This is a genomic window from Paramagnetospirillum sp. (assembly GCF_058402745.1).
This window is the reverse complement of record NZ_JBZVFI010000015.1, coordinates 223,205-316,115: the sequence shown is the minus strand read 5'-3', so window position 1 is coordinate 316,115 and position 92,911 is coordinate 223,205. Positions and strand designations below refer to the sequence as shown.

The 92,911-nt window shown below is 66.8% G+C and carries 99 protein-coding genes, 1 tRNA gene and 1 pseudogene (1 of these 101 only partly in view); 58 read left to right on the top strand and 43 right to left on the bottom strand.

Features of this window, described 5'->3' with window-relative positions; genetic code table 11:
* Window positions 1-44: 44 nt before the first annotated feature.
* Window positions 45-548, bottom strand: coding sequence for a MarR family winged helix-turn-helix transcriptional regulator (locus ACV4UZ_RS13540; RefSeq protein WP_491599972.1), 504 nt, complete (start codon window positions 546-548; stop codon window positions 45-47).
* 200 nt (window positions 549-748) lie between these two features.
* On the opposite strand from ACV4UZ_RS13540, the gene ACV4UZ_RS13535 reads away from it, so the two are divergent.
* Together ACV4UZ_RS13535 and ACV4UZ_RS13530 are read left to right on the top strand one after the other, a co-directional pair.
* Entirely contained in the window at window positions 749-1,516 is a 768-nt protein-coding gene (locus tag ACV4UZ_RS13535; protein WP_491599971.1) for a DUF2189 domain-containing protein, read from the top strand.
* Between the two features lie 114 nt (window positions 1,517-1,630).
* Window positions 1,631-1,825 (top strand): hypothetical protein, encoded by a 195-nt coding sequence (locus tag ACV4UZ_RS13530; protein ID WP_491599970.1) that lies wholly within the window; start codon window positions 1,631-1,633, stop codon window positions 1,823-1,825.
* Window positions 1,826-1,848: 23 nt separating this feature from the next.
* On the opposite strand, the gene ACV4UZ_RS13525 is transcribed toward ACV4UZ_RS13530, so the two are convergent.
* The 6 genes from ACV4UZ_RS13525 to ACV4UZ_RS13500 all read right to left on the bottom strand — a co-directional run bounded on the left by ACV4UZ_RS13525 (window position 1,849) and on the right by ACV4UZ_RS13500 (window position 7,584).
* A protein-coding gene (locus tag ACV4UZ_RS13525) for an IS630 family transposase (protein WP_491599710.1) occupies window positions 1,849-2,806 on the bottom strand; the annotation gives its coding sequence in 2 pieces (ribosomal slippage) (window positions 1,849-2,476 and window positions 2,475-2,806; 960 coding nt in all).
* A 225-nt stretch (window positions 2,807-3,031) separates the two neighbouring features.
* Window positions 3,032-4,405 (bottom strand): FAD-binding oxidoreductase, encoded by a 1,374-nt coding sequence (locus tag ACV4UZ_RS13520; protein WP_491599969.1) that lies wholly within the window; start codon window positions 4,403-4,405, stop codon window positions 3,032-3,034.
* Between the two features lie 32 nt (window positions 4,406-4,437).
* On the bottom strand, window positions 4,438-5,619 hold the full coding sequence (locus ACV4UZ_RS13515; protein ID WP_491599968.1) for an MFS transporter: 1,182 nt from the start codon (window positions 5,617-5,619) through the stop codon (window positions 4,438-4,440).
* Window positions 5,620-5,907, bottom strand: a complete 288-nt coding sequence (locus ACV4UZ_RS13510) for a hypothetical protein (RefSeq protein WP_491599967.1) — start codon at window positions 5,905-5,907, stop codon at window positions 5,620-5,622.
* A gap of 175 nt (window positions 5,908-6,082) precedes the next feature.
* On the bottom strand, window positions 6,083-6,412 hold the full coding sequence (locus ACV4UZ_RS13505) for a four-helix bundle copper-binding protein (protein ID WP_491599966.1): 330 nt from the start codon (window positions 6,410-6,412) through the stop codon (window positions 6,083-6,085).
* A 71-nt stretch (window positions 6,413-6,483) separates the two neighbouring features.
* Window positions 6,484-7,584 (bottom strand): branched-chain amino acid ABC transporter substrate-binding protein, encoded by a 1,101-nt coding sequence (locus tag ACV4UZ_RS13500; RefSeq protein WP_491601330.1) that lies wholly within the window; start codon window positions 7,582-7,584, stop codon window positions 6,484-6,486.
* A gap of 168 nt (window positions 7,585-7,752) precedes the next feature.
* On the opposite strand from ACV4UZ_RS13500, the gene ACV4UZ_RS13495 reads away from it, so the two are divergent.
* Window positions 7,753-8,145 (top strand): hypothetical protein, encoded by a 393-nt coding sequence (locus ACV4UZ_RS13495; RefSeq protein WP_491601329.1) that lies wholly within the window; start codon window positions 7,753-7,755, stop codon window positions 8,143-8,145.
* Window positions 8,146-8,251: 106 nt separating this feature from the next.
* On the opposite strand, the gene ACV4UZ_RS13490 is transcribed toward ACV4UZ_RS13495, so the two are convergent.
* The gene (locus ACV4UZ_RS13490; protein WP_491601328.1) at window positions 8,252-10,744 is read right to left on the bottom strand and encodes a putative bifunctional diguanylate cyclase/phosphodiesterase; all 2,493 of its coding nucleotides are present in this window, start codon (window positions 10,742-10,744) and stop codon (window positions 8,252-8,254) included.
* Between the two features lie 10 nt (window positions 10,745-10,754).
* Complete coding sequence (locus ACV4UZ_RS13485) at window positions 10,755-11,201, bottom strand: response regulator (RefSeq protein ID WP_491601327.1); 447 nt, start codon at window positions 11,199-11,201, stop codon at window positions 10,755-10,757.
* Between the two features lie 202 nt (window positions 11,202-11,403).
* Here ACV4UZ_RS13485 and sodC point away from each other — a divergent pair, with 202 nt between their 5' ends.
* Window positions 11,404-11,934, top strand: coding sequence for a superoxide dismutase [Cu-Zn] SodC (sodC, locus tag ACV4UZ_RS13480; protein ID WP_491601326.1), 531 nt, complete (start codon window positions 11,404-11,406; stop codon window positions 11,932-11,934).
* 18 nt (window positions 11,935-11,952) lie between these two features.
* On the opposite strand, the gene ACV4UZ_RS13475 is transcribed toward sodC, so the two are convergent.
* The 7 genes from ACV4UZ_RS13475 to ACV4UZ_RS13445 form a co-directional block, all read right to left on the bottom strand.
* A complete protein-coding gene (locus ACV4UZ_RS13475; RefSeq protein WP_491601325.1) occupies window positions 11,953-12,687 on the bottom strand; it encodes a cyclic nucleotide-binding domain-containing protein in 735 nt (244 codons plus the stop codon).
* A gap of 186 nt (window positions 12,688-12,873) precedes the next feature.
* Window positions 12,874-13,758, bottom strand: coding sequence for an ROK family protein (locus ACV4UZ_RS13470; protein WP_491601324.1), 885 nt, complete (start codon window positions 13,756-13,758; stop codon window positions 12,874-12,876).
* Window positions 13,755-14,963, bottom strand: coding sequence for a citrate transporter (locus tag ACV4UZ_RS13465; RefSeq protein WP_491601323.1), 1,209 nt, complete (start codon window positions 14,961-14,963; stop codon window positions 13,755-13,757). Before ACV4UZ_RS13465 ends, ACV4UZ_RS13470 begins: the two co-directional genes overlap by 4 nt.
* 117 nt (window positions 14,964-15,080) lie before the next feature.
* Window positions 15,081-16,331 carry a TylF/MycF/NovP-related O-methyltransferase gene (locus ACV4UZ_RS13460; protein ID WP_491601322.1) on the bottom strand — a complete coding sequence of 417 codons (1,251 nt, stop codon included), beginning with the start codon at window positions 16,329-16,331 and terminating at the stop codon, window positions 15,081-15,083.
* A 6-nt stretch (window positions 16,332-16,337) separates the two neighbouring features.
* On the bottom strand, window positions 16,338-16,670 hold the full coding sequence (locus ACV4UZ_RS13455) for a HepT-like ribonuclease domain-containing protein (RefSeq protein WP_491601321.1): 333 nt from the start codon (window positions 16,668-16,670) through the stop codon (window positions 16,338-16,340).
* Window positions 16,671-16,681: 11 nt separating this feature from the next.
* Window positions 16,682-16,975: a nucleotidyltransferase family protein gene (locus tag ACV4UZ_RS13450; protein WP_491601320.1), complete on the bottom strand. Its 294-nt coding sequence runs from the start codon at window positions 16,973-16,975 to the stop codon at window positions 16,682-16,684.
* A 101-nt stretch (window positions 16,976-17,076) separates the two neighbouring features.
* Window positions 17,077-17,478, bottom strand: coding sequence for a RidA family protein (locus ACV4UZ_RS13445; RefSeq protein WP_491601319.1), 402 nt, complete (start codon window positions 17,476-17,478; stop codon window positions 17,077-17,079).
* 205 nt (window positions 17,479-17,683) lie between these two features.
* On the opposite strand from ACV4UZ_RS13445, the gene ACV4UZ_RS13440 reads away from it, so the two are divergent.
* Entirely contained in the window at window positions 17,684-19,939 is a 2,256-nt protein-coding gene (locus ACV4UZ_RS13440) for a bifunctional salicylyl-CoA 5-hydroxylase/oxidoreductase (RefSeq protein ID WP_491601318.1), read from the top strand.
* A gap of 131 nt (window positions 19,940-20,070) precedes the next feature.
* Complete coding sequence (locus tag ACV4UZ_RS13435; RefSeq protein ID WP_491601317.1) at window positions 20,071-21,705, top strand: benzoate-CoA ligase family protein; 1,635 nt, start codon at window positions 20,071-20,073, stop codon at window positions 21,703-21,705.
* A 2-nt stretch (window positions 21,706-21,707) separates the two neighbouring features.
* On the opposite strand, the gene ACV4UZ_RS13430 is transcribed toward ACV4UZ_RS13435, so the two are convergent.
* The 5 genes from ACV4UZ_RS13430 to ACV4UZ_RS13410 all read right to left on the bottom strand — a co-directional run bounded on the left by ACV4UZ_RS13430 (window position 21,708) and on the right by ACV4UZ_RS13410 (window position 27,516).
* The gene (locus tag ACV4UZ_RS13430; RefSeq protein WP_491601316.1) at window positions 21,708-22,187 is read right to left on the bottom strand and encodes a MarR family winged helix-turn-helix transcriptional regulator; all 480 of its coding nucleotides are present in this window, start codon (window positions 22,185-22,187) and stop codon (window positions 21,708-21,710) included.
* Between the two features lie 213 nt (window positions 22,188-22,400).
* On the bottom strand, window positions 22,401-23,858 hold the full coding sequence (gene gatB, locus ACV4UZ_RS13425) for an Asp-tRNA(Asn)/Glu-tRNA(Gln) amidotransferase subunit GatB (RefSeq protein WP_491601315.1): 1,458 nt from the start codon (window positions 23,856-23,858) through the stop codon (window positions 22,401-22,403).
* Between the two features lies 1 nt (window position 23,859).
* Window positions 23,860-25,332, bottom strand: a complete 1,473-nt coding sequence (gatA, locus tag ACV4UZ_RS13420) for an Asp-tRNA(Asn)/Glu-tRNA(Gln) amidotransferase subunit GatA (RefSeq protein WP_491601314.1) — start codon at window positions 25,330-25,332, stop codon at window positions 23,860-23,862.
* Window positions 25,333-25,334: 2 nt separating this feature from the next.
* Window positions 25,335-25,622, bottom strand: coding sequence for an Asp-tRNA(Asn)/Glu-tRNA(Gln) amidotransferase subunit GatC (gene gatC, locus ACV4UZ_RS13415; protein ID WP_491601313.1), 288 nt, complete (start codon window positions 25,620-25,622; stop codon window positions 25,335-25,337).
* 361 nt (window positions 25,623-25,983) lie between these two features.
* Complete coding sequence (locus tag ACV4UZ_RS13410) at window positions 25,984-27,516, bottom strand: TPR end-of-group domain-containing protein (protein ID WP_491601312.1); 1,533 nt, start codon at window positions 27,514-27,516, stop codon at window positions 25,984-25,986.
* Between the two features lie 118 nt (window positions 27,517-27,634).
* Here ACV4UZ_RS13410 and ACV4UZ_RS13405 point away from each other — a divergent pair, with 118 nt between their 5' ends.
* From ACV4UZ_RS13405 to ACV4UZ_RS13390, 4 genes are all read left to right on the top strand, one after another.
* On the top strand, window positions 27,635-28,336 hold the full coding sequence (locus ACV4UZ_RS13405; protein WP_491601311.1) for a LytTR family DNA-binding domain-containing protein: 702 nt from the start codon (window positions 27,635-27,637) through the stop codon (window positions 28,334-28,336).
* A gap of 115 nt (window positions 28,337-28,451) precedes the next feature.
* Entirely contained in the window at window positions 28,452-28,745 is a 294-nt protein-coding gene (gene cowN, locus ACV4UZ_RS13400; protein WP_491601310.1) for a N(2)-fixation sustaining protein CowN, read from the top strand.
* Window positions 28,746-28,761: 16 nt separating this feature from the next.
* A complete protein-coding gene (gene ruvX, locus ACV4UZ_RS13395; RefSeq protein WP_491601309.1) occupies window positions 28,762-29,229 on the top strand; it encodes a Holliday junction resolvase RuvX in 468 nt (155 codons plus the stop codon).
* A 69-nt stretch (window positions 29,230-29,298) separates the two neighbouring features.
* Window positions 29,299-29,733, top strand: coding sequence for a hypothetical protein (locus tag ACV4UZ_RS13390; protein WP_491601308.1), 435 nt, complete (start codon window positions 29,299-29,301; stop codon window positions 29,731-29,733).
* A 102-nt stretch (window positions 29,734-29,835) separates the two neighbouring features.
* Here the strand turns inward: ACV4UZ_RS13390 and ACV4UZ_RS13385 are convergent, their stop codons facing one another.
* The 7 genes from ACV4UZ_RS13385 to ACV4UZ_RS13355 all read right to left on the bottom strand — a co-directional run bounded on the left by ACV4UZ_RS13385 (window position 29,836) and on the right by ACV4UZ_RS13355 (window position 34,661).
* On the bottom strand, window positions 29,836-30,846 hold the full coding sequence (locus ACV4UZ_RS13385) for an IS30 family transposase (RefSeq protein ID WP_491599453.1): 1,011 nt from the start codon (window positions 30,844-30,846) through the stop codon (window positions 29,836-29,838).
* 50 nt (window positions 30,847-30,896) lie between these two features.
* Window positions 30,897-31,184, bottom strand: coding sequence for a GIY-YIG nuclease family protein (locus tag ACV4UZ_RS13380; protein ID WP_491601307.1), 288 nt, complete (start codon window positions 31,182-31,184; stop codon window positions 30,897-30,899).
* 26 nt (window positions 31,185-31,210) lie between these two features.
* Window positions 31,211-32,326: a chorismate synthase gene (gene aroC, locus ACV4UZ_RS13375; RefSeq protein ID WP_491601306.1), complete on the bottom strand. Its 1,116-nt coding sequence runs from the start codon at window positions 32,324-32,326 to the stop codon at window positions 31,211-31,213.
* 4 nt (window positions 32,327-32,330) lie between these two features.
* A complete protein-coding gene (gene fabI, locus ACV4UZ_RS13370) occupies window positions 32,331-33,149 on the bottom strand; it encodes an enoyl-ACP reductase FabI (RefSeq protein ID WP_491601305.1) in 819 nt (272 codons plus the stop codon).
* A gap of 89 nt (window positions 33,150-33,238) precedes the next feature.
* Entirely contained in the window at window positions 33,239-33,676 is a 438-nt protein-coding gene (locus ACV4UZ_RS13365) for a CBS domain-containing protein (protein ID WP_491601304.1), read from the bottom strand.
* 121 nt (window positions 33,677-33,797) lie between these two features.
* Complete coding sequence (locus ACV4UZ_RS13360; RefSeq protein ID WP_008621996.1) at window positions 33,798-34,007, bottom strand: cold-shock protein; 210 nt, start codon at window positions 34,005-34,007, stop codon at window positions 33,798-33,800.
* A gap of 186 nt (window positions 34,008-34,193) precedes the next feature.
* Window positions 34,194-34,661: a hypothetical protein gene (locus ACV4UZ_RS13355; RefSeq protein ID WP_491601303.1), complete on the bottom strand. Its 468-nt coding sequence runs from the start codon at window positions 34,659-34,661 to the stop codon at window positions 34,194-34,196.
* Window positions 34,662-34,854: 193 nt separating this feature from the next.
* Between ACV4UZ_RS13355 and ACV4UZ_RS13350 the strand changes: the two genes are divergently transcribed.
* From ACV4UZ_RS13350 to ACV4UZ_RS13340, 3 genes are all read left to right on the top strand, one after another.
* Window positions 34,855-35,190 carry a rhodanese-like domain-containing protein gene (locus tag ACV4UZ_RS13350; protein ID WP_491601302.1) on the top strand — a complete coding sequence of 112 codons (336 nt, stop codon included), beginning with the start codon at window positions 34,855-34,857 and terminating at the stop codon, window positions 35,188-35,190.
* Between the two features lie 104 nt (window positions 35,191-35,294).
* Window positions 35,295-37,037: a S49 family peptidase gene (locus ACV4UZ_RS13345; RefSeq protein ID WP_491601301.1), complete on the top strand. Its 1,743-nt coding sequence runs from the start codon at window positions 35,295-35,297 to the stop codon at window positions 37,035-37,037.
* Between the two features lie 118 nt (window positions 37,038-37,155).
* Window positions 37,156-37,893 carry an SDR family NAD(P)-dependent oxidoreductase gene (locus tag ACV4UZ_RS13340; RefSeq protein WP_491601300.1) on the top strand — a complete coding sequence of 246 codons (738 nt, stop codon included), beginning with the start codon at window positions 37,156-37,158 and terminating at the stop codon, window positions 37,891-37,893.
* A 17-nt stretch (window positions 37,894-37,910) separates the two neighbouring features.
* Here ACV4UZ_RS13340 and ACV4UZ_RS13335 read toward each other — a convergent pair.
* From ACV4UZ_RS13335 to ACV4UZ_RS13305, 7 genes are all read right to left on the bottom strand, one after another.
* Window positions 37,911-38,868 (bottom strand): IS630 family transposase gene (locus ACV4UZ_RS13335; RefSeq protein ID WP_491599710.1). Its coding sequence is split into 2 segments (ribosomal slippage): window positions 37,911-38,538 and window positions 38,537-38,868, totalling 960 coding nucleotides; the frame shifts between segments, so codons are not numbered across the junction.
* Window positions 38,869-39,248: 380 nt separating this feature from the next.
* Entirely contained in the window at window positions 39,249-39,575 is a 327-nt protein-coding gene (locus tag ACV4UZ_RS13330) for a PilZ domain-containing protein (protein WP_491601299.1), read from the bottom strand.
* A gap of 100 nt (window positions 39,576-39,675) precedes the next feature.
* A complete protein-coding gene (locus ACV4UZ_RS13325) occupies window positions 39,676-40,899 on the bottom strand; it encodes a hypothetical protein (RefSeq protein ID WP_491601298.1) in 1,224 nt (407 codons plus the stop codon).
* Between the two features lie 79 nt (window positions 40,900-40,978).
* Window positions 40,979-42,091, bottom strand: a complete 1,113-nt coding sequence (locus tag ACV4UZ_RS13320) for a hypothetical protein (RefSeq protein ID WP_491601297.1) — start codon at window positions 42,089-42,091, stop codon at window positions 40,979-40,981.
* A 264-nt stretch (window positions 42,092-42,355) separates the two neighbouring features.
* On the bottom strand, window positions 42,356-43,159 hold the full coding sequence (gene map / locus ACV4UZ_RS13315) for a type I methionyl aminopeptidase (RefSeq protein ID WP_491601296.1): 804 nt from the start codon (window positions 43,157-43,159) through the stop codon (window positions 42,356-42,358).
* An 8-nt stretch (window positions 43,160-43,167) separates the two neighbouring features.
* On the bottom strand, window positions 43,168-43,878 hold the full coding sequence (gene sfsA / locus ACV4UZ_RS13310) for a DNA/RNA nuclease SfsA (protein ID WP_491601295.1): 711 nt from the start codon (window positions 43,876-43,878) through the stop codon (window positions 43,168-43,170).
* Entirely contained in the window at window positions 43,878-44,765 is an 888-nt protein-coding gene (locus tag ACV4UZ_RS13305; RefSeq protein WP_491601294.1) for a methyltransferase domain-containing protein, read from the bottom strand. Before ACV4UZ_RS13305 ends, sfsA begins: the two co-directional genes overlap by 1 nt.
* A gap of 46 nt (window positions 44,766-44,811) precedes the next feature.
* On the opposite strand from ACV4UZ_RS13305, the gene ACV4UZ_RS13300 reads away from it, so the two are divergent.
* The 3 genes from ACV4UZ_RS13300 to ACV4UZ_RS13290 are packed head-to-tail and all read left to right on the top strand — an operon-like array spanning window position 44,812 to window position 46,668.
* Complete coding sequence (locus ACV4UZ_RS13300; RefSeq protein WP_491601293.1) at window positions 44,812-45,540, top strand: ComF family protein; 729 nt, start codon at window positions 44,812-44,814, stop codon at window positions 45,538-45,540.
* A gap of 40 nt (window positions 45,541-45,580) precedes the next feature.
* Entirely contained in the window at window positions 45,581-45,844 is a 264-nt protein-coding gene (gene grxC, locus ACV4UZ_RS13295; protein ID WP_491601292.1) for a glutaredoxin 3, read from the top strand.
* Entirely contained in the window at window positions 45,841-46,668 is an 828-nt protein-coding gene (locus ACV4UZ_RS13290) for a carbon-nitrogen hydrolase family protein (RefSeq protein ID WP_491601291.1), read from the top strand. Before grxC ends, ACV4UZ_RS13290 begins: the two co-directional genes overlap by 4 nt.
* Before the next feature lie 117 nt (window positions 46,669-46,785).
* On the opposite strand, the gene ACV4UZ_RS13285 is transcribed toward ACV4UZ_RS13290, so the two are convergent.
* Window positions 46,786-47,322: a class I SAM-dependent methyltransferase gene (locus tag ACV4UZ_RS13285; RefSeq protein WP_491601290.1), complete on the bottom strand. Its 537-nt coding sequence runs from the start codon at window positions 47,320-47,322 to the stop codon at window positions 46,786-46,788.
* 55 nt (window positions 47,323-47,377) lie between these two features.
* Here ACV4UZ_RS13285 and ACV4UZ_RS13280 point away from each other — a divergent pair, with 55 nt between their 5' ends.
* Entirely contained in the window at window positions 47,378-47,791 is a 414-nt protein-coding gene (locus tag ACV4UZ_RS13280) for a DUF1178 family protein (protein ID WP_491601289.1), read from the top strand.
* Window positions 47,792-48,044: 253 nt separating this feature from the next.
* Here the strand turns inward: ACV4UZ_RS13280 and ubiG are convergent, their stop codons facing one another.
* Complete coding sequence (gene ubiG, locus ACV4UZ_RS13275; RefSeq protein WP_491601288.1) at window positions 48,045-48,779, bottom strand: bifunctional 2-polyprenyl-6-hydroxyphenol methylase/3-demethylubiquinol 3-O-methyltransferase UbiG; 735 nt, start codon at window positions 48,777-48,779, stop codon at window positions 48,045-48,047.
* Between the two features lie 190 nt (window positions 48,780-48,969).
* On the opposite strand from ubiG, the gene ACV4UZ_RS13270 reads away from it, so the two are divergent.
* The 12 genes from ACV4UZ_RS13270 to ACV4UZ_RS13215 all read left to right on the top strand — a co-directional run bounded on the left by ACV4UZ_RS13270 (window position 48,970) and on the right by ACV4UZ_RS13215 (window position 61,785).
* On the top strand, window positions 48,970-50,190 hold the full coding sequence (locus ACV4UZ_RS13270; protein ID WP_491601287.1) for an aspartate kinase: 1,221 nt from the start codon (window positions 48,970-48,972) through the stop codon (window positions 50,188-50,190).
* Between the two features lie 24 nt (window positions 50,191-50,214).
* Window positions 50,215-51,249, top strand: coding sequence for an NAD(P)H-dependent flavin oxidoreductase (locus ACV4UZ_RS13265; protein ID WP_491601286.1), 1,035 nt, complete (start codon window positions 50,215-50,217; stop codon window positions 51,247-51,249).
* A 1-nt stretch (window position 51,250) separates the two neighbouring features.
* The gene (gene ptsP, locus ACV4UZ_RS13260; RefSeq protein WP_491601285.1) at window positions 51,251-53,524 is read left to right on the top strand and encodes a phosphoenolpyruvate--protein phosphotransferase; all 2,274 of its coding nucleotides are present in this window, start codon (window positions 51,251-51,253) and stop codon (window positions 53,522-53,524) included.
* Window positions 53,525-53,592: 68 nt separating this feature from the next.
* Window positions 53,593-54,849, top strand: coding sequence for a helix-turn-helix domain-containing protein (locus ACV4UZ_RS13255; protein WP_491601284.1), 1,257 nt, complete (start codon window positions 53,593-53,595; stop codon window positions 54,847-54,849).
* A gap of 217 nt (window positions 54,850-55,066) precedes the next feature.
* Complete coding sequence (ispG, locus tag ACV4UZ_RS13250; RefSeq protein ID WP_491601283.1) at window positions 55,067-56,179, top strand: flavodoxin-dependent (E)-4-hydroxy-3-methylbut-2-enyl-diphosphate synthase; 1,113 nt, start codon at window positions 55,067-55,069, stop codon at window positions 56,177-56,179.
* A 2-nt stretch (window positions 56,180-56,181) separates the two neighbouring features.
* Window positions 56,182-57,420, top strand: a complete 1,239-nt coding sequence (gene hisS / locus ACV4UZ_RS13245; RefSeq protein WP_491601282.1) for a histidine--tRNA ligase — start codon at window positions 56,182-56,184, stop codon at window positions 57,418-57,420.
* Window positions 57,421-57,433: 13 nt separating this feature from the next.
* On the top strand, window positions 57,434-58,681 hold the full coding sequence (gene hemA, locus ACV4UZ_RS13240; protein ID WP_491601281.1) for a glutamyl-tRNA reductase: 1,248 nt from the start codon (window positions 57,434-57,436) through the stop codon (window positions 58,679-58,681).
* A gap of 12 nt (window positions 58,682-58,693) precedes the next feature.
* A complete protein-coding gene (locus ACV4UZ_RS13235) occupies window positions 58,694-58,909 on the top strand; it encodes a hypothetical protein (RefSeq protein WP_491601280.1) in 216 nt (71 codons plus the stop codon).
* Window positions 58,900-59,178 (top strand): type II toxin-antitoxin system RelE/ParE family toxin, encoded by a 279-nt coding sequence (locus ACV4UZ_RS13230; RefSeq protein WP_491601279.1) that lies wholly within the window; start codon window positions 58,900-58,902, stop codon window positions 59,176-59,178. Before ACV4UZ_RS13235 ends, ACV4UZ_RS13230 begins: the two co-directional genes overlap by 10 nt.
* A 21-nt stretch (window positions 59,179-59,199) precedes the next feature.
* Window positions 59,200-60,264 carry a peptide chain release factor 1 gene (gene prfA / locus ACV4UZ_RS13225; protein WP_491601278.1) on the top strand — a complete coding sequence of 355 codons (1,065 nt, stop codon included), beginning with the start codon at window positions 59,200-59,202 and terminating at the stop codon, window positions 60,262-60,264.
* Entirely contained in the window at window positions 60,264-61,115 is an 852-nt protein-coding gene (gene prmC / locus ACV4UZ_RS13220) for a peptide chain release factor N(5)-glutamine methyltransferase (RefSeq protein WP_491601336.1), read from the top strand. The genes prfA and prmC overlap by 1 nt, the downstream gene beginning before the upstream one ends.
* Window positions 61,116-61,323: 208 nt before the next feature.
* Window positions 61,324-61,785 carry a DUF4167 domain-containing protein gene (locus ACV4UZ_RS13215; protein WP_491601277.1) on the top strand — a complete coding sequence of 154 codons (462 nt, stop codon included), beginning with the start codon at window positions 61,324-61,326 and terminating at the stop codon, window positions 61,783-61,785.
* A gap of 90 nt (window positions 61,786-61,875) precedes the next feature.
* Here ACV4UZ_RS13215 and ACV4UZ_RS13210 read toward each other — a convergent pair whose 3' ends face one another.
* The gene (locus ACV4UZ_RS13210; protein WP_491601276.1) at window positions 61,876-62,253 is read right to left on the bottom strand and encodes a hemerythrin domain-containing protein; all 378 of its coding nucleotides are present in this window, start codon (window positions 62,251-62,253) and stop codon (window positions 61,876-61,878) included.
* 266 nt (window positions 62,254-62,519) lie between these two features.
* Here ACV4UZ_RS13210 and ACV4UZ_RS13205 point away from each other — a divergent pair, with 266 nt between their 5' ends.
* The 9 genes from ACV4UZ_RS13205 to ACV4UZ_RS13165 all read left to right on the top strand — a co-directional run bounded on the left by ACV4UZ_RS13205 (window position 62,520) and on the right by ACV4UZ_RS13165 (window position 69,734).
* Entirely contained in the window at window positions 62,520-64,142 is a 1,623-nt protein-coding gene (locus ACV4UZ_RS13205) for an ABC-F family ATP-binding cassette domain-containing protein (protein WP_491601275.1), read from the top strand.
* 49 nt (window positions 64,143-64,191) lie between these two features.
* Window positions 64,192-64,527: a hypothetical protein gene (locus tag ACV4UZ_RS13200; RefSeq protein ID WP_491601274.1), complete on the top strand. Its 336-nt coding sequence runs from the start codon at window positions 64,192-64,194 to the stop codon at window positions 64,525-64,527.
* A gap of 347 nt (window positions 64,528-64,874) precedes the next feature.
* Window positions 64,875-65,801, top strand: coding sequence for a cation diffusion facilitator family transporter (locus tag ACV4UZ_RS13195; RefSeq protein WP_491601273.1), 927 nt, complete (start codon window positions 64,875-64,877; stop codon window positions 65,799-65,801).
* A 74-nt stretch (window positions 65,802-65,875) separates the two neighbouring features.
* On the top strand, window positions 65,876-66,325 hold the full coding sequence (locus ACV4UZ_RS13190; RefSeq protein WP_491601272.1) for a hypothetical protein: 450 nt from the start codon (window positions 65,876-65,878) through the stop codon (window positions 66,323-66,325).
* A 27-nt stretch (window positions 66,326-66,352) separates the two neighbouring features.
* The gene (locus ACV4UZ_RS13185) at window positions 66,353-66,655 is read left to right on the top strand and encodes a cation transporter (protein WP_491601271.1); all 303 of its coding nucleotides are present in this window, start codon (window positions 66,353-66,355) and stop codon (window positions 66,653-66,655) included.
* 23 nt (window positions 66,656-66,678) lie between these two features.
* Window positions 66,679-67,017: a hypothetical protein gene (locus tag ACV4UZ_RS13180; RefSeq protein ID WP_491601270.1), complete on the top strand. Its 339-nt coding sequence runs from the start codon at window positions 66,679-66,681 to the stop codon at window positions 67,015-67,017.
* On the top strand, window positions 67,014-67,343 hold the full coding sequence (locus tag ACV4UZ_RS13175) for a hypothetical protein (protein WP_491601269.1): 330 nt from the start codon (window positions 67,014-67,016) through the stop codon (window positions 67,341-67,343). Before ACV4UZ_RS13180 ends, ACV4UZ_RS13175 begins: the two co-directional genes overlap by 4 nt.
* A complete protein-coding gene (locus ACV4UZ_RS13170; RefSeq protein WP_491601268.1) occupies window positions 67,324-67,635 on the top strand; it encodes a YtxH domain-containing protein in 312 nt (103 codons plus the stop codon). The genes ACV4UZ_RS13175 and ACV4UZ_RS13170 overlap by 20 nt, the downstream gene beginning before the upstream one ends.
* On the top strand, window positions 67,635-69,734 hold the full coding sequence (locus ACV4UZ_RS13165) for a heavy metal translocating P-type ATPase (RefSeq protein ID WP_491601267.1): 2,100 nt from the start codon (window positions 67,635-67,637) through the stop codon (window positions 69,732-69,734). Before ACV4UZ_RS13170 ends, ACV4UZ_RS13165 begins: the two co-directional genes overlap by 1 nt.
* Here the strand turns inward: ACV4UZ_RS13165 and tyrS are convergent.
* Window positions 69,721-70,968 (bottom strand): tyrosine--tRNA ligase, encoded by a 1,248-nt coding sequence (tyrS, locus tag ACV4UZ_RS13160; protein WP_491601266.1) that lies wholly within the window; start codon window positions 70,966-70,968, stop codon window positions 69,721-69,723. The two genes, ACV4UZ_RS13165 and tyrS, sit on opposite strands and share 14 nt — an antisense overlap.
* Window positions 70,969-71,045: 77 nt before the next feature.
* On the opposite strand from tyrS, the gene ACV4UZ_RS13155 reads away from it, so the two are divergent.
* The 3 genes from ACV4UZ_RS13155 to ACV4UZ_RS13145 are packed head-to-tail and all read left to right on the top strand — an operon-like array spanning window position 71,046 to window position 74,440.
* Window positions 71,046-72,140 carry an anhydro-N-acetylmuramic acid kinase gene (locus ACV4UZ_RS13155; RefSeq protein WP_491601265.1) on the top strand — a complete coding sequence of 365 codons (1,095 nt, stop codon included), beginning with the start codon at window positions 71,046-71,048 and terminating at the stop codon, window positions 72,138-72,140.
* A gap of 13 nt (window positions 72,141-72,153) precedes the next feature.
* Window positions 72,154-72,477 carry a hypothetical protein gene (locus tag ACV4UZ_RS13150; protein ID WP_491601264.1) on the top strand — a complete coding sequence of 108 codons (324 nt, stop codon included), beginning with the start codon at window positions 72,154-72,156 and terminating at the stop codon, window positions 72,475-72,477.
* A 40-nt stretch (window positions 72,478-72,517) separates the two neighbouring features.
* Window positions 72,518-74,440: a hypothetical protein gene (locus ACV4UZ_RS13145; protein ID WP_491601263.1), complete on the top strand. Its 1,923-nt coding sequence runs from the start codon at window positions 72,518-72,520 to the stop codon at window positions 74,438-74,440.
* On the opposite strand, the gene ACV4UZ_RS13140 is transcribed toward ACV4UZ_RS13145, so the two are convergent.
* Window positions 74,437-75,132: an alpha/beta hydrolase gene (locus ACV4UZ_RS13140; RefSeq protein ID WP_491601262.1), complete on the bottom strand. Its 696-nt coding sequence runs from the start codon at window positions 75,130-75,132 to the stop codon at window positions 74,437-74,439. The genes ACV4UZ_RS13145 and ACV4UZ_RS13140 overlap by 4 nt on opposite strands.
* A gap of 210 nt (window positions 75,133-75,342) precedes the next feature.
* Here ACV4UZ_RS13140 and cysE point away from each other — a divergent pair, with 210 nt between their 5' ends.
* From cysE to iscX, 10 genes are all read left to right on the top strand, one after another.
* Window positions 75,343-76,134: a serine O-acetyltransferase gene (cysE, locus tag ACV4UZ_RS13135; protein ID WP_491601261.1), complete on the top strand. Its 792-nt coding sequence runs from the start codon at window positions 75,343-75,345 to the stop codon at window positions 76,132-76,134.
* Window positions 76,131-76,604 carry an Rrf2 family transcriptional regulator gene (locus ACV4UZ_RS13130; protein ID WP_491601260.1) on the top strand — a complete coding sequence of 158 codons (474 nt, stop codon included), beginning with the start codon at window positions 76,131-76,133 and terminating at the stop codon, window positions 76,602-76,604. Before cysE ends, ACV4UZ_RS13130 begins: the two co-directional genes overlap by 4 nt.
* Window positions 76,605-76,628: 24 nt before the next feature.
* Complete coding sequence (locus ACV4UZ_RS13125) at window positions 76,629-77,762, top strand: cysteine desulfurase family protein (RefSeq protein ID WP_491601259.1); 1,134 nt, start codon at window positions 76,629-76,631, stop codon at window positions 77,760-77,762.
* Window positions 77,763-77,806: 44 nt separating this feature from the next.
* Complete coding sequence (locus tag ACV4UZ_RS13120; protein WP_491601258.1) at window positions 77,807-79,063, top strand: IscS subfamily cysteine desulfurase; 1,257 nt, start codon at window positions 77,807-77,809, stop codon at window positions 79,061-79,063.
* Window positions 79,064-79,146: 83 nt separating this feature from the next.
* Window positions 79,147-79,527, top strand: coding sequence for a Fe-S cluster assembly scaffold IscU (iscU, locus tag ACV4UZ_RS13115; protein WP_491601257.1), 381 nt, complete (start codon window positions 79,147-79,149; stop codon window positions 79,525-79,527).
* A 38-nt stretch (window positions 79,528-79,565) separates the two neighbouring features.
* The gene (locus tag ACV4UZ_RS13110) at window positions 79,566-79,901 is read left to right on the top strand and encodes a HesB/IscA family protein (RefSeq protein WP_096704774.1); all 336 of its coding nucleotides are present in this window, start codon (window positions 79,566-79,568) and stop codon (window positions 79,899-79,901) included.
* 37 nt (window positions 79,902-79,938) lie between these two features.
* Entirely contained in the window at window positions 79,939-80,562 is a 624-nt protein-coding gene (gene hscB / locus ACV4UZ_RS13105) for a Fe-S protein assembly co-chaperone HscB (protein WP_491601256.1), read from the top strand.
* A 1-nt stretch (window position 80,563) separates the two neighbouring features.
* Window positions 80,564-82,456, top strand: a complete 1,893-nt coding sequence (gene hscA / locus ACV4UZ_RS13100) for a Fe-S protein assembly chaperone HscA (RefSeq protein ID WP_491601255.1) — start codon at window positions 80,564-80,566, stop codon at window positions 82,454-82,456.
* Between the two features lie 16 nt (window positions 82,457-82,472).
* Window positions 82,473-82,811, top strand: a complete 339-nt coding sequence (locus ACV4UZ_RS13095) for a ferredoxin family 2Fe-2S iron-sulfur cluster binding protein (RefSeq protein ID WP_491601254.1) — start codon at window positions 82,473-82,475, stop codon at window positions 82,809-82,811.
* A gap of 9 nt (window positions 82,812-82,820) precedes the next feature.
* Window positions 82,821-83,021, top strand: a complete 201-nt coding sequence (gene iscX, locus ACV4UZ_RS13090) for a Fe-S cluster assembly protein IscX (protein WP_491601253.1) — start codon at window positions 82,821-82,823, stop codon at window positions 83,019-83,021.
* 87 nt (window positions 83,022-83,108) lie between these two features.
* Here iscX and ACV4UZ_RS13085 read toward each other — a convergent pair whose 3' ends face one another.
* Window positions 83,109-83,714 carry a class I SAM-dependent methyltransferase gene (locus ACV4UZ_RS13085; RefSeq protein ID WP_491601252.1) on the bottom strand — a complete coding sequence of 202 codons (606 nt, stop codon included), beginning with the start codon at window positions 83,712-83,714 and terminating at the stop codon, window positions 83,109-83,111.
* Between the two features lie 94 nt (window positions 83,715-83,808).
* Between ACV4UZ_RS13085 and mnmA the strand changes: the two genes are divergently transcribed.
* Together mnmA and ACV4UZ_RS13075 are read left to right on the top strand one after the other, a co-directional pair.
* Window positions 83,809-84,930 carry a tRNA 2-thiouridine(34) synthase MnmA gene (gene mnmA, locus ACV4UZ_RS13080; protein WP_491601251.1) on the top strand — a complete coding sequence of 374 codons (1,122 nt, stop codon included), beginning with the start codon at window positions 83,809-83,811 and terminating at the stop codon, window positions 84,928-84,930.
* Window positions 84,931-84,973: 43 nt separating this feature from the next.
* Window positions 84,974-85,050, top strand: a tRNA-Met gene (locus ACV4UZ_RS13075).
* Window positions 85,051-85,486: 436 nt separating this feature from the next.
* Here ACV4UZ_RS13075 and ACV4UZ_RS13070 read toward each other — a convergent pair.
* A complete protein-coding gene (locus ACV4UZ_RS13070) occupies window positions 85,487-85,957 on the bottom strand; it encodes a site-specific integrase (RefSeq protein ID WP_491601250.1) in 471 nt (156 codons plus the stop codon).
* A 106-nt stretch (window positions 85,958-86,063) separates the two neighbouring features.
* On the opposite strand from ACV4UZ_RS13070, the pseudogene ACV4UZ_RS13065 reads away from it, so the two are divergent.
* From ACV4UZ_RS13065 to ACV4UZ_RS13045, 5 genes and pseudogenes are all read left to right on the top strand, one after another.
* Window positions 86,064-86,409, top strand: a pseudogene (locus ACV4UZ_RS13065) (transposase); the annotation flags it as partial.
* 446 nt (window positions 86,410-86,855) lie between these two features.
* Window positions 86,856-88,367 carry a B12-binding domain-containing radical SAM protein gene (locus ACV4UZ_RS13060; RefSeq protein WP_491601249.1) on the top strand — a complete coding sequence of 504 codons (1,512 nt, stop codon included), beginning with the start codon at window positions 86,856-86,858 and terminating at the stop codon, window positions 88,365-88,367.
* A 54-nt stretch (window positions 88,368-88,421) separates the two neighbouring features.
* On the top strand, window positions 88,422-91,100 hold the full coding sequence (locus tag ACV4UZ_RS13055; protein ID WP_491601248.1) for a cation-translocating P-type ATPase: 2,679 nt from the start codon (window positions 88,422-88,424) through the stop codon (window positions 91,098-91,100).
* A gap of 465 nt (window positions 91,101-91,565) precedes the next feature.
* On the top strand, window positions 91,566-91,757 hold the full coding sequence (locus ACV4UZ_RS13050; protein ID WP_491601247.1) for a hypothetical protein: 192 nt from the start codon (window positions 91,566-91,568) through the stop codon (window positions 91,755-91,757).
* Window positions 91,754-92,098 (top strand): hypothetical protein, encoded by a 345-nt coding sequence (locus ACV4UZ_RS13045; protein WP_491601246.1) that lies wholly within the window; start codon window positions 91,754-91,756, stop codon window positions 92,096-92,098. The genes ACV4UZ_RS13050 and ACV4UZ_RS13045 overlap by 4 nt, the downstream gene beginning before the upstream one ends.
* Window positions 92,099-92,104: 6 nt before the next feature.
* Here the strand turns inward: ACV4UZ_RS13045 and acnA are convergent, their stop codons facing one another.
* Window positions 92,105-92,911 carry the 3' portion of an aconitate hydratase AcnA gene (acnA, locus tag ACV4UZ_RS13040; protein WP_491601245.1) on the bottom strand. 1,905 nt of this gene lie beyond the right edge of the window, so the window shows 807 of its 2,712 coding nt (coding positions 1,906-2,712); its start codon lies off the right edge, out of view; its stop codon occupies window positions 92,105-92,107.

Below are 92,911 nucleotides of genomic sequence, written 5' to 3'. Positions count from 1 at the left end.
CGGCGAAAAAGGGGGGTGCTGCCAGCGCCGGTGCGGCTTTCCGCCTAGATCTGGGGGGTGTAGAGGCGGTGCAGCAGGTCGCGCAGCAGGGTCCGCTCGGCGTCCGACAGCTGCGAGGTGATGCGCAGATCGTGCTCGGCCACCAGCCGCTTCAGCTCGGCCAGGGTCTTCTGTCCGGCCTCGGTCAGCATGATGGCGTAGGTGCGGCGATCATTGGGCGAGGGAACGCGGCTGGCCAGCCCCTTGCCCTCCAGCGCGTCGATCAGGATCACGGCGCCCGAGCGGTCGATGCCCATGGTGGCGGCCAGCGTGGTCTGGGACAGGCCGGGATTGGCGCCGATGATGGTCATGGCGGCGAATTGCGACGGGCGGATGTCCAGGGAGCCGACGGTACGGACGTAATCCTGATAGACCACCACCTGGGCGCGGCGCAGACGATAGCCGACGATGTCGTCGAGAATGTCCAGTTCCATGCCCGACAGCGACGCGGGCTGTGTCTTGACTTCCGCCCTGTCCGTCGCGGTCTTTCTGGTGCGCTTGATCGCCAAATCACCCTCTTACGACAATTGCCGGCTCAAATGTGTATTGCTTTTGCGCCGCCCACACAACTGCAATAGGAACGGCGAGGCAATACCGAAGGGCGGTCTTGTTTCATCCGGCGGGAATTTCCACATGAAGGGCGGCAGTGCTTCGCGCCGGGGCGCGGAGGTTGGGACACTCCTTCGCACAGGGGGGTAAGATGATTTCCATGGCCATTCATTCCCATCGGTACGACGCCCGGCTGGTGACACCCGTCCAGGCCTCCGAATGGCTCAATGCCGGTTGGCGCGACGTCTGGCGCAATCCCGGCCTCAGCCTCGGCTTCGGCGCGCTTTATGCCGGTATCGGCATGGTCCTGTTCGTGGTGCTCAACGCCATGGACATGGGGTCGCTGCTGTTCCCGCTGGCGGCCGGCTTCATGCTGGTCGGTCCGCTGGCGGCGGTCTTCCTCTACGAGATCAGCCGCCGGCATGAGATGGGCCAGCCTGTCGGCCTGGGGCTGGTGGTGGGCGGCGTCCGGTCCCGCCTGGACCAGATCGGCAACATGGGGCTGGTCCTGTCCATCCTGCTGATGGCCTGGCTGCTGGCCGGGCTGGTGGTGTTCGCCCTGTTCTACCCGCCGGGCATGCCGCTGCCGCTCGGCAATTTCATCGAGGACGTGGTCCTGCGCCCGGCCTCCTTCCGCTTCCTGACGGTGGGAACCCTGGTGGGCGGGGTGCTGGCGGTGATCGCCTTTTCCATCAGCGTCTTCGCCATGCCCATGCTGCTCGACCGCGACGTGGGCGTGGTCGAGGCCATGGAATTCAGCATCCAGGCGGTGCGGCTCAACTGGCGCACCATGATCGGCTGGGCGGCCACCATCGCGGTGGTGACCTTCTTCGGCATGGCCACCGCCTTCATCGGCATGGTCGTCGCCCTGCCGGTCATCGGCCATGCCAGTTGGCATGCCTATCGCGATGTGGTTGGAAGACATTGATTCCCGGCGTCACAGGCGCTCACAACTCCTTCCTGTTCGTTGGTGGATTACGGTGAGGGGACGAGGCAAGGTTGCAGTGAAGATACTGCAACCTTTTTCGTTCACAGGCCGATCATGGACCCATCGCTCAGAGAGATCATCGCCCAGGCGGTGACGGACGCCCGCAAAGGGGGGCTGGATGCGGTCGCGCAGCGTGGCGCCGCCGCCACATTGCTGGCGGCCATGATGCCGACCCTGGATTCGGATACCGTCCGGCTGATCGTCGATCAGCTCTATCCCTTCATCGCCGAGTTGGGCGCCGCCGCCTGAGGGGGCGCTAGAGCGGCGTGCGTTTAATCTGAAACATACCCGGCTTCCCTGAGGTAGTTCCAGCATTCGTCTGGGGTGTAGAGATCGCAGATATTGCCGACGGCCTTCCAGAGGTCGTCGATGGTGCGCGCGCCGATCCGTCGGAGATGAGCCTTGAGTTTGGCAAAGGCCATCTCGATTGGGTTTAGGTCTGGGCTGTATGGGGGTAGGAACAGGAACCAGGCGCCTCTCTCCTTGAGGATGGCCTTGGCCTTCTCGCTTTTATGGCTGGAGAGGTTGTCGAGGATGACGACGTCGCCCGGCTGGAGCGTCGGGGCCAGTTGGGTCTCGACGTAGACCTCGAAGGTTTGTCGGTTCATGGGGCCGTTTATGATCCAGGGTGCCGTCAGACCGTCACAGCGCAAGGCGGCGATGAAGGTTTGGGTTCCCCAGTGGCCGAATGGCGCGCGGGCCTTGAACCGTTGCCCTCGCGGTGCCCGTCCCCGCAACCGGGTCATCTTGGTGGTGGTGGCGGTCTCGTCGATGAACGCCAGCCGGTGAGGCTCCTGGCACATCCGGGGCTGGCGGTGGCTCAGCCAGGTCCGGCGCTCCGCCACCACATCATCGCGACCGGCTTCGGTGGCCAGCAGCGTTTTTTTTGACGCTGAAGCCTTGCCCGATCAGAAACCGCGAGAGTGACGCCGGGTGGGCCGTGACGCCGCATTCGGCCTTCAGCTTGGCCGCCAGTTCCGGCATCGTGATGTCGCCTTGCGCCTCCACCCAGCCGGTCAGAAGAGCGGCAAAGGCCGCCAGCTTACCACCGCCCGGCGGACGGCCTTGCCGCAAGGGCTCCAACGAACCCGTCGCCGCCATCCGTTGTGCAAGACGGACGCTGGTCGCGGCGCTCACTCCAAAATGCCGAGCCGCCGCTCGCCGCGATTCGCCGTGTTCGATCTTACCGTAAACACGGACCCGAAGATCTGATGATAGCCATTTGCCCATGATCCACCTCCAATGAGGTTGAATCACTTTTTCGCCTACAAGGGAATCCCCTGCGATTCAGATTTCAGGTCCGATGCTCTAAGCGGCGTGCGTCAAATATGAAACGCACTGTCATGCTGAGCGCAGCGAAGCATCTTTCAGCCCGAGGCGATTACCGCCTGTGCCTGAAAGACCCTTCGCCAAGGCTCAGGGTGACACTCTGTTTCTGATTTAGGGCTCACCGCTCTAAGGGATGACGATCTTGCCGGGATTCATGATGCCGGCGGGATCGATGGCGCGCTTGACGGCGCGCATGACGTCCAGCGCCTCGCCGTATTCCTCTTCCAGGAAGGCCATCTTGCCGTGGCCCACCCCGTGCTCGCCGGTGCAGGTGCCGTCCAGGGCGATGGCGCGGCGCACGATGCGGCGATTGATGCGCTCGGCCTCGACGATTTCGTCGGGCCTGGCGGGATCGACCAGCAGCATGACGTGGAAGTTGCCGTCGCCCACATGGCCGACGATGGTCGAGGTCAGGAAGGTCGACTTCAGGTCCTCCTCGGTCTCCAGCAGGCATTCGGCCAGACGCGAGATGGGGACGCAGGCGTCGGTGGTCCAGGCGCGGCAGCCGGGGCGGAGCGCCACGCCGGCGTAATAGGCGTTGTGGCGCGCCGCCCACAGCCGGGTGCGCTCCTCGGCCCCGGTGGCCCACTGGAAGCCCTCGACGCCGAATTCCGCGGCGATGGCCTCGACCTTCTCGGCCTGTTCGCGGACGCTGGCGGGGCTGCCATGGAACTCGAAGAACAGGGTGGGGGCCACCTTGTGGCTGGTCTTGGCATAGCGGTTGACCGCATCGATCATCACCTTGTCCAGGAACTCGATGCGTGCCACCGGCACGCCCGACTGGATGGTGAGGATCACGGTGTTGACCGCCGCCTCGATGGAGGGGAAGGGACAGGCCGCCGCCGAGATGGCCTCGGGAATGCCGTGCAGGCGCAGCGTCAGCTCGGTGATGATGCCCAGCGTGCCCTCCGAACCGACGAACAGGCGGGTGAGGTCGTAGCCGGCCGACGACTTGCGGGCCCGCCTGGCGGTGCGGATCACCCGGCCGTCGGGCAGCACCACCTGGAGCGACAGCACGTTCTCGCGCATGGTGCCGTAGCGCACCGCGTTGGTTCCCGACGCCCGGGTCGCCGCCATGCCGCCCAGGGAGGCGTCGGCGCCGGGATCGATGGGGAAGAACAGGCCGGTGTCGCGCAGGTATTCGTTCAGCTGCTTGCGGGTGACGCCGGGCTGGACGGTGACGTCCAGATCCTCGGGCCTGACCTCCAGCACGCCGTTCATGCCGCTGACGTCGATGCAGACGCCGCCCGACAGCGCCGCCACATGGCCTTCCAGCGAGGTGCCGGTGCCGAAGGCGATGACCGGCACCCCATGGGCGGCGCAGGCCTTGACGGTTTGCGCCACCTCCTCGGTGGACAGGGCGAAGACCACCGCCTCGGGCGGGCAGGGGGGGAAATGGGATTCGTCCTTGCCGTGCTGCTCGCACACGATCCGGGCGGTGGAGAAACGCTCGCCGAAACGGGCGGCGAGGTCGGCGACGAGATCGGCGGGAAGGGGCATGGGGGCTGGCCTCTATGGTAGGACCGCTTAAATTAAGGTTCCTTGCCGGCCCGGCGCAAGGCCAGGGCCATGCCGATTCCAGCCATGGTGGCCGTGCCCAGCACGAAGGAGGCGGCGGGCCAGCCCCAGGCGGAGACGGCGGCGCCCACCACCACCGGCCCCAGCAGCTGGCCCCAGTTGCTGCCCTGCATGTAGAGCCCCAGCGTCACCGGCACCAGGGTCAGGCGGGGCGCGTAGACCGAGGCCGAGCCCAGGATGCAGCCGGGCAGCAGGCCGGCGCAGGCGCTGACCATCAGGCACAGGCCATAGGCGGCGCCGGCCGGGACCCAGGACTGGAAGATGCCCAGGCAGCCGGCCATCATCACCGTGAAGGCGGCGGCCATCACCTTGCGCCGGGGCAGGCCCAGGCGGAGCGCCGGGCCGGAGGCCACGTTGCCGATGATGTTGACCCCGGCCACCAGGGCGGCCATCAGTCCGGCGGTGCCGGGCGAGACGCCCATGCGTTCGATCAGCAGGGTGGGCAGGAAGCCGGTGAGCGCCGCGTAGGCGGCGGAATAGGGAATGAAGGTGGCGGCCAGCAGCAGCGGCCCGGGCGCCCGCAGGGTGTCGGCCACGTCGCGCAGGATGTGGCTGTCCACCGGCCTGGGCGGTCTGGGCGGCCTGGGCATGCGCAGATGCACCAGCAGGGCGTAGAGCAGCAGCAGAACCGCCATGCCCAGCCACAATCCGCGCCAGCCGGCCAGCGGCAAAGCGGGGGCGGCGGCCATGGACACCGCCATGCCGAAGGGCATGAAGGCCCCCCACAGGCCGAAGGCCATCTGCCGCTGGGCGGGCGTGGTGAGAAGGGTGATCAGGGCCGGGGCGGCGATGACCACCAGCATGTAGCCGATACCTTCGACCACCCGGGCCGCCAGCAATCCGCCGAAGCCCGGGGCCAGGCCGCCGGCCAGGCTGCCGGCCGCCAGGATGCCGAGTCCGACGGGCAGCAGCCGGCGCGATCCCACCCGGGTGACCATGGTGCCCATGCCGGCCCCGGCCACCGCCCCCATCAGGGCGAAGATGGACAGGATCCAGGCGGCGTGGGAGAGGTCCAGGCCCATCTCGCCCCGGATGAACGGCAGGGCGATGGGCGCCTTGCCCACCTGGAAGGCGGCGGCGACCCCCGCTCCCACCGCCCCCAGGACGGCGAGCCACGAGGTGCGTTCGGGAGTCATCTACTTGGAATCGCGCTGCGTCAACGCGTCGAGCCAGGGATTGGCCCCGCCCAGCATCCGGGTCCAGGGGGCGAGCCACGCCCGGGCCATGGTGTTCCACAGGGCGAGGGGATCGCTCCAGGCCTGGGGCGACATGCCGCCCAGCAGCGCCTCGGCGGCCTGGAAGGACGGCGTGGCCGAGAGATGAATGGTCATGTGCTCGGCCGCGCCGTCGGCATCCTGGCGATGGACGATCTCCATGCGAAGGTTGGGCAGGTTGCCAACGATGCGGGTTTCGTCCTTCACCATGATCTCCTGTAACGGTTTTCCAGCGGTCTTAGCGACGAGCGTCAAATATGAGAAACGCTGTCATGCTGAGCGCCGCGAAGCATCTTTCAGCCTGAGGCGGTTGCCGCCTGTGCCCGAAAGACCCTTCGGCTGCGCCTCAGGGTGACAACACGTCTCGGATTTAGCACTCGATGCTTCAGTTCTTGATGGTCTTGCGGCAAGCCGTGGCGGCCCGGCGGCAGGCCTCGGCGCATTCCTTGAGGCGCACGTCCTCCTTGGCCAGCTTCTCGCAGGCGCTGGCGCATTTGTCGGACACCTCGGCGGCCACCTGGCAGGTGAGGTGGTGCAGGCGCGACGAACGCAGCATGAAGTCGGCGGCGGTCTCGTTGATGTCGGCGCAGTCGAGCAGCAGCTGGATCAGTTCCCATTCGGCGGCCGCGCCGCCCTGCTGCATGCCGTGGATCACGGATTCGGTGCAGGCCCGGTGCGCCTGTTCACAGGCGTCGATGCAATCGGACAAAGGCATTTTGCGTTTCTCCCCTGTACGGGCCGGACGAGTCCGGCCCGTTTCCTTGGTAGCCCCGGCGGGGCGGAGCGTCAATCCGCGTAATCGTACTTGCCGCCCTTCCAAACATACATGACGTAGCCGGGAGCGGCGACGTCACCCTTGGCGTCGAAGCCGATCTTGCCGATGGCGGTGTCGAACTTCTCGGCCTTGAGCACGGCGGCCACCTTCTTCCAGTCGGTGGACTTGGCCTTCTCGGCGGCCTGGGCCCAGGCCTGGATGGTGCCGTAGGTGTACAGCGTATAGGCCTCGGGCTCGTATTTCTGGGCGCGGTAGTACTTGACCAGCTCGGCGTTGGCCGGGTTCTTGCGCGGATCGGGGCTGAAGGTCATCAGCGTGCCCTCGCCGGCGGCCCCGGTGATGGCCCAGTATTCCTCGGTCACCAGGGCGTCGCCGCCCATCAGCCGGGTCTGCATCCCCTGGTCGCGCAGCTGGCGGACGATCAGGCCCGCCTCGGTCTTGTAGCCGCCGAAATACAGCAGATCGACCTTGGCCGCCTTCAGCTTGGTGACCAGGGCGGAATAGTCCTTCTCGCCGGCCGAGATGGCCTCGTAGACGGTGTCCTTGATGCCGGCCTTGGCCAGGGCGTCACGGGTCTGATCGGCCAGTCCCTTGCCGTAGGCCGACTTGTCGTGGACGATGGCCACCACCTTGCCCTTCATGTGCTTGGCGATGTACTCGGCGGCGATGACGCCCTGCTGGTCGTCGCGGCCGCAGGTGCGGAACACGTTGGGCAGGCCGCGCTCGGTGAACTTGGGGTTGGTCGAGGCCGGCGAGATCTGCAGGATGCCGGTCTCGGCATAGACCTCGGACGCCGGAATGGACGAGCCCGAGCAGAAATGCCCGGCGACGAAGGGCACCTTCTTGGCGGCCATCTCGTTGGCCACCGCCACCGCCTGCTTGGGGTCGCAGGCGTCGTCGCCCATGGCCAGGGCCAGCTTCTGGCCCAGCACGCCGCCCTTGGCGTTGATGTCCTCGATGGCCTTCATGGCGCCGCGCTTGAACTGCTCGCCGAAGGCCGCCTCGCTGCCCGACAGCGGCCCGGCCACGCCGATGGTGATGTCGGCCCGCGCCGCGCCGGCCGCCAGCAGCGCCGCCGCCAAGGTGATCCCCGTAATCCCGATCCTGCCCATGTTCGGCTCCTCCCTGACAATGAAAGTGATGGGTCCAGTCTACCAGCGGATCAGCCGTGCGCCACAGCGGAATTCGAGTGGAGGAATTGCTTGAAAAGCGATATCGCTTCGATATATAAAAACATCCGGCGCCGGTTCGTGGCGCCGCCCGGATGCGGAGTAGGATCAATGTCGGACGAAACTGAGATCAAGGCCCCAGCCAAGCCCAAGGCCAAGGCCAAGGCCAAGGCAGCGGCAAAGCCCAAGGTTGTGAAGGCCAAGCCGGAAATCCCCGGTGCCGCGCCCGTCATCGCCTCGCCCGAGGCTCCGGCGCCCGCCGAGGCTCCGGCGCCCAAGGAGGAAAAGTCCAAGGACGACAGGAAGGACGCCAAGCCCAAGAAGGAAAAGAAGGAGAAGAAGGACAAGAAGGGCAAGAAGAAGGAAAAGCGCAAGAAGGAGGCGGTGATCATCCGCTTCGAGGACGCCCAGCTGCCCCAGATCGACGCCAAGGCCGAGGCGCTGGGCCTGTCGCGGGCCGCCTGGGTGCGCATGGTGGTGGCCCAGGCCCTGGGCAAGGGCTGACCGACGCCTTCACCTCGTGTGCGGGCAGGATGCCCGCGCTCCGGATACGGCGACGTTCCCCGGAGCGCGGCCGTCCCGGCCGCATGCCGGACAAAGGTGGCGGGCGTCAGGCCGGCGGCCGGACCGGCAGGGATGCGGGCCGCTTGCCGGCCCGCAGGAACTCGGTCAGTTCCTCGGCCGGCATGGGATGGGCGAACAGGAAGCCCTGGACCATGTCGCAATCGTACTTGACCAGATGCTCCAGCTGTTCCTGGCTTTCGATGCCGGGGGCGACGACCGACAGATGGAGGCCGCGCGCCACCGCGACGATGGCGGTGACGATCTCGGATTCCTCGGCCCCCGAGGCGGCGTCGCGCACGAAGCTCTGGTCGATCTTGAGGGTGTTGCTGGGCAGCTTGCGCAGGAACGAGAAGGAGGAGTAGCCCGAGCCGAAGGCGTCGATGGCCATGCGCACGCCCAGCGTCTTGAACTGGGTGAAGATGGCGTCCACGTCCTGGCCCTTGTCGATGATCGTGCTTTCCGGCACGTCCAGTTCCAGGGCGCCCGGGGGCAGGGCGCTGCTCTCCAGGGCGGCGGCGATGTCCTCGATCAGCTCGGGGGCGCGCAGCTGGCGCAGGCTGAGGTTGATGCCCACCTTGAGGCCGCCATGACCGGCATCCAGCCAGGACTTGGCCTGGCGGCAGGCCTCCTCCAGCACGAAGCGGCCCACCGGCAGGATCAGGCCGGTTTCCTCGGCCAGCGGCAGGAACTGGTTGGGCATGATCAGGCCGAAATCGGGATGGCGCCAGCGCAGCAGGGCCTCGACCGCCACCACGTCTCCGCTGCGGGCGTCGAAGATGGGCTGGTAGTGCAGCAGGAACTCGCGGCGTTCCACCGCGTGGCGAAGGGCGCTTTCCAGGGCCAGGCGCTCGAAGGCCAGGGCGTTGACGGTCTCGGAATGGAAACGGCAGGCGTTGCGGCCCTGGTGCTTGGCCCGGTACATGGCGGCGTCGGCCAGCTTGATCAGGGTCTGGGCGTCGCCGCCATCGGACGGGTACAGCGCCACGCCGATGGAGGACGAGATGCGCGCCTCGTGGCCCTGCAGGTCGAAGGGTTCGGCCAGCAGGGACAGGATCTTGTGGGCGACCACGGCACCGTCGCGGGGCTCGCCGATCTCTTCCAGGATGACGGTGAACTCGTCGCCGGCCAGCCGCGCCACGGTGTCGCCCTGGCGCACGCATGAGGTCAGGCGCTCGGCCACCTGCTGCAGCAGGATGTCGCCGGCCAGATGGCCCAGGGTGTCGTTGACCTGCTTGAAGAAGTCGAGATCGATGAACAGCAGGGCGACGATGGACTGGTTGCGGTGGGCGCGGGTCAGCGCGCGCGACAGGCGCTCCTGGAACAGGGTGCGGTTGGGCAGCCGGGTCAGCGGGTCGTGGTTGGCGGCATAGCTGAGCCGCTCCTCGTCCTGCTTGCGGGACGTGATGTCCGAGAACACCGCCACGTAATTGGTCAGTTCGCCACGCTCGTTGCGCACCACCGAGATGTTCAGCCACTCGGCGAACATCTCGCCGGTCTTGCGGCGGTTCCAGATTTCGCCCTGCCACTTGCCGCTCTCGGCCAGGGTCTTGAAGATGACGTCGTAGAATTCCGGCGGATGGCGGCCCGAGGCGAGGAAGCGCGGGGTACGGCCGATCACCTCGTCGGCGGGATAGCCGGTCAGCTCGGTGAAGGCCGGATTGACGTGGATGATGCGGCGCTTCTCGTCGGTGACGAACAGGCCTTCGCCGGTGCTCTCGAACACCGTCGCGGCCAGGCGCATGTGGTCTTCCAGGCGTTTGCGCTCGGTGACGTCCTCCACCACCGCCACGGTGAAGCGCGTCTCGTTGTCCGGCCCCTCTCGCATGGCGGTGACGGTCAGCCTGGCCCAAAGGATGGCGCCGTCCCGCCGGATGTAGCGCTTGGTCAGCTCGTAGCTGTCGATGCGCCCGGCCATCATGTCGTCGCGCATCTGCCTATGCGCGTCCATGTCGTCGGGATGGGTGATGTCCCGGTAGGTCATGGCCTGCAATTCGGCATCGGAATAGCCGACCATGGTGCAGAAGGCGGGATTGCAATGGATGTAGCTGCCATCGGCATCGGACAGGATGACCCCGGTGCCGGCATTGTCGAACAGGGCGCGGAAGCGGGACTCGCTCAGGCGTAACGCGGCGTCGGCGGCGGAGCGGCCGATGGCATAGCGGATGGCGCGGCGCACCAGTTCGCCGTCGCCCTGGCCCTTGACCAGATAGTCCTGGGCCCCCTGGCGCAGCGCTTCGAGCGCCAGCGCCTCGTCCGAGGTGCCGGTCAGCACCACCACCGGGACCGAGGGGCTGGCGGTGCGCAAGCGGGCCAGGCTGTCCATGCCGAAGGAATCGGGCAGCGACAGGTCGAGGAGCACCACGTCGATGGGTTGGGCCTGCAGGGCGGCCAGACCCTCGGACAGCCGGGCGGCCTTCACCACCTTGAACGGGCGGGCGGGATCCTCGTGGAGGTAAAGCTCGACCAGGCGGGCGTCGCCCGGATTGTCCTCGACGACGAGGACGGTCAGAACGGTTGGAAGGGATGGAGTTCCGCTCATGGCGTGGTGCTCAGCGCGGCGGCAGCGTGACCACCGAGCACCAATATTCCTCTATGGATCTGACGACAGAGATGAAGCGGTCCAGGTCGACCGGCTTGGTGATGTAGCAATTGGCGTGCAGGTCGTAGCTGCGCAGGATGTCCTGCTCGGCCTGCGAGGTGGTCAGCACCACCACGGGAATGCGGCGCAGATCCTCGTCCGCCTTCAGCTCGGCCAGGACCTGACGGCCGTCCTTGCGGGGCAGGTTGAGGTCCAGGAGAATCAGGTTGGGGCGCGGCGAGCCGGCGTACTGGCCTTCGCGGCGCAGGAACGACATGGCCTCCACACCATCGACCACCACCTTGAGACGGCTGGTCATGCGCCCTTCCTTCAGGGCTTCCTGGGCGAGGCGGGCATCGCCCGGATTGTCCTCGACCAACAGGATTTCGAAAGCTTCCGATGCGCTGCGCAGGGTCAAGACCGACTCCCCCTCATCCCGCCAACCGGGGTCCGGAAAAACTATATTACGGGTTTAGCCGTATGAAAACCGGCTTGCGCGCAAAATGTGACGTTTGCCAGGATTATTTCTCGGGGAGTACGACGGAGGCCCGGTTGATAATCCCCGGACACCTCATCACCTTAAGCTTGATCGAGGGGGCTGGGCAAAGCGGGAGGATTCCATGGGACGGACACTGTTTATCGCGGTCTTGGGGCTGGGGCTGGCGACCGGACAGGCGCTGGCCGCCGAGCTGGTGATTCCGGTCAACGCCATCGACGCCAACGGAATCGGAGCCGGAATCGGCACCGTCACGGTCAGGGACGGCAAGGGCGGCCTGATGGTCAAGCCCAGGCTGTCCGGGCTGACCCCCGGGCCGCACGGCTTCCACATTCACGAAAATCCCAGCTGCCAGCCCAAGGAGCAGGACGGCAAGATGGTGCCCGGCCTCGCCGCCGGGGGCCATTACGATCCGGCCAAGGCGGGCAAGCACGAAGGTCCCTGGGGGCATGGCCATCTGGGCGACCTGCCGGCGCTGGCGGTCAATGGCGACGGCACCGCCACGGATGCGCTGACCGCTCCCAAGCTCAAGGTGGCCGACCTCAAGGGCCGGGCCATCGTCATCCATGCGGGCGCGGACAATTACGCCGACCAGCCCAAGCCCCTGGGCGGCGGCGGCGGTCGGGTGGCCTGTGGCGTGGTTCCCGCCAAATGATGGCGAGGCGGCCGGGGGTCAGATGATCTCCTCGCCCTCGTGGCAATAGGCGCGCAACGCCGGAATGTCGGCGATCGACACGGCGTTGCCGTCCACCACCACGCCATGGCCCTTGAGATGGGCGAAGGCGCGCGACAGGGTTTCCGGCCGGACGCCGACCCTTGCGGCGATGACGCTCTTCGAGTGGGGCAGCCGCACGATGGTCGAGCCCTCGCGCTTGGCGGTCAGGCCGATCAGGTAGAGCGCCAGGCGCTGGGCCGCCGATTTCAGCTTCAGGTCCTTGACCTCGCGCACCAGGGAGCGGAAGTGCCGCGACAGTGACGTCACCATGACGTAGGCCAAGTCGGGCCTTTCACGCACGTCGCGGCGGAAGCGCTCGCCCGGCAGCGACAGGATGCGCGACGGCGCCAGTGCCACGGCGCTCATCAGGAACGGTTTCTCGGTCAGCACCGCCGCCGGGATGAACATCTCGCCGGCCTTGAGGATCTCCACCATGGTCTCGCCGCCGTCGGCGATGGTGCCGGTCAGCCCCACCTGACCGTCCAGGACGACGCGCAGGGCGTCGGGAATGTCGCCCTGGCGGAAGATGATGTCGTTGCGGGCGTATTTGGTGACCGCGGCCTCGACGGTGATTTCGGCCAGCACGGCCGGGCTCAGGTCGCAGAACAGCGGCAGGCGGGCAACCGCCGCCAGATCCTCCGGCCGCAATTTGTGTCCTTCAGAGGTGGTGCCGCCCCGTTGTTGTGCGTTCATGTCCATACCGGCAAATTCCCACTAATCGCCCATCAGAATGCGAAATAACAGGGCCGCGACACTTGACCTCGGTCAATTGGCGGAGAAAACAGTGGGGATCTGCCAGGGAAAAGGTACGAATACGTCTTATTTGATCTGGACAAATTCGTATGATGCACTGCATTCAGCGGTGCTTTATCAGGTCTTCTACTGAGAGGGCCATAGCCAGGCGGCGCCGCGAACGCCCGATGAATCGCCGTGAACCGGCGGGCGCAGCAGAGTGTCCACATGGTCCGAGAAGACGAAATCCCGCCACAGGGCGGGAACGGCGCGGTAAAGGCGGTCCAGCTTGGACAGGCCGCCGCCCAGCACGATGACGTGGGGATCGATGACGTTGATCACGGCGGCCAGGGCGCGGGCCAGGCGGTGCTCGTAGCGGCGAAGGGCCGCCTCGGCGGACGGGCCGTCCGCCGCCGCCACCTGTTCGGCGGTCAGGCCTTCGCCATGATCGCGGGCGAGGCCGGGGCCGGACAGGAAGGTTTCGATGCAGCCCGCGCGGCCGCAATAGCAGGCGGGGCCGGGGCGTTCTTCATCCTGGGGCCAGGGCAGGGGATTGTGCCCCCATTCCCCGGCGATGGAGTTGGGGCCGGCCAGCAGGCGGCCGTGGGCGACGATGCCGCCGCCCACCCCGGTGCCCAGGATGACCCCGAACACCGTGGCGAAGCCGGCTCCGGCGCCGTCGGTGGCCTCGGACAGGGCGAAGCAATCGGCGTCGTTGGCCAGCCGCACCGGCCGGCCCAGGGCGGCTTCCAGGTCGCGGTCCAGCGGCTTGCCGATCAGCCAGGTGGAATTGGCGTTCTTGACCAGTCCGGTACGCGGGCTGACGGTGCCGGGGATGCCGATGCCGACGCTGCCGCCGGCGCCCAGGGCGGCCTCCAGTCCCTCGACCAGATCCTTGATGGTGGCGATGGTGCCGTCATAGCTGTCCCGGGCGGTGGCCACCCGGCGGCGGGCCAGTTCCCGCCCGCCGGGACCGAGGGCGATGGCCTCGGTCTTGGTGCCGCCGAGGTCGATGCCGATGCGGAGATTCACGGCAAGGCTTGGGGATGCCAGGGCACCAGCGCCCACATCACCGCGAAGCCCGCCACGTAGGCCAGAGCCACGTGCCAGCCGTGCTTCAGCCACTGCACCACCGACTTGGCCTCGGGGTACATGTTGGACAGCGCCACGCCCGCCGACGAGCCGAACCAGATCATGGAACCGCCGAAGCCCACGGCATAGGCCAGGTAGCCCCAGTCATAGCCGCCCTGCTTGATGGCGAGCGCCGTCAGCGGAATGTTGTCGAACACCGCCGAGACGAAGCCCAGTTGCAGCGCGGTGAAGGCCGAGGCCGGGGGCAGTTGCTCCACCGGCATCATGGAGGCGCACAGCACCAGCGACAGCAGGAACACCGAGCCCTTGGCGGTTTCCGGCAGAATCTCCCAGTCGGGGCGCCGCCGGGTGACGGAGGCCAGGATGGCCACCCAGACCGCCGCGCCGAGGAAGGGGAAGGCATTGGCCAGATGGTTGAAATGGGTGTTGACCACCAGGTTGGTGACCACCGCCGAGACCAGGATCAGCGCCACGATGCCTACCCGGCCCCAATCGGCGTGGGTGTGGGCGTGGGTGGTCTTCAGGATGGGGGAATAGGCGTGCTGCTGCTTGGCGCCGATCACGCCGATGATCAGCAGCGACACGCCGGCGGCCACATAGGCATCGAGAACCTGGAGCGGCGACACCCCGGCGATCCACAGCATGGTGGTGGTGGTGTCGCCCACCACCGAGCCCGCGCCCCCGGCATTGGAGGCGGCGACGATGGCGGCCAGGAAACCCACGTGCACCTTGGCGCGGAACAGCTGGTGGGCCATGGCGCCGCCGATCAGGGCGGCGGCGATGTTGTCGAGGAAGCTGGACAGCACGAACACCATCACCAGCATGACGAAGCCGCCCTTCCAGTCGTTGGGCAGGTACTTGGGCAGCAGGACGGGGATGTGGCTCTTCTCGAAATGCCGCGACAGCAGGGCGAAGCCCATCAGCAGGCCGAACAGGTTGGCGACGGTCACCCATTCGTGGCCGAGATGGGCGGCGAAGCCCGCCAGTCCCGGACCGGCCTTGAAGCCGGTGACGGCGATCTTGTACAGCGAGATGGTCCCCAGCCCGGCAAGGCCGACATACAGGGTGTGGTTGTGCAAGAGCGCCACGCCCAGCAGCGTCGCCGCGAACAGCACGAATTCGAGGGGAATGCCAAAGAGTGTCATGAAGCCGCCATCCCTGTTGCCGTGCCGGGAATTTCTCCCGATTTCCCACGACCATAGCGTCTTGGCGGCGGGAAATCGACGGCAAGCGCGCGGATTTCGGAAATCCGAAAAGGAGGGTCAGACGATCAGGATCGCCACCTGCTTGCAGGCGGGATTGACGGCAATCACCCGCCAGCCGATGCCGTGGACGGCGGCGAATTCGCCGAAGGCGCGGTATTCGTCGTCCTTCCAGGTGCGGTTGCCGATGAATTCGTCGAAGACCAGCACGGTTCCCGGCCCGATGCGCCCGGCCAGGCCGTTCAGCACCGTGCGGGCCGAGGAATAGATGTCGCTGTCGATATTGGCGAGGCGGAGCGGACCGGAATGGCCGTCCAGGAAGGCGGGCAGGGTGTCCTCGAACCAGCCGGGATGCAGTCGGGCGTTGTCGCCCACCTCGGGCAGGGCGCCGCCGGTGGTCAGTACGCCGGCATGGGTGGCGCCCCAGACCTCGGGCAATCCCTCGAAGGAATCGAAGCCGTGGACCTCCTGCCCGGCATGGGCGGCCAGCACCGCCAGCGAGGCGCCGCGCCGCACGCCGAATTCCAGCACCAGTCCGGGCCTGCGCGCCTGATCCAGCGCCCAGGCCAGCAGGGCGGCGCTCATGCCGAACAGCCGCCAGCCCTCGGCCAGATGGGGAACCAGGGCGGCGGCGGACTCCACCACATGGGCATGCTTGGGGCCGGACAGGCGCGGCCTGCGCCCGGCCAGCACGTCATGGGCCGCCGCCATGGCCTCGTAGCGGCCGTTGGCCTTGGGGCAGGCGGCGGCCCGCTCCAGGCGGCGCAGGGCTTCGTCCCGACCCAGCAGGTCCAGGGCCGGGCCGTGGCTGCCGTACCACGCGGCGGCCCAATCGGGGGCTTCGGCGATCAGCCGGTCCCAGGCCTCCAGGGCCGGGGCGGCCTCGCCCATGGCGTTCAGGCTCATGGCCCGCTCGTAGAGCATCTGCCGCGACGGGGCGGCGGAGGAATCCACCAGCCGGACGCAGTCGCGGAAGCGGGCGTCGCGGCGATGGGCGCCGGCCAGCACCTCGTCCCGTGGACCGGATGGCGCCATCGCTTCCAGCAGGGCGATGGCGGCGCCGGGATCGTTGGCCAGCAGACGGGCGCGGGCCAGCAGCAGGGTCAGGGCATCATCGCCGGGGGCGTCGGCCAGCGCCCGGGTAAGGTGGACGAGGGCGGCCCCGGCTTCCTTGCGGCCCAGCCGGGTGGCGCCCAGCAGGGCGTCGAGGCCGGGCGTGCCCTCCGGCAACGGCACCAGCAGCTTCAGAGCCGCGTCGAACCGACCGGCGGCGACCAGCCCGGCGGCCTGGGTGAGGATATGGCGGCTCACCTCGGGTTACTCACCCTTGGCCGCCGCGATGGCTTCGGGCAACAGGGCGATCAGGTCGGGCAGATTGGCTGTGGCCGTACGGTGGATGATCCTGGAATCCGCTCCGTCGTAATTGTGGGCCAGGATGTTGCGCATGGCGACCATCTGACGCCAGGGGATGGTAGGAAAACGGTCGCGGAACTCCGCAGGGATGTGGCGTGCGGCTTCACCCACGATCTCGATGGCGCGGACGGCTGCCAGATAGGTTTTTTCGTCGGCCGCTAACTCGCCGGGGCTCATGGTGCCGACAAAGTCCCTGGCCTTTTCGGCATAGGCCAGCATGTCCGCGAGATAGTCCACGAAGTCTCGGGTCACAGCATTCGGACCTCGGTCAGGATGCGCTGGCCGATGCGGGGTTTGAGGGCCGCCCTGTTGGCAACGTCCACCGTCATGCCGAGGGCGTCGCTGAGTTCGAGCTGCAGACCGGCATATTCGAACAGTCCGGCGGCATCCCCGAACTCGACCAGCACATCCAGGTCGCTGTCGTCGTTCTGCTCCCCGCGCGCGTACGAGCCGAACACGCCCATGGAGCGGATCGGGTAGCGGCGATACAAATCCGGCTGCATGGCGCGGAGTTGCTTCAGAATGTCGTCGAGGCGGCGCATGGCGCTGTTCCTGCTTGTCCGCTCCCATTATATCCCGCCCGGGGCGGCCATGCCAGCGGGCATGCCCCGGACGCGACCGCATCCGGGGTCTTGGTCGGTCCTCAGGCGCGGGGGAGGACCGCGGTGGCCTCCAGCTCGATCTTGGCCGGGTGGTCCAGCAGGTCGGCCACGAAGATCATGCTCATGGCCGGGTAGTGGTTGCCGATTAGCTCGCGCCAGATGCGGCCCAGCTCCCGCCGCGACGCCAGGTATTCGTCGCGGGCGATGCAGAAGGCGGTGATGCGCACGATGTGCTCGGCGCGGCCGCCGGCCGTCTCGAGGACGGCCAGGATGTTCTTCAGCGCCTGCTCGAACTGAGGCACCAGCCTCTCGCTCTCGAAGACCTGCTGGGCGTTCCAGCCCACCTGCCCGGCCAGGTACAGGGTGCGGCCCGGCTCGGCCAGGACGCCGTTGGCGTAGCCGATGGCAGGCGCCCAGCCTTCCGGAAGAATGGTCTTGTGCATGGTTCCTCCTGTGCCCCCGGGATCGCGGGTGGTGATAGTTTATGCATAATATAATAGCGCGCGCAACCGGTTGGGACATGGCTCTTTGGTTCAGGCCATGGGCCAATAGGTTCATTGGTATACGAGGTGTGAATTGGATTGACTACAAACTGCCTAATGGGACAATATTTTATGAATAAACTAAAAACGCTCCGGGGAGGTTGCCATGAAGATAGCCTGTATCGGCGGCGGTCCGGCGTCCTTGTATTTCTCCATCCTGATGAAGAAGCAGCGCCCCGGGGCGACCATCCGGGTGCTGGAGCGCAATCCCGCCGACGTGACCTGGGGGTTCGGCGTGGTGTTTTCCGACGCCACCATGGCCAATTTCGCCGAGGCCGATCCCGAGACCTACCGCCAGATCACCGAGGCCTTCGCCCATTGGGACGACATCGAGACCCATTACATGGGGCATGTCCTGGTGTCGCGCGGTCACGGCTTCGCCGGCCTGTCGCGCCTCAGGCTTTTGCGGATCCTTGAAGCGCGCGCCAAGGCCCTGGGGGTCGAGGTCGTTCACGACTGCAACGTCGCCGACATCGACGCCTACCGCGACTGGGACCTGGTATTGGCCGGCGACGGCATCAATTCCGTGGTGCGCGACCGCCACAAGGAGCATTTCGGCACCGACATCGACCTGCGGCCCAACAAGTTCATCTGGCTGGGCACCACCCGGCCGTTCCGCGCCTTCACCTTCTTCTTCCGCCAGAACGAGCACGGGCTGTTCCGCTCCCACTGCTATCAGTTCGAGAACGGGCGCTCGACCTTCATCATCGAATGCACCGAGGACACCTGGCGCCGGGCCGGGCTGGACCGGGCCGACGAGGCGGCCAGCGTCGCCTATTGCCGGCAGCTTTACGCCGCCGAGCTGGAGGGGCACCCACTGATCTCCAATAATTCCATCTGGCGCAGCTTCCCCCGGGTGAGGAACCGCCGCTGGCATCACGGCAATGTGGTGCTGATGGGCGACGCGCTCCATACCGCCCATTTCTCCATCGGCTCCGGCACCAAGCTGGCCATGGAGGACGGCATCGCGCTGGCCGCCGCCCTGGGCGCCAATCCCACCCTGGAGGCGGCGCTGGAGGCCTTCGAGGAGGAGCGCCGGCCGGTGGTGGAAAGCCTGCAGCGCGCCTCGCAGACCAGCATGGAATGGTTCGAGCAGACCGAGCGCTATCACGGCCGCCTCGACCCCATCCAGTTCAACTTCTCCATGCTGACCCGCTCGCTGCGCATCACCTACGACAATCTGCGGCTGCGCGACCCGGAATACGTGGACGGCATCGAGCGCTGGTTCGCCGCCCAGGCGGCGGAGCAGGCGGGCACGGTGCCCCCCGACCGCCCGACGCCGCCCATGTTCACCCCGTTCCGGCTGCGCGGCATGATTCTGGCCAACCGGGTGGTGGTGTCGCCCATGTGCATGTACTCCGCCGAGGACGGCACCATCGGCGACTTCCATCTGGTCCATCTGGGCAGCCGCGCCATGGGGGGCGCCGGGCTGGTGATCGCCGAGATGACCGACGTCAGCCCGGAAGGCCGCATCACGCCGGGCTGCGCCGGCCTTTACAAACCCGAACACGTGGCGGCATGGCGGCGGGTCACCGACTTCGTCCACGCCAACAGCGCCGCCAAGATCGCCGTGCAGCTGGGTCATGCCGGGCGCAAGGGCTCGACCAAACTGATCTGGGAGGGTATCGACCAGCCCCTGGAGCAGGGCAACTGGCCGGTGATGGCGCCGTCTCCCATTCCCTACCGCCGGATCAACCAGACGCCCCGGGCCATGGACCGCGCCGACATGGACAAGGTGGTGGCCGATTTCGTCCGCGCCGCCCGCATGGCCGACGAGGCCGGATTCGACATGGTCGAGGTCCACTTCGCCCACGGCTACCTGCTGTCCACCTTCCTGTCGCCGCTGACCAACCGGCGCACCGACGCGTACGGCGGCAGTCTGGAAAACCGCATGCGCTTTCCGCTGGAGGTGTTCAGGGCGGTGCGCGACGTCTGGCCGGCGGACAAGCCCGTCTCGGTGCGCATCTCCGCCACCGATTGGGCCGAGGGCGGCTTTACCCCCGAGGACGGGGTGGCGGTGGCGCGGCGGCTGAAGGAATTGGGCTGCGACATCATCGACGTCTCGGCCGGACAGGTGGTGGCCGAGCAGCAGCCGGTCCATGGCCGCCTGTTCCAGACCCCCTTCGCCGACCGCATCCGGCTGGAGGCCGACATCCCGACCATGACGGTGGGCAACGTCCAGTCCCACGCCGACGTCAACACCATCCTGGCCGCCGGCCGCGCCGACCTCTGCGTCCTGGCCCGCACCCACCTTTACGACCCCTACTGGACCCGCCACGCGGCGACCGAACAGGGCTATGCCCTGCCCTGGCCCAAGCAATACGCCTCCATCGACGGCTTCGTGCCCCGGACGGGCCAATAAATTTCATGCTTGAAATAAATCGGGTTCGGCGGTGATCATGGAATTCGTCCGGGTGAATGCCCACCTTGAGATTGTCCCGGGCGGGGCTCGGAGTTCCTCTGTGGTTTAGGCATAAAGAGGAGGGCGTGGAGATGGCGGAATCCCTTGGCCGTTCGGCCCATCTGGACACCTTCGCCCACCAGGGACTGCCGCACCGGGACTTGTGGCCGGTCATGGACCCGACCCTTCCGCCCCTGTGCGACTATCCCGACATGCTCAACATCGGCACGGTGCTGCTGGATGGCGCGGTGGAGGCGGGGCGGGGCGGCCGGACGGCGGTTCTTTACGGCGACCGGGCGTGGAGCTACGCCGATCTGCGGGACAAGGCCAACCGCATCGCCAACGTGCTGGTCCAGACCATGGGACTGGTTCCCGGCAACCGGGTGCTGTTGCGCGGCCCCAACACCCCCATGCTGCTGGCCGCCTGGTTCGCCGTGGTCAAGGCGGGGGGAATCTGCGTCGCCACCATGCCGCTGCTGCGCGGCCGCGAACTGGCCTATATCGCCGCCAAGGCCAAGGTCAGCCATGCGTTGTGCGACATCCGCTTCGCCGGGGAGTTGGAGGCGGCGCGGGCCGAGTCGCCCGGTCTCGTCCATCTGATGCATTTCAGCGCGCTGGGCGAGGGGAACGAGAGCCTGGACCAGGCCATGGCGGAGGCGTCGGCGGACCATGCCGACGTGGCGACCTCGGCGCTCGACGTGGCGCTGATCGCCTTCACCTCGGGCACCACCGGCCCGGCCAAGGCCACCATGCACGTCCACCGCGACCTGCTGGCGGTGTGCGACTGCTTCCCCCGGCATGTGGCCGGAATAAGGGAGGACGACCGGTTCTGCGGCTCGCCCCCCCTGGCCTTCACCTTCGGGCTGGGGGCTCTGGCGCTGTTTCCGCTCCGGGTGGGGGCCTCGGTGGTGCTGGTGGAGAGCTTCACGCCCGAGACCATGCTGAAGACCATCCAGGATTACCGGGTGACGGGGCTTTACACCGCGCCCACCGCCTATCGCGCCATGACCGCCCTGGCTTTGGACTGGGACCTCAAGTCGCTGCGGATGTGCGTGTCGGCGGGCGAGCATCTGCCGCTGGCCACCTCCAACGGATGGCACCGGGTCACCGGTCTTCGGATCATCGACGGCATCGGCAGCACCGAATTGCTGCACATCTTCATCTCGGCGGCGGGTGACGACATCCGCCCGGGCTCCACCGGCAAGGCCATCTTCGGCTATCAGGCGCGTATCGTCGATGACGGGGGCAATCCGGTGCCGCCCGGCACGCCGGGCCGGCTGGCGGTGCGGGGGCCGACCGGATGCCGCTATCTCGGCGATCCCGAGCGTCAGCGCAAGTATGTGGCCGATGGCTGGAACCTCACCGGCGACGTCTACACCATGGATGAGGACGGCTATTTCTGGTACCAGGCCCGCTCCGACGACATGATCGTGTCGGCCGGCTACAACATCTCGGGTCCCGAGGTGGAAGGGGTGCTGATGGAGCATCCCAAGGTGCTGGAATGCGCCGTGGTGGGGCTTGCCGACGAGGAGCGCGGCCAGGTGGTTTCCGCCTTCGTGGTGCTGAAGGACCCCGCCGATGGCGGCGACGCCCTGGTCCAGGACCTGCAGGCCTTCGTCAAGAGCCGGATCGCGCCCTACAAGTATCCCCGCCGGGTCGGATTCGTCGAGGCCCTGCCGCGCACCGCCACCGGCAAGCTGCAGCGCTTCGCCCTTAGGGATCTGTGATCCTATGGCTGGCGGCCGGCCACCGAGGCCTTCAGCTTGGCGAGCAGGGCATGCAACTGGCGCAATTCGTCAGCGCTCATGGCCGACATGGCTTCGGTCACCCAGGCCTGATTGGCGGGCGCCATGCTGGAGAACAGCTTGTAGCCCTTGGGGGTGAGGCGCACCCACTGGACGCGGCGGTCGTCCTCGTCCTGAAGGCGGTCCACCAGCCCTTCTTCCACCAGCCGGGCGATCAGGCCGGTGACGTTGCCGTTGGTCACCATCAGCCGGGCCGAAATCTCCCCCATGGTCAGCCCCCCCGGAGAACGGTAGAGCTGGGACAGCAGATCGAAGCGCGGCAGGGTCGAGTTGAAGGATTCCCGCAGATTGGTGCGCACCACCGCCTCGATCTGCTTGACCGAGCTGAACAGCGCCAGCCAGACCCTGAGCGGCAGCAACTGGTCGTCGGCGGCGCCGGCTTCCCTGATGGCGGTCTCGTCCATGGGCGCTCTCTCCCCGGTGGTGATTGAGACATAAAGCTCGCGACCAGGGCAATCAATGCCGATTTTCGCAACCCTGCCAGCGGTGGCGGGGGCGGCAAGAGATCTGTTGTATTTGAGATATGAAGGGCTTTCCTTCCCCGTCACCCCCGGACTTTGATCCGGGGGTCTGGATTGCCGGGTCAAGCCCGGCAATGACGGGAAATGGAGGTGATGCTAGCCCAGGATCTTCCTGGACAGCATCTCGTTGACCATGGCCGGATTGGCCTTGCCCTGTGTCGCCTTCATCACCTGGCCGGTGAACCAGCCCAGCAGGGCGGTCTTGCCGTCCTTGACCTGCTGGACCTTGTCGGCGTTGGCGCTGATCACCGCGTCCACCGCCGCCTCGATGGCGCCGGTGTCGGTGACCTGCTTCATGCCCTTTTCCTCGACGATCACCGAGGGCGCCTTGCCGGTTTCCACCATCAGGGCGAAGACGTCCTTGGCCAGGCGGCCGGACAGCGTCCCGTCCTTGATCAGGTCGATGAGCGCCCCCAGGTTGGCGGCGGTCACCGGCGGGTCCTCGATGGTCCTGCCGGTGGCGTTGAGGCTGGCGAAGAAGTCGCCCATCACCCAGTTGCAGGCCATCTTGGAATCGCGGCCCTTGGCCACCGTCTCGAAGAACTCGGCCGAGGCCTTTTCCGCCACCAGCACGCCGGCGTCATAGGAGTTGAGGCCGTATTCCGCCATGAAGCGGGCCTTCTTCTCGTCGGGCAGTTCCGGCAGGCCGGCCTTGATGCCGTCCACGAAGGACTGCTCGATCACCAGGGGCAGCAGGTCGGGGTCGGGGAAGTAGCGGTAGTCGTGGGCGTGCTCCTTGGAGCGCATGGACCGCGTCTCGCCCTTGGCCGAATCGAACAGGCGGGTCTCCTGCCTGATCTCGCCGCCCGTCTCGTAGACGTCGATGTGGCGGCGGGCCTCATACTCGATGGCCTGCTGCACGAAGCGGATGGAGTTGACGTTCTTGATCTCGCAGCGCGTACGCAGCTCGGTCGAGCCCACCGGCCGCACCGACACGTTGGCGTCGCAGCGCATGCTTCCTTCCTGCATGTTGCCGTCGCAGGTGCCGAGATAGCGCAGGATGGAGCGCAGCTTGGTCAGATACAGGCCGGCCTCTTCGGGTGAGCGCAGGTCGGGCTTGGAGACGATCTCCATCAGCGCCACGCCCGAGCGATTGAGGTCGATGAACGACTTGGACGGGTGCATGTCGTGGATGGACTTGCCGGCGTCCTGCTCGAGATGCAGGCGCTCGATGCCCACCGTGCGGGTGCCGCCGTCGGGGAGATCGAGGATCAGCTCGCCCTCGCCGACGATGGGCTGGTCGTACTGGCTGATCTGATAGCCCTGGGGCAAATCGGCGTAGAAGTAGTTCTTGCGCGCGAACACGGATGTCAGGTTGATCTTGGCCTTCAGCCCCAGGCCGGTGCGCACCGCCTGCTCGACGCAGATCTCGTTGATCACCGGCAGCATGCCGGGGAAGCCGGCGTCGATGAAGCTGACCTGGGTGTTGGGCTCGGCGCCGAATTCGGTGGCGGCGCCACTGAACAGCTTGGCCTTGGAGATGACCTGGGCATGGACCTCGAGACCGATGACGATCTCCCAATCGCCGGTGTCGCCCTGAATGATGTAAGCCATATCAGCAACCCTCCGGCTTCGCGGTGAAGTTCGCGGCCGTTTCCATCACGCCCGCCACGCGGAACACCGTCTCCTCGTCGAAGGGGCGGCCGATCAGCTGCAGGCCCAGCGGCAGGCCGTCGGCCGACAGGCCGGCGGGCAAGCTGAGGCCGGGCAGGCCGGCCATGCTGGTGGGGATGGTGAACACGTCGTTCAGCCACATGGTGACCGGATCGTCGGTGCCCTCGCCCATGCCGAAGGCGGCGGACGGCGCGGTGGGGGTCAGGATGACGTCGACGGTCTCGAACGCCTTCCTGAAATCCTCGGCGATCAGGCGGCGCACCTTCTGGGCCTTGGCGTAATAGGCGTCGTAATAGCCCGCCGACAGCACATAGGTGCCGATCAGGATGCGGCGGCGCACTTCCGAGCCGAAACCGGCGGCGCGGGTCTTCTTGTACATGTCGTCCAGCGTCTTGCCCGGCACCCTGAGGCCATAGCGCAACCCGTCATAGCGGGCCAGGTTGGACGAGCACTCGGCCGGAGCGATGATGTAATAGGTCGGCAGGGCGTACTTGGTGTGGGGCAGGCTGATCTCCACCGGAGTGGCGCCGGCGGCCCGGAGCCACTCGATGCCCTGATCCCAGACGCGGGCCACCTCGTCCGACAGGCCGTCGGGGCGGTATTCCCTGGGAATGCCCACCTTCAGGCCGCGGATGTCGCCGGAGAGAGCCTTCTCGAAATCCGGCACGGCCATGTTGACCGAGGTGGAATCCTTGGGGTCGTGCCCGGCCATGGCGCCCAGCATGATGGCGCAGTCCCTGACCGTGCGGGCCATGGGGCCGGCCTGATCCAGGGACGAGGCGAAAGCGACGATGCCGAAGCGCGAGCAGCGGCCATAGGTCGGCTTGATGCCGGTGATGCCGCAGAAGGCGGCGGGCTGGCGGATGGAGCCGCCGGTGTCGGTGCCGGTGGCGCCCAGCACCATGCGCGCCGCCACGGCGGCCGCCGAGCCGCCGGAAGAGCCGCCGGGAACCAGCTTGGCCGCCGGGTCGGACTTCTTCTTCCAGGGATTCTCCACCGCGCCGAAATAGCTGGTCTGGTTGGACGAGCCCATGGCGAATTCGTCGAGGTTGAGCTTGCCCAGCGAAACCGCACCGGCCGCCTTCAGCTTGCCCGAGACGGTGGATTCGTAAGGCGGCTTGAAGCCTTCCAGGATATGGCTGGCCGCCGTGGTCTGCACACCCTCGGTGCAGAACAGGTCCTTGATGCCGATGGGCAGGCCGTCCATGGACCCGGCGGTGCCCGCCTGACGGCGCGCGTCCGAGGCCTTGGCGGCATCGAGCGCCAGATCGGGGGTCTCGACGATGAAGGCGTTCAGGGCGCGCTTGGCCTCGGTCGCCCTGATGTGCTCGGACACCAGCTCCACGGCGGTGAATTCGCCCTTGGCCAGCCCGTCGCGGGCCTGGGCCATGGTCAGATCGGTCAGCTTCGTCATGATTATTCCACCACCTTCGGCACGGTGAAGAAGCCCTCGGCGGCTTCCGGCGCGTTGGCCAGAACCTTGTCCGGATAGCCGCCGTCATTGACCACGTCGGCCCGCATGGGCGCCGTGATGTCGGCCACCGAGGTCATGGGCTGCACGCCCTCGGTATTCACCTCGGAGAGTTGCTCGACGAAGGTGAGGATGTTGGACAATTCGCCGGCGAGGTGATCGAGTTCCTCGTCCTTGACTTCGATGCGCGCCAGTTCGGCGATGGCGCGGACGGTGGCTTTGTCGAGCGACATGGGCTGCGAAAAACTCCGGTAAAACAGGGTGGCCGGACGTTAGCACCGGGGGGGATCAGGTGCAAGCGGGGGAGGGGAGATTGGGCGACGGCATCCGCTCCGCTCCGCTCTCTTGGTGCCCTGGTGGTAACTCAGCGCACCCCCCTGGCACGCGGGGGACCATAGGGTGAGAAGACCACAGAGGCACAGAGACACAGAGAAGGCACAGAGGACAAAAAATCGTCACCCGATTGGAGCGAGGGGGCGCTCAGTGAGGGGCCGCAACGGATGCCTCGCCGCGCGCGGCATGACGGTTTCCTTTTTCTCTGTGCCTTCTCTGTGTCTCTGTGCCTCTGTGGTAAATCCCCTGTCAGCCGCCCCGCTATTCCTTCGCCTTGGCCAGAATCTCCGCGAACCAGGGTTCGTTGCGGACGGAATCGAGGTCGGTGTCCTCGGTCAGGTGCTTGCGGTCGGGGAGGTCGTTGTGGGTGATGCAATCCTCCAGCCACTGGCGGCATTCGTCGGGTTTGCTTTGCAGGGCGGAGATGCAGGCGAGGTTGTAGGAACCCTCGCCAGACTTGATGGCATTGGCTTGGAGGCATTTTTCCGAAGCCTGCTGGAATAAGTCGTCAGCTTTGGCTCTATCGGCTTTTTGGGCCTGCTGAGTAAGTGTTCCGCCCCAACTGCCCCAAGCTACGTGGCTGTTCGGCTGGACCTCGATAGCCTTAGCGTATTTTTCATATGCCATTCGAAAGAGATCTTCAGCGACAGGGCCGGATTTTTCCTTCGCACTATTCTCGAAGTCGTAGCCCTGAAAGATGTAGGCCCAGGCCAAGCTATCGGTGGCCGCGGCGGGGAGCTGGTCGGCCATTGCGATGATGTCGTCGTATTGTCCGGCCATCAGCAATTGCTGGGCCTTAGCGGCAAGGTCCTCGGGCGACTCGGTCTGTGCCTCTTCCAAGCCATCCGCACGGCAAATCAGCGAGGGTTCGATGCAGTGGATGGCTTTGTCGATCTTGTCGATGGCCCTGCGGGTGACTTCCAGTTCCGAGTCCTGGCCTGGCAGTTTGAAGCTGGCGATGGTGTCGAGGGTTTCGCGCAAGTGGCGGAAGGGTTTAGCGTAGAATGGCGGTTCCTCGCAGCCGACCTTGGCCGCCAATTGGAAGAGGAAATTGTCCGCGCCCAGGCTGTCATTGATCCAGTAGCCGCCCTTGCCCGGCTTGATCAGCGGCTCCAGATGAGCGGGCATCTTGTCCTGGTTGTAGGTGATCCAGTACAGGTCGTGCTCGAATTCCTGCATCTTGGCCAACTGGCGGAACACCGGGTCGTTCTCGCCGCTATAGCCGACCACGATCCAGGTCCGCCGCGCGGCGCAGTCGCTGAACAGGCTGCCCAGGCGATGTTCCAGGGCGTTGACGTGCTCCTCCGTATGGGCCTGGAAGAAGCCGTCGCGCTGGCCGTGCAGGTGGAACACCGCCCGGTCACGCACCCAGGACGCCCGGTATCCCTCGCCGATGCTCACCATGTCGTAGACGGCGGGAAAGACGTTGAACAGGGCCGAGGCCCGCATCACCAGCGGGTCGAAATTGGTGGTCAGCACCCGGTCGACGAATTTCGCGGCCATCAGCTGGGCAATGGCGATATGCGCCCAGTTGATCTTGGCGCCGTCGATGTATTCGGAGATCAGGGTGTGGCGCTCGTTGGAGGCCAATTGTTCCATGCAGGCGGGATAGGTTTTGTCGGGGGCCAATTCGTATTTGCGGGGATAGCGCTTCTTGATCTCGCGCACGAAGCCCTCCGCCCCCGGTATGCCGGCCTCCACCGAGCAGCCGGCGCCGATCAGCAGCGCGCAGGATCCGCCGCTGGCCTTGTTATCCAGCAATTGCTGCGCGACGTCGTCGATGGTTCTGCTCATGCCCTACCCCCTGGAGAGAAACCATCATCGGCGGCCCGTTGGGATTGTCAATGGGCGGGCTTGATCTTTCCCCCTCGGCGGCGCATCAAGGTTACATGTCCAGATCACACGCCGTCCCATGACCTCCGTCGCCTACCAGCTCCAGCGTGCCCCCGTCGGCGTCGTCCTGGTCGATGCCGAGGGACGGGTGAGCGCCGCCAATGCCCTGGCGCGGCGTCTGCTGGAACCGGTGGGGGGAGGGATCATCGGGGCCGATCTTCTTGGTCTTCACCCCGAACCGGCGCGGGCCAAGGTGCAGTGGCTGCTCGATGCCGCCCGCGCCCGACCGGACGAGCCGGCGGGCATGGCCATGACGTTGCCCTTCGGCACCCTGGTGGCCCGGGTCACCACGGTGGAGGGGGCGGACGGTCCCGGCTGGTGCCTGATCTTCCATTTGCCCGAGGGGTTCAGCCTGAACGAGGGCCAGTCCCGTCCGGCCTCGGCCGAGGTGCTGGTCAAGCTGCCGGTGGGATCGGGCAGCGGGCCGGCCCTGCTGGATGTCGCGGCGATAGTGCACCTGGAGGCGGAGGGGCATTACACCCGCGTCCATACCGCCGATGGGGCGCATTTCTGCCGGCTGCCCTTCGCCCAGCTGCTGCGCCGCCTCGACCCGACGGTGTTCCTGCAGGTCCATCGCCGCCACATCGTCAACCTCCACCATGCCGAGGCCATCGACCGCAGCGACGGGCATTGGGCTTTGGTGATGGCGGCGCCCGGCCGTCCGCGCGTGCCGGTGGCGCGTGCCCGGGTGGAGCTGGTGCGGCGGCGGCTGGCGGTATAGTCGCCGTTCATGCGCCCCATCCGACCGTTCGTGCAGTGACTGGGCGGCTCGGGCATGTGCCGTTGCCGATCGTGGCGTCCTTGGCCATGGTGGGGCGGCACCAGGAGGGCATCCCATGACCATCATCACCACCGACCGCTACACCAGCTTTTCCGGCATCGATTGCGAGGGCAACGCCAAGGTGGTGATCGAGCGGGTGGTGGCGCTGACCGCCATGCCGGAACACGCCAATGGCTTCTGGGACCGCTTCCTGGTCCGGCTGGCCGAGGCGGGCAAGGTGGGGGCGCGCAAGGCGGACGAGCTGTGCCTGGCCTGCTCGCACACCTATTACATCGAGGAACTGTTCGAGGCGGCGGGCGACGAGGTGGGGCTGGAAGCTCTGCGGCGGCTGGAAGACGAGTGCTGTTGAGCGTATGGTGCGGGTCATGCCCATTCTTACCCCCGCCGAACTCCTGTCGTCCCTCACCCGCGACCAGCGTCTGTTGGGACTCGACCTGGGGTCCAAGACCATCGGGCTGGCGCTCAGTGACGTCAGCCGCACCATCGCCACCCCTTACGACACCATCCGCCGCACCAAATTCACCAAGGATGCCGAAGCGCTGCTGGCCGTGGTGGACAAGCAGGACGTGGGCGGGCTGGTCCTCGGCCTGCCGGTGGAGATGGACGGGTTCGAGGGGCCGCGCTGCCAGTCGGTGCGTTCCTTCGCCGCCAATCTGGCCCGCCTTCGCGACATGCCCATCGCCTATTGGGACGAACGGCTGTCCACCTCCGCCGTGACCCGTACCCTGCTGGAGGCGGATTCGTCGAGAAAGCGCCGGGCCGAGGTGGTGGACAAGATGGCCGCCGCCTACATCCTGCAGGGGCTTTTGGACAACCAATCCCGAATCACTTGACGAATGTCAGGTCGCGGGGCGCCCGGCATGATTAGGATGCGCTCAGTTCACAGGGGAGAGCCACCTGCCATGATCCGTCGTCTTGCCTTCGTCCTGTCGCTGGTTTCGCTGCCCGCCCTGGCCGGCGAAGTGACCTGTCCCGACATCGCCACCATCCAGCAGGTGGGCACCTGTTCCAGCGAGCAGGAGCTGAAATGGGGCTTCACCGGCTATTGCAGCGACAATCAGCGCATGTACGACAAGGAGGACGGCACCTGCCTGTCGCTGGAGCACTACAAGAAGGTCAAGGACGTGTCGCTGTGGGAAGCCGGCGAGTTCCAGGGCTACCTGCACTGCTCGCTGCCGCCGGAGACCATCAAGGCCTCCAAGTTCAAGCATGTCGGCGCCATCCGCATCGGCGCCATGACCCGGGTGGTCTGCACCTACGAGAACGGCCTGGATCTCACCTACCGCACCAAGGCGACCTGCAAGGTCGAAGGCGACAAGGCGGTCTGCGCGGATTAGCCCCGGGGGCACGCGCTCTCTTTGCGACTCCTGGATCCCGGCTCAAGGCCGGGATGACGAGAACTATAATATCGTCATCCCCGCGCAGGCGGGGAGATGGACTCACATTTCAAGTGCAACACCGAGATCGATGGCTTTTCCGAGGAAAGCCTCAAGCGGAGTTCGATATCCGAGGCACTTTCGCGGGGTGAGGTTGTAGTCCATGGCCAGGTCGTCCAGATCGGCCTGGGAAACTGCCGCGAGATCTGTTTTTCGCGGCAGTCCCCGCCGCATTCGCCCGATGGCGTTCTCGACGCCGCCCTTCTGCCAGGGGCTATGGGGATCGCAGAAATAGGTTTTCATGCGAAGCCTTGTCTTCAGGCGGCGATGGGCCGCGAATTCAGAGCCGTTATCGAAGGTGATGGTGCGGCGCTGCTCGGCAGGAAATCGCCGCAGCATGGCGGTCAGGCTGTCGGCGATTGGCTCGGCGGCTTTGCTGAGGTGATGCCGGAGCAGAAGCAGGCGCGAGCTACGTTCGTGCGCCACCAGGACGGCTTGGCGATAGCGGGAGAACAGCATCAGATCGGCTTCCCAGTGGCCGGTCTGGCGCCGGTCGGCGACCTCGGCGGGACGCTCGGCTACCGGCACTCGCTGGGGAATGAAATGCACCGAGCTGCCGCCCTTGCGGCCACGCCAGCCACGCTGAAACTTGGCGCGCGGCAGCAGCCGGTGCAGATAGTCCTTGTGGCTGTTCACGCGCCAGTAGATGTAGCGGTAAATTGACTCGTGGCTGATCACCGGCCTACCTTGCTCAAGCTCGAGCCGCCCGGCGATCTGCTCCGGGGACCATCCCATCGCAAGGCCGTCCAAGGTCAGTTTCCTGAGCGCGCTCGAGCGCTCCAGTTTGTAAAGCTTGCGCCGCCGCCGGGCGCGGGCCTGGATCATCGCCCAATCCACCTTGTAGCCGACTTGGGCGCCACTGTTGCGCTCCAGCTCTCGGCTGATTGTTGACGCCGCCCGGCCCAAGGCCCGGGCAATGGCTCGCCGAGATTTACCGTCTGCATGCAGACGGTAAATCTCGCACCGCTCATCCAGACTGAGCTGATTGTATCGTTGTCCCATCGCAGCACCCATTATAGCGGGTGTTGCACTTCGATCGTGAGCTTAGGGGATCCAGGGGGGGCTCATCGAGCCATATCCGCGTAGAGATCCCGCCATGTGGGATTGTCCCGCTCGATCAGCGCCAGTTTCCACTCGCGCCGCCAGCGCTTGATCCGTTTTTCGCGGGTAATGGCGGCTTCCATGGTTTCGTGGAACTCGATGTAAACCAGGATGTGGACGGCGTGGTCCCGGGTAAAGCCTTCTACGGCACCGGTTTTATGTTCCCAGACGCGTTGCACGGGATTGCTGGTCACGCCCACATAGAGCGTTCCATTCCGTCGGCTGGCGAGAATATAGACGGCGGGACGCAATGGTGCTGCGTCTCCCGGGTCCCGGCTCAGGGCCGGGACGACGGAGGGAAATGCGTGATGGCCGGCTGGGCTGCCGAGCGCAGCAGATGGTCGGCCAGGGTGCAGGCCATCATGGCTTCGGCCACCGGCACGGCGCGGATGGCGACGCAGGGGTCGTGGCGGCCCTTGGTGGAGACCTCCACCTCGTTGCCCTTGGCATCGACGCTCTTCTTGGGCGTCAGGATGGACGAGGTGGGCTTGACGGCCAGACGCACCACCACCTCCTGGCCGGTGGAGATGCCGCCCAGGATGCCGCCGGCATGGTTGGACAGAAAGCGCACCTGCCCGTCATTGCCCATGCGCATCTCGTCGGCGTTCTCCTCGCCGGTGAGTGACGCGGCGTCGAAGCCGTCGCCGATCTCGACGCCCTTGACGGCGTTGATGCTCATCATGGCCTTGGCCAGATCGGCGTCCAGCTTGTCGTAGACCGGGGCGCCCAGGCCCACCGGCACGCCCTCGGCCACCACCTCGACCACGCCGCCGATGGAGGAGCCGGCCTTGCGGATGGCATCCAGATAGTCTTCCCACGCCTTGGCGGCGATGGCGTCGGGGCACCAGAACGGGTTGTTGCCGGTCTCGGCCCAGTCCCAGGCGGCCCGGTCGATGGCGTGCGGCCCCATCCGCACCATGGCGCCGCGGATGGAGATTCCGCCGGGGATCAGGGCGTCGAGGACCTTGCGGGCGATGGCGCCGGCGGCGACCCGCATGGCGGTTTCGCGGGCCGACGAGCGCCCGCCGCCGCGATAGTCGCGGATGCCGTATTTCTGCTGGTAGACCCAGTCGGCGTGGCCGGGACGGAAGGTGTCCTTGATCTCGCCGTAATCCTTGGACCGCTGGTCGGTGTTCTCGATCAGCAGGCCGATGGAGGTGCCGGTGGTGCGGCCGTCGAACACGCCGGACAGGATCTTCACCTCGTCGGGCTCGCGCCGCTGGGTGGTGAAGCGGTTCTGTCCGGGCTTTCGCAGGTCCAGGTAATGCTGGATGTCGGCTTCGGCCAGCGGAATGCCGGAGGGCACCCCGTCGACCACGCAGCCGATCGCCGGACCATGGCTCTCGCCGAAGGTGGTGAAGCGGAAAAGATGTCCGAAACCGTTTCCGCTCACCGCATTAGTCCTTGGCGACGGTGATGTCGGGGGCGTCCACCGCCTTCATGCCGACCACGTGGTAGCCGCAATCCACGTGATGGCACTCGCCCGACACGCCCGACGACAGGCCGGACAGCAGGTAAAGGCCGGCGCCGCCGATGTCTTCCAGGGTGACGTTGCGCTTGAGCGGGCTGTTGTACTCGTTCCACTTCAGGATGTAGCGGAAGTCGCCGATGCCCGACGCCGCCAGGGTCTTGATGGGACCGGCCGACAGCGAGTTGACGCGGATGCCCTGGCCGCCGAGATCGACGGCGAGGTAGCGCACGGAGGCCTCGAGCGCCGCCTTGCACACGCCCATGACGTTGTAGTGCGGCATCACCCGCTCGGCGCCGTAATAGGTCAGCGTCAGCAGCGAGCCGCCATCCGGCATCATGGCCGACGCCCGGCGCGCCACCGAGGTGAACGAGAACACCGAGATGTGCATGGAGGTGAGGAAGTTCTGCAAGGACGTGTCGGCATAGCGGCCGCGCAGCTCGTTCTTGTCGGAATAGCCGATGGCGTGGACCACGAAGTCCAGCTTGCCCCAGCGCTTCTCCAGCTCGGCGAACACGGCGTCGATGGAATCCTCGTCCGACACGTCGCAGGGCAGCACGATGTCCGAGCCGACGCTTTGGGCCAGCGGGCGCACCCGCTTCTCCAGCGCCTCGCCCTGATAGGTGAAGGCCAGTTCGGCGCCTTGGGCGCGGGCCGCCTGCGCGATGCCCCAGGCGATGGAGCGATCGTTGGCGACGCCCATGACAAGGCCCTTCTTGCCGGCCATCAGGGGAGCGGGAGCGTTCATGCGGTCCTCGTATCGTGGTGAACGGATTGGTGGCGCGAGGTTCGGGCCACGGCACCCCTACATACACGAAAGAGGCTTGGCGGCAAAGGCTATCCCAGGATTTCGCCCAGTTCCTTTTTCTTCACCACTTCCCGCTCGAAGTTGCTGAGTTCCGAGCCCAGCGCGTCGCGGATGGAGACCATGCCGACCGGAATGCCGTGGTCCACCACCGGGATGTGGCGGAAGCCGCTGTCGTGCATCATGTGCAGCGCATGACCCAGCCTGCGGTCGGCGGTGATGGTGTCGGGGTCGGGGGTCATCACCAGGGCCAGGGTGGTGGTGTCGGGATTGATCCCCTCGGCCAGGACGCGGAACAGGCAGTCGCGCTCGGTGAAGATGCCCTGCAGCCGGCCGTGGTGGTCGGTGACCATCACCGCCCCCACGCCCCTGGCCTTCATCTGGCGGGCGGCCTCGCGCACCGTGGCGGCGGCGGGCATGGTGAGAACGGTCTGGTGGCGGATGATGTCCCTGATCAATCGAACCGGCATGCGAGCCTCCCAGCTCTCCCCAGGATCGAAATACTATGAACCTGCCGGCGGGGATGGGCAATCGGCACGAAAAAGGGCGCGACCCGCAGGCCGCGCCCCATTCCAATCAGTCTCGAAAGGCTTAGAGGGCCTTGAGATTGACCGCCGAGCTCTTGCCCTTGCGCGGGTCGCGCTCGGTCTCGAAGGAGAGCTTCTGGCCTTCCTTCAGATTGCCGATGCCGGCGCGCTCGACGGCGGAGATGTGGACGAAGATGTCGGCCGAGCCGTCCTCGGGCTGAATGAAGCCATAGCCCTTGGTAGCATTGAACCACTTAACGGTGCCGTTCGGCATAGGAACCTCCAAATAACTAGTAGTACCCCGCATGCTCTCATGCGGGGGGTTCTATCGTTCGACCGGCGATGACACCTGAAGCGGCGCCGGATTCCCTGGCGGGAATCTGCGGCAGGTAGAAAGACGTGACTCAGCATGGACCGGACCGGCGCGGAACACAAGGCGAAAGCGACAGGAGGGGGGAAATTAACGCCGGTCGATGGCCTGATAGCTCTTGCCCACCCGCTGCAGCCCCTGGGTCGGGGTCAGGATGGTGGCCCAGCCGTCGATGCGTTCCGAGGTGACGAACACGCTGTCGGAATCGGCGAAGCTCCAGCCGATGGCGGTCCAGCCCTTGGGCGTCCAGCCCGCCACCAGCAGGGGAAAGCCCTTGGCCGAGGTCCAGGCGGGCGAGTCGATCAGGATGAACAGCTCCGCCTGGCCGTCCTCGTTGAGGTCGATGCGCCCGGCGCGCACCTGATCGCGGAAGAAGCCGTAGGTGCCGCCGGCGTTGTAATAGGCCTTCCACTGGGTGCGCAGCAGCAGGTCGATGTCCGGCGTCTCGCCTTCGGGCAGCGGCTGCAACGCAACCTGCGCCATCATCCGGCCGAAATCCTGGGCCGGGGCGGAGACGGGCAAGAGCATCAGGGCGAGAAGGGCGATTATGGTGCGCATGATCATGTCTGCAGGGAACCGTTGGACATTACGGGGCCGGGCGGCGGGCGTCAATGCTGCGACGCAAACACACCATCAATTGTGTTATTAAAAATGTAAATTTAACATTGCGACTGTATTTTGTGTTGAATTGTCGGGCTGGGTGGTGTATCACCGTCTCAAGCATGGGAATTAAGCGTGTGAGGACCCCGTCATGAGCGCTTCGGAAATCGGTCTGATCGAATTGGAACCCACCCAGGTCAAGGCCCTGCTGGATGCCGGCGAGGCGGTTCTGGTCGATGTGCGCGAGGACGAGGAATTCGCCGAGGAGCATATCGAGGGCTCGGTGCTCTATCCCATGAGCGATTTCGAGCTGGAGACCTGGCCCAGCCATCCCGGCCGCAAGATCATCATTTCCTGCCTGGGCGGCGTGCGCTCGGCGGCGGTGGCCCGCCGGCTGATCGCCTCGGGGCAGGGCTGGGCGGTCCACCTGAAGGGTGGGCTCAACGCCTGGCGCGACGCCGGCCTGCCCACCGTGACGGGCAATTGAGGTTTTTCTTTCCTCTCTACATTTCCCCACCTTGAGGGCGGCTGCTGGACGTAGCCGCCCTTTTTCTCTTTAATCCAGGGGCAGTGGCAAAAGAGAGAACACGCATGCGCCGTCTCGGTCGAATCCTGGTCACCTTCCTGGCGGTGTCCGGTCTGGTCTTTCTGGGGCTGCTCGGCCTGGGGACCTGGCTGGCGGTCCACATGGCCGGCGGCGATGGCGACGAGGTGCCCGAGCGGGTGGTGCTCAGCCTCGACCTCGACGCCAGGTTCCGCGACACCGCCGAGGCCAATCCCCTGGCCGAGCTGGCGGGCGAGCGCTCCTACGGCCTGCGCCGCGTGGTTGAGGCCATCGACCGCGCCGCCGCCGACAAGCGGGTGACCGGCCTGTTCGCCACCCTGGGCCATTCCACCCTGGGCCTGGCGGGGCGCCAGGACCTGCGCGACGCGGTGGCCCGCTTCCGCGCCAGCGGCAAGCCGGCGGTGCTGTTCGCCGAGACCATGGGCGAGGGCGGGTCCGGGACCCTGGATTACTATCTGGCCACGGCCTTTTCCCAGCTCTGGCTGCAGCCCTCGGGCGACGTGGGCCTCACCGGCCTGTGGGTGGAAAGCCCGTTCATCAAGGGCACGCTGGACCTTTTGGGCATCAAGGCGCAGTTCTCGGGCCGCCACGAGTACAAATCGGCCATCGACATGTTCACCGAGACCGGTTTCACTCCGGCGCACCGCGAGAATCTCGGCCGCCTGCTGGACTCCTGGTCCGAGCAGATCGCCCGGGGCATCGTCGCCGGGCGCGGCCTGCCCGAGGCCAGGGTGCGCGAACTGATGGGCAAAGGGCCGTTCCTGGCCGCCGAGGCGCTGGACGCCCGGCTGGTGGACCGGCTGGGCTACCGCGATCAGGCCTGGGAGTCCGTGGCGGGAACCGGCCCGGACCAGGCCGAGGAGATGGATCTGGCCGATTACGCCGCGACCCTGAACCATTCGCGCGGCACCCGGGTGGCGTTGATTTCCGGCGTGGGCGCCATTCATCGCGGCGAATCCCAGCGCGGCCTGGACGGAGCCGGCGATTTCGGCGCCCGCACGGTGGCCGAGGCCTTCCGCGACGCCGTGGACGACGACAAGGTCAAGGCCATCCTGTTCCGCGTCGACAGCCCCGGCGGCTCCTACACCGCCTCCGACACCGTGCATCACGAGGTGGCCCGCGCCCGGGCGGCGGGCAAGGCGGTGGTGGTGTCCATGGGCGACTTCGCCGCCTCGGGCGGCTATTTCGTCGCCATGGGGGCGGACCGCATCATCGCCGCGCCGGGAACCATCACCGGTTCCATCGGCGTGTTCAGCGGCAAGCTGGTGCTGGACGAATTCTGGAAGAAGCTGGGCATCAGCTGGGACGAGATGCACCGGGGCGACAATGCCGGCATGTGGAGCGCCAACCACCCCTTCAGCCCCCAGGCCAAGGCCCGCCTCGACGCCCAGCTGGACCACATCTACGCCGATTTCACCGGCAAGGCGGCCACGGCGCGGGGCATGGACGCGGCGCGCATGGACACGCTGGCGCGCGGGCGCATCTGGACCGGGGCCGACGCCAAGGACTCCGGACTGGTGGACGGATTGGGCGGCTGGGCCGAGGCGCTGGCCCAGGTGCGGCAGGTGGCGGGACTCAAGGCCGACGAGCCGCTTTCCCTGGTGGAGTTTCCCCGCCCGCGCAAGCCCTGGGAGGTGCTGGCCGAAAGCCTGGGCGGCGGCGGAGTGGCCGAGCGGCGCATCCTGGCTCGCCTGCAGTTCCTGCTCGACGCCCTGGTCCCGGCCCCCGGCGCCCAGTTGCGCGCCCCCCAGCTGAGGGCGCCCGGATGAGCGGGCGGCGAGGCGGCCGGGACGGCCGCGCTCCAGGCGTGGTGATCATCGTCGGGGCGCGGGCATCCTGCCCGCATGCCGCTATCGGTGGGGATGACGGTTGGAGAGGAGGGCGGCGATGAGCGACGCGAAGACCGTCGTGGTCACCGGCGCGTCGCGCGGCATCGGCCACGCCATCGCCCGGCGCTTCCTGGCCGAGGGCTGGCGGGTCATCACTTGCGCCCGGGCCGACGTGCCCGAGGAATGCATGATCGACCGCAACTGGGCCTGCCACATCGTCGCCGATCTGGCCGATCCCGCCTCGGCCCAGGATTTCGTCGCCAGGGCCAATGCCTGGCTGGGCTCCGATCCGCTGCACGCCCTGGTCAACAATGCCGGCGTCAGCCCCAAGACCCCCTACAAGGAGCGTCTGGGGGTGCTGAACGGCTCCATCGACGGCTGGAAGGACGTGTTCGAGCTGAACTTCTTCGCGCCGCTGCGGCTGGCGCGCGGCTTCGCCAGCGCCTTGCACCGGGGACGGGGCGCCATCGTCAACATCACCTCCATCGCCGGGCATTACGTGCATCCCTTCGCGGGATCGGCCTATTCCACCTCGAAGGCGGCCCTGTCGGGTCTGACCCGCGAGATGGCGGCCGAGATGGCCCAATTGGGGGTGCGGGTCAACGCCGTGGCCCCGGGGGAGATCCGCACCGAGATGATCTCGGCCGAATACGAGGCGCTGGTGCCGCGCATCCCGCTGGAGCGCATGGGCACCACGGAGGACGTGGCCGGAACCGTGTTCCGCCTGTGCGGGCCGGACTTCGCCTACGTCACCGGCACCGAGGTCTTCGTCACCGGCGGCCAGCACCTGTATTAGCCTAGAGCGGCGTGCGTTTAATCTGAAACATACCCGGCTTCCCTGAGGTAGTTCCAGCATTCGTCTGGGGTGTAGAGATCGCAGATATTGCCGACGGCCTTCCAGAGGTCGTCGATGGTGCGCGCGCCGATCCGTCGGAGATGAGCCTTGAGTTTGGCAAAGGCCATCTCGATTGGGTTTAGGTCTGGGCTGTATGGGGGTAGGAACAGGAACCAGGCGCCTCTCTCCTTGAGGATGGCCTTGGCCTTCTCGCTTTTATGGCTGGAGAGGTTGTCGAGGATGACGACGTCGCCCGGCTGGAGCGTCGGGGCCAGTTGGGTCTCGACGTAGACCTCGAAGGTTTGTCGGTTCATGGGGCCGTTTATGATCCAGGGTGCCGTCAGACCGTCACAGCGCAAGGCGGCGATGAAGGTTTGGGTTCCCCAGTGGCCGAATGGCGCGCGGGCCTTGAACCGTTGCCCTCGCGGTGCCCGTCCCCGCAACCGGGTCATCTTGGTGGTGGTGGCGGTCTCGTCGATGAACGCCAGCCGGTGAGGCTCCTGGCACATCCGGGGCTGGCGGTGGCTCAGCCAGGTCCGGCGCTCCGCCACCACATCATCGCGACCGGCTTCGGTGGCCAGCAGCGTTTTTTTTGACGCTGAAGCCTTGCCCGATCAGAAACCGCGAGAGTGACGCCGGGTGGGCCGTGACGCCGCATTCGGCCTTCAGCTTGGCCGCCAGTTCCGGCATCGTGATGTCGCCTTGCGCCTCCACCCAGCCGGTCAGAAGAGCGGCAAAGGCCGCCAGCTTACCACCGCCCGGCGGACGGCCTTGCCGCAAGGGCTCCAACGAACCCGTCGCCGCCATCCGTTGTGCAAGACGGACGCTGGTCGCGGCGCTCACTCCAAAATGCCGAGCCGCCGCTCGCCGCGATTCGCCGTGTTCGATCTTACCGTAAACACGGACCCGAAGATCTGATGATAGCCATTTGCCCATGATCCACCTCCAATGAGGTTGAATCACTTTTTCGCCTACAAGGGAATCCCCTGCGATTCAGATTTCAGGTCCGATGCTCTAAACCATCGAGCGTTAAGTCAGAGACAGGTTGTCACCCTGAGCCGCAGGCGATGGGTCTTTCACGCGCAAGCGGCAGCCGTTTCAGGCTGAAGGATGCTTCGGCTTATACCAAGATGCACTGATCGGAACCGATCAGTGCATCGCCCTCAATCGCCGGGCGCCACCTGCGGCGGCTGGGCTCCCGCCGCATAAGCGGCGCGGCCCTTTGGGCCTATCCAAACTGCGATGAGTCACGCTCATCGCAGTTTGGTATTACGCCTCAGCATGACAGCGCGTCTCATATTTGACGCTAATGGATGTCAGCGGAAATAGGCCGGTTCCGTGCCGGTAACCTCGCCCAGATGGGCGATGATGTAGCGCATCAGCTTGGCGGTGGGGGCGAACTCGCCGCGGATGACGCCCCCTTCCGCCACCTTGACGGTGAGGGTGGCTTCGACGCCTTCGTCGGGGGCGCGCACCGCCGCCAAGGTCAGGCGGATGCGGTCGCCCGGCCGGAAGCCGGCTCCCTGGAAGCTGAGGCCCGAGAGGGAAACATCGACCAGCGGAAACACCTTTCCGTCCATCAGGACGGCCAGGCCGTCTCCCACCTTGCGGACGTGCTGCCGCCGTTCCGTGATCTGGGTCACCCTGCCGACTCCCTGCTCGTGCGCTTGCGGCACATATAGCCGAAAAGGGGTAAATGGCATTCGCGTCGTATGTAAACGGGTGATCACTGGCGAAGGGCGATCACTGGGCGGCGCGCGGTGCGTTGGCGAAGGTCTTGCGGACGAAGGACGAGATGTCGCCGAGGGCGGTGTCCTGGTTGATGCCGGCGGCCTTGGCGCGCTCGACGAACTTGCCGACGTATTCCAGGTTGCCGGGAATGCCGAACGAGCGCTTGAACATTTCCTCGCCCATCAGGTCGTAGATGACCAGGGTCATCACCGCCAGCTGGTCCATGCGCAGTCCCAACTCGCCCACCAGCATCTTGGCCGACAGGCCGCCCACCTCGGCCAGCAGGCCGGTGATGCGCACCGTCTGGTCGGCATTGGGCAGCTCGGCCCGCACGGTGGGGTCGAGCAGCACCATGGTGAAGGCGGCCGAGCGCAGGCGCTTGCCGTCGGGGGTGAGTATCTCGGCGATGCGGGCCCGGCGGTCGCCGGTACCGGCCGGAGGCGGGGGGCCGCCGGCCTTGACCTCGTGGACCGGAGCGGGAATGTCGCCACCCGAGACGGCCGCCGCGGCCTTGGGTTTCTCGGCGGGCTTGGGCGCCTCGGAGCGGGCGGCGGGCGGCACCAGGAAGGCCGGAATGTTTTCCGGCAGGGTGGACGGCACCGGCAGCTCGGCCGGATTCTCCTTCAGCCGCCGGATGTCCTCGGGCACCTTGTAGTCGAGAATGCGCTTGCCCAGGCGTTTCACCAGGGCGGGCGACAAGGTTGAATATTCAGGTACGAGGGCGACCTGCCAGTCATGGATCAGGTGCTCCTGCATGGCGTCGTAAAGCGTCTCGCCGCGACTGCGGCCGAGGGTCTTGCCCGCGCCCGGCAGGCTCAGAAGGCGCATCAGCTTGCCCATCAGACCCTTGGGCGGGGGCGGACGGTCCCCGCCCTTCAGCGGGCGCGAGTCGCCGTCCAGGCGCTTGCGGAAATGGCGCTTGGCGCAGGTCCGCACCACCATGGACACCACGTCGTCCAGCGAACGGCCACAGGCCAGCAGGGCGTCGGCCTGTTCCACCGGCACGTCGTGCTCGTCCACCAGCAACTGGCGGAAGCGGTCGGTGTTGGCGCGGAAGGCCTTGAAACAGCGGTCCAGCAGATCGGGATCGTCCAGGACGCATTGGAGCACGCCACGCCGCGGCAGCTTCTTCAATTCGGGAACCAGCTGCGCCATGACGTCCGCCACCGGACCCTCGAGGGTCAGGTTGATCTGACGGACGATCCGGGCATTGGCCTCGGACGGCAGGCGCGGCATGGTGAATTCCGATCGAATCTATACCTCCCCGAAAGGTAAGCCGAACGGGTCCAATTCCCAAGTGACTATATGTCAGACCTTAATCGCGCCGGGACCGGTGGCCGAAGCGGGCGAACACGCCACGCATGAAGATGGCGCACTCGATCACCTCGGTGGTCGGGCCGATGCCGCGAAGCCTTGCCCGTTCGACGATGCGGGTGACCAGTTCGGGATCGGCGCGCGGGCCGAACAGCCGGCCGAACACCGTGCTGCCGATGCAGTCCTGGGCCACCATCAGCATGACCGCCAGCTGGTCCTTGCGCAGTCCCAGCCCCTCGACCAGGGCGGTGGCGGGCTGGCCGCCCACGCCGCGCAGCACGTCGCCGATGCGCACGATCTGATCGGCATTGGGCAGGACCGCCCGCACTTCCGGGTCAAGCAGGGTCTGGGTGAAGGCCTCGGCGCGCAGGCGCTGGTGGTCGGGGGTCAGCACGTCGTCCAGGCTGGCGGTGCGGGGATGGACCACCGGCGCGACCGGGGCGAGCGGCGCCTTGGCGACCGGAGCGAAGGGCGAAACGAAGGGGGCGGCGAAGGTGGACGGCGTGTTGGCCGGCCCCTGGGGAGCCTCCGCCCCAATGGTCCGGACCGGCGCGTCGGGATCGGCGATCAGGCGGGCCAGGGTGTCGGGCTCGCGGCAGTCGAGAATCTTGGCGCCCATCCGGCGGACCAGGGCGGGGTCCATCTCGGAATAGGCGGGCACCAGCGGCACCTGCCACTCGTGCAGAAGATAGGCCTTGATGGCGTCGTAAAGCTCGTCGGCGGGGCTGCGCTGGGCCGCCTGGGCGCGCGCCTCCTCGGCCTCGGCCTCCGCCCGCAGGGCGGCGGGCGACAGCTTGCGGCGGAAGTAGCGCTTGGCGGCGGTGCGCACCACCATGGCGATGACCTCGGCCAGGGTGCGGCCGCAGGACAGCGGGACATTGTCCTCGCTCACCGGGCGGCGGCGCTCGTCCACCAGAACGTAGCGGAAGCGGGGGCGTTCCTTGCGGAAGATCTGGAAACAGCGGGAAAGAAGGTCCAGGTCGTCGAGGGTCCGGTCATAGGCCTGCTCTCGCGGCAGGGCCTTCAGCTCCGGCAGGAACTGTCCGAGAATATCGACAACCGGCCCCTGAAGGGTCCCGTTGATTCTGAAGACCGCTGTCGCGGTATCCGTCATGGCGTCAACCTTAAACTCCCATCGCGCCACATTCCCCGAGGGAAAACGTTAGCATGCGATGAATTGCCCATCACCAAAAAACGATGCGGACCTGATCGCATCACCGCCACAATACCCCCATTCGGCATAGGCTAATGTGAAGGCGCTCACATAGCGACGGAGAAAAAGCATAAGGTCCCCACCCGAGTCGAGAGAGATCAACCCCGCATGTTTCCGATGCTTCGCGGGTCGGTTGAGGATGCGCGGTGAGGGAATGTGCCTAGGCTACTGGTATGGAGGGCAGTGCAGCCCGGCGGGCGAGAGGGTGAAGATTTCATAGCCCGAGGCCGTGACGCCGATGGAGTGCTCGAACTGGGCCGACAGGGACTTGTCCTTGGTGACGGCGGTCCAGCCGTCGGCCAGGATCTTGGTCTCGTAGCGGCCGGCATTTATCATCGGCTCGATGGTGAAGAACATGCCCTCGGCCAGCACGGCGCCTTCGCCGGGATTGCCGTAATGCATGACGTTGGGCGGCTCGTGGAAGATGCGGCCCAGGCCGTGGCCGCAGAAGTCGCGCACCACCGAGAAACGGTGCTTTTCGGCGAAGCTCTGGATGGCGTGGCCGATGTCGCCCAGGGTGGCGCCGGGCCTGACCACCTCGATGCCGCGCATCAGGGCCTCGTAGGTGACTTCCACCAGCTTGCGGGCCTTCACACCCACCTTGCCCACGTAATACATGCGCGACGAATCGCCGTGCCAGCCCTCGACGATGGGGGTGACGTCGATATTGACGATGTCGCCTTCCTCCAGGCGCTTTTCGCCGGGAATGCCGTGGCAGACCACGTGGTTGACCGAGGTGCAGATGGATTTGGGGAAGCCGCGGTAGTTCATGGGCGCGTTGACGGCGCCGCGCGCGATGATGAACTCGGCGCACAGGCGGTCCAGCTCGGCGGTGGTCACGCCCGGCACCACGTGGGGGGCGATGAAGTCCAAGGTCTCGGCGGCGAGAAGGCCCGCCTTGCGCATGCCTTCGAAGTCGGCCGGGCCGTGGCGGCGGATGCGGGAATATTCCCTGTCTTCGTGTTCCATCGGTCCCTTCAGATCCGTTCGCTCAATTCCATGCCCAAGGGCTCGCCCAGTTCGATGCCGCCGGTCGATAAACGGCAGGTATAGCAGATCGCTTCGACGCCGTCCCGTGTCGCCTGGGCCAGGGCCTTCGCATAGGTGGGGTCGATGTCGGCGGCGGGCCGGAAGCCGGTGCAATCTTCCCGCTGCACCAGATAGACCATCACCGCCCGCTCACCGGCCCTGACCCGCTCGGTCAGTTCCGCCAGATGCTTGGTGCCCCGGGTGGTCACCGCGTCGGGAAACTCGGCCCAGGTCCCGCGCTTCAGGTGGACGTTCTTCACCTCCACCCAGCATTTGGGGCGGTCCCGGGCTTCCAGCAACAGGTCGATGCGCGAATTCACCCCGTACTTCACCTCGCGGCGGATGGACTCGTAGCCCGCCAGCTCGGAGATCAGCCCGGCGGCGACCGCCTCGGCGACGATGCCGTTGGGATGGGCGGTGTTGACCCCCACCAGATGGCCGTCCACCGTCACCAGCTCCCAGTTCCATTTCAGCTTGCGCTCGGGATTGGAGGCGGGCGACAGCCAGACCTCCATGCCCGGCTCGGCGGTGCCCAGCATGGCGCCGGAATTGGCCACGTGGGCGGTGGTCTCGGTGCCGTCCTCGAAGCGGATGTCGGCCAGGAAGCGCTTGTAGCGCCGGATCAGGGTGGCGCGGACCAGGGGAGCGGAAAATCGCATCAATCGGTCTCGGGGCTCATGCGGCTGTTGAGGCCGCCCAGGCCGGGCACGGCGCAGCCCTGGGGCGCCGGGGCGGGCTGGCAGGGATGCGGCGCCCAGCCGGTCATGGTCAGCACCTGGAAGGTGGCGGGCAGGCGGCCATCGGGGCCGGCGAACCGCTCCTGGTACAGCGCCACGGCGCGCAGCAGGGTGGCGCGCCGGGTCAGCCCCTTGCGCTGGGCCGCCACGGCGTTGGTCTCGCCCATGCCGCGCAGGTCGGCCATCAGGCGCATGGGGTCGCCATAGCTGACGGCGACCGAATCGGCGTCGGCCACCGGCAGGACGAAGCCGGCCCGCTGCAGCAGCGCTCCCAGATCCTTGACGTCGGCGAAGGGGGCGATTCGAGGGCTGACGCCCCCCTCCTCGGCCAGTTCGGCATCCTGCAGGCACTGGCGCAGCTCGGCCAGGGTGCCGGCCCCCAGCAGGGCGGCGACGAACAGCCCGTCGGGCTTCAGCACCCGGCGGATCTGCAGCAAGGTGCCGGGCAGGTCGTTGACCCAGTGCAGCGACAGGCACGACACCACCAGATCGAAGCTTTGGGCGGCGAACGGCAGCCATTCCTCGTCGGCGGCCAGGGTCGGATGGCCGTTGGCCGCCGCCCTGGCGGCCATGGCGGGCGACAGGTCGCACTGCACCAGGGTCTCGACGCCGCCGCGCCCCCGCAGGGTGTCGGCCATCTCGCCGGTGTGGCAGCCCAGGTCCAGCGCCATGGGAAAGCGCCGCCTGACGTCGTCCAGGCGGTCGGCCAGACGCTCGGCCACCTCGCGCACCAGGAAGTCGTGGGCGACGAAAGTGCCGGCTGCACGGTCGCGGCGCTTGCGCACCAGCTGTCGGTCGAAGATTCTCATGTCGGGCTGTATGGCATGTCCGCGCCGCCGGAGGGAAGGGGAGAAGATGCCGGTCAGACTTGCACGTCTGGTGATCGACGCGCTGCTGCCGCCGCTCTGCCTGTCCTGCGGGGCGGAAGTGGCCGAGCCCGGCAGCCTGTGCCCGCGCTGCTGGTCGGCCATGGACTTCCTGGGCGATCCCTCTTGCGCCTGCTGCGGCCTGCCCTTCGAGCTGGACCCGGGCGAAGGGGCGGTGTGCGGCGCCTGCGCCCGCCAGCCGCCGCGCTATTCCCGGGCGCGGGCGGTGCTGCGCTATGACGATGCGTCGAAGGCCCTGATCCTGCGCCTCAAGCATGCCGACCGCCTGGAAGGGGTGGGGGCTTTCGCCCGCTGGATGGCGCGGGCCGGCGGGACGATGCTGGGCGAGGCCGATCTGCTGGTGCCGGTGCCGCTCCATCGCTGGCGACTGTTCGCCCGGCGCTACAATCAGGCCGCCCTGCTGGCCAACGCCATCGGGCGGATGGCCAGGGTGGCGGTGGAGCCGGGAATGCTGGTCCGCACCCGCCGCACCCCGCCCCAGGGTCATCTCGGCCATGACGCCCGGGCCCGCAACGTGGCCGGCGCCTTCAAGGTGGTGGAACGCCTGTTTCCCCGTCTGGAAGGACGCCGTGTGGTGCTGGTGGACGACGTCATGACCAGCGGCGCCACCGTGGACGAATGCGCCCGCGTGCTGCTGCGGGGAGGCGCCGCCTCGGTGGACGTGCTGACCCTGGGACGGGTGGTGCGGGAGAGCTAGCTGCGCTATATAAGGGCGGTAACGAAACCTGGAGCCCCCCATGGCCGAGATCGAGATCTACACCACCGACGTCTGCCCCTATTGCGTCAAGGCCAAGAAGCTGTTCGACAAGAAGGGCGTGACCTATTCCGAGATCAACGTCTCGACCGACGACGGCCTGCGCCAGTACATGACCAACCGGGCCGGCGGACGCCGCACGGTGCCGCAGATCTTCATCGACGGGGTGCATGTGGGCGGCTGCGACGACCTTTACGCGCTGGACAAGGACGGCAAGCTGGATCCCATGCTGGCGGGTGGAGCGTGAGGAGCTTCAAGGCGGCCTGCCTTCAGGTCAACGCCTCCAACGACCTGATGGCCAATTGCGAGGCCGCCGCCGCCTTGGCCGTCGAGGCCCGCGCCGCCGGCGCCGACCTGATCCTGATGCCCGAGAACGTGGCCATGATGGAGTGGGGACGCTCCAACATCGTCCTGAAGGCCCAGCCGGAAGAGGAGCATCAGGCGCTGAAGTTCTTCCGCGACCTGGCGCGCGAGATCGGCGTCTGGCTGCATGTGGGCAGCCTGCACGTGCTGCTCGAAGGCGGCATGGTGGCCAACCGCACCTATGTGCTGCGTCCCGACGGCGGGATCGCGGCGCGCTATTCCAAGATCCACATGTTCGACGTGGATCTGGGCCTGGGCGAGGTCTACAAGGAATCCGCCACCTTCCAGCCCGGCGACGACGCGGTCTGCGTCGATCTGCCCTGGGGGCGGCTGGGACTGTCCATCTGCTACGACGTGCGCTTCCCCCATCTCTACCGGGCGCTGGCCCATGCCGGATCAAGCTTCCTGGCGGTGCCGGCGGCGTTCACCCGGCCCACCGGCAAGGCCCACTGGCACGTGCTGCTGCGGGCCAGGGCCATCGAGACCGGCTGCTACGTCTTCGCCCCCGCCCAGTGCGGCGAGCACGTCAACGACCGCCAGACCTACGGTCATGCCTTGATCGTCAGCCCGTGGGGCGAGGTGCTGGCCGACGCGCTGGAACGGCCCGGCTGGGTGATGGCCGACATCGACCCGGAAAAGGTCAAGGACGCAAGGCGCAAGATTCCCTGCCTGGACCACGACCGGCCGTTCGGAGTGCCGAAGCGGTAGCCGCCAACATCTCTTGATTGTCATCCCGGCCTTGAGCCGGGATCCAGGAGTCGTTCCCTCTGGAGTCTGGCCCCCCCTGGATCCCGGATAGCGCGTTGCGCTTCCGGGATGACGCCATCAGGTGGAGGGAAGCGTTGCCGGCCCCTTCCCGTTGACGGCGCAAATCCGCTGCACCACCTTGGCGCCGCCCTCGATGCCGTCCTCGTAGGCCACCACGGTCAGGTCGCCGACCATGTCCAGCAACTCGCCCCGCCGCAGCAGGTGGTCGGGATTGGCCGGGCGGCCGAATGTCTCGTTGCCGGCGGCGAAGGTTTCGTAGAGCAGCACGCCGCCGGGGTTCAAGCTGGCCAGGATGGCCGGGAACAGCGGCCGCCACAGGTAATTGGTCACCACCACCGCGTCGAAACTCCGACCCGACAGCGGCCAGGGGGAGCCGTCCTCCAGATCGGCGGCGATCAGTTCCGCCCCCTCGGCGAGGCGCGCCTGGGCCACGTCGCGGTCCAGCGCGGTGACCTTGTGCCCAAGATCAAGGAACAGACGGGAATGCCGTCCTCCGCCGCAGGCGAGGTCGAGCACGCTGCCCTTGGCCGGCACCAGGGGGGCGAAGCGGGCGATCCAGGGGGAGGGGGCGACGCGGAAAGGGTCGGTGCCCATGGCTTTTGCGGACCGTATCTGTTACCAAGAACGCGGATAGCGGATATCAGCGGCCATGATCCTGTTCGAATTGCGCTGCTCTGGCGAGCATCATTTTGAAGCCTGGTTCAAGGACGGCGCCACCTATGACAGGCAGGCGGCGGCCGGCGAGATTTCCTGCCCGGTCTGCGGCGATTCCCATGTGGAAAAGGCCCCCATGGCGCCCCGTCTGGCCAAGGCGCGCGGCGCCGCGCTGGACGCCCAGGCGGCGGCGGGCGAGTTGCGCAGGATGCTGGTGGACCTGAAGCACAAGGTGCAGGCCAGCTGCGACTACGTGGGTGACAAATTCCCCGACGAGGCCCGCAAGATCCATTACGGCGATGCCGAGGCCCGGCCCATCTACGGCGAGGCCACCCCCGACCAGGCCCGGGACCTGGAGGACGAGGGAGTCGCCGTCGCCCGCATCCCCTGGGTGGCCGAGGGGAATTAGAGTCTGTCTGGCTTTGGCTGAGCCAGTCCCGCCTTTCTCCGTCATGCCCGGGCCTGACCCGGGCATCCACGTGGCGCCGCCCAATCCATTGTTTCCAATGGTGATGCATGCGGACACGCGTGGATCGCCGGGTCAAGCCCGGCGATGACGAAAAAGGAAAGCGTTTCAGCTTAAGTCGGACAGACCCTAGGCGCGCCCCTCTCCCCGGCCCTCTCCCTCAGGGAGAGGGTGGCGCGGAGCGCCGGGAGAGGGATCAAGCCTTCACCCCGAACAGCATGTAATTGACGTCGAGATTGTCGGTCTCGCGCCAGGTGTCGCTGAAGGGATTGAAGGCCATGCCGGCCATCTGGCGCACGGTGACGCCGTGGTCGCGCAACATGGCGGCGAATTCCGAGGGGCGGACGAACTTGTTCCAGTCGTGGGTGCCCTTGGGCAGCCAGCCGAGCACGTATTCGGCTCCCACCACCGCCAGCGCCCAAGCCTTGGCGGTGCGGTTGAGCGTGGCGCCCATGAAGACGCCGCCGGGCTTCAGATGCGCCGTCGCGTGGCCCAGGAAGGCGGAGACGTCGGGGACGTGCTCCACCACCTCCATGGACAGCACCACGTCGAACATTTCGTCGGCGGCGAGCTGTTCGGGCGTGGCCATCCGGTAGCTCACCTCGGTGCCCGATTGCTCGGCGTGCAGGCGGGCGATGGCGACGTTCCTGTCGCCGGCATCGATGCCGGTGACCGTGAAGCCCATGCGGGCCAGGGGCTCGGAGAGCAGGCCGCCGCCCGAGCCCACGTCCAGCAGGGTCAGGCCCTCGAACGGACGCATCAGGGTTTCATCCCGGCCGAAATGGCTGGCGAAGTGGCGGCGCATGAAGGCCAGGCGCACGGGATTGAAGCGGTGCAGCGGCTTGAACTTGCCGTTCGGGTCCCACCACGCCTCGGCCATGGCGGTGAAGCGGGCGATTTCCTCGGGCGATGCGGTGCCCTGCTGGTCCATGAATTTCCACTCCGCCATCGACATTCGGTTCGTTAACAATTCGTCAGGGGGCCGTGCTTGCGTCCCGATGGGCGACAGAGTATGAATACGCGCCCTTCCGGCGGCAACCGCGCAAACGAGAGTTTCACGCGGGGCCATCGGCGAGGGAGGATAAGGAACAGCCCGGGGCTGGGACAACAAGGGTTTTCTCATGGCTCGCATCGTTATGAAATTCGGCGGCACCTCGGTCGCCGACATCGAGCGCATCAAGAATGTCGCCAACCGCGTCAAGCGGGAATTCGACTCCGGCAACGAGGTCGCCGTGGTGGTCTCGGCCATGTCGGGGGCCACCAACCAGCTGGTCGCCTGGTGCAACCAGGTGGCGCCGCTGCATGACGCCCGCGAATACGACGCGGTGGTCGCCACCGGCGAGCAGGTGACCATCGGCTTGCTGGCCATCGCGCTGCAGGAGCTGGGCGTCGAGGCCCGCTCGTGGTGCGGCTGGCAGCTGCCGATCCGCACCGACGGCGTCCACGGCAAGGCGCGCATCATGTCCATCGAGACGGACGAGATGATCGAGCGCATGGGCAAGGGCGAGGTGGCGGTGGTCGCCGGCTTCCAGGGCCTGGGCCCCGACAACCGCATCTCGACGCTGGGACGCGGCGGATCGGACACCTCGGCCGTGGCGCTGGCCGCCGCCCTGAAGGCGGATCGCTGCGACATCTACACCGACGTGGACGGCGTCTACACCACCGACCCGCGCATCGTGTCCGTGGCCAAGAAGCTCGACAAGATCACCTACGAGGAGATGCTGGAGCTGGCCTCGGTGGGCGCCAAGGTGCTGCAGACCCGCTCGGTGGAAATGGCCATGAAGCACCGCGTGCGCGTGCAGGTGCTTTCCAGCTTCGAAGACAAGCCCGGTACTCTCGTTTGCGATGAGGATGAGATCGTGGAAAAGGAATTGGTGAGCGGCATCGCCTATAGCCGCGACGAGGCGAAGATCACCCTGGTGCGCGTGGCCGACCGGCCCGGCGTGGCGGCTTCCATCTTCGGCCCCCTGGCCGACGCGGCGGTCAACGTGGACATGATCGTCCAGAACGTGTCCGAGGACGGCAAGTCCACCGACCTGACCTTCACCGTCGGCAACGCCGACCTGGAGCGGGCCAAGAAGGTGCTGGAAGACGCCAAGGGTACCCTCGGCTTCGAGAAGCTGCTGGCCGACCCCAACGTGGTCAAGGTCTCGGTGATCGGCGTCGGCATGCGCTCGCACGCCGGCATCGCCCAGAAGATGTTCCAGACCCTGGCGTCGGAAGGCATCAACATCCAGGTGATCTCCACCTCCGAAATCAAGATCAGCGTGCTGATCGAGGAGAAGTACACCGAACTGGCCCTGCGCGCGCTTCATACCGCCTACGGTCTGGACGCCGCGTAAGCGGGGCACTTGCCAGAGGGCCTGATGGATAAGGCGAGGCAGCGGCTCGAACATCTGTGGCGGCGCGGACGGGACTTTCTCGGCACCGAATACGCCATCATGGGCGGGGCGATGTCGTGGATTTCCGAACGCCGGCTGGTCGCCGCCATCTCCAATGGCGGCGGCTTCGGCGTGCTCGCCTGCGGTTCCATGCCGCCCGCCTTGCTGCGCGAGGAAATCCGCGCCACCCAGGAGCTGACCGCCAAGCCGTTCGGCGTCAACCTCATCACGCTGCATCCCGAGCTGGATTCCCTGATCGACGTCTGCGGCGAGATGCAGGTGGGCCACATCGTGCTGGCCGGCGGATTGCCCACGGCGGCGGCCATCAAGCGGGCCAAGGATACCGGGGCCAAGGTGATCTGCTTCGCGCCGGCCGTGGTGCTGGCCAGGAAGCTGCTGCGTTCCGGCGTCGACGCCCTGGTGATCGAGGGCGCCGAGGCCGGCGGCCATGTGGGGCCCGTCGCCACCAGCGTGCTGGCCCAGGAAATCCTGCCCGTGGTCGATCAGGTGCCGGTCTTCGTGGCCGGCGGCATCGGCCGGGGCGAGGCCATCGTCTCCTACCTGGAGATGGGCGCCTCGGGCTGCCAGCTGGGCACCCGCTTCGTCTGCGCCAGCGAATGCATCGCGCATCCCAATTTCAAGCAGGCGTTCATCCGCGCCGCCGCCCGCGACGCTTTGCCCTCGGTGCAGGTGGACCCGCAATTCCCGGTGATTCCGGTCCGCGCGCTGACCAACAACGCCACCAAGCGCTTCATCCTGTTCCAGCTGGACGTGATTTCCCGCTTCAAGGCCGGCGAGATCGAGCAGAAGGACGCCCAGCTGGAGATCGAGCATTTCTGGGCGGGTGCCCTGAAGCGCGCGGTCATCGACGGCGACGTGGAGAACGGTTCGCTGATGGCCGGCCAGAGCGTCGGCATGGTGACGCGCGAGCAGCCCACCGCCGACATCTTGCAGGAATTGCTGGCCCAGGCCCTGGCCGCCCTGGCGGATCGCCACGGCCCCGTCCCGGTGCAGGCTTGAGATGCAAAGCGCGGGGATGACCTCCGTCTCGCGCCGGCTGCTGGGACGTCTGCGCGACGTCATGGCGGGCAGCGGCTCGGCCCAGGACCGCCTGGACAAGGTGGTCAAGCTGATCGCCGCCGACATGGTCGCCGAGGTGTGCTCGTGCTACGTCATGCGCGCCGGCGAGGTGCTGGAACTGTTCGCCACCGAGGGCCTGAAGAAGGAATCGGTGCACCAGACCCGCCTGCGGGTGGGCGAGGGCCTGGTCGGCGACATCGCCGCCCATGCGCGGCCGCTGGCCCTGGCCGACGCCCAGGCCCATCCCAATTTCGTCTTCCGCCCGGAAACCGGCGAGGAGATCTTCCACTCGCTGATGGGCGTGCCCATCATCCGCGGCTCGCGCGTGGTGGGCGTGGTGGTGGTGCAGAACCGCACCATGCGCCACTACACCGACGAGGAGATCGAGACCCTCGAGACCGTGGCCATGGTGCTGGCCGAGCTGGTGGTGTCGGGCGAGCTGGTCAACCGCGCCGAGCTGGTGCCGGTGGACGGCAACGCTTTGCTGCCGCTGCGCATGGAGGGCGTCAAGCTCAACGGCGGCATCGGTGTCGGCGTGGCGGTGCTGCACCGGCCGCGCATCACCATCCAGCGGCTGGTGGCCGAGGACCCGGATGCCGAGCTGGAGCGCCTGAAGAAGGCGCTGACCGGGATCAAGCTGGCGCTGGAGGAGCTGTTCTCCCGGCCCGAGATGCGCGATGGCGAGCACCGCGACGTGCTCGAGACCTATCGCATGTTCGCCGAGGACAAGGGCTGGCTGAACCGCATCAGCGAGGCCATCCGCACCGGTCTCACCGCTGAGGCGGCGGTGCAGAAGGTCCACGACGACACCCGCGCCCGCATGAGCCAGATCACCGATCCGTACCTGCGCGAGCGCATGCACGATTTCGAGGATCTGGCCAACCGTCTGCTGCAGCATCTGGCCGGCGGCGAGGGCGAGCAGCGCCCCGGCGCCGCCGACCTGCCCGAGGGCGCCATCCTGATCGGCCGCAACCTGGGGCCGATGGAGCTGTTCGATTACGACCCCAAGCGGCTGCGCGGCCTGGTGCTGGAGGAAGGCTCGGCCACCTCCCACGTGGCCATCGTGGCGCGCGCGCTGGACATTCCGGTGGTCGGACGGGTCAAGGACGTGCTCGACAAGATCGAGCCGCTGGACCCGGTGATCTGCGACGGCGACAACGGCCAGGTGTTCATCCGCCCGCCGGACGACATCCGCGAGACCTATATCGACGCCATCAGCCAGCGTCAGATGCGCCAGGCCGTCTATGCCCGCCTGCGCGAGCTTCCCGCCATCACCCGCCAGGGCGTGCGCATCGGCATCCACATGAATGCCGGCCTGCTGCTCGACCTGCAGCATCTGGTGGAATCGGGGGCCGACGGCATCGGCCTGTACCGCACCGAGCTGCCGTTCATGGCGCGCTCCAGCTTGCCCGACGTGGCGGCCCAGACCCTGCTCTACAAGAAGATTCTCGATCAGGCCGAGGGGCGGCCGGTGGTGTTCCGCACCCTGGACGTGGGCGGCGACAAGGTGCTGCCCTACTGGAATCCCTACGAGGAGGACAACCCGGCGCTGGGCTGGCGCTCCATCCGCATCACGCTCGACCGTCCGGCGGTGATGCGCTCGCAGCTGCGCGCCCTGCTGCGCGCCGCCCAGGGGCGCGAGCTGTCGGTGATGTTCCCCATGATCGCCGAGGTCTCCGAATTCGTTCAGGCCCGCCACATCCTCGACAAGGAGCTGGACCACGAGCGCGAGATCGGCAATCCGCTGCCCTCCAAGGTGCTGGTCGGCACCATGCTGGAGGTGCCGGCCCTGGCGCTGCAGCTGGACGCCCTGTTGCCCATGGTGGATTTCGTCTCCATCGGCTCCAACGACCTGACCCAGTTCCTGTTCGCCGTCGATCGCGGCAATCCGCGCATCGCCGAGCGCTACGACCCGCTGGCGCCCGCCATGATCCGCTTCATGCGCTATGTGGCGGTCAAGTGCGGCGAGTACGGCGTTTCGCTGTCGGTGTGCGGCGAGATGGCCGGCCGGCCGCTGGAGGCCATGGCCCTGATCGGCGCCGGCATCCGCAACCTGTCGCTGTCGGCTCCCAACATCGGACCGGTGAAGACCATGATCCGCAGCCTGGATATCGGCGCGCTGGAGGCCTACCTCAACACCCTTCTCAAGTCGCCCGATCACTCGTTGCGCAACAAGCTGAAGACCTTCGCGCTGGACCACGGCGTGGTCCTGTAAGGTTGCCACCCCGCGCGGGGATTTGCTAAACAAGGTCGCCACACGCATTGCGAAAAGGCTCGCCCGACGTGGACAGCACAGATTCCGCCCCCCAGCAGACCGAGATTCCCGCCGAGGCCCCCGAGCCGGTGATCACCGCGGAAGCCACCCCCGAGCCCGAACCGGCACCCCAACCGGCGCCCGAGCCCGAACCGCAGCCTGTGGCCGAGCCGGTGGCGGCTCCCGCCGTCCTGGCGGTCAATGCCGGGGTGGGCGCCACTCTGCGGGCGGCGCGCGAGGGCATGGGCAAGGCCCTGCCCGAATGCGCCAAGCTGCTGCGCATCCGCCAGCCCTTCCTGGAAGCCCTGGAGGAGGGGCGTCACCGCGATCTGCCGGGCGGCACCTATGCCGCCGGCTTTCTGCGCTCCTACGCCGAGTATCTTGGTCTGGACAGCGAGGAGATGGTGCGCCGCTTCCGCGAGGAAGGGGCGGGCGGGTTCAAGAACCGCACCGAGCTGACCTTTCCCTCGCCGGTGTCCGAGGGCCGCATTCCCGGCGGCGCGGTGATCTTCCTGGGGCTGATCCTGGCGGCGGTGGCCTATGGCGGCTGGTATCTGCTGTCCTCGGCCGAGACCAAGGTCACCGAGATGGTGCCGCCCTTGCCCGACCGTCTGGCCGGGGTGCTCAACCGTCAGGCCAGCCTGACCGGCGAGACCCGGCCCGCCGATGCCGGCAAGCCCGCCGAGGAGCCCGGCAAGGCCAAGGAAGACGTGGTTCCGCCCACCGAGACCGAGGAGGAGAAGCCCGCCGCCATCCAGTCGCCGGCATTGCCGCAGGCGCCCGAACCCGCCAAGGTCGAGGCTGCCAAGGTCGAGCCGGCGAAGGTGGAACCTCCCAAGGTCGAGGCTCCCAAGGTCGAGCCGGCGAAGGTGGAACCTCCCAAGGTCGAGCCGGCGAAGGTCGATCCCCCCAAGGTCGAGGCTCCCAAGGTCGAACCGGCGAAGGTCGAGGCTCCCAAGGTCGAGGCTCCCGCTCCCGCCGCCTCGGTTCCGGACGGCAAGGTGTACGGCTCCGAATATGCCGACGCCCGCGTGGTGCTGAAGGCCACCGGCGACGATTGCTGGATTCAGGTGCGCGAGGTGGACGGGTCGCTGCTGATGAGCCGCCTGCTGCGCAAAGGCGACAGCTTCCGGGTTCCCAACCGCTCGGGCCTCAGCCTGATGGTGGGCAATGCCGGCTCGCTGGAGGTCAGCGTCGATGGCCGCAAGGCTCCGGCGCTGGGATCGGCGGGGCAGGTGCGGCGCGACATCCGGCTCGATCCCGACAAGCTGGCGGCCGGCGGCTGATCCGCATGCATCCTTGTCATGCTGAACGTAAGTGAAGCATCTTTCAGCCGCCAGCGGCGTTAATGCCTGAAGGATCCTTCGCCTTGCTCAGGATGACATTCGGGGTGGCGTAAAGCCCCTAAACAGGTTGTCGCTTTCGGAGCTTGGCCCGAATGCGCTATAACGCCTCGCCCCGATCAGCCGGGGCGAGGCCCCTTATGTTCAGCGAGAGTGTCCCATGAGTCTGCGGCCCTACCGTGAAATCGCCCGGCGCAAGTCGCGGCAAATCCGTGTCGGTTCGGTGCTGGTCGGCGGCGATGCCCCCATTTCGGTGCAGACCATGACCAACACGCTGACCACCGACGTCAAGGGAACGCTGGAGCAGATCCGCCGCGCCGCCGATGCCGGCGCCGATCTGGTGCGCGTCTCCTGCCCCGACGAGGATTCGACCAAGGCGTTCAAGCAGATCGCCAAGGAATCGCCGGTGCCGCTGATCGCCGACATCCACTTCCACTACAAGCGTGGCATCGAGGCCGCCGAGGCGGGCGCTGCCTGCCTGCGCATCAATCCCGGCAATATCGGCTCGCACGAGCGGGTCAAGGAAGTGGTCAAGGCCGCCAAGGATCACGGCTGCTCCATGCGCATCGGCGTCAATGCCGGATCGCTGGACAAGCACCTGCTGGACAAGTACGGCGAGCCCTGCCCGGAAGCCCTGGTGGAAAGCGCGCTGGAACACGCCAAGCTGCTCGAGGACAACGACTTCTTCGAGTTCAAGATCGCGGTGAAGGCCTCCGACGTGTTCCTGGCCGTCGCCGCCTATCAGGGGCTGGCCAAGGCCTGCGATTATCCCCTTCATCTCGGCATCACCGAGGCCGGCGGCCTGATCGGCGGTACCGTGAAGTCGTCCATCGGCATCGGCTCGCTCTTGTGGCAGGGCATCGGCGACACGCTGCGCGTCTCGCTGTCGGCCGACGTGACCGAGGAGGTCAAGGTCGGCTTCGAGATGCTGAAGGCGCTGGACCTGCGCCATCGCGGCGTGCGCATCGTCTCGTGCCCGTCCTGCGCGCGGCAGGGCTTCGACGTCATCAAGACGGTGGAGACCCTGGAAAACCGCCTGTCGCACGTGCGCGCGCCGGTGACGCTGTCCATCCTGGGCTGCGTGGTCAACGGCCCCGGCGAGGCCCGCGAGACCATGGTGGGCATCACCGGCGGCGGGGCCGACAGTCACAAGGTCTATATCGGCGGCTCGCCGGACCACAACGTGGACGGCAAGTCCATGGTGGATCACATCGTAGAGCTGGTCGAGGCGCGCGCCGCCGAGATCGAGGCCGCCAAGCAAAAGGGAAGTTGATTTTGTCCAGCCTGCAACCGGTTCGCGGCACCCACGATCTGCTGCCCGACGAGTCCCGCCGTCACCGCAAGGTGGAGGAGATCGCCTTTTCCGCCGCCCGGCGTTACGGCTTCGGCGAGATCATGACCCCCATCTTCGAGTTCACCGACGTGTTCGCCCGCACCCTGGGCGAGACCTCCGACGTGGTGACCAAGGAGATGTACACCTTCGCCGACCGCTCGGGCGAATCCATCACGCTCCGCCCCGAAGGCACCGCCGGCGTGGCGCGCGCCTTCATCTCGGGCGGTTTGGCGCAGTCGCTGCCGCTCAAGCTGTTCTACCGTGGCCCCATGTTCCGCCACGAGCGGCCCCAGAAGGGGCGTCTGCGCCAGTTCCACCAGGTGGGCGTCGAGTTGCTGGGCGTCGAATCGCCCCTGGCCGACGTCGAGGTCATCGCGCTCGCCTGGCGGGTGCTGTCCGAACTGGGCCTGGCGTCCAAGGTGCGGCTCGAGATCAACACGCTGGGTGACGCGGAAAGCCGCGAGGCCTACCGCAACGCCCTGGTGGCGTATCTGTCGGATTTCCGCGCCTCGCTGTCCGAGGACAGCCGCAACCGCCTCGAGCGCAATCCGCTGCGAATCCTCGATTCCAAGGACGAGGGCGATCGCCGCATCGTCGAGAACGCGCCGCTGATGACCGAATCCCTGTCGCCCGCCGCCCGCGAGTTCTTCTCCCAGGTGACCGAGGGGCTGCACGCGCTGGGCATACCCTTCATTCTCAATCCCAAGCTGGTGCGTGGCCTGGACTACTACTGCCACACCGCCTTCGAGTTCACCACCACCGAGCTGGGCGCCCAGGGCACCGTGCTGGCCGGCGGGCGCTACGACGAGCTGATCGCCACCATGGGCGGGCCGCGCACGCCGGGCATCGGCTGGGCCGCCGGGGTGGAGCGCCTGTCCATGCTGGTGGGCGAGGTGGCCGACGACGTCCGCCCGGTCAGCGTCATTCCCATGGGCGATGCCATGGCCGCCCTGGTGGTGGCCGAGCGTCTGCGCCGTTCGGGCCGCGGCGTCGAGATGGGCTTTTCCGGCAACATGAAGAAGCGCATGGCCCGCGCCAGCAAGGTCAACGCCCGCTTCGCCGTGATTCTGGGCGAGGAGGAGGCGGCCAGGGGCGCCGTCACCATCCGCGACCTGGACAATTCCACCCAGGACGAGGTGCCGCTGGCGCAGCTGGAGGATTACCTCGGCCGCCAGTCGTAGCGGAGCCCTGGGGGTGAGCGGGTCCGCGCATCGTCTGGTCGTCGTCGGCGCCAACCATCGGTCGGCGTCGCTGTCCTTGCGCGACGCGCTGTTCGTGGACGATGCCGCCGCGCCGGCCTTCCTCGAGGGGCTGAAGCGGGCGGGGCTGGCCGAGTCCCTGGTGCTGGCCACCTGCGATCGCGTGGAAATCTGGGCCGAGGACGTGGAGCCCGCCCACGCCGCCCGGCTGGTGGGCGAGGCCCTGGCCGCCCGGGCCGGGCTGGACCCCGCCATCCTGTCCTCCCATCTCTACACCCTGTCGGGCGGCGATGCCGTGCGCCACGGCTTCACCGTCACCGCCTCTCTGGATTCCCTGGTGATCGGCGAGCCCCATGTCACCGGACAGGTCAAGGCCGCCCACCGGCTGGCCCGCGACGCCGGATGCTGCGGCGGCGAGCTGGACCATTTCCTCCAGGCCGCCTTCGCCGTGGCCAAGAGGGTGCGCAGCGAGACCTCCATCGGCGAGGGACCGGTCAGCATCGCCGCCGCCGCCGTGCAGACCGCCCGCGATCTCCACGGCGAGCTCGGGGGCTTGCGCGCCCTGCTGGTGGGCACCGGCGAGATGGGCGAGCTGGCGGCGGAAAGCCTGCTGGCCGCCGGGCTGAAGGACATCTCGGTCACCGCGCCGCGCGCCGCCCGCGCCGAGGCGGTGGCCAAGTCGCTGGACGGTCATGTGCTGGCCTTCGAGGAACTGCGCGAATCGCTTTCCTCCTTCGACGTGGTGCTGACCTGCGTCGGCGCGCGGACCGTCTCGGTCACCGCCGAGATGGTGACCAACGCCCTGAAGAAGCGCCGCAGGAAGCCGGTCTTCCTGGTGGATGCCGGCATTCCCGGCGACATCGAGCCGGCGGTGAACCGGGTGGACGGCGCCTTCCTCTACGACCTCGCCGACCTGGAGAAGGTGGCGCTGGAAGGCCGCGCCACCCGCGAGGCCGCCGCCCGGGCGGCCCGCGACATCGTCGAGGCCGAGGCCCAGGCCTTCCTCAGGGGCCGCGCGGCGCGGGCCGCCGTGCCGGCCATCGTCGCCCTTCGCACCCGTTTCGACGAGACCCGCGAACAGGTGCTGGCCGAGGCCGGGGGCGACGCCGCCGAGGCTACCCGCCTGCTGGTCAACCGCCTGCTGCACGCGCCGAGCGAAGCCATGAAGGACATCGCGTCCGAAGGGGCCGAGTGGCGCGCCATGGAAAAGACGCTGCGGATTCTGTTCCGCCTGGATGAGTGAGGCGCTAATTTGATGCGCCGTTCCCTCAATGTTGCTATCATCTCTCCCATGATCGCCATGCCCAAATCCGAGCAGCCGGTTTCCGGTGATGAAGCCAAGGCGCAGGCCATTCGCGAAGCCCGCGGCTCGGTGGCCCGTGACGGTGTCATCGCGCACGAGGATATGATGGCCTGGCTCGGCTCCCTGGGAACCGACCACGAAATGCCGCCGCCCGAGCCTTGCAAGTAAACTGGGCGCCCGAAGCGTGGCGCGACCTCCGCTCCATCCACGAATTCCTGCGCCGCGATGCCCCCCAGGCGGCGGACTCGCTGGTGACGGCCATCGACGAGGCGGCGCGGGGACTGGCCGCCTTTCCCCTGAAGGGACACGAGGGCTTGGATGGCACCCGAGAATGGGTTATCCCACGCTTCCGGCGCTATCTCCTCATCTATGACGTGGAGGCCCGGGCGGGCGTCGTCACCATCCTTCGCGTCTGGTATCAGTCGCGACATCGCTGAACGCAAGTTGGGTATCGTTTGATGAATCTCGAACCGCAATTCGACAAGGTGCTGTATCGCCACGACGAGGTCCGGGCGCAATTGTCCTCGGGCGAGGGGATGGATTCCCAGACCATCCAGCGCCTGTCCAAGGAACTGTCCGAACTGGACCCGGTGGTGGCCGCCATCGTCGCCTTCCGCAAGGCCCGCGAGGACATGGTCCAGGCCGCCGAGATGATGAACGATCCGGACATGAAGGATCTGGCGGAGGAGGAGTTCTACGCGCTGAAGGAGCGGCTGCCCGCGCTGGAGCGCGAAGTGCAGATCATGCTGCTGCCCAAGGACGAGGCGGACGAGAAGAACGCCATCCTGGAAGTGCGCGCCGGCACCGGCGGCGAGGAGGCCGCCCTGTTCGCCGCCGAGCTGTTCCGCATGTACGAGCGCTACGCCTCCCTGCACGGCTGGCGCTTCGAGGTGATGGACGTCAACGACACCGGCATCGGCGGCGTCAAGGAAGCCAGCGCCACCATCACCGGGCGCAACGTCTTCGCGCGGCTCAAGTTCGAATCCGGCGTCCACCGGGTCCAGCGGGTGCCGGCCACCGAATCCCAGGGCCGCATTCACACCTCGGCTGCCACCGTGGCCATCATGCCCGAGGCGGAGGAGGTGGACATCCAGCTGAACGATTCCGACCTGCGCTTCGACGTCTACCGCTCCCAGGGCTCGGGCGGCCAGTCGGTCAACACCACGGATTCGGCGGTGCGCGTCACCCACATCCCCACCGGTCTGGCGGTGGCCTGCCAGCAGGAAAAAAGCCAGCACAAGAACAAGGCCACGGCGCTCAAGCTGCTGCGCGCCCGCCTGTACGAGCGCGAGCGCGCCGCCAAGGACGCCGAGCGCGCCGCCAGCCGCAAGAGTCAGGTGGGCTCGGGCGACCGCTCGGAGCGCATCCGCACCTACAACTTCCCGCAAGGCCGCGTCACCGACCACCGCATCAACATGACGCTCTACAAGATCGACGCGGTGATGAGCGGCGACGCCCTGGACGAACTGGTGGAAGCCCTGGTCGCCGCCGATCAGGCCGAACGTCTGGCCGAGATGGAATGATGGCGACGGCGGGTCAGGCCATCGACGCCGCCGCCCGGCGGCTGGCCGGGGTGGGCATCGATACCGCTCATTTCGATGCCAGACTGATGGTGGCCGAGGTGCTGGGCGTCGAGATGCGGCGTCTGCCCGCCTCCCATCACGCCGAGCTGAACGGCGAGGAAAGCGCCCGTTTCGCCGCCATGCTCGACCGCCGGCTGGCCCGCGAGCCCATGTCCCACATCCTGGGACGGCGGGGGTTCTGGACGCTGGATTTCGAGGTGACGGCCGATACCCTGGACCCGCGCCCCGACACCGAGACCCTGGTGGAGGCGGTGCTGGACGCCCTGGACGACCGGGGGCGGCCCCGGCGACTGCTTGATTTCGGGACCGGAACGGGCTGCATCCTGCTGATACTACTATCGGAGTTGGGGCACGCCCGCGGTCTGGGCATCGACGCCAGCCCCGCCGCCCTGGCGGTGGCGGAGCGCAACGCCCGGGCCCTGGGCCTCGCCCAGCGCGCCGAGTTCCGTCTGGGAGACTGGGGGCGGGGGCTCGATGGGGAATTCGACGTCATCGTCTCCAATCCCCCCTACATTCCCGATGGCGACATCGACGGCCTGGAGCCCGAGGTGGCCCGCTACGAGCCGCGCTCGGCCCTGGCCGGCGGTCCCGACGGGCTGGAGTGCTATCGCCGCCTGATTCCCGACATGGCCCGCCTGTTGGCCCCGGGCGGCATCGCCGCCCTGGAGGTGGGAGAGGGCCAGGCCGCCGAAGTTTCCGCCCTGCTGGCGGCGGCCGGGTTGCCCGGCGCCAGCATCCGGCGCGACCTGGGCGGTGTCGAGCGCTGCGTCATGGTGCGGCGCATAAAATAATTGTTGGAATACGGGCCGGCGGCGACTAGTGTTGCCCCACGCGCGCCCTTTCGAACCGGGGGTCTCGTCGAGCCTTTCGCTCCGCCCTGGTTCAGCGCCGTGAACTCCCCCATCGCCGCCCCGAAATCGGATGCGGACAGGCGTGCAGAGATGCCGGCGGGGAAGCCTCTAACGGAGAGCACTCGTGAACCATGAAGGCAGGTCCTCTTTGAATCCCAAGCAGCGGTCCCGTGGACGGGGGCCCAACGGCGGCGGCGGCGGCAAGAAGCACGGCGGCGGCGGTGGCGGCGGCGGTGGCGGGGGCGGCATTCCCAACCGCAATCAGGTGTTCGACAGCAACGGCCCCGAGGGCCGGATTCGCGGCAACGCCCATCAGGTGCTGGAAAAGTACCTGTCGCTCGCCCGTGACGCCTCGTCCCAGGGCGACCGGGTGGCCGCCGAGAACTACTACCAGCACGCCGAGCACTATTTCCGGGTGATCAACGCCCAGAACCAGAACAACGGCCGTCCGCGCCAGCAGATGCCGACTCCGGCCGAGGACCAGTCCATGGGTGGAGAGGGCGAGGACGAGGGGGGCGGCGAGGGGCAGGCCCGCCAGGCCCAGGCTCCGGTGCCGGGCGAGGGGGAGCAGCCCGACGTGGTCATGCCGGTCGAGCCCGCCGAGGGCTGACCGGAACCGGGCTTTGGCGGGGATGCGGGCGGGACGCCCGCGCTCCGCACCCCGATCCCTTGTCGGAGCGCGGCCGTCCCGGCCGCTTTTTCAGTGCCGGCGCGAGAAGAGCGGCGCGTCCACGTCGTTGTCGTGGCGCGTCAGCGCTTCGAGAAAATCCGTGAACAGCTTTCGCCGCGCCCCGCAATCCTCGGGCGGAATCTCCGCCAGGGCGGCCAGCATGCCCAGCAGGTCGCGGTGATCGCGGATCATCACCTGCCGCGACGCCCAGTCGGCGGTGATGAACAGTTCCTCCTCCATCTGGAAATGGTCGGCCATGCGTTCCTGCAGCATGTGGATGGCGCGCGCCACCTTGGCCTCGCTCTGGTCTTGGATGATCACCGGCTCCAGGCGGTTCATCATGCGGTAAAGGCGGGTGTGTTCGGCATCGATGACCGGGTCGCAATCCTCGTGGTCCCAGGTGGGCATGACGGCCTCTCCCCTTCTTGCACTGCTTCCAATCTGGGGATCGGGGCCTTGGGTTACCAGAGGGCGCGGCATCGGTTCCCGTCCGGGGCCGATCGGCCTTGCCTTTCCCCCGGGCGCTGGGTAAGCATGCGCCTGCCCGTTCGAGGCCCTTCCGGCTGCCGCCGCCGAACCGGTCGCCGCGGGGTCGCATCCCGTCGCCGCATCCAGGATTTGACGGCCCCGAGCCGCAGGCTTCGGGGGCCTCGCCCCTTCGTCAGGTAGAGTCCATGATCCGTCTCGAGAACATCAGCAAGCAGAACAGCCACCGCATCCTCTTCCTGGATTCCTCGGCGGCGCTCAACCGGGGGGAAAAGGTCGGTCTGGTCGGCCCCAACGGCGCCGGCAAGACCACCCTGTTCCGGATGATCACCGGGGAGGAGGCTCCCGATGCCGGGCAGGTGTCGGTCGAAAAGCAGATCACCATCGGCTATTTCGACCAGGACGTGGGCGAGATGTCGGGGCGCAGCGCCGTGGCCGAGGTGATGGACGGGGCCGGGCCGGTCAGCAGCGTGGCGGCCGAGCTGGCCGAGCTGGAGGCGGCCATGTGCGATCCCGACCGCGCCGACGAGATGGATGCCATCGTCGAGCGCTACGGCGAGGTGCAGGCCCGCTTCGAGGAACTGGGCGGCTACGAGCTGGAGGGGCGGGCGCGGGAAGTGCTGGCGGGCCTCTCCTTCAGCCAGGAGATGATGGACGGCGACGTGGGCAAGCTGTCGGGCGGCTGGAAGATGCGGGTGGCGCTGGGGCGCATCCTGCTGATGCGGCCCGACGTCATGCTGCTGGACGAGCCCAGCAACCACCTGGACATCGAGAGCCTGATCTGGCTGGAGGATTTCCTCAAGGGCTTCGACGGCGCCCTGCTGATGACGTCCCACGACCGCGAGTTCCTGAACCGCATCGTCAACAAGATCATCGAGATCGACGGCGGCTCGCTCAACACCTATGCCGGCGACTACGTCTTCTACGAGCGCCAGAGGGCGCTGAACGAGAAGCAGCAGCAGGCCCAGTTCGAGCGGCAGCAGGCCATGCTGGCCAAGGAGCTGAAGTTCATCGAGCGCTTCAAGGCCCGCGCCTCCCACGCCGCCCAGGTGCAGAGCCGGGTGAAGAAGCTGGACAAGATCGAGCGCTTCGAGCCGCCCCGGCGCCGCCAGACGGTGGTGTTCGACTTCCCGCCGGCGCCGCGCTCGGGCGAGGACGTGGCGGTGCTGAAGAACGTCCGCAAGGCCTATGGCAGCCGGGTCATCTATGACGGGTTCGACCTCACCATCCGCCGCAAGGAGCGCTGGTGCGTCATGGGGGTCAACGGGGCGGGCAAGTCGACGCTGCTCAAACTGGTGGCGGGCGCCGCCGATCCCGACAGCGGCAGCGTCGCCGTGGGGGCCAGCGTGAAGATGGGCTATTTCTCCCAGCACGCCATGGAATTGCTGGACGGCGAGTCCACGGTGTTCGAATCCCTGGAAGGCGCCTTTCCCCAGGCCAACCAGGGCTCGCTCAGGGCCCTGGCCGGCTGTTTCGGATTCTCCGGCGACGACGTGGAAAAGAAGTGCCGGGTGCTGTCGGGCGGCGAGAAGGCCCGCCTCGTGATGGCCATCATGCTGTTCAATCCGCCCAATTTCCTGGTGCTGGACGAGCCCACCAACCACCTGGACCTCGACACCAAGCAGATGCTGATCAAGGCGCTGGCCGCCTATGAGGGCACCATGCTGTTCGTCTCCCACGACCGCCATTTCCTGGCGGCGCTGTCCAACCGGGTGCTGGAACTGACGCCCGACGGTATTCACCAGTACAGCGGCGGCTACACCGAATACGTGGCCAGTTCCGGGCACGAGGCTCCGGGGCTCCGCGGCTGAGAGTTCCTGCAGCACCTCGAAGCCCTCGAATTCCGGATGCCCGAGGACGATGCCCGACAGGCGGCCGTCGCCCTGGTGGGACTTGCCGAAGGCCTCGGAGTTCACCCAGCCGGGCAGCGAGGATTCGTCGATGGTGATTCCGGGGACGTCGCGCAGCCCGTCGGCGATGCTGGCCGGGCCTTCCATCACCGAGGTCTCGGCGCGGGTGGCGGAGACCACCAGGGCGTCGGGCATCATGGTTCCACGGGCCGGGGAGGGGGATTCCTCCGCTCCGGCGGTCGAGGGGGCACCGGCGGGAACCACACAGGCGGCGAGCCGGGCGCGTCTTCAAAGCATCGGCATCCTCATACCCATCAATAATGCCAATGATACCAAACTGCGATGAGCGTGACTCATCGCAGTTTGGATAGGCCCAAAGGGCCGCGCCGCTTATGCGGCGGGAGCCCAGCCGCCACAGGTGGCGCCCGGCGATTGAGGGCGATGCACTGATCGGTTCCGATCAGTGCATCTTGGTATGAGCCGCGCTTGCATTGTTGATGGAGGCAAGCGTCGAGTTGTTTTGCGGCTTATCCCCTTTGCCAGAAGCGGCATCTGAGGTTCGGGATAAGGCAACCCTCTGAAAGTTCAGCGATTGGAAGTGGTATTCAATACCCTCGAAATATGCGAGTGCATCGCGTTTGCGTCGGGAGGTGAAGCGGCTTACTCTTGTGGAAATTGGACCAAGGAGCCGAAATGCATATCCACTGCATGGACAGCTATCGTCACCCCCACCCCGACGCCACCGCCTCGGGCGGAGCCGAACGGCGGGTCCGGCTGGTCATGGCCCTGACGCTGGCCTGCATGGTGGGCGAAATCGCCGCCGGCTGGGCATTCGGTTCCCTGGCGCTGCTGGCCGACGGCTGGCACATGGCCAGCCACGGCGCCGCCATGAGTATCGCCCTGTTCGCCTATGCCTTCGCCCGCCGCCATGCCGCCGACCCGGCCTTCACCTTCGGCACGGGAAAGGTCAACGCCCTGGCCGGCTTCGCCAGCGCCATCGTGCTGGGCGTGGTGGCGGTGATGATGGTCTGGGAGGCGGTGGAGCGCCTGATCAATCCGGTGGCGGTCTCCTATGGCGAGGCCATGGCCGTCGCGGTCATCGGGCTGGGGGTCAATCTGGCCAGCGTCCTCATTCTCGATCCGCCTTCCGGCCATCACCATGACCACGACCACAATCTGCGCGCCGCCACCCTGCACGTGATGGCCGATCTCCTCACCTCCGTCGGCGCCATCGCCGCCCTGGCGGCGGGCATGATGGCGTCGTGGACCTGGCTGGACCCGGTGATGGGACTCGTGGGGGCGGTGGTCATCGGGGTGTGGGCGCGCGGCCTGGTCCGGGACACCGCCCGCGTGCTGCTGGACAGGGCGGAGAATCCGGCCCTGGCCGGCGACATCCGTGCCCTGATCGAGGCCGATGCCGACAACCGGGTCGCCGACCTCCACGTCTGGGCCATGCGTCCCGGCCATCTGGCGGCGATCATTTCCGTGGTCACCCACTATCCGCGCAAGCCCGAACACTACAAGGGATTGCTGGCCGGGCTTCCCGACCTGGGGCACGTCACCGTCGAGGTGATCGCCCATGACGGCAAGCCGTGCATTTCCCTGGACGGGCAGGCTTGACGCCTTCCGGCGCTTGGCCTATTAAGGCCAATAATTTTGCGACTTATTCGCACATATCCGGAGTGAATGACGGCATGAGCGGAACGTGCATCGCTTCCCATGTGCCCGGACGCCTGAGGGTGCGCCATGCCGATCTGCGGCGGACGGGCCGCAATGCCGAGGCGGCGGCGCTGATGGCCGGCTGGGATGGCGTGGCGGCGGCCGAGGGCAAGCCGGCCTGCGGCAGCATCGTGCTGCGCTACGACCCGGCCCGGCTGCCTCCCGCCGAGGCCGAGTCCCGGGTCGTCGCCCTGTTCGGCGCCGACCAGGCGGAGACGGAGGTGGAGGCCGAAGCCCTCGCCCCGGGGGACGGTCTGTCGCTGTGGAGCTTCAACCGTCCGGCCAAGATCGGCATGCTGACCGCCCTGGCGGGAACCCTGGCCGCCCTGTCGGTGGGCAAGAAGCTTCATGCGGTGTTCGGCGCCTTGCATGTCGCCTTTCTGCTGGTGCATCTCGCCAATCACCGGAAAAAGATATTACAATAGGATTACACCGCGAGTGGGGACTCCGTCTTGAGCACCATCGAGGACCTTTGGCGATTCGCCCGGATGACGCGCATCGCCCACCACATTCCCGGACGGGTCCGCCTGAAGCTGGACGGCGCCGCCGAGGGAGCCGCCATCCAGGTGCGGCACTTCCTCGATTCCGCGTCGAAGGCGGCGGGAATCCGCTCGGTCAACCTCAACCTCCTTGCGCGGTCCTGCGTGGTGGAATACGACCCCGGGCTCATCGCCCCCTCCGCCTGGCAGGACCTGGTGGACGGAACCCGCTCCCCCGTCGCGGAACAGCTGCTGCGGTCCCTGGCCCGCGCCTGACCCTCCATTCGAAAGGCAACACCATGCATCCTCTGCTCACCTTCGCCTCGGGACTGGTTGCCGGCATCGTCGGCGTCAGGCTGCTGAAGAAGGCCGCTCCCTCCACCCAACTCGACGGGCTCGGCGGCAAGGCCCGCCAGGGTCTGGCCCAGGCCCAGGCCGGCCTGCGCGACGCCACCGTCTCGGGCCTTTCCGCCATCGAGAAATCGTCGGCCAATCTGCGGGCCAAGCTGGCGCCCGCCGCCGCCGCGCCGGTCAAGACGGTCAAGGTCGCCAAGACGGCCAAGCCCGCCTCGGCCCGCAAGGCGCCGGCCCGCAAGGCCAAGGCCGCCCCGGCCGCCGATGGCGGTACCGCCCCGTGAAGCGCAAGCGTAAGGGCGGCAAGGCGCCGGCGGCATCCTCCGCCGAGGTCTTCACGCGCGGCTTCATCGCCACGGCGCTGCTGTCGGCCCTGCAGGGCCGGGCGGAGACCGGCGCGCCGCCACCCTGGCGCAAGATCCTGCGTCACGGCCTGCAGGGCGGCGCGGCCCTGGCCGCCGGCACCAAGGCCGCCGAATGCATCGCCCGGCGCGACTACGCCACCGGCACGGCGGCGGTGATGGCCGGCGCCGCCGCCATCGTCGCGGCGGAAACCGCATTGCAGATCCCCCATGTTCAGGAGAAGTCCCTTGGCCAAGAAGAAGCGTAAGAAGGCGAAGAACGGCAAGCGCAATGCCGAGTGGATCGCCGTTCCCGCCCAACAGGGGCAGGGGGGCATGCTGGGTGGGCTGGCCCGCCTGCTGCCCGGCCAGCCGTCCGAGCAGTTCCTGGTGGGCGCCCTGATCGGTGCCGCCGCCACCTATGTGCTGGCCGACGAGGCGCTGAGGGGCAAGCTGATCCGCCAGGGTCTCAAGCTCTATTCCGAACTGGCCGGCGGGCTGGCCGAGATGAAGGAGCAGGCCGCCGACATCCAGGCGGAACTGGCGGCCGAGCAAGCCTGATGACGGCGCCCTGTCTGGCGGGGGTCGAGATCGCGCACCGCCTGCCCGGACGGGTCCGTCTGCGCTATCGCCTCCAGCCCGGAGCCGTGGCCGACGCCCCAGGGCTGGAGCGTCTGGCCGCCGGCCTGTGCGGCGTCGTCGCGGCGCGGGTCAACGCCCGAGCCCGCTCGCTGGTGCTGACCTTCGATCCCGACGTCACCGACGCCGAGGCGCTGCGGGACGGAGTGGCCCAATTGGTCCAGCCCTCCGGGGGCAAGCCGTCCCGGCCGTGCGACATCGGCCCGGTGGCGGTTTCTCTCGCCACCCTGCTGGGCGCGGGCCTGCTGCCGCCACCCCTGCGGCTGGCGGTCTCGCTGGCCGGCGCCGTGCCGCTGCTGCGCCATGCGCTCGCCGAGTACCGCGAAAGCGGCGTGACCTCTCACGTGCTGGAAGGCGCGGCGGTGGCCATTTCCCTGGGGCGCTCCGATTTCACCGCCGCCAACACCACCACCTTCATGCTGGCGCTGGGCGAGTACATGGAGGAGTCCATCGCCCGGCGCTCCGACGAATTGCTGAAGCACCTGCTGCGTCCGGCCAGCGACCAGATCTGGGTGCTGCGCGACGGGGTGGAGATCCTGGAGCCCGCCGCCCGGGTGGCGGTGGGCGATACGGTGATCATCGCCACCGGCTCGGTGATTCCGGTGGACGGCACCGTTCTCGGCGGCGAGGCCACCGTCAACGAGGCGGCCATGACCGGCGAGAGCGTCTCGGTGGTCAAGACCCGCGGCGCGGCGGTGCTGTCCGGCACCCTGGTGGAGGAGGGCCGTCTGGCGGTCTATGCCGAGCAGGTGGGAAGCAGCACCGCCGCCGCCCGTATCGCCGATTATGTGGAGCAGTCGCTCACCGCCAAGAGCGAGGCGCAGCTGGAGGCCTCGCGCCTGGCCGATCAGCTGGTGCCCACCGTGCTGAAGCTGGCCGGAGCCTCCTTCCTGCTGTCGGGCGACTGGCGGCGCGCCGCCGCCGTGCTGCAGGCCGATTACTCCTGCGCGCTGAAGCTGGCCACGCCGGTGGCCTTCAAATCGGCCATGTACGGCGCGGGGCAGGCGGGCATCCTGGTCAAGGGCGCCACGGCGCTGGAGCGCCTCGCCGGGGCCGATACCTTCATCTTCGACAAGACCGGCACGCTGACCACCGGCATGCTGGCGGTCACCGACGCCGTCACCTTCGACGCCCATTACTCGCCCGACGACCTGATCTGTCTGGCCGCCTCGGTGGAGGAGCATTACTTCCACCCGCTGGCCATGGCCGTGGTCAGCGCGGCGCGGGCCACCCACAACCGCCATTTCGACCACCAGGAGGTCCAGTTCATCGTCGCCCACGGCGTGGCCAGCGTGGTGGACGGCAAGCGGGTCGTGGTGGGGTCGCGCCATTTCATCGAGGAGGACGAGGCCATCGACACCTCGGCCCACCGGGACGAGATCGACCGCCTGTACCGCGAGGGCAAGACCCTGCTGTTCATCGGCTTCGGCGGGCGGCTTCTCGGCCTGCTGGCCCTCAAGGATTCCATCCGCCCGACCAGCGCGGCCACCATCCGCCGGCTGCGCCAATTGGGGGCCAGACGCGTCCTGATGCTGACCGGCGACCACCGCGACCGGGCCGAGGAACTGTCCACGGCGCTCGGACTCGACGGCTTCCACGCCGAGCTGATGCCCGAGGACAAGGCCCGCATCATCGCGGAGATGAATGATCAGGGGGCGCGCATCGCCTTCGTCGGCGACGGCATCAACGATGCCCCCGCCCTGGCCGGCGCCCATGTGGGCATCGCCATGCAGAAGGGCGCCGACATCGCGCGGCTCACCGCCGACATCGCCCTGCTGGAGGACGAGGTGGAACGGGTGGCCGATGCCAAGGAAGCCGCCAACGCGGTGATGGGCCTGATCCGGACCAACTACCGCGCCACGGTGGGGCTCAACACCGCCATCCTGGGGGCGGCGGCGCTGGGCCTGCTGTCGCCCATCGTCACTTCGGTGCTGCACAACGGCACCACCATCGGCATCCTGCTCAACGCCCTGCGGCGGCGGGGCGGAAAGCGGGAAGCGGGCGCCGCTACACCGCCTTGACCAGGATGTGACGCTTCTTGCCGGCGGTCAGCTTGACGGCGCCGTCCCTGAGGTCGTTGCTGCCCACCGGCCGGGCCTCGTCCACCGCCTGATCGTTGACCTTGCCGCCGCCGCCCTTGAGCAGCCGCCGGGCCTCGCCGTTGGAGGCGGCCAGGCCGGCGCGCACGAACAGGGCGAAGGCGGGAATGCCCGCCGCCAGCTCGGCGGCGGGAATCTCGACGGTGGGCAGGTCGGCCGAGGCGACGCCCTGCTCGAAGGTCTGCCGCGCCGTCTCGGCGGCCTGAAGGGCGGCGGCCTCGCCGTGGCACAGGCGGGTGACCTCGTTGGCCAGGATCTTCTTGGCCTCGTTGATCTCGGCGCCTTCCAGCTTCTCCAGCCGGGCGATCTCGTCCAAGGGCAGCTCGGTGTAGAGCTTGAGGAAGCGGCCGACGTCGGCGTCCTCGGTGTTGCGCCAGTACTGCCAGAACTCCCAGGCGCTCAGCATGTCGTCGTTCAGCCACACGGCGCCGTTGACGGTCTTGCCCATCTTGGCGCCCGAGCTGGTGGTGAGCAGCGGGCTGGTCAGGCCGAACAGCTCGGCCTGGTCGCAGCGCCGGCCCAGCTCGACGCCGTTGATGATGTTGCCCCACTGGTCCGAGCCGCCCATTTGCAGGATGCACCTGTTGCGGCGGTACAGCTCGAGGAAGTCGTAGCCCTGCAGCAGCATGTAGTTGAACTCGAGGAAGGTCAGCGGCTGCTCGCGCTCGAGCCGCAGCTTGACCGAATCGAAGGTCAGCATGCGGTTGATGGTGAAGTGGTGGCCGTAATCGCGCAGGAAGTCGATGTAGTTGAGCTTGTCCAGCCAGTCGGCGTTGTTGACCATCATGGCGTCGGTCGCACCCTCGCCGAAGCTCAGGTACTTGGTGAACACCGTCCTGATGCCCGCCATGTTGGTGGCGATGACCTCGTCGGTCAGCATCTTGCGGGCTTCGTCCTTGCCGGTGGGGTCGCCGATGCGGGTGGTGCCGCCGCCCATCAGCACGATGGGCTTGTGGCCGGTCTTCTGCCACCAGCGCAGCAGCATGATCTGCATCAGTCCGCCCACGTGCAGCGAGGTGGCGGTGCAGTCGAAGCCGATATAGGCGGCCTGGCACCCTTCCGTCAGGCGCTTGTCCAGCGCTTCCAGGTCGGTACACTGGTGCATGTAGCCGCGCTCGGTGACGATGCGCAGGAAATCGGACTTGAGACTGGTCATGGCGCGCCCGTTCGGCTTGCTGGGAAGAGGTCGCTCGTTTATCACACTTGGGTGAACGCCACAATCGGGGGGACACGATGCTTGCGCTGGGGCTGATGAGCGGTACCTCTCTGGACGGCGTCGACGTCGCCCTGCTTGACACCGACGGCGAGAGCGTGGCCGGGCTGGGGCCGGCCGCAACGATTCCCTACGGGGTAGAACAGCGGCTTGCCCTGATGGGGGTGCTGGGCGGCAACGGCCCGGTGGCCGAGGTGGAACGGGACCTCACCCTGTTCCACGCCCGGGTGGTCCGCGACTTCCTGGCCGGGCACGGCATCGATGCCGCCGGCGTGGCGGTCGCCGGCTTTCACGGCCACACCATCCTGCACGCGCCCCACGAGCGCCGCACCTGGCAGATCGGCGACGGCGCCCTGCTGGCCGCCGAGACCGGCATCCGGGTGGTCAACGATTTCCGTTCCGCCGACGTGGCGGCCGGAGGCCAGGGCGCGCCGCTGGTTCCCGTCTTCCACCGCGCCCTGGCCAAGGGGCTCGAGGCGCCGCTGGCGGTGCTCAATCTGGGCGGAGTCGGCAACGTGACCTGGATCGCCGATGACGGCTCGCTGCTGGCCTTCGACACCGGGCCGGGCAATGCCCTGATCGACGATTGGGCCCTGGCCCATACCGGACGGCCGGTGGACGAGGACGGCCAACTGGCGGCGGGTGGACGGGTCAACCGCGACGCGGTGGAAGCCTTCCTGCACCATACCTATTTCGACCGCCATCCGCCCAAGTCGCTGGATCGCGACGAATTCCACGCCCTGGCCTGGGAACTGGTCAAGGGCGCCTCGGCCGAGGACGGGGCGGCGACGCTGACCGCCTTCACCGCCGCCTCGGTGGCGCTGGCCGCCTACAGCTTCCCCCGCCCGGTCAAGCGCTGGCTGGTCACCGGCGGCGGGCGGCGCAATCCCGAGATGATGAAGTCGCTGGCCCGCGCCCTGGCCGCCCCGGTGGAGCCGGTGGAGGCGGTGGGCTGGAACGGCGACGCGCTCGAGGCCCAGGCCTTCGCCTTCCTGGCGGTGCGCTCCCTGGCCGGCCTGCCGCTGACCTATCCCCAGACCACCGGCGCCCCCGCCGCGCTGACCGGCGGCCGCCTTCACGCCCCCCAGAGCGGGGGTGATCTTCATGACGCCTGAACGGAGAGCCTCCATGCGCCCCATCCTTGCCGCCCTCAGCCTGCTGCTGCTGGCCGGCGCCGAAGCCCGGGCCGACCAGGCCACCGCCATCGCGGCGGTCCGCGCCCAGCCCAAGGTGCTGGACGCCTCCATCGACGACCGCGGCAATCTCTACGTGGTGGTGAAGAACGAGACCTTGTCGTGGGAGCAGTACGGCGCCGCCATGTGCCGTCTGGTGCGTCCCCATCAGGCCCGGGTGTTCCAGGCCCACATCATCGACATGACCTCGGTGGGCAAGGGGGCCAAGCCGCCCCAGTGGAAGCGCCTGGCCCAGGTCAATTGCTCGGCCATCAATTGATTTCGTGGACATTCCATAGTGTTGCCGGCGGGGGCGCCTGATGCAGGGGCTGGTACTGACGTTCGTCGTGGCTTGGGGCCTTGGGGGGCTCATTGCGCGGCGGCCCGGTGACGCGGGCTGGGTCGGCCTGCGCTTCGCTTTGGGGGCAAACGCCATCATCATCTGTCTTTATGTCGCCTCGATCCTGCTCGGCCTATCCCTGCACGTGGCGGCGGTGGTGGTGGTGATTTTGGCCGCGGGGGGAGTGATCCGCGACGGGTTCGAATTTCGCCGCGGTGGGGGCGGTCTCGTCAGCCTGGGGCATCCCGTTTTCATCCTGCCGGTTCTAGTGGGCTGCGCGGTGCTGGCACGCGGTGATTTCACCTACGTGCCCTATTCATGGGACGAATTCACCAATTGGCTGGGCTGGGCGCGGCAGATGACGGTGTTCGACCGGCCAGTGGCGGCAGGGATGGTGGTTCCCACCATCAGCTATACACCGGGCTGGCCCCTCTATCTGGGGTTTCCCGGCTTTCTGTCCGGCGCGTTCGACGCGGGGCAATCGGCGCTGCCGGTGTTCCTGTTCCATGTGACGGCGCTGGGTCTGGTGTTCGACGTGGTCCGCCGGGTACTGGGCGGCGGCGGGCGGCTGGGGGAGGCCGGGTCTTACGGCGCCGCCTGGCTGGTCCTGCTCACCCTGCTGGCCGCCGAGGCCCTGTGGAAGCTGGTTCCCACCGTTCTGCTGCCCGACGAGCCGCAGGCCTATGGCGCCGCCATCCTGCTGGTCATCGGTATCGCCGCCTTGCGCGAGGGGACGGACCGGGTGGCCTTGGCTCTTGGCCTGGGCGTCACCCTGGCGGCGCAATACCTGCTGAAGGTGGGGGTGATCACCCTTTTGCCGTCGGTGGTGCTGCTGATGGTCGCCGTCATCGGGCGCCAGAAGACCTCGTGGCGGGAGGCCGGCCTGATCCTCGCGGCGGCGTTCGGGCCTTTCGTGTTCGTCTACGGCAGTTGGGCGATGCAGTCGGTCGCCTCCCACTGCATGGGGCAGCCGCTCAGTACGTTCAGTACCGCCGGCCTTGAACGCATCATGGGCGAGGGGCCGAAGCTGGCCGTTCGCCTCGCCTCCCTGGTGGGCGAGTTCATGGCCTCGTTCAAGCTTCCGCTGACCATCTTCTCCGTGGCCTCGCTGGTCCTGGCATTGTGGGGGCGGCGGACGGCCTGGGTGTCGCTGGCCTTGCTCGTCTGGCTGGGTGGATATTTTTCCGCGCTCTACTGGATGTACCTGACCTGCTTCCAGGGCTACGAATACGAAACCCTGATCTCCTACGAGCGGTATTCCCGCATTCCCTTGCGGGTCCTTCACCTGCTGGGGCCGCTTCTGCTGCTGGTATTCGTTTGGGATCGGTTCGGCGACCGGTTGCGGCTTCCGGCAGGGCGGACCTTGATGGTGCCGGTCGTCGTGGCCGGAATTGGGCTGCTGGGCTGGCAAGTCCGCGCCATTGACCGCGCTCTGCGGGACATGACACTCCGCGATCAGCACAGTCCCCGCAATGCCGAGGTGTCGTTTCGGATCGCCGAGGAGACCGAGGCGCTGATTCGTCTGCTCGGCCCGGCGCGTACGCCGCTGGCTTCGGTCCAGCTGATTGCCCAGGGCACCGATGGCCTGGAGGCGATCAATGCCCATTACCGCCGCCTCGGCAGCCGCCGGGGCGATCCGCCCTTCGCGTTCGGGTTGGCGGGCAATCACAGTTTCGGCGAAAGCGCGGCCAACATCTGGATGTCGGCGGGTGGAGCAGGTTCGGCGCGGGAGCAGATTTTCCGCGCCGACGTGATCTGGCCGGTGATCGTCGATCCGTGGATGTCGGGCGTCTTGGCCACCCTGGTGGACGATCCGGCGTGCCGGTCCGATCCGACCAGCTACTTCCTGATGCGCGACGGGTCGGACCCGTCGCGCTATCGCTGCGTTCCCAAGCGACCTTAGCTCAAGGCGACGGCCAGTTCCGGCTCGGGCGCCGGGGGCGGGGCCACTGGGCGGGCCACCATGGACTCGCCCAGATAGGCGTCCACCATGCCGTCCAGGGCTTCCAGGTGGGTGCCGAAGAAGTGGTTGGCCCCTTCGATGGTCTGGTAGCGCACCTTGATGTTGCGCTGGGTGGCCAGCTTGGCCGCCAGCTTGGCCACGGTCGGCTCGGGCACCAGGTCGTCGTTGGTGCCGTGCACGATCAGGCCCGAGGACGGGCAGGGCGCCAGGAACGAGAAGTCGAAGACGTTGGCCGGCGGCGCCACCGAGACGAAGCCGTCGATCTCGGGGCGGCGCATCAGCAGCTGCATGCCGATCCAGGCGCCGAACGAGAAGCCGCCCACCCAGCAGGCCGAGGCGTTGGCGTTGAACGACTGCATCCAGTCCAGCGCCGAAGCGGCGTCGGACAACTCGCCCTGGCCGTTGTCGAACTTGCCCTGGCTGCGGCCCACGCCGCGGAAGTTGAAGCGCAGCGTCGAGAAGCCGCGCCGCACGAAGGCGTGATACAGCGCGTAGACCACCTTGTTGTTCATGGTCCCGCCGTGCTGCGGGTGGGGATGAAGCAGAAGGGCCAGCGGGGCATTCGGCGACTTGCCGTGATGGTAGCGGCCTTCTAGGCGGCCGTCGGGTCCATTGAAAATCACTTCAGGCATGGCGTGCGTACAGTCTCCCTTGCCCGGCAACCGCTCAAACCTGAGTGGTAATGTCGGGGAAAATACAACAACAAATTGGATTTTAGCCCGTCAATCTTGACCGGCCTTGTCGGGCATCCTATATTCACCTTCGTTATCTCAGCGCCCGGCTGGGCATTCCCCTGGCGGTCGCAAGCGACCGTCGCGACGTACATTAACATATTGCGAGCTATGATTTTCAAGAGCCTTCAAGAAGATATTGCGTCCATTCGCAAGCGTGACCCGGCCGCCCATTCCTGGCTGGAGGTGCTGCTGTGCTATCCCGGCCTGCACGCGGTGCTGTTCCATCGCCTGTCCAACTGGTGCTGGAACCATGGATTGCGGGTGCTGGGGCGTTTCGTCTCGCATGTGGGGAAGATCCTGACCGGCATCGAAATCCATCCGGCCGCCCAGTTGGGCGAGCGCTTCTTCATCGACCACGGCACCGGCGTGGTGATCGGCGAGACGGCGGTGATCGGCGCCGACGTGACGCTCTACCACGGCGTGACCCTGGGCGGCACCTCGCTGCACAAGGGCAAACGCCATCCCACCCTGGAGGACGGGGTGATCGTCGGCTCGGGCGCCCAGGTGCTGGGCCCCATCACGGTGGGCAAGGGGGCGCGCATCGGCGCCAACGCCGTGGTGCTGACCGACGTGCCGCCGGGCGTGACCATGGTGGGCATTCCGGCCCGCATGGTGATGCGCCGCCAGGAAAGCGAGTTCTGCGCCTATGGCCTGCCGGTGGAGGACCTGCCCGACCCGGTGGTGCGGGCCATCGATTCCGTTCGCTCCCAGGTCGCCACCCTGATGGAGCGGGTCAAGGAACTGGAGACCGAGCTGCACGGCCACCCGACACAGGCCTGCGCGCGGCTCTCGCAGCCCGAAGGAACTGAAAAGGGTGAAAAGCCCATCCATATGGAAGCGGTAAACACGCCGGCCAGCGGGACGACGGGCCGGCATCTGGAACGGGAGACAATATCGTGAAACTCAGCACCAAGGGACGCTACGCCGTCATGGCCATGGTCGATCTGGCCAGCCATTCCGAGGGAAGCCCGGTGGCCCTGGCCGACATCGCCGAGCGCCAGGAGATTTCGCTCTCTTATCTCGAGCAGCTGTTCGGCAAGCTCAGGAAGGGCGGCCTGGTGAAAAGCGTGCGCGGGCCGGGAGGCGGCTATCTTTTGTCGCGAATCCCACAACAGACGCGCATTTCCGACATTATCCTGGCGGTGGACGAACCGATCCAGACCACGCGGTGTTCCCCCGGCTCGCCGGCCGGCTGCCACAACAACAAGGGCCGCTGCCTGACCCACGACCTGTGGGAGGAGCTGGGCAACCAGATCTATCTCTATCTCAGCTCGGTGTCGCTGGCCGATGTGTGCGAGCGCCGCATCCTGGGCAGCTCGGGCATGTTCCACGGCACCGCCGCGCCCACCGGCGCCGTGGCCGCGCAATAGGGTTTTCGCGAAAGGAAGGGTGAAGTGAGCAGGGCCGTCTACCTCGACTACAATTCCGGCGCCCCCGTGCGCCCCGAGGTGGCGGCCGCGATGGTGGAGGCGCTGGCCGAACCCGGCAACCCGTCCTCGGTCCACGTCTACGGACGCGCGGCGCGGGCCAGGGTCGAGGCGGCGCGGCGGCACCTGGCGGCACTGGTGGATGCCGATCCCGCCGGCATCGTCTTCACCTCGGGCGGCACCGAGGCCAACGCCCTGGCGCTCCGGGGCAGCGGACGCTCCCGTCTGCTGGTGTCGTCCATCGAGCATCCCTCCGTCCTCGATGCCGCCGTAGAGGCCGAGCGGGTGCCGGTCACGCCCGACGGCATCATCGATCTCGCCGCCCTGGAGTCCTTGCTGGCCGCCAACAGCCGCCCGGCCCTGGTGTCCCTGATGCTGGCCAACAACGAGACCGGCATCGTCCAGCCGGTGGCCGAGGCGGCCCGCATCATTCATGCGCATGGCGCATGGCTTCATTGCGATGTCGCCCAGGCCATGGGGCGGATCAGGGTTTCCCTCGGCCAGCTGGGGGCGGATATCCTCACCCTTTCCGCCCACAAGATGGGAGGCCCGGCCGGGGTCGGGGCCTTGATCCTGGCCGAATCCGGCCGGACACTGGCACCGATCTTGCTGGGAGGAGGGCAGGAGCGCCGCCGCCGGGCCGGAACCGAGAATGTGGCGGGTATCGTCGGACTGGGCGTGGCCGCCCAACTGGCGGGGGATGATTTGGCCGGGGCCGACACCACATCTGGTGTGCTGGCCTTGCGTGACCGTCTGGAAGAAGGCGCCCGGCGTCTGGTTCCCGACGCGGTGGTGATCGGGGCCGGGGCGCAGCGCCTGCCCAATACCTCCTGCCTGGTGCTGCCGGGCGTCGAGGGACGGACGCAGGTGATGGCGCTGGATCTGGCGGGCGTCGCGGTCAGCGCCGGCGCCGCCTGTTCCTCGGGCAAGGTGGCTTCCAGCCACGTGCTGGCGGCCATGGGCCTGGAGGAGCGGGTCAAGGGATCGGCCATCCGGGTCAGCCTGGGCTGGTCCTCGCGGCCCGAGGATGTGGACGCGTTCCTCGCCGCCTGGGCCGATCTGGCCCGGCACAAGGGTTTGAAGGTTTCGGAGGCGGCCTGACGGCCGTCTTGAGCAAAACGACTAGAGGTAAGGGATCTCTGCAAATGACAGCTCTCGGCAAGACGACCCGCCCCAGCCTTCCCCGCGCGCCGGGGGCGCCGGTCTACCTGGACTATCAGGCGACGACGCCCTGCGATCCCCGGGTGGTGGAGGCCATGCTGCCCTGGTTCACCGAGAAGTTCGGCAATCCCCATTCGCGCAACCACCGTTACGGCTGGGAAGCCGAGGAGGCGGTGGAAAAGGCCCGCGAGCAGATCGCCGACATCATCGGCGCCGATTCCAAGGAGGTGATCTTCACCTCGGGCGCCACCGAGTCCAATAATCTGGCCATCAAGGGCGTGGCCCACTTCTACAAGGACAAGAAGAACCACATCGTCACCGTGGTGACCGAGCACAAATGCGTGCTCGACACCTGTCGCCACCTGGAGCAGGAGGGCTTCTCGGTCACCTACCTGCCGGTGAAGTCCGACGGTCTGGTCGACCTGGAGGAACTGGAGGCCGCCATCACCGACAAGACGGTCATCGTCTCGGTGATGGCCGTCAACAACGAGATCGGCGTGATCCAGCCCATCGCCGAGATCGGCGCCATCTGCCGCAAGAAGGGTGCCTTCTTTCATACCGACTGTGCCCAAGCGGTAGGCAAGATTCCGCTGGACGTCAACGCCATGAACATCGACCTGATGAGCATCTCGGGTCACAAGATCTACGGGCCCAAGGGCATCGGTGCGCTCTATGTCCGTCGCCGGCCGCGCGTCCGCCTGGTGCCGCTGATCACCGGCGGCGGCCAGGAGCGCGGCATGCGCTCGGGCACCCTGCCGACCCCGCTGTGCGTCGGGCTGGGCGAGGCCTGCGCCATCGCCAAGGCCGAGATGGGGGCCGAGGCCGAGCGCCTGATGTCCTTGCGCAACCGCCTGCTGGGCGGGCTGAGGCAGCGTCTGCCCGAGATCTACGTCAACGGCGACCTGGACCACCGCATTCCCGGCAATCTCAACATCTCCTTCGCCTTCGTCGAGGGCGAGGGGCTGATGATGGGCGTCAAGGACCTGGCGGTGTCGTCGGGCTCGGCCTGCACCTCGGCCTCGCTGGAGCCCTCCTACGTGCTGCGCGCGCTGGGCGTCGACGTGGAGATGGCCCACACTTCGCTCCGTTTCGGCCTGGGGCGCTTCACCACCGACGAGGACATCGATTTCGCCATCGACCACATCGTCGAGGCGGTGGAGCATCTGCGCGCCATGAGCCCGCTGTGGGACATGCATCTGGAAGGCGTCGACCTCAAGTCCATCGAGTGGGCCGAGCATTGAGATAAATTTCTGCGCAATTCGGTACCGAATTGCCTTAGAATGATTCCGGGCTGCGGCCCGACGGGACAAGTTGGAGGACGGTTATGGCTTACAGCGACAAGGTTATCGACCACTACGAGCACCCCCGCAACGTGGGTGCCCTGGACAAGGACGATTCCGCGGTCGGCACCGGGCTGGTGGGTGCGCCCGCCTGCGGCGACGTGATGAAGCTGCAGATCAAGGTCAGCGCCGAGGGCATCATCGAGGACGCCAAGTTCAAGACCTTCGGCTGCGGCTCGGCCATCGCCTCCAGCTCCCTGGTCACCGAATGGGTCAAGGGCAAGACCCTGGACGAGGCGGCGGCCATCAAGAACACCGACATCGCCCAGGAACTGGCCTTGCCGCCGGTCAAGATCCATTGTTCCGTGCTGGCCGAGGATGCTATCAAGGCCGCCATCGCCGACTACAAGAAGAAGTCGGGCTGATCGGCTTAGGCGTGGCTGGAAGAGAAAAGGGGAACACCATGGCACCTGCTCCCATGACCATCACCGACGCCGCCGCCGAGCGGGTCAAGGTCCTGCTGGCCAAGCGCGGCAAGCCCAGCGTGGGCATCCGCATCGGCGTGCGCTCCAAGGGCTGCTCCGGCATGTCCTACACCCTGGAATACGCCGACGAGAAGTCGCAGTTCGACGAGATTCTCGAGGACAAGGGCGTCACCGTGCTGATCGATCCCAAGGCGACCATGTTCATCCTCGGCACCGAGATGGACTTCGTCGAGGACAAGATGCAGTCGGGCTTCGTCTTCAAGAATCCCAACGAGAAGGGACGCTGCGGCTGCGGCGAGTCCTTCCACGTCTGAAATCGATCGCTCAAGGAAGAAGGAACCGGAGAGGACGATGAACGCCCCCGCCGCCGCACAGATCGTTTCCTGTTGGTCCTGCAAGGGACCGGTGGCGACGCGCGCCCTGTTCTGTTCGGTGTGCGGCGCCGTCCAGGGGCCGGGCAATATCGACCACTTCGCCCGCCTGGGCATCCAGCCTTCCTTCGACCTGGACCTGGACGCCCTGCAGCGCCAGTATTTCGGTTTCCAGAAACGCCTGCATCCCGACCGCTTCGCCGCCAAGTCGTCCAGGGAGAAGGCGCTGTCGCAATCCCAGGCCACCGCGCTCAACGAGGCGTACGAGACCCTGAAGGACCCGTTGAAGCGCGCCGCCTACCTGCTGAACTACCTGGGCCATCCGGTGGACCTGACCGCCTGCGGCACCATCAACGACCGCGAACTGCTGATGGAGCAGATGGAAAAGCGCGAGGCCCTGGCCGAGGCCACCACGCCCGACCAGATCGCCAGGCTGGCCATGCAGGCGGAATCCGAGGTGATCGCCTGCCAGTGCCACATCTCGGCCGCCATCAACGCCTCCAACCTGGAGGAGGCCGGCCATCTGACCATCCGCCTCAAATACCTCGCCAAGCTGGCCGAAGAGGCCCGCGCCAAGAAAACCCGTGCCCTGAGGTTGCCCTAGCATGCTGTTGCAGTTGCACGAACCCGGCGAGAGCCCGGCCCCCCACGAATCCGAACGCGGCCTGGCGGTCGGCATCGACCTGGGCACCACCAATTCGGTGGTGGCGTTGGCCCGCGACGGCCAGACCGAGGTTCTGCGCGATTCCGAGGGCAAGGGGCTGATCCCGTCGGTGGTCTATTACGCCGATGACGGCGAGATCACCGTGGGCGCCGACGCAAGGCGGATGATCCTGGAATCCCCCGACCACGTGGTCAGTTCGGTCAAGCGCCTGATGGGCCGTGGCGCCGAGGATCTGAAGACCCTGGCCGGCACGCTGCCCTATACCCTGGACGTGGCCGCCGAGGGCGGCATGGTGCGCCTGCGGGTCGCCGGCCGCACGCTGACCCCGGTGGAGGTGTCGGCCGACATCCTCAAGGCCGTCAAGGCCCGCGCCGAGGAGGCTCAGGGCAAGACCGTCGATCGCGCCGTGGTCACCGTTCCCGCCTATTTCGACGACGCCGCCCGCACGGCGACCAAGGACGCCGCCCGTCTGGCCGGGCTGGAAGTGCTGCGCCTGGTCAACGAGCCCACGGCCGCCGCCCTGGCCTACGGCCTGGACAACGCCGCCGAGGGGCTTTACGCCGTCTACGACCTGGGCGGCGGCACCTTCGACATCTCCATCCTGCGCATGGAAAAGGGCGTGTTCCAGGTCAAGTCCACCGGCGGCGACGCCGCCCTGGGCGGCGACGACATCGACCACGCCATCGCCGAGCGTTTCCTGGCCGAGCGTGCCAAGGAACATGGCGTCGAGACCATCACGGCGGGCGAGGCCAAGCAGGCCCTGGCCGCCGCCCGCGTCGCCAAGGAATGCCTGTCGGGCCGCGCCAGCGGCGACTGGATGATCGAGGTGGACGGCAAGCCCTCCAAGCACGCCATGACCCGCGACGAGCTGGAGGCCCTGGCCCTTCCCTGGGTGGAAAAGACCATGGCCATCTGCCGCGGCGTCATCGCCGATGCCGGCATCGAGGTCTCCGAGGTCCAGGGCGTGGTGCTGGTGGGCGGCTCGACCCGCATGCCGCTGGTGCGGCGCAAGGTGCGTGAGCTGTTCGGCCGCGAGCCCCTGGCCGACATCAACCCGGACGAGGTGGTCGCCGTGGGGGCCGCGCTGCAGGCCGAGGCGCTGACCGTCGGCTCGGACACCCTGCTGCTGGACGTCACGCCGCTCTCGCTCGGTATCGAGACCATGGGCGGCATCGTGGAAAAGGTCATTCCGCGCAACACCCCGATCCCCGTGGCCATGGCCCAGGAATTCACCACCTATCAGGACGGCCAGACCGCCATGGCCATCCACGTGCTGCAGGGCGAGCGCGAGATGGTGGACCAGAACCGCTCGCTGGCCCGCTTCGTGCTGCGCGGCATTCCCAACATGGCCGCCGGCGCGGCGCGCATCCGCGTCACCTTCACGGTGGACGCCGACGGCCTGCTCACCGTCACCGCCAGCGAGGCCACGACCGGCATCGAGCAGCAGGTGGCGGTCAAGCCGTCCTATGGCCTGACCGAGGACGAAATGGCCAACATGCTGCGCGATTCCCTGGTCAACGCCAAGGACGACATGGCGTCGCGCCTGTTCGCCGAGACGGCGGTCGAGGCCCGCCGGTCGGTGCTGGCGGTGCAGGCGGCGCTGAAAGTTGACGCCGACCTCTTGTCTGATGACGAGCGAAAGAGTATCGATGCCGCTATCGCCGCCGTCGATGCCGCCATCGCCGCCGGCGACCGCGATGCCGTGACGGCCGCGTCGGAAGGCCTGGAGGCCGCCACCAAGACCTTCGCCGAGCGGCGGATGGACCGTGGCATCCGCGCCGCCCTGGCCGGCATGGCGGTGGACAAGCTCGACGACGCCCTCAGCGGCGAATAGATAGGAAAGCCGTTTCATGCCCAAGATGACGTTCATCGCTCCCGACGGAACCCGCAAGGAAGTCGACGCCGCCGAGGGGCTGTCGGTGCTGGAAGTGGCGCACCGCAACAAGATCGAGCTGGAGGGCGCCTGCGAGGGCTCGCTGGCCTGTTCCACCTGCCATGTGATCGTCGCCAAGGAATGGTACGACAAGCTGTCCCCGGCCTCGGAGGACGAGGAGGACATGCTGGATCTGGCCTTCGGCCTGACCGCCACCTCGCGTCTGGGCTGTCAGATCATCATGAGCAAGGATCTGGACGGGCTGACCGTCACCCTGCCGGCCGCCACCCGCAACATGCAGGTCGACAAGAAGTAGGAGGCGAGTATGGCGATGAAGTGGACCGACACCATCGACATCGCCATCGCCCTGGAGGAAGCGCATCCCGACGCCGACAACGTCAATCTGCGCTTCACCGACCTGCACAAATGGGTCTGCGGGTTGGCGGACTTCGCCGACGATCCCGCCAAGTCCAACGAGAAGATTCTCGAGGCCATCCAGATGGCCTGGATCGACGAGCGGGATTGAACCCCTTCGCCCTGCTGCCCCCCTTTGATTTTAAAAAGGACGGGGTTTGGGGCCTTTGGCCCCGAGCGGGTATGGGCGGCAGCCCATTTACTCCACCAACGCGATCTTGATGTTGGCGGCCTGCATCAGCTCCTTCCTGGGCTGGCGCAGCGGCTTGACCGCCACCAGATCGACGATCATCTCGGTGACCACGTTCCTTAAGCCATCGATCTGCTCCAGCACCTGCTGCGGCATCATGCCGTTGAAACGGCGCCTGGGGACGCAATAGGTGACCAGTTCCGGCTGCCAGTCGCCGCGATAGCCGTAATCGGCCCGCCAGTACCAGGGCTGGGAGAAATAGCCGAAGCTGCGGGCGAAATAGGGCTTCACGTGGGTGGGGTCGGTCCAGGCGTCGTCATGGGCGCCATGGGGGACCTTGATCTGCATCTTGGCGCCGGGCCGGGCGATGCGCCACAGCTCCTGCATCAGGGGCAGAGGCTCGGGGATGTGCTCGATCAGGTGGGACAGCAGGAACTCGTCGATACTCGAATCTTCGAAGGGCAGGGGGGTGGTGGCGCATTGGGACAGGTCGGCCACCACATCGACGCCGGGCAGGGCCATGGCGTCCAGATTGATCCAGCCGTCCCGCACGTCGCGGCCGCAGCCGAGGTTGAGCTTCCTGGCGGGAGCCGAAATCTTCTTCTTGGGGGCCATGACGCATCCGGGCAGAGTGGAAAACAAGCGATCCAGTTCTACAGCCAGCACGGCCCCGTTGCAACGCGCCCCGCCCATCCCCTACAACAAGGGCATGAACACTCTGGACATCGACAAGCCCGCCTCGGCCACCCGCGTGGTGGTGGCCATGTCGGGCGGCGTGGATTCTTCGGCCACGGCGGCCCTGCTGAAGGAGCAGGGTTACGACGTGGTCGGCGTCACGCTGCAGCTCTACGACCTGGCCGCCAGCGGCATCGAGCCGGGCACCTGCCGTCCCAACACCTGCTGCGCCGGCAAGGACATCCATGATGCCCGCGCCGTGGCCGATGCGCTGGGCATTCCCCATTACGTGCTGGATTTCGAGGAGACCTTCCGCAAGGACGTGATCGAGCGCTTCGCCGATTCCTATCTGCGGGCCCGCACGCCGGTGCCCTGCGTCGAATGCAACCGTACCGTCAAGTTCCGCGATCTGCTGGGCGTGGCCAAGGATCTGGGCGGCGACGCCCTGGTGACCGGCCATTACGTGCGCCGCCGTCCCGGGCCCAAGGGGCCGGAATTATGGACCGGGCGCGATCCGGCCCGCGACCAGAGCTATTTCCTGTTCGCCACCACGCGCGAGCAGCTGGACTTCCTGCGCTTCCCCCTGGGCGACATGGCGGGCAAGGCCGAGACGCGGGCCATCGCCGCGCGCCACCACCTGCCGGTGGCCGCCAAGCGCGACAGCCAGGACATCTGTTTCGTGCCCGATGGCGACTATGCCGCCCTGGTCACCCGCCTGCGCCCGGATGCGGCGCGGCCGGGCGAGATCGTCGATACCACCGGCAAGGTGCTGGGCCGCCATCCCGGCGTGATCCACTACACCATCGGCCAGCGCAAGGGCCTGGGCCTGGGCGGCGGCCCGCCGCTCTACGTGGTGGCGCTGGAACCCGAAACCGCCCGCGTGGTGGTGGGTGGGCGCCGGGATCTGAACTGCCTCGACGTTCCTGTGGAGGAGGTCAACTGGCTGGGCGGCGACGAGACGGAACTGCGGGTCGCCGTCAAGGTGCGCTCCACCCGCCCACCGGCCCCGGCCCTGCTGCGCCGCCTGGACGGCGACCGCGCCCTGGTGATCCTGGACGAGCCGGAACAGGGAGTCGCCCCCGGCCAGGCCTGCGTTTTCTACCAGGGCGAACGGGTCCTGGGCGGCGGTTGGATCGCGCCATCGCGAGACGCTTGACAGCAATCGCCGAGACTATTATACGAACCGCTCTCGACGCGATGGCGGGGTAGCTCAGCTGGTTAGAGCACGGGAATCATAATCCTGGGGTCGGGGGTTCAAGTCCCTCTCCCGCTACCATCGAGACACAGAGAAACGGCCCGTAAGTTCAAAGACTTACGGGCCGTTCTCTTTTGTTCTGCTGGGAATTTTGCAATTTTTGCGATTTGGCGGAATCCCGCCATTTTCCGCAGGTTCCGAAAACTCCATGCCGCATACATGCCTCATGGCGATGCTTGTTGTTGCTGGAACGTTCAAACGAGAAAACAGGGTGGTGCGACGTCGCACCACCCTGTTTTCTCGTCAGCTGGAATCTCGGAATGGATGGCCCCACCTTGGGCTTGGAATGTGGCTCACAATCTGGGCCGGGGAGTTGAGGCGCATGGGCTGCTTATCGAGAGGAGCATAGACGAAGGTTGCCGGGTTCGGTCGGACCGATGGGCGCGGGCCCGGCGTTGGAAAGGCGGGATTTGCGGTTTTGCCGGGCTGGAGTGGTGCGACGTCGCACCACCTCATTTTACGCCCCTGAGATGGCCAGTGCCTGCTCGACGGATCGGACGATGGCTTGATCGGACGTGTCGTCCGACCAGAGATGTCCGTAACGGTCCAAGGTGAACTGGATGCTGGCATGGCCGGCCCAAGCTTGAATCTTCTTGGCGGGAACAGCCTGTTCGATCCAAAGGCTGCACGCGACATGCCGTAGGGCATGCAGGGCAAACCAAGGCGTGACCTTGCCCCTTTTGTCCTGATCGGCCAAACCTGCCGACGCCATCAGGGGAGTCCAGAGCCGGTGATAGAGGTTGGCGTAGCTTTCGGGCTTTCCCGCGCCGTTGGGAAAAACCAAGCCATCTTCAGACGTCGGAGCATGAGGCAGCCAAGCCCGCAGGGCGGCGATGGTCGATGGGGGAAGGGGAACCGTGCGTCTGCTGTTCTTGGTCTTGCATGGGCCGATTACGTTCCACTGATCTGCTCTTTGGCGGATATCCACCTTGCCATCGGCAAGACGAAGACCCTATGTCACCATGTCGATGGACCAACAGGGAGAACGATGATGCTGAAGCACTTCTGGAAAGGCTTTGTGCATCCTGCGCGTCGGCCCGCCAGAGATCATGAACGCCGACCAAGGCAGCCAGTGCACTTCCTTCGCCTGGATCGACCGGCTGAAGCAGGCGGGAACCGCATCTCCATGGACGGCAAGGGCCGCTGCATCGACAACATCTTCATCGAGCGCCTGTGGCGTCCCTCAAATACGAATGCGTCTACCTCCATGCCTGGGAAATAGGATCGCAAGCAAGGGCCGAGATTGGACGCTGGATGACCATCTACAACCACCAGCGGCCTCATGCCGCCCATGGCGGACGCCCGCCCGTGGTGGTCTACTGGAAAACCATCAACCAAACCGATCGGCCAACCAAACCGATCGGCAGACCCGGAGAGTAGCTTAAACTTTCCCGAAATCTGTCCAACCAGCGGAGAATGGCTCAACTCGTATCGCCGCCGCGCCCTCAGCGCCCTTCCATGCCGTTGGCTGATGATCGTCGATATCTATAGCCTGCTATGATAAAGTCACGGAAGCGATGATGGCTCTCCCGTTTGGGAACGGCAGAGGTCCGCGACCTCTGCCCTGGTTCGCCCATTCAGCGAAAGAAAATCCACCCCGTCACCGTCACTGCCAATACATGGTGAAGCGGGGCTGGGCGAATGGGCGCAGACCTCAACCAAAATTCTGCTTCACGAATCCCGTGTCCATCAGGCCGAAATGACGGCGATTGGCGGCGAATTGCCCGGGAGTAGCTTGGCTAAGGTTGGACCGGAATTACTTCCCCCGTCGATACGTTGACATATTTGATCGCTTCGGTGAGCCGGCATTCAGGAAAGATCGCCTCATGCATCTGCTGCTGATCAATCCGAAATTCCCTGAAAGCTTCTGGAGCTTCAGATGGGCCATCGATCAGGTGCTGCCGGGCAAGCGGGCGGTCAATCCCCCCCTTGGACTGGCGACGCTGGCGGCGCTCTGTCCCACTCATTGGCGAGTCGAGATCATCGACGAGAACATCGAGGATGCGCCCCTCGTCACCACCGCCGACATCGTCGGAGTCTGCGGCATGGGCGTTCAGTTCCCCCGTCAGCGGGAGTTGCTGGACCATTACCGCAGTCAGGGCCGCCATGTGGTGGCGGGCGGCAGCTTTGCCTCGCTGTGCCCCGATGATTATGCCGAATTGGCCCATACGGTGGTGGCCGGTGAGGCCGAATATGTGTGGCCGGAATTCTGCCGCGATTTCGAGCGGGGCGCGCCCAAGGCCTTGTACCACGAGACCGGAACCGTGGCGTTGGCCGACTCGCCGGTTCCCCGCTACGACCTGCTCAAGCTTGGCGCCTATTCCAACGTTACCCTCCAGTTCTCGCGCGGCTGTCCGTTCCGCTGCGAATTCTGCGATATCATCGTGATGTTCGGGCGCCGTCCCCGGGTCAAGGGCTTGGATCAGATCGAACGGGAACTGGATCAACTGCGCCACTTCGGTGCCCGCAGCGTGTTCTTCGTCGATGACAACCTGATCGGCAACCCGAAGGAGGCCAAGGATCTTCTGCGCTTACTGGCCGAGTACCAGCGGCGTCACGGCTACGTGTTCAGCTTCGGCACTGAGGCGTCCCTCAACATGGCCCAGGACGACGAACTGCTGGACCTGTTCCGCGCCGCTAATTTCGGCTGGGTGTTCATCGGCATCGAGACCACCGATCCGGTGGGGTTGAAGGAAACCGGCAAGACCCAGAACCTGCGGGAAGACACCCTGACGGCCATCCGGCGCATTTATTCCCACGGCATCGATGTGCTGGGCGGGTTCATCATCGGCTTCGACCACGACACCCCGGACACCTTCGAGCATCAGTACCGCTTCATCACCGAAGCGGGAATCCAGTCGGCCATGATCGGCCTGCTCATGGCCCTTCCGCGCACGCCCCTGCACGCACGGATGGAACGGGAAGGCCGTCTGCTGTCCGTCGAGAGGCACTCGGACAACACCAGCCTGACCACCAATATCGTGCCGAAATGCATGAGTGCCGAAGCCATGGCGGCAGGCTACCAGATGCTTTACGGCCGTCTGCTCACCGGCCCGGAAATCGGGCGGCGTATCCGCAACAAGGCGGCGCATCTGCGCGTCCCGGTCTATGGCAGCGGCTATTCCATGGGCCAGCGGGTCGGAATCGTCGCCCGCCTGCTGATCAGGGGCATCCTGTCGGGAGGGCTTTCAACTCTGGTGCCCTTCCTGCGCAGTTTTCCCTTCCTGACGCCGTCGCGGATTCCCATGGTGATTTCCGACTGGATCATCGGGCTGTCCATGAAGGCGTTTGCCGAGCGGCACCTGTTTGGTGCCGTCGGGCGGCAGAAGAGCGACTAAACTCGGGCGATATTCACGGTGTCGCTGGATGGCCGTTAGAGGAAAGGATAAGCCATGCGCATCCAGGATCTGCCGGCCAAATTGGTCTACGAGGCCCTCGGCACCTCGCCGGAAGGTCTTTCCGCAGCCGAGGCCGCCCGGCGTCTGGTGGAGTACGGCGCCAACCAAGTGGAGCGGGTCGCCTCGGAACCCCTGCCGTTGCGCTTTGCCCGCCAGTTCACCCATCTGTTCGCGGTGGTGCTGTGGCTTGCCGCGGGCATGGCCCTGTTCGCCGAGACCCAGCAGCCCGGCCAAGGCATGGGAACCCTGGCCGTGGCCATCGTGCTGGTGATTGTCATCAACGGCGGCTTTTCCTTCTGGCAGGAATATCGCAGCGAGCGGGCCCTGGAAGCCCTGATTTTACTGCTGCCGCTCAGGGTCAAGGCCCGGCGCGGCGGTGAACTGGTGGAGGTCGCGGCCACCGAACTGGTGCCGGGCGACGTGGTGGTGCTGGAGGAAGGCTGCGCCGTGCCCGCCGACTGCCGTGTGGTCCGCTCTATGGGCGTTCAGGTCGACCTCGCCTCCATCACCGGGGAATCCGTGCCGGTGGTTCGAGATTCCGAGCCGGCTCCTTCGGCCGAACAGGCCGAGGCCCGCAATATTCTGCCCGCCGGGGCGGATATCGCTTCCGGCGAGGCCGAGGCAGTGGTCTTCGCCACGGGCATGCGCACCATGCTGGGGGCCATAGCCCACCTGACCCAGACCGCCGGCCGGCAGGCCTCGCCGCTGCAAAAGGAAGTCATCCGGCTGTCACGAATCATCACCGTGCTGGCGGCCGGCAGCGGCGTGGCATTCTTTACCATCGGTATGGCCGGAGGCATGGAGATTTGGCACGCCTCCATCTTTGCGATTGGGCTGATGGTCGCCAACGTGCCCGAAGGCCTGTTGCCGACCGTCACCCTGGCCCTGGCCATGGCAAGCCGGCGGCTTGCCCGCAAGAATGTGCTCGTCCGCAAGCTGACCGGGGTGGAGACCCTGGGCTCGACCACCGTCATATGCACCGACAAAACCGGCACCTTGACCGAAAACCGCATGCAGGCCAGACAGGTCTTCATCGCAGGCAGTATAATGGAGGCCGGCTCCGTCGCTCAGGGCGGATTGGCCGGCAGGCTGGCCCTGGAAACGGCCGGCCTGTGCCAAACCCTTGACGTGGTCGACCAGAAATTGGTGGGCGATCCCACCGAAATTGCCCTGGTGACTCTGGCCGGCGGCATGCCCGTCGGCGAACCCCTCGACGGGATATCCTTCGATTCCTCCCGCCGCCGCATGTCGCTGCTGTATCCCGGAACCGACGGTCCGGTACTGCATGTGAAGGGGGCGTTGGAATCGCTTTTGCCGCTTTGCGACCGGATCGCCGGTTCCGATGCCGTCCGGATGATTGCCGAGGCCGACCGCGCCGCCCTCGCCCGGGCCGAGATCGAAATGGCCGAGGCGGGCATGCGGGTGCTGGCCCTGGCGCGGCGCGACATGGCTCCGGGAACCCCGAAGGAGGAATGGGAGAGCGGGCTGGTGCTGTTGGGGCTGATCGGATTGCAAGATCCGCCGCGCCCCGAGGTTCCCGACGCGGTGGCCCGCTGCCGCGGGGCCGGAATCAAGGTGGTGATGGTCACCGGCGACCACCCCCGCACCGCTGAGGCGGTGGCCCGGCAGGTGGGACTGGCCACCCGGCATCGCCCACGCATCATCGTCGGTGATCACCTGCAACGCATGTCCAAGACCCAACTCCAGATAGCGCTGGACGCCCCGGAGATCATCTTCGCCCGCACCCGGGCCGACCAGAAATGGCGCATCGTCGAAGCGTTGCAGGCCAAGGGCGAGGTGGTGGCCGTCACAGGCGACGGCGTCAATGACGCCCCAGCCCTCAAGCAGGCCGATATCGGCATCGCCATGGGGGCTTCGGGGACCGACGTGGCGCGGCAGGCCGCCGACATGGTGCTGCTGGACGACAATTTCGCAAGCATCGTCGCCGCCATCGAGGAGGGACGCGCCGTCTTCGACAACATCCGCAAGTTCTTGACCTACATCCTGACCTCCAACATCCCCGAGATGGTGCCCTACCTGCTGTTCGCGGTGTTCAACGTGCCGCTGGGCCTGACGGTGGCGCAGATCCTGGCCATCGACCTTGGCACCGACATGGTGCCGGCCCTGGCCCTGGCGGTAGAGCAGCCCCGGGCCGACGTCATGAACCGGCCCCCTCGCGCCCGCAGCGAACGCTTGATCGATACCGCCTTGTTGGCTCGAGCCTACGGCTTTCTCGGCCCCTTGCAGGCGGCGGGCGCCATGGCGGCATTCTTCGCGGTCCTCCATGCCGGGGGCTGGTTTTGGGGCAAGGAGCTTCCAACGGATTCGGTGCTGTACCTGCATGCCACCACGGCCTGCCTGGCCACCGTGGTCATCATGCAAATGGCAAATCTGTTCGCCTGCCGCAGCCATGACCGTTCCGCGTTCTGGCTGAGTCCCCGGACCAACCGCCTTATTCCCGCCGGCTTGGCCTTCGAGGGGGCTCTGATCGCCGCCCTGGTCTATTCCCCGCTGGGAAACACCTTGTTCGCCACCATGCCGCTGGGGGCATCCGACTGGTTGCGGGCCGGGGCGTTCGCCGTGCTGCTGCTGTTGGTCGAAGAGGCAAGAAAGCTATTTGTTCGGCACAGGCCGTTCGTCCGTGAAATAAGTGTGCAACATCCAAGAAATTAATATCTTAGCAAATACTCTTGCAATTGCGGATATATCTGCGTTTGGCGGCTTAATATTTTTGACTTTATTTAAAAGCGGCACAATAATTATTATTATTTGCACCGTGTTTTTTGTGTGGCGGTGGTCTGCCTTAATTCTGTGAAAGCGGTCAATCGCCCGCTTCGGGGATATGACTTCCCGCTGTGTCGGTGTAGATAAAAAATAATATATGAAAAATTTGTAGAAAATGGCGAAAATTTGAGTGATAGCCATATGTTGTGATTGTCGAATGTGAAAATGTTTTAGTGAGTATTTGACTCCTGGCGCCAAGATTGTTTTTACAACTTGTAATAAAGTGGCTTCGCAGAGTAAGTCGTGCTATATTGTTGCGCTTGTCATTTTTTCTGGCTTTGAGGCCATTCCCCGATCGCCGCCGGTATCCAGAAGGGATGTCTGCACGCGTGGCCACCACGAGGAGGCATCACCATGTCGTATCAGCGGTTCAAGTTCGCGCCGTTACGGGCGCCGCCGGCCGGCCCGCCGAGTTTCGGAGGGCACGAGCCCCTGCTGGCGGACGTTCTGGCCGATCCCATCGTCCTTCGCCTGATGGTGCGTGACCGCGTCGAATTGGCGACGCTGATGACGCTCATCGGCGATGCGCAAATGCGGCTCCAATGACCGGCCGGTCGTATCGGCCGATGGTCGGCAGCTTCCTGGAGCCAATGGGCTCCGAAGCCGAACAGTCCGGACGGGCGATGAGCGCAAGTCGGGGATTGCTGAAATTCCTTCAACTTGGATGGTCGGCATCACCGGTGCGGGTCGGCGACCGTTTTCGCAAGGCCCACGACCAGTTCGGCACGATTTGGGAGGTCATGCGGATATGGAAGACCGTCGATGGCCTGCTCCATGTCCGCCTCAGAGGCCTCGATGCTCAGGGCGAGTCCCGAATCATCTCGGCCGTCACCTTGGCGGATTCGGCATATTTCCTTCCGCATCCGGCGTCGTCGGACATGAATTGAAGCCGCTTACTCGACCGTAAGCAATTCCCGCAGGACATAGGGCAGGATGCCGCCGTGGCGGAGATAGTCCAACTCGACGGCGGTATCGATGCGCAGTTGCACTGTGACGCGGCGGCCGGGACCCGAGCGTCCGATCACCTCCAGAATCAGATTCTGCCTGGGCTGCAGCGTTCCGGTCAGGCCCCGGATGTGGAATTCCTCGTCCCCGACAATGCCCAAAGATTCTGCGGATTCGCCGTCCCGAAATTGCAGCGGCAGCACCCCCATACCGACTAAGTTGGAGCGGTGGATGCGTTCGAAGCTTTGCGCCACCACCGCCCGCACGCCAAGCAGCTTTGGTCCCTTGGCCGCCCAGTCGCGGCTGGAGCCGGTGCCGTATTCGGTGCCGGCGAAGACTATGGTGGGGATCCCCGCCTCCTGATAACGCATTGCCACATCGAATATGGACAGCACCGTGTCGTCGGGTTGATGGCGGGTCATCCCGCCTTCGATGCGCGATCCATCGGCGTTGACGGGCAGCATCAGGTTGCGGATGCGCACATTGGCGAAGGTTCCGCGCATCATCACTTCGTGGTTTCCGCGGCGTGCGCCGTAGCTGTTGAAATCGGCCGCCGTGACGCCTTGGGCCATCAGGTACTGCCCGGCGGGAGAGGAAATGGCGATGGAGCCGGCCGGGCTGATATGGTCGGTGGTGACCGAGTCGCCGAAGACCGCCAGGGCGCGGGCACCGACGATGTCGCCCACGCCGTCGGGATGCAGGGAGAATTGGCGAAAGAACGGCGGCTCGGCGATAAAGGTGGACGGGGTCCATGC

Excerpts from the sequence above, each read along its gene's own strand:
- ACV4UZ_RS13535 (WP_491599971.1), top strand. The coding sequence starts at position 749 with ATGGCCATTCATTCCCATCGGTACGACGCCCGGCTGGTGACACCCGTC.
- ACV4UZ_RS13530 (WP_491599970.1), top strand. The coding sequence starts at position 1,631 with ATGGACCCATCGCTCAGAGAGATCATCGCCCAGGCGGTGACGGACGCC.
- ACV4UZ_RS13520 (WP_491599969.1), bottom strand. The coding sequence starts at position 4,405 with ATGCCCCTTCCCGCCGATCTCGTCGCCGACCTCGCCGCCCGTTTCGGC.
- ACV4UZ_RS13515 (WP_491599968.1), bottom strand. The coding sequence starts at position 5,619 with ATGACTCCCGAACGCACCTCGTGGCTCGCCGTCCTGGGGGCGGTGGGA.
- ACV4UZ_RS13510 (WP_491599967.1), bottom strand. The coding sequence starts at position 5,907 with ATGGTGAAGGACGAAACCCGCATCGTTGGCAACCTGCCCAACCTTCGC.
- ACV4UZ_RS13505 (WP_491599966.1), bottom strand. The coding sequence starts at position 6,412 with ATGCCTTTGTCCGATTGCATCGACGCCTGTGAACAGGCGCACCGGGCC.
- ACV4UZ_RS13500 (WP_491601330.1), bottom strand. The coding sequence starts at position 7,584 with ATGGGCAGGATCGGGATTACGGGGATCACCTTGGCGGCGGCGCTGCTG.
- ACV4UZ_RS13495 (WP_491601329.1), top strand. The coding sequence starts at position 7,753 with ATGTCGGACGAAACTGAGATCAAGGCCCCAGCCAAGCCCAAGGCCAAG.
- ACV4UZ_RS13490 (WP_491601328.1), bottom strand. The coding sequence starts at position 10,744 with ATGAGCGGAACTCCATCCCTTCCAACCGTTCTGACCGTCCTCGTCGTC.
- sodC (WP_491601326.1), top strand. The coding sequence starts at position 11,404 with ATGGGACGGACACTGTTTATCGCGGTCTTGGGGCTGGGGCTGGCGACC.
- ACV4UZ_RS13475 (WP_491601325.1), bottom strand. The coding sequence starts at position 12,687 with ATGAACGCACAACAACGGGGCGGCACCACCTCTGAAGGACACAAATTG.
- ACV4UZ_RS13465 (WP_491601323.1), bottom strand. The coding sequence starts at position 14,963 with ATGACACTCTTTGGCATTCCCCTCGAATTCGTGCTGTTCGCGGCGACG.
- ACV4UZ_RS13450 (WP_491601320.1), bottom strand. The coding sequence starts at position 16,975 with ATGCGCCGCCTCGACGACATTCTGAAGCAACTCCGCGCCATGCAGCCG.
- ACV4UZ_RS13445 (WP_491601319.1), bottom strand. The coding sequence starts at position 17,478 with ATGCACAAGACCATTCTTCCGGAAGGCTGGGCGCCTGCCATCGGCTAC.
- ACV4UZ_RS13440 (WP_491601318.1), top strand. The coding sequence starts at position 17,684 with ATGAAGATAGCCTGTATCGGCGGCGGTCCGGCGTCCTTGTATTTCTCC.
- ACV4UZ_RS13435 (WP_491601317.1), top strand. The coding sequence starts at position 20,071 with ATGGCGGAATCCCTTGGCCGTTCGGCCCATCTGGACACCTTCGCCCAC.
- ACV4UZ_RS13430 (WP_491601316.1), bottom strand. The coding sequence starts at position 22,187 with ATGGACGAGACCGCCATCAGGGAAGCCGGCGCCGCCGACGACCAGTTG.
- gatB (WP_491601315.1), bottom strand. The coding sequence starts at position 23,858 with ATGGCTTACATCATTCAGGGCGACACCGGCGATTGGGAGATCGTCATC.
- gatA (WP_491601314.1), bottom strand. The coding sequence starts at position 25,332 with ATGACGAAGCTGACCGATCTGACCATGGCCCAGGCCCGCGACGGGCTG.
- gatC (WP_491601313.1), bottom strand. The coding sequence starts at position 25,622 with ATGTCGCTCGACAAAGCCACCGTCCGCGCCATCGCCGAACTGGCGCGC.
- ACV4UZ_RS13410 (WP_491601312.1), bottom strand. The coding sequence starts at position 27,516 with ATGAGCAGAACCATCGACGACGTCGCGCAGCAATTGCTGGATAACAAG.
- ACV4UZ_RS13405 (WP_491601311.1), top strand. The coding sequence starts at position 27,635 with ATGACCTCCGTCGCCTACCAGCTCCAGCGTGCCCCCGTCGGCGTCGTC.
- cowN (WP_491601310.1), top strand. The coding sequence starts at position 28,452 with ATGACCATCATCACCACCGACCGCTACACCAGCTTTTCCGGCATCGAT.
- ruvX (WP_491601309.1), top strand. The coding sequence starts at position 28,762 with ATGCCCATTCTTACCCCCGCCGAACTCCTGTCGTCCCTCACCCGCGAC.
- ACV4UZ_RS13390 (WP_491601308.1), top strand. The coding sequence starts at position 29,299 with ATGATCCGTCGTCTTGCCTTCGTCCTGTCGCTGGTTTCGCTGCCCGCC.
- ACV4UZ_RS13385 (WP_491599453.1), bottom strand. The coding sequence starts at position 30,846 with ATGGGTGCTGCGATGGGACAACGATACAATCAGCTCAGTCTGGATGAG.
- fabI (WP_491601305.1), bottom strand. The coding sequence starts at position 33,149 with ATGAACGCTCCCGCTCCCCTGATGGCCGGCAAGAAGGGCCTTGTCATG.
- ACV4UZ_RS13365 (WP_491601304.1), bottom strand. The coding sequence starts at position 33,676 with ATGCCGGTTCGATTGATCAGGGACATCATCCGCCACCAGACCGTTCTC.
- ACV4UZ_RS13360 (WP_008621996.1), bottom strand. The coding sequence starts at position 34,007 with ATGCCGAACGGCACCGTTAAGTGGTTCAATGCTACCAAGGGCTATGGC.
- ACV4UZ_RS13355 (WP_491601303.1), bottom strand. The coding sequence starts at position 34,661 with ATGCGCACCATAATCGCCCTTCTCGCCCTGATGCTCTTGCCCGTCTCC.
- ACV4UZ_RS13350 (WP_491601302.1), top strand. The coding sequence starts at position 34,855 with ATGAGCGCTTCGGAAATCGGTCTGATCGAATTGGAACCCACCCAGGTC.
- ACV4UZ_RS13345 (WP_491601301.1), top strand. The coding sequence starts at position 35,295 with ATGCGCCGTCTCGGTCGAATCCTGGTCACCTTCCTGGCGGTGTCCGGT.
- ACV4UZ_RS13340 (WP_491601300.1), top strand. The coding sequence starts at position 37,156 with ATGAGCGACGCGAAGACCGTCGTGGTCACCGGCGCGTCGCGCGGCATC.
- ACV4UZ_RS13325 (WP_491601298.1), bottom strand. The coding sequence starts at position 40,899 with ATGCCGCGCCTGCCGTCCGAGGCCAATGCCCGGATCGTCCGTCAGATC.
- ACV4UZ_RS13320 (WP_491601297.1), bottom strand. The coding sequence starts at position 42,091 with ATGACGGATACCGCGACAGCGGTCTTCAGAATCAACGGGACCCTTCAG.
- map (WP_491601296.1), bottom strand. The coding sequence starts at position 43,159 with ATGGAACACGAAGACAGGGAATATTCCCGCATCCGCCGCCACGGCCCG.
- sfsA (WP_491601295.1), bottom strand. The coding sequence starts at position 43,878 with ATGCGATTTTCCGCTCCCCTGGTCCGCGCCACCCTGATCCGGCGCTAC.
- ACV4UZ_RS13305 (WP_491601294.1), bottom strand. The coding sequence starts at position 44,765 with ATGAGAATCTTCGACCGACAGCTGGTGCGCAAGCGCCGCGACCGTGCA.
- ACV4UZ_RS13300 (WP_491601293.1), top strand. The coding sequence starts at position 44,812 with ATGCCGGTCAGACTTGCACGTCTGGTGATCGACGCGCTGCTGCCGCCG.
- grxC (WP_491601292.1), top strand. The coding sequence starts at position 45,581 with ATGGCCGAGATCGAGATCTACACCACCGACGTCTGCCCCTATTGCGTC.
- ACV4UZ_RS13285 (WP_491601290.1), bottom strand. The coding sequence starts at position 47,322 with ATGGGCACCGACCCTTTCCGCGTCGCCCCCTCCCCCTGGATCGCCCGC.
- ACV4UZ_RS13280 (WP_491601289.1), top strand. The coding sequence starts at position 47,378 with ATGATCCTGTTCGAATTGCGCTGCTCTGGCGAGCATCATTTTGAAGCC.
- ubiG (WP_491601288.1), bottom strand. The coding sequence starts at position 48,779 with ATGGACCAGCAGGGCACCGCATCGCCCGAGGAAATCGCCCGCTTCACC.
- ACV4UZ_RS13270 (WP_491601287.1), top strand. The coding sequence starts at position 48,970 with ATGGCTCGCATCGTTATGAAATTCGGCGGCACCTCGGTCGCCGACATC.
- ACV4UZ_RS13265 (WP_491601286.1), top strand. The coding sequence starts at position 50,215 with ATGGATAAGGCGAGGCAGCGGCTCGAACATCTGTGGCGGCGCGGACGG.
- ptsP (WP_491601285.1), top strand. The coding sequence starts at position 51,251 with ATGCAAAGCGCGGGGATGACCTCCGTCTCGCGCCGGCTGCTGGGACGT.
- ispG (WP_491601283.1), top strand. The coding sequence starts at position 55,067 with ATGAGTCTGCGGCCCTACCGTGAAATCGCCCGGCGCAAGTCGCGGCAA.
- ACV4UZ_RS13235 (WP_491601280.1), top strand. The coding sequence starts at position 58,694 with ATGCGCCGTTCCCTCAATGTTGCTATCATCTCTCCCATGATCGCCATG.
- prfA (WP_491601278.1), top strand. The coding sequence starts at position 59,200 with ATGAATCTCGAACCGCAATTCGACAAGGTGCTGTATCGCCACGACGAG.
- prmC (WP_491601336.1), top strand. The coding sequence starts at position 60,264 with ATGGCGACGGCGGGTCAGGCCATCGACGCCGCCGCCCGGCGGCTGGCC.
- ACV4UZ_RS13210 (WP_491601276.1), bottom strand. The coding sequence starts at position 62,253 with ATGCCCACCTGGGACCACGAGGATTGCGACCCGGTCATCGATGCCGAA.
- ACV4UZ_RS13205 (WP_491601275.1), top strand. The coding sequence starts at position 62,520 with ATGATCCGTCTCGAGAACATCAGCAAGCAGAACAGCCACCGCATCCTC.
- ACV4UZ_RS13200 (WP_491601274.1), top strand. The coding sequence starts at position 64,192 with ATGCCCGACAGGCGGCCGTCGCCCTGGTGGGACTTGCCGAAGGCCTCG.
- ACV4UZ_RS13195 (WP_491601273.1), top strand. The coding sequence starts at position 64,875 with ATGCATATCCACTGCATGGACAGCTATCGTCACCCCCACCCCGACGCC.
- ACV4UZ_RS13190 (WP_491601272.1), top strand. The coding sequence starts at position 65,876 with ATGAGCGGAACGTGCATCGCTTCCCATGTGCCCGGACGCCTGAGGGTG.
- ACV4UZ_RS13180 (WP_491601270.1), top strand. The coding sequence starts at position 66,679 with ATGCATCCTCTGCTCACCTTCGCCTCGGGACTGGTTGCCGGCATCGTC.
- ACV4UZ_RS13165 (WP_491601267.1), top strand. The coding sequence starts at position 67,635 with ATGACGGCGCCCTGTCTGGCGGGGGTCGAGATCGCGCACCGCCTGCCC.
- tyrS (WP_491601266.1), bottom strand. The coding sequence starts at position 70,968 with ATGACCAGTCTCAAGTCCGATTTCCTGCGCATCGTCACCGAGCGCGGC.
- ACV4UZ_RS13155 (WP_491601265.1), top strand. The coding sequence starts at position 71,046 with ATGCTTGCGCTGGGGCTGATGAGCGGTACCTCTCTGGACGGCGTCGAC.
- ACV4UZ_RS13150 (WP_491601264.1), top strand. The coding sequence starts at position 72,154 with ATGCGCCCCATCCTTGCCGCCCTCAGCCTGCTGCTGCTGGCCGGCGCC.
- ACV4UZ_RS13145 (WP_491601263.1), top strand. The coding sequence starts at position 72,518 with ATGCAGGGGCTGGTACTGACGTTCGTCGTGGCTTGGGGCCTTGGGGGG.
- ACV4UZ_RS13140 (WP_491601262.1), bottom strand. The coding sequence starts at position 75,132 with ATGCCTGAAGTGATTTTCAATGGACCCGACGGCCGCCTAGAAGGCCGC.
- cysE (WP_491601261.1), top strand. The coding sequence starts at position 75,343 with ATGATTTTCAAGAGCCTTCAAGAAGATATTGCGTCCATTCGCAAGCGT.
- ACV4UZ_RS13120 (WP_491601258.1), top strand. The coding sequence starts at position 77,807 with ATGACAGCTCTCGGCAAGACGACCCGCCCCAGCCTTCCCCGCGCGCCG.
- iscU (WP_491601257.1), top strand. The coding sequence starts at position 79,147 with ATGGCTTACAGCGACAAGGTTATCGACCACTACGAGCACCCCCGCAAC.
- ACV4UZ_RS13110 (WP_096704774.1), top strand. The coding sequence starts at position 79,566 with ATGGCACCTGCTCCCATGACCATCACCGACGCCGCCGCCGAGCGGGTC.
- hscB (WP_491601256.1), top strand. The coding sequence starts at position 79,939 with ATGAACGCCCCCGCCGCCGCACAGATCGTTTCCTGTTGGTCCTGCAAG.
- hscA (WP_491601255.1), top strand. The coding sequence starts at position 80,564 with ATGCTGTTGCAGTTGCACGAACCCGGCGAGAGCCCGGCCCCCCACGAA.
- ACV4UZ_RS13095 (WP_491601254.1), top strand. The coding sequence starts at position 82,473 with ATGCCCAAGATGACGTTCATCGCTCCCGACGGAACCCGCAAGGAAGTC.
- iscX (WP_491601253.1), top strand. The coding sequence starts at position 82,821 with ATGGCGATGAAGTGGACCGACACCATCGACATCGCCATCGCCCTGGAG.
- ACV4UZ_RS13085 (WP_491601252.1), bottom strand. The coding sequence starts at position 83,714 with ATGGCCCCCAAGAAGAAGATTTCGGCTCCCGCCAGGAAGCTCAACCTC.
- mnmA (WP_491601251.1), top strand. The coding sequence starts at position 83,809 with ATGAACACTCTGGACATCGACAAGCCCGCCTCGGCCACCCGCGTGGTG.
- ACV4UZ_RS13060 (WP_491601249.1), top strand. The coding sequence starts at position 86,856 with ATGCATCTGCTGCTGATCAATCCGAAATTCCCTGAAAGCTTCTGGAGC.
- ACV4UZ_RS13055 (WP_491601248.1), top strand. The coding sequence starts at position 88,422 with ATGCGCATCCAGGATCTGCCGGCCAAATTGGTCTACGAGGCCCTCGGC.
- ACV4UZ_RS13050 (WP_491601247.1), top strand. The coding sequence starts at position 91,566 with ATGTCGTATCAGCGGTTCAAGTTCGCGCCGTTACGGGCGCCGCCGGCC.
- ACV4UZ_RS13045 (WP_491601246.1), top strand. The coding sequence starts at position 91,754 with ATGACCGGCCGGTCGTATCGGCCGATGGTCGGCAGCTTCCTGGAGCCA.